Genomic DNA, 112,109 nt, shown 5'->3' on the forward strand with positions numbered 1-112,109 from the left:
CATGGCGGTCTTCGCCGGCGTGCTGATCGCGTACAAGATGCGCTGGATCCGCGTCACGCGCCGTTTCTACGGCTTCGTGATGGCGGCCGCGATGGGCTTCATGCTGCTGATGGCGGTCAACCTGCTGTTCGCCGTCTTCGGCGGCGGTGACGGCCTCGGCTTCCGCAGCGGTGGCCTCGGCATCCTGTTCGGTGTCATCGGCATCATCCTCGGTGCCTGCTTCCTCGCCCTGGACTTCAAGCAGGTCGAGGACGGCATCGCCTACGGCGCTCCGCGCGAGGAGTCCTGGCTGGCGGCCTTCGGCCTCACCATGACGCTGGTGTGGATCTACCTGGAGATGCTGCGTCTGCTGTCGATCCTGCAGGGCGACGACTGACGCCTCCACCGGTCGTGACCGACGACTGACGACTGACGACTGACGACGAAGGGCCCGTTCCGGCACTGCCGGGCGGGCCCTTCCCGTTGTCGGATGCACGTCCTGGACGTCCTAGAGCAGCTTTCGCGCCGCCCGCCTCAGGTCGTACTCATGGATGATCGCTTTCGCATGTCCGTACGCGAGGTTGTGTTCGCTCCGGAGCCAGCTGACCTTCTCCTCGAAGCGGAAGAGAGAGGGGCCTTCCTCTACGGTGCGCAGCCAGTCGGCCACTTCACGACCGGTGCAATGAGGGATGCGGGAGAGCAGATTGCGGTGGGTCTCTTCGGAGAAGACTTGGGACATCGGCGCCTCCGGACGCTTTGCGCGTGTGGTCCTTCACGTCACCGTGCCTGAGTGTTCGCGTATTGGCAACAGTCCCGCACCGGCGCGTAGGGTCGCGACGTGCTTGATACGACACCTCTGACCGCCGCGGTGGAGCGGATCGCCGACCGGCTGCGGGCTGCGCCGCAGAGCCGGCTGCAGCGTGGCGCGGCGGCCGAAGGGCTGGCGCTGGCCAGGGAGTTGGCGCTGCGGGCCCAGCGGATCGAGACCCCGGACGACGAGCCGTGGATCATGCCCGACGCGGGTATCTTCGCGGTCGCGGACCAACTGATCGTCGCGGGGACGGATTTGGCCGAGGCCTTGCGCATGGCGACGGCCTCGCCGGAGGAGCTGGGCGAGGCCGTGAGGTTCGTGGAGGAGGCGGGGCAGCGGCTGAGGGCGTCTCTGTAGCCGGTGCTGCAGCCCGACCAGCAGCCCGTCTCTGCAGTGCGGCTCGATACGCCTGGGGGCGCCTTGGAGCGTATTGGGGGCGCCTCCGGGGAGCGTCGCTGTGGCGACGCTCCGGCCCGGCAGCGAGGCCGGCGCGATGCGCCTGGAGCCGAGGTGCCTGGAACGAGGGCGCCTGGAGCGAGAGCGCCTAGAGCGAGGCGATGATGCGGTCCGCGAGGATGTAGACGTTCTCGTCGGAGCCGCACGAGAACGTCAGGGCGTACGCGCCCGACACACCCGAGCCGCCCAGCAGGACCGGCGCCTTGCCGGCCCGCAGCGCCTCGGCGAGCCGCTCGGCGGTCTCCCGGTGGCCCGGCGTCATACACAGCGTCGTGCCGTCGGCGAAGACGTACACATCAAGGGTGCCCAGCGGGCCGGGCCGTACATCGGTGAGGGCCGTGCCGGTCTCGGCGAGCTCCTCCAGCCGGGCCACGGTGCGCTCGTGATCGGTGACCACGGGTGTCTGGACGGGGACGAAGTCCGGGTGCGAGGGGTGCCGCCGGCGGGCGGCGGCGAGCTCGTTGGACTCGTCGGCGAACTCGGCGGGCGGTTCAGCGACCTCCGCGACCTCGGCGACCTCGGCCAGACCGGCCAGCCTGTCGAGCTCGTCGAGGGCCTCGACGGCCTCCAGGTCCATCGCCTCGAGCCCGGCGAAGTCGGCCTGGCGCGGTATGAACAGCGGAGGCAGGTCGTCACCGAAGCCGCCCGAGCCACCGAGCAGCGTCGGCGCGTCCGCGGCGTCGCGGGCCTCCTGCGCGGCCCAGAAGGCGCGCGCCTCGGCCAGCTCGCGCTCGCGCTCCTCGGCGAGGGCCTCGGCGACGGCGGTGCGTATCTCGTCGGCGGGGGCGGTGCGGGCATGAGGGACGGCTGCGGCGAAGGAGCCGGTACCGGCGCCGATGGCGGCGGCCAGCTCCGTACGCAGGGCCGTGACCTGCTTGCGCAGCCCGTGAGCGGCGTGCAGGGCAGCGGCGCCGACGGCCGTGGCAGCGGCCGTCGTCAGCAGCAGGGCGAGGGACATGGCGCTCACTGACGTACTCCCGGTTTCAATGGATTCCCCGACTTACTACATCAGCTTGTCGTGAGCCGATGCCAGGTGTCAGTGCATTACGTCACGAAAAGGACAGGACTTTGGGCTGGATGTTTAGCCCAAGATCTGGTCTGACCTGCGGGAATGCCTCTCCCCCAGGAGATAGGTCACATCCTGGGGGAGATTCGGTCACGGCTGGGACGCGAGGGGATTGAGAAAGCCCTTGCTGCGGGAGGGTGATCCGCCCGATCGGGCAGGTCAGCGGCCCCGACGCGGCCGGGGCCGTGCGTCGGGGCCGGTGACCGCGACGTCAGCTGAGGCGCTCGATCACCATGGCCATGCCCTGGCCACCGCCGACGCACATGGTCTCCAGACCGAACTGCTTGTCGTGGAACTGCAGGCCGTTGATCAGCGTGCCGGTGATGCGGGCGCCGGTCATGCCGAAGGGGTGGCCCACGGCGATCGCGCCGCCGTTGACGTTCAGCTTGTCCAGCGGGATGTCCAGGTCGCGGTAGGACGGGATGACCTGGGCCGCGAACGCCTCGTTGATCTCGACCAGGTCGATGTCGCCGATGGTCAGCCCGGCGCGCTTCAGCGCCTGCTTGCTCGCCTCGACCGGGCCGTATCCCATGATCTCGGGGGAGAGGCCGGAGACACCGGTGGAGACGATCCGGGCCAACGGGGTCAGGCCCAGCTCCCGCGCCTTGGTGTCGGACATGATCACGAGGGCGGCGGCGCCGTCGTTGAGCGGGCAGCAGTTGGCGGCGGTGACCAGGCCGTCGGGGCGGAAGACCGGCTTCAGGCCCTGGACGCCCTCCAGGGTGACGCCGGCCCGCGGGCCGTCGTCCTTGCTGACGACCGTGCCGTCCGGGAGGGTCACGGGGGTGATCTCGCGCTCCCAGAAGCCGTTCTTGATGGCCTCCTCGGCGAGGTTCTGGGACCGTACGCCGAACTCGTCCATGTCCTGGCGGGTGACGCCCTTGAGGCGGGCCAGGTTCTCGGCGGTCTGGCCCATCGCGATGTACGCGTCCGGGATCAGGCCGTCCTCACGCGGGTCGTGCCAGCTCGTGCCCTCGCTCGCGGCCACGGCGGCGGTACGCGTCTCGGCCTCGGCGAAGAGCGGGTTGTGGGTGTCGGGCAGGCCGTCGGAGGTGCCCTTCACGGAGCGGGACACCATCTCGACACCGGCCGAGATGAAGACGTCGCCCTCGCCGGCCTTGATGGCGTGCAGCGCCATGCGGGAGGTCTGGAGGGAGGAGGAGCAGTAGCGCGTGATCGTGCAGCCGGGGAGGTGGTCCATCCCCATCTGCACGGCGACGATGCGGCCCAGGTTGTGCCCCTGCTCGCCGCCGGGCAGGCCGCAGCCGAGCATCAGGTCGTCGATGTCCTTCGGGTCGAGCTCGGGGACCTTGGCGAGCGCGGCCTGGATGATGGTCGCGGTCAGGTCGTCCGGCCGCAGGTCCTTGAGCGAGCCCTTGAAGGCCCGGCCGATGGGGGAGCGGGCGGCAGAGACGATCACGGCTTCGGGCATCACGGCTCCAGAGGGGATGTGCGGCGGTCAGGGAGGACTGTCTGGAAGTTACCCCTACGTATCGCTCGGGTCACCGTACGGACCGTGTGATGCGGGCCTCTTTTCTAAGCGCTCGCTTACGGCCAGGCCTGCGGAGTCCGTCCTGCGCTCGGGGACGGACGCCCGGGGTCGCCGGACGGGGCCGGGTGCACCCGGCCCCGGGCCCGCCGGTGGGGACCGGGTGGCCCCCGCCCCCGGGACGGTCAGTCGGACCCGTGGATCTCGGCGCGCTGGGTCGCCGAGGGCGCGGGCTCCGGGGCCACCGGGGCCGGGAGGCGGCGGCGCCTGCGGTGCTTGAGGAGGGCCCAGGGCGCCCGGGCGCCCGTGACCTCGGTGCCCGCCTCCGCGGCCGCCTCCACCGCGGCCTTCGCCACCGGCAGCATGCCCTCGTCGCGGTCGGCGTCCAGCCGGTCCGTCTCCGGCCACAGGCCGAGCGCCGCGCACAACGTCGGCAGGACCGCCATCGCCGCCGTCGCATAGCCCTCCGCCGAGGGGTGGTAGTTGTCCACGCCGAACATCTCCCGCGGGTTCGCCGCGAACTCCGGGCCCAGCAGGTCGCCGAGCGAGACCGTACGGCCGCCCTGCTCCACCACCCCGATCGTCTGCGCCGCCGCGAGCTGCCGCGAGACCCGGCGGGCCAGCCAGCGCAGCGGCTGGTACACCGGCTCGATCGTGCCGAGATCAGGGCAGGTGCCCACCACCACCTCCGCGCCCACCGTGCGCAGCCTGCGCACCGCCGCGGACAGATAGCGCACCGACTGCGTCGGCGGCATCCGGTGCGTGACATCGTTCGCGCCGACCATGACCACGCAGACGTCCGGCACCCGCGCCGGATCCAGCAGCGCCAGGCCGACCTGCCGCTCCAGGTCGTCCGACCTGGCCCCGGGCTCCGCCACGATCCGCAGGTCCACCGGCTGCTCGGCCACCGCCGCAAGTCCCGACGCCAGCAGCGCACCCGGCGTCTGCCCGGCTCGCCGCACCCCCTGGCCGACCGCCGTCGAGTCCCCCAGGAGGACGAGCCGCAGCGGGTTCGACGGGCCGTACGACGCCGTCCCGTACAGCCCCTCAGGGGTGGGTGGGAGCGGGGCGGTGCCACCGCCGACCGACCTCTTCGCCAGCTGCACCTCGGCCAGCACCACACCCACGGCCGCCACTCCGAGCAGGCCGATTCCGCCGCCGCCGTATGCCGCACCTGCCGCGATGCGCCGCGCCACCCTCGCCCTCGACACAGTCCCAGCCACCTCCGCGTAGCCGTGCAGTCGTCCAAGAGCTAACTGCCCCGTAACGACCGTCGCCCAATCTCGCCCCGGTACGGCATACGCTGACGGAACCACTACGGAGATCCCGGAGACTTACGGTGCAATTCCACGACTCGATGATCAGTCTGGTTGGCAATACCCCGCTGGTGAAGCTCAACAGCGTGACCGCGGGCATTCAGGCGACGGTGCTCGCCAAGGTCGAGTACTTCAACCCCGGCGGTTCGGTGAAGGACCGCATCGCCCTGCGCATGATCGAGGCCGCCGAGCAGAGCGGCGAGCTCAAGCCGGGCGGCACGATCGTCGAGCCGACGAGCGGCAACACGGGCGTTGGCCTGGCCATCGTGGCCCAGCAGAAGGGCTACAAGTGCATCTTCGTCTGCCCTGACAAGGTGTCCACTGACAAGATCAATGTGCTGCGCGCCTACGGTGCCGAGGTCGTCGTCTGCCCGACGGCCGTCGACCCCGAGCACCCGGACTCGTACTACAACGTCTCCGACCGGCTCGTACGTGAGACGCCGGGCGCATGGAAGCCCGACCAGTACTCCAACCCCAACAACCCGCGGTCGCATTACGAGACAACCGGTCCCGAACTGTGGGAACAGACCGAGGGGAAAATCACCCATTTCGTCGCAGGCGTCGGCACCGGCGGCACCATCTCCGGCACCGGTCGCTATCTGAAGGAGGTCAGCGGCGGCAAGGTGCGCATCGTCGGCGCCGACCCCGAGGGGTCCGTGTATTCCGGCGGTTCCGGCCGGCCGTACCTCGTCGAGGGCGTCGGTGAGGACTTCTGGCCCACCGCCTACGACCCGACCGTCACCGACGAGATCGTCGCCGTGTCCGACAAGGACTCCTTCCAGATGACCCGCCGCCTCGCCAAGGAGGAGGGCCTGCTGGTCGGCGGCTCCTGCGGCATGGCGGTCGTCGCGGCGCTGCGCGTGGCCGAGGGGCTCGGCCCGGACGACGTCGTGGTCGTGCTGCTCCCGGACAGCGGTCGCGGCTATCTGTCGAAGATCTTCAACGACGAGTGGATGAACGACTACGGCTTCCTGGAGCAGGCCGGCGACGAGCCGCGGGTCGGCGAGGTGCTGCAGCACAAGGAGGGCGCGCTGCCGTCGCTGGTGCACATGCACCCCGAGGAGACGGTCGGCCAGGCCATCGACGTCCTGCGCGAGTACGGCGTCTCGCAGATGCCGATCGTCAAGCCGGGCGCCGGGCACCCGGACGTCATGGCCGCCGAGGTCATCGGCTCGGTCGTGGAGCGGGAGCTGCTGGACGCGCTGTTCACGCAGCGGGCGTCGCTGAACGACCCGCTGGAGAAGCACATGAGCCCGCCGCTGCCGCAGGTCGGCTCCGGTGAGCCGGTCGGCGACCTGATGTCGGTGCTCGGTCAGGCGGACGCGGCGATCGTGCTGGTCGAGGGCAAGCCCACGGGTGTCGTGAGCCGTCAGGACCTGCTGTCGTTCCTGGCCAGGACCGGGACCAAGTAACCGCGCCGCGGGAGATGTGGTGCGCGGGGACCGCCGCACCCCCGGGTGACCCGGGGGGCGGGACGACGGCGGTCCCCGCGAGGGACGCGGTCCGGGTCAGGGCCGACTCCGCGTCCGGGCGTCCATGGAGGTCCGGGAGCCGCTCCGGAGGTCCTTGACGCCGACACCCCTCAATGTGCCGGACGCGTGTTAAGCGTGTGCTGCGCCAACGTGTCGCGCTCGTACCACTTGTGCGAAGCTGCGGCCGAATCGAGCGCCCCCTCCCCCCGGACCCGGGCTCTCAGTCCTCCCAGTCCGATACGGGCTTCCCACGGCGGCCGAGCCGCATCCGGCCGCTGAACGCGTGCACCCCGACGATGCCGGCCCAGGTGACGAGCAGGCCGTCGATGCCGGCGTTGACCACGCCGATCGCCGAGAGCGGGACCGCGAGGACGGTCGAGAACATCGCGAAGCCGAACCGCTCGGCGAAGCTCCCGAAGCCGTCACCCGGCTGCCCTGGGCGCCCGCCCCTGGCGGCGGCCGTCTGCTGCTCGGCCAGATGGCGCCGCACACGGCGGTCCACGGTGGCGTCCATGCGCTGCTCGACCTTCTCCAGGAAGGACTCGATCAGCGCGGACTCGTACTCGGTGCCCAGTTCGCGCCGGGCGTGCAGGGTGGCGTCGAGCTCCTTCGTGAGCTCCTGGTCGCGGGCTTCCATGCGGTCCACGGTAGGGAGCGCGGGCGAGGGTGTCAGTGGGGCTGGCCCCCCTGTCGCCCGGACCCTCGGCAACGTCGGCCGTCCCTTGCCCGACGTGTATAAGGTCATGCAGAGTTCCAAGTGGCTGAATGAGGGGGATGACATGAGCGAGAACCACAACAGCCCTGCCGCACGACTGCAGCAGCTGTTCGAGGGGCACCGGCTCACCCCCACCCAGCGCCGAATCGCCCACTGCATGGTGCGCCGCGCCGGCGATGTGGCGTTCCTGTCCAGCGTCGAACTGGCCGAGCTCGCGGGGGTCAGCCAGCCCTCCGTCACCCGGTTCGCCGTCGCGCTCGGCTTCGACGGCTACCCGGCGCTGCGCCGCCATCTGCGCGAGGTAGCGCCCGTCGAACCGGCCGCGGACAAGGACACGTTCAACGAGTACCAGCAGGCCGTCCACGCAGAGATCGAGAACCTGCGGCACCTCGCCGAGATGCTCGCGGACCCGGCCCCCGTCGAACGGGCCGGCCGGGTCCTCGCCGCCTCCCGCCCCCTCCCGGTCCTCGGCCTGCGCGCCGCCTCGTCCCAGGCCCGCGGCTTCGCGTACTTCGCGGGCAAGGTCCACCCGGACGTACGCCTCCTCGACGAGGGCGGCACGATGCTCGCCGACCGCATCGACGCCGCCCGCCGCGCGGGCGCGAGCGCGCTGCTCTGCTTCGCCCTGCCGCGCCACCCGAAGGAGGTCGTGGAGGCGCTGGCGTACGCCCACGGGGCCGGGCTGACCGTCGTCACGGTCGCCGACTCGGCCTTCGCCCCGGTCGCCGCCCACAGCGACCTGCTGATCCCCGCAGCGGTCGGCACGGGCCTCGCCTTCGACACGGCCTGCGCGCCGATGCTGCTGGGGCGGGTGCTGCTGGAGGCGATGTGCGACGACCTGCCGGACGCGCAGTCTCGCCTGGAGGAGTTCGACGCACGGGCGGCGGAGCGCGGCCTCTTCGTGGACTAGCGGCCCCTAGGGACACCCCCCGTGCCGACCGGTCTTGCGTTTCTCAGCTGCTCCTCAGAATTGCCCACTACCCTCCGCGCCCGAAGGACCGTGGACGCGAAGGGAGTACGGACGTGGGGCGCGGAGGCCGGACACTGGCGCGGGTGGCGGTGATCGTACGGGCGGGGGCGGCCCCGATGGTGTGGCTCGGCATCATCGCGGTCGGCACCGGACTGGTGCCGGAAGGGCTGACGGGGCGTCGGATCGGGCTGTACGCGGGCGCCGCACTGTTCCTCGTCGCGGCCGCTTTCGTGGCGCTCACCAGGCAGGGCCGCCACCGGGCGCTGGAGGCGGCTGCCACCAGGGCCGCCAAGGGCGACTTCCTCCAGGACCGTGCCGTGACCCTGCGCAACTGGCGCCGCGCGTACCGCTGGTGGCTGCTGCTCGCCTTTGCCGGGGCCGTCGGGAGTTCGTTCGCCGTTCCGGCCGCGGGCGGCATGCTGCTGGCGGGCGCCGGGACCGGGCTGTGGCTGAAGGCGCGCCTCATCGGCGGGCGCGAGCGGACCGCGGACGTCCTGTACTGGGTGGTGACGGACCAGGTGCCGCAGGGAGGGCCCGCCCGCCCCCGCGTGGAGTCCTACCGCACGACCGGGCCCGCCGCCGGCGACGCCGCGCCTGGCGGTGCACGGCGCCGCTGAGCCCCTTCGCCCCGGCATCTGATCGCTGTACGTGACGGTACGGGCTCCGGAACCGCCTTGTGATGACTGAGCGTTGCCCGCATCATGAACGGGTGACAGGTGACGAGACGGGACCCCGTACGGTCCCGCCCCACGGAGGCGCGCACGTGGAGCTGCAGCTCGGTGCGTACGTGATGGGCGCGCTCGACCCTGCCGATGACGCACTGGTCTCCGCGCATCTCGGGCAGTGCGCCGAGTGCCGGGCGGCCTATCTCGACATCGCGGAGGTTCCCTCGATGCTGACGCTGTTCACCGAGGAAGATCTGCTGGACGAGCCGGGCCAGGGGCCCGCGTAACCCGTCATTCCGGTCGGCGCGGACCTCAGACCCCACACCACCGCTGCCTGGGTGTGCATGCGGCAGTGGGTCGGCAGTGCGCGGCCCGCAGTGGCAACGGCGAGTGTCCCTCCCCAACGTCCGTCCGCCCCCTGCGAGTCGAGCAGGCGGCCGATGAGCGGCAGCACTTCGTCCTCGGTCGCGGCCGGGTCCCGCAGCAGAGCGGCCAGCCGCATCCCGGCACCGGCGGGTGACGCCGCCGTCGGGACCGCGCCGCCCTGTCCACCGAGCCCCTGGTCCGGCAGACCGATGAGGGACGCTGCGGTGCCGGAGGCGTCCAGCGCCGCCAGCACCAGGGCAGTGGACCAGGGGTCCGTCGGCCCCCCGGCGTCCGCCGGCCAGCCGCCGTCCTCGCCCCGCCGCGCGCTCAGCCAGGCGAGCCCACGCGGCAGGGCCCCCGCATCGAACTCAGGCAGTCCCCGGAAGGCGAGCACCATGACCGCCGTGGCACGTACGTCGAGCGGTGACGGCGCCCAACTGCCGTCCTGCCGCTGGGTGCGCAGCAGACAGGCCCGGGCGCGCCGCCATGCGGGGCTTCCGGCCGCCGCGGCCTGGAGGGCGAGCAGGGCCAGGGCCGTGGTGAGCGGACTGCCGTTGACGGAACCGTCTTCGCGCTGCGCCGCGACGATCTGCCGCACCGCACGGCGCACGGTGGCATGGTCGCCGCCCGGCGCCTCGAACAGGGCGAGCGCGGCGTGGAACGCCGTGGCCGTGAACGGCTCGGCGTCACCGGCCGCACGGGCGAGGGCGGTTCGCAGCCCGGACAGCGGAAGGCCGCCCTCGACGGCACGGTCGGCGTGCACGGCGACCGTCTGCAGCAGCAGCGCGAGCGGACGATCGGGCCCGACCCGCACGGGCCGCCCGTCCCGCAGCGCCAGCGAACCCAACGCCGACTCGAAGTCCGTGACGGTGGCCGAGCCCGGCCGCGGTCCCCGCTCCCGCAGCCACTGCCGGGACCGGCGCGCGGCCTCCTGGGCGGCCGCATCCGGCACACCGCTCAGCGCGAGCGAGGCCAGAGCGGTCTCGGCCGTCCCCGCACACGGGGCCTCGGCCCAGGAGCCGTTGGGCAGCTGACCGGCGATCGCGTGACGGGTGGCCGCGGCGATGGCGGCGTCGATACGCGATCCCCAAGACCGCGCGGCGCTCGCAGCGGCACCTGTAGCGCTGCGCGCCGTGCGAGCCGTGCCCGGGGTGCCGGGTGCGCCGTCCGCGCCGTCCGTAGCGCTACGGGCCGGGGCCGTCGTGCCCGGGGTGCCGGGTGACCGCGTGGCCCACCCGTTTCCGGTCGACGGCGACTGCTCGGGGCGCGGACCCGTAGGTTCCGCTGTCGTCCTCGCCGAAGGGCTGCTGACGGTGCGCGCTGCGCCTGCCGTTCCCACTGTGCCGTCCACTGACATCGTCCTCCGGTGCGGGGATTCGCCCTGCGGTGCGGGCGAGGTCGGAAACCCGTACAGACCGGAAGCCTGTACGGAAAGGCACCACGCGTGCCGCCCTGACGGGGTTCAGGCCCCCACGCCCGACGGCGGCTGCCACGGACCGTTGAGCGCACCGGCTCCGGCGTCCGTGCCTCATGCGTACGCGCTGGGACGACCCCCGGCGCGGAGGCCCTGCGAAAGGGGCCCGACCGGAGGGATGGGACAGGGATGAGTGCGGTGGCAGAGCGCACGGCCGGACAGCGACGCGATCAAGCGGCGGACCTGCCCGTGCGGACACGAGGGCGGAGCAAGCCGCTGCTCGGCGTGGGGCTCGGACATCTGATCGCCTGGGAGGCGATCGCGGCACTGACGGCCGTCGCGGTACTGGGCCCGGTCGGGCTGAGGCCCGCGGTCCTCGCGCTCGCGGTGCCGCTGTTCGCCGCCACCGTGCTGCGCGTCCAGCAGCGCTGGCTGTACGACTGGGTGCTCACCCGGATGCGGTTCCGCTCCCGGCGCAAGGTGCGCGGCGGCGGCGAGACCTCACCGCTCGCACCGCTCAGGTCGGTGCTGCCCGAGCTCTCCGTGGCGCGGGCCGAAGGCCGCAGCCGTACCCCTCTCGGCATCGTGCACGACGGAGCCGCGTGGGTGGTGCTCGTCGCCGTCGAGCCGTCGGACCAGGACGCGGGGGCGGCCCTGCTGCCGGCCGCCTTCGGTTCCCTGCTCCGGGTCGACGACATCGCGTACGCCTCCGTGCAGATCGTCGTCCACAACGTCACCGCGCCGGCGGGCGACGAGGCCGCGTCGCCGCTCGCCGCGGCCGCTTACCAGGAGCTGAACAGGGACCTCACACCGCTGCGGCAGAACGTGTGGGTGGCGCTGCGCCTCGACGAGGCCGCCTGCCCCGAGGCCGTGGCCGCCCGGGGCGGCGGCGAGCCCGGCATCAGGCGCGCCCTGCGCCGGGGCGCCGTGCGGACCGTGGCGCTGCTGGACGACGCGGGACTGCGCGCCCGCGTCCTCGACGAGGAGGAGGCGGCCGAGGCACTGGCCGCGGCCGCCGGACTGCGGCACGCGGACGACACGGACGGCGGCAGTCCCGTCGCCGCGGAGACCTGGACGTCCTGGCACTCGCTCGGCACCGGGCACGTCACCTACTGGGTGAAGGACTTCAAGGCCGCCGCGAGCGGCCTCCCCGGGCTCCAGGACCTCCTGGCCTCCTTCCCGGCCCGCGCCACGAGCCTCTCGGTGACCCTCACGCCCGGCGGCGGCTGCACCGCACTCGTCCGCACGTCGGGAGCGGCACCCCAGGCCGAGAGCGCCCTGCCGCCGGCCGCCGCCCAGCAGGGGCTCCGGCTCGAACGTCTCGACGGCGACCAGGCGACCGGCCTGCTCGCCACGCTGCCGCTCGGCCGCTCCGTGGGCGGCCGCGTGCACGACGGCGCCTCGCCGGTTCCGGCGGAACTCGTCCTGCGCGGAGCCGGATTCGTCCTCGGCGCCTGGCAGGACGGTCGGCCGGCGACCGTTCCGCTGCTGCGGCGCGACCCCGTGCGTCTCGGTGTCTTCGTCCCCCGCGACCAGGCCGGACTCCTGGTCTTCCGGCTCCTTGCAGCCGGTGTCCTCGTGCATGTGCGCACCCCGCAGCCGCAGGCATGGGCAGCGCTGATGCGGGCCGCGGGCACCGATCCGCGCCACCTGGTCATCAATCTGCCGGGAGGCACGACACCGCCGCCCGGCAGCCCGATGCGACCGGTCGCGATCGTCGACGAGTTCACCGGCACCAGCGGCGCTCCACGCGCCGACCTCGGTGCCTGGCAGCTCGGCGTGAGCATCCACCCGAAGACGCCGAACGACCGCACGGAGATGCTGCGCCGGTACGACGCGCTGCTCGTGCCCCGGCTCACGCTGCCGCTGGCCCGGGAAGCATGCGCCGCGTACGAACTCCCACGCGCGGCCCTGCGGTTGCTCCCGATGCTGCCCAAGCGCACGACGGCGTTCGTCGTGCCGGGCAGTGCGAACGTCCTGAACCTCGCGCCGACGCCGGCCGAGGACGAGCTGCTCGCCGTACTCGGACACGGCCATGCGTAGGGCCGCGTCGCTCTTCGTGGGAACGTCCCTCGTGTACGCGGCCGTGCTGCCCGTCCCGTCGGCGGCCGCGGCCGAGTGTGCCCCCAGGGCGGTGCGGACCACGCCCGATCTGCCCTGGTCCCAGGCGAGGCTGGACTTCCAGAAGGTCTGGAACCTCACCTTGGGCGAAGGACAGACGGTGGCGGTCGTGGACTCCGGCGTGGACGGCAGCGTGCCGCAGCTGAAGGGTCAGGTGCTGCGCGGTCAGGACGTCGTCGGCACGAGCGGCCGCGGTGACACGGACTGCGTCGGCCACGGAACCTTCGTGGCCGGGATCATCGCCGCGAAGCCGGCCGGCGGCCTGAAGTTCGCGGGAGTGGCCCCTGGCGTCCGGATCCTGCCGGTGCGGCAGACCACGGACGGTGAGGACGGCACCGCCAACGGCATGGCGAAGGCGATCCGCGCGGCGGTCGATTCCGGTGCCTCGGTCGTGAACGTCTCCGTCAACTCGCCGGTGCGCAGCAAGGAACTGGACGCGGCCGTGCAGCACGCCGTCGCCGAGGACGTGCTGATCGTCACCTCCGCGGGCAACGAGGAGCAGCCGGGTCTGCGGACGGCGGGCGTCAGCTTCCCGGCCGCGTACCCGGGCGTGCTGGCCGTGGCCGCGGTCGGCCGTGACGACCAGCCGGCGGGCTTCTCCCGGAGCGGCGAGTTCGTGGACATCGCCGCGCCGGGCGAGGACATCCTCAGCCTCGGCACCGGTGGCCCGGGCTACAAGGTCGACCAGGGCACGAGCTTCGCGACGCCGTATGTCGCGGGCACCGCCGCGCTGGTGCGGGCACGCCACCCGCACCTGACGGTGGACCAGGTGATCAGGCGCATCGAGGCGACGGCGGACCGTCCGGCGAAGCGGCTGCCGGATCCGCAGGTGGGGTGGGGGGTGGTGAACCCGTATCTGGCGGTGACGGCGGTGCTGCCGGGGGAGGCGCGCGCGGCGTCCTCTCCGCGGCCGGTGTCCCAGCCGCCGTCAGCGGCCCCGCCTTCCGGGGCACGGCCCCAGGCGCCCGCGGCAGCCGCCGGGCCCGCCGGCCCCGCCCCCGGCTCCGGAGCGCTCTGGTTCCTCCTTGGCCTGGCGGGCCTGGTGGCGCTGGGAGCGACGGGAATCCTGGTGGCCCGGGTGGGGGCCCGCAGGCCCTGACCGGGCCTGCCCCTGTCTGTGCGGCCGTCCCGACGGGCGGCCGCACAGTCGTGTTTCTTCCCCCACCCCGCCCCTTCCCGCAGTGTCGATTTGCGGCTCCGCCGCGTGGGCGGCTCCGCCCCGGACCCCGGGTGGGGCTCCGCCCCAGCCCCCCGTTCTGCGGGGGGGGCTCCGCCCCCGGACCCGCGCGCCTCAATCCCCGGCGAGGCTGCATATCGGGGCTCCGCCCCGGTCCCTCTCCCCCTACGCCGTGGCCGCCACGGGGGCGTGGGGCGCCCTTCAAGCCCGTCCGGCGTTTGAGGACGGACACCCGGGTCCACGGGACCGTACCGCCCACACTCAGCCCGTCCGGCGTTCGAGCACGGGCACACCGACCCACCCGCCGGTCCCGAGCACCCCGCCGAGCCGTCCGCAGGACCCTGGGGAAGGGGCGGGGAGCGGAGTAGCGCCGCAGGCAGCCGCGCGCCACCCCGCACACGCAACGGCCCCCGCCCGGGAAGCACCTCCCGGGCGGGGGCCGCCGACGTGGCGTTGGGGTTCAGCCCTCCGGGCCGGCGTCGCCGACGCCGACGCCGACGCCCACCAGCGCCGTCTGCACCAGCAGCGGCGCGCCCCGGCGCGTCACGAGCTGGGCGCGCCCCACAGGGAGCTTCTTCGGCGACGCCCCCGCGAGGAACGTGCCCTCCTCACGGCCGCACGAGAACAGCAGCGACGGTGTGCCGACCTCGATCATCCTCCGCAGCGCCGGATCGCTCATGCCCCGCATCGCGTTGGACGAGCTGCGGGCGACCACGATGTGGAGGCCGATCTCCGCGCCGTACGGGATCAGGTCGACGAGCGAGGCCAGCGGCGAGCCGACCGAGCCCGTCGCCAGCAGGTCGTAGTCGTCGACGAGGACGTACAGCCTCGGGCCTTCCCACCAGTCCCGCTTCGGCAGCCGGTCCGGAGTGATGTCCGCACCCGGCACCCGCTTGCCGATCGAGACCGTCGCCTCCTTCAGCATGGCGCCGAGGGTCGCGCCCTGGACGTGGTAGCCGAGGCGGTACTCCTCGGGCACGGCGTCGTACAGATTGCGGCTGGTGTCCGCGACGATCACGCGCGCCTCGGCCGGCGTGTAGCGCTCGGCGACGGCCTTGCCGACCAGCTTGAGGACGTTGGTCTTGCCGGTCTGCTCCTCGCCGACGACGAACAGGTGCGGGGTCTGCTCGAAGTCGTGGAACTGCGGGCGCAGCCCGTTCTCCTCCACGCCGATCGCCGTCCGCAGGTCGCCGCCCACCGGCGGAAGTTCGGCGACGTGCAGCATCGAGGGCAGCAGTTTGATCTGCGGCGCGACCGGACCGTGCCAGGCCTTGGCGACCGCGTCGACCAGATCGCGGTGCGCCTCTGCGAGCCCTTCGGCGCTTTCCACGCCGTCGATGCGCGGCACACCGAACAGCGAGTGCAGCCGGTCCGGGGTCAGACCGCGCCCGGGCGCCTTCGGCACCAGGGCCTGCGCCTTGGAGCTGATGTCCGAGTCCATCGCCTCGCCGAGCTTCAGCTCGAACCGCGTCCCCATCACATCCCGCAGCCACGCCCGGAAGTCCATCCAGCGGCCGGACGCGATGATCAGGTGCACGCCGTAGCCGAGCCCGCGCTGCGCGATCTCCTGGATCTTCTCCTCCAGCTTGTCGAAGTCGGAGCGGAAGGTGACCCAGCCGTCGATGACGAGGAAGACATCGCCGTACGGGTCCTCCTCGCGGAAGCGCCCGGCGGCGCGCGCCTTGCGGTATTCGGCCATCGACTCCACGCCGTGCCGGCGGAACAGCTCCTCGCGGGTGTCGAGAAGTCCGCTGATCTCGTTGACGGTCCGGGTCACGCGGTCCACGTCGAGGCGGCCCGCGACCGAGCCGACGTGCGGCAGGCCGCGCAGCGAGGCGAGCGAGCCGCCGCCGAAGTCCAGGCAGTAGAACTGGGCTTCGCGCGGGGTGTGGGTGAGGGCGAGCGCCGTCACGAGCGTACGGACGGCCGTGGACTTGCCGCTCTGCGTGGCACCGACGATCGCGATGTTGCCGTCACCGCCGGACAGATCGGCGACCATGGGGTCGCGCAGCTGCTCCAGCGGCTTGTCGACCAGGCCGACGGGTACGAGGAGCTTGCCCCGCCGGTCCCAGCCCGCGGTGGTGAGACCCAGCTCGGTCTCGCCGAGCTCCGGCAGCAGTTGGTCGAGCGTGGGTGGCTCGTCGAGCGGCGGCAGCCACACCTTGTGCGCCGGCGGACCCTGGCCGACCAGCCGGCTCACGATGACGTCCATCATCGTCTCGGTGGTCTCCTCCGGCTCCTCCACGACCGGTGCCCCGGCCGGCTGCAGAATCCTCGGCTCGATGTACTGCGAGGTGAACGGCACCACCTGCTGTTCGATGACCGCCTGCCGGCGGGCGCCGCGTGTCGCGGTGGAGCGGTAGGCACCGGAGACGTACGCGGCACGGAAGCGGGTCAGCGTGTCCGTACCGGTCTTGATGAAGCCGTGGCCCGGGGCCGAGGGCAGGTTGTGCGCGTCGGGCACGCCGAGCACGGCACGGGACTCGCTCGCCGAGAAGGTGCGCAGACCGATGCGGTACGACAGATGCGACTGCAGGGCCTGGATCTTGCCCTCCTCCAGGCGCTGCGAGGCGAGCAGCAGATGCACCGCGAGCGAGCGGCCCAGACGTCCGATCATCGCGAAGGTGTCGATGAACTCCCGCTTCTGGGAGAGCAGTTCGCTGAACTCGTCGACGACGATGAAGAGCGAAGGCAGCGGATCGAGCGGCGCACCGGCAGCACGGGCCTTCTCGTAGTCGAAGACCGAGCTGTAGTTGCCCGCGGCGCGCAGCAGCTCCTGGCGGCGGTTCATCTCCGACTGCAGGGCCTCCTGCATACGGTCCACCAGCGGAAGCTCGTCCGACAGGTTGGTGATGACCGCCGAGGTGTGCGGCAGCTTGTCGAGACCGAGGAACGTCGCGCCGCCCTTGAAGTCGACGAGGACGAAGTTCAGGGCCTCGGAGGAGTGCGTCATCGCGAGACCGAGGACCAGGGTGCGCAGCAGCTCGGACTTTCCGGAGCCGGTGGCACCGATCAGGATGCCGTGCGGGCCCATGCCGTTCCGTGCCGACTCCTTGATGTCCAGCTCGACCGGCTCGCCGTGCTCGCTGATCCCGATCGGGATGCGCAACTGGTCCCAGATCGAGCGGGGCCGCCAGCTCACCGCCGGATCCAGCCGCTTGGCGTCGCCGACACCGAGCAGCGTCGGCAGCTCGAAGTCGGTGGCCGTCGGCTCGGAGGCGTCCCGGGCGCCACCGATGCGGTACGCGGAGATCAGCCGCGCCAGCTTGGCGCAGCGGCCCGGGGACAGCGAGTCCGGGCGGCAGATCTCGGTACGGACCTCGGCGCCCGCCTCGGTCCTGGTGATCCGCTCGACCTTCTCCTCGGACACCTGGAGCCGGAGGACATAGCGGTTGTCGCGCTTGGGCAGGGCGTCGGCGAGGTCGATGACGATGCCGTTGCGATATCCGCTGGAGACGGCCTGCACGCCGGCCGGCAGCTCGGCGCCGTCGACGACGATCACCAGGAAGGGCTCGTCGGCCGAGATCTCCGAATTCGGCTCGTACCCGGGCCGTTCGCGCAGCTCGTCACCGCCGAGCAGCTCCTCCAGCCTGCCGAAGTCGTCGGTGATCAGCCGCACCGGGCCCGCCGCGTCCGTCTGCCGCGCGTGCATGGTGTGCGGCAGCCACTTCGTCCACTCCCACTCCTCGGCCTCCCGGCCCTTGGTCAGAACGCCGATCCGCAGGTCCTCGGGCGAGTGGAAGGTGGCGAGTCCGGCGACCACGGCGCGTACGAGGGCACGGGCCGCGTCCTTGTCGCCCTCCAGGATCAGATGGGCGAAGCCGCGCAGATACACCGAGGCGGGCGTCTGAGGGACCTTGCCGTACGCCTCCACGAACCGGCGCAGCGCATGACTGCTCACCGGCTCCAGGTCCTCCACCGGCGCGGACTGCGGCGGGACCAGACGCAGCCCGAGGGCTTGCACGCCGGTCCCGATGCGGACCTCGCCGAAGTCGGGGTGGCTCGCCCTGCGCTCCCACAGCCGCTTGCTCATCGCGACGGACCACAGCCCGTCCGGCTCGGGGAACTGCCAGAACTGGTAGCGGCGCTGCTGGTCGGCGGCCTTGCGCACCTGCTTGCGGGTCTGTGCCAGGTAGCGCAGATAGCCGCGACGCTCACCGCGCAGCTTCCGCTTGCGCTCCAGTGGGCCCTTCATCAGATTCATGATGAGCATCAGCACACCGGAGATGCCCATGGCGGCGACCATGACGTAGCGGATGCCCGCGTTGATTCCGGGGATGACGAACATCATGCCCATCGAGCCGAAGCTCATGAGCATGGGCAGGAAGCCCATGACGGCTTGGAAGCCGCCGGGCTCCAGCTCGGGCAGTGTCGGCGGCGGCTGTATGGTCAGCTCGCCGCGCGGCAGCTGCGGAGCCGAGCGCCGCGGCGGGCGGCGAAAGAGCACGGTGGACACCCTGGCCTCCCATCGGTTTCTTGCACGTGTTGTGCAGAGATGAGGCACGGGGAAAGAACGCGGCCGGATCAATGCACCGGCCGGGAATCCTGAATTCCCGCTCGTTCCGGTTTCCCTTGGATCCGCTCTGAACCGGTTCCCGGGACGTGCCGTGACATCCGGCGTGACCACCAACGTGACCAACGATCTGTGCCGGTTGATGCTCGTGACGCCCGTGTCGTCACTCGAGGTCGCCGTACCGTCGGACGTCCCGCTGTACGACCTGCTTCCGACCCTGTTGACCTACGCAGGTCCGGATCTGGCGGACACCGGGGTGGACCACGACGGCTGGGTGCTCCAGCGCCTCGGCGAGCCCCCGCTCGACGAGGAGCGCACCCTGGCGACGCTCGCCATCCGCGACGGCGACACCCTGCATCTGCGGCCCCGCAGGGCCGAACTGCCCGTCATCGACTACGACGACATGATCACCGGCGTCGCCGACGGCGTACGCCGCCGCCCCGACCGGTGGCGCGACTCCATGACCCGGTGGCTCCTCCTCTCCCTGATGGCCTGCACCCTGGCCGTGGCGCTGGCCGTGCTCTGGCTCGACGGGCCGGCCGTCGCCCGGGCCGCCGCCTCCGGTGGCATCGCCTTCACCCTCCTTCTCGCGGGCGCGCTCGTGGCCAGGGTCGGCGACGACTCCGCACCGGCCGGACTGCTCGGCCTCGGCGCCGTGCTCTTCGCGGCACTCGCCGGACATCTGTCGGCGGAGGTGCCGGGCAGCGGTGTAGAGGCACCGCAGGTACTGGCCGCAGGCGCTGCGGCTCTCACCACGACGTTGCTGGGGATGGCAGCCGTCAGCCGCTGGCTGCCCGCGTACTCCGCCGCGCTCACCGTCTCCGCCGCGGGGACGCTCGGCGGACTGCTGTCGCTGGCGGGCGGGTTGAACCGCACCCGGTCGGCCGCCGTGGTCCTGGTCGTGGCGCTGGTCTTCAACGCCACCGTGCCGATGACCTCGTTCCGGCTCGCCGATCTGCGGCTGCCGCTCCTGCCCACCAACGCGGAGGAGCTGCAGGACCAGATCGAGCCGGTGCGCGCGCCGCGGTTGCTGCAACGCTCGGCCGTCGCCGACCAGTACATGACGGCCCTGTTCACCGCGGTCGGCCTGGTGGCGGGGGGCTCCCTCCTCGTCCTCGCGCCGGCCGGCGGCTGGGCGCCCGCGACCCTGTACGCCGCCTCGTGCGTCGCGCTGCTGCTGCGCAGCCGGGTGCTGATCGGGGCCGGGCAGCGCATCGCCCTGATGGTGCCCGCCGTACTCGGCCTCGCCGTATGGACCGTCGGCTTCGCCGCCTCGCTGCCGCCCCTCCTGCGGCTGGCCGGTCCGCTGCTCGCCCTCGTCGTCATGTCGGGACTGCTGCTCGCGGGCGCGAAGATCCTGCCGGGCCGGCGTCTGGTGCCCTACTGGGGCCGCGCGGCCGAGATCGGCGAGCTGCTGATCGGCCTGTCCATGCTGCCGGTGCTGCTCGCGGTGCTGGGCGGTTACGAGTGGGCCCACGGCCTCTTCGGCTGAGCCAGGGGGTGTAGGCCCCTTCCGGCCGGGCGCCGCGCCCCGACTGCGCCCCCCGTACTCCCCTACCCACGACCCGAGGTGGATCCAGATGCAGACGCGCCGGGATCAGGTCCAGGCCCATCTCTTCACACTCAGCAGGGTCCAGTCAGGACTCCTGCGCGGCGAACCGGACGCGCCCGAGACCCCGATGCGCCGGTTCAGCCTCGGCACCATGGCCGGCGCCATGATCGGCGTGGTCGTCATGGGCGGCTTCGCGGCCTTCGGGTTCATCTCGCCCGGCAGCAGCAAGGCGTTCCAGAAGGAAGGCACGCTCGTCGTCGTCAAGGACAAGGGCGCCCGGTACCTGTATCTGGGCGGCGCGCTGCATCCGGTGGCCAACTACTCCTCCGCACTGCTGATCACCGGACAGCGCACCCTCAAGCCGCAGAACGTCACCGCCAAGGCCATCAAGGAGATTCCCCGCGGCCCGGCCGTCGGCATCGTCGGCGCCCCCGAAGGACTGCCCGACGCCAAGAGCCTGGACCGCGGTCCCTGGGCCGTCTGCTCCACCTCGGTGGACGACGGAAACGGCGGTACGAAACCGGTGGTCACCGCGTACGTCGGCGGGCGTCCCGAAGGGCTGCGGGCGCTGCGCGTGAACGAGGCGATCGGCGTCGAAGGCTCCGACGGCAGGACGTACGTGGCCTGGACCGACCGGCGCTTCGAGGCCACCAGCCGCAATGCGCTCACGGCACTCGGCTTCGCCAACGTGACCTCGTTCCCGGTCGGCGACGCCTGGATCAACTCCCTTGCCGCGGGACCCGATCTGGAGCAGGACGACGTGCCAGACCGTGGCACCCCCGGCGTCACGGTGGGCGGCGTGGCGACCCGCATCGGCCAGGTGGTGCAGGACGACGCCAACGGCAACTTCTTCCTGGTCTGGAAGGCGGGCATCACACCGCTCACCAGGACGGAGGCCACGCTCGTGCTCGGGGACCCGCGCACGGCTGCCGCCTACCCTGACGGCAACCCCGTCGCCGTCAGGGTGAACTCCGCGGCCGTCGCCCAGACCGCGATCACCGACAGGAAGCTCAACGCCGGCGGACTGCCGCCCGTCCCGCCCAAGCCCGTCGGCGACCCCGGCACCGGCACCACCACCCCGTGCGTCGAGGTGACCCCGGGCAGGAACGCCGCCGCCCCCTCGACCGTGCGCGTCGCCGTACGGACGGGACGGCCGGAGGCGGCGGGCCCGGCCGGGGTCGCGCCGGCTGCCGCGCCCTCTGCGAACGGCACCACGCTCGCGGACCGGGTCGCCGTGCCCGCCGGGCGCGGTGTCCTCGCCCAGGAGCAGGGCACCGCCGGCGACCGGACGCCGACCTTCTACCTGATCACCGACTCGGGCGTGAAGTACCCCCTTGCCACGCCCCAAGTCGCCCAGACCCTCGGCTACGACACCGCCGCCGCGGTGCCCGTGCCGAGTCCGGTCCTCGCCCTGGTCCCCTCGGGGCCGGTCCTGGACCCCGAAGCGGCCAGACGGCCCGTCGTCGTCGACCCGGGCACTGCCGCGCAGGGCCCGGCGGCACCGACCGGAACCCCGGACACCCCCGCCACACCCGATCCTTCCGGCAGCCCCGCACGGGGCCGGGAGCAGACAGCAGGAGAGTGACATGTCCCAGAACTCGGCCGACTTCGCAGGGATGCAGCGAGGCCTCGAAGTGCTCACCGACGCCGGCAACGACCTGCGCAAGGAGCACCAGACCGTGCAGGGCGAGGTCGCGGCGCTCGCGGGCAGCTGGTCCTCGAAGTCCCGGCAGACCTTCGACCGGATCATGGACCGCTTCGACGAGGAGATGCAGACGATGCTGACCGCCCTCGAGAAGATCGAGACCCGGCTCGAAGAAGTCCTCGGCGTCCAGATCCGGACCGACCAGGACACGGACCTGGAGATGACCGACCTGCAGAAGATGCTCGAGTCCAGCTCGGGCGGATTCAAGATCTGATCCGGCCGCGACCTCCCTGACCGACCCCACCTCTCACCACCACTCAGGACATCGAAGGAGTTCGCACCATGGCCATCACTCCCACGGACATCAACGGAGACGGATACGTCTCGGACAACGAAGCCATGCTGGCCTGCGTCGAACGGCTCCTGCAGGTCAACACCCAGCTCAACAACCAGCTGACCACCCTCGACACGGAGATCCGCAAGACGCTCGACGGCTGGCAGAGCGAGGGCTCCGACGGCGAGAGCCCCAAGGAGATCTACAACGAGCAGCAGGCGATCTGGGACCAGTCCGCGCGTGAGCTGAACGACTTCCTGAACAGGACGGCGCAGTCGGTCGAGCGCGTGGTCGAGACCTACCGAGGCGGCGACAAGATGTCGGCCCGCGCGCTGCAGGGCTGACTGCGCCCACCCGGCGGCGTCGCCGGCGCCCCGCCCGTGGCGACCCCTTCATCGCCACGGGCGGGGGGTGCGTCCGGCCCGAGACAGGATCACGAAAGCAGGTGACACAGCATGGCCAAAGGCGTGGACATCGCCGTAGAACCCCAGGATCTCGCGGCGTTCGGCGGGTATCTGCGGGAACTGGCCGGAGGCGACGGACTGGGGGCGATCCGCAGCCGGGTCGAGTCCATCAACATCCCTGAGGTGGACGGGGGGACCTTTCCGGGCACCATGGAGCTCAAGGCCACCGTCGACTCCACCCGCAACAGCATCCTGGAGGAACTCGCCGCGCTGGCCGATTTCCTGAACCAGCTCGGCGACGACCTCGTCGAGGCGTCCCAGATCTACCGCGACAGTGAGCAGATGGCCCAGGCGACCGTCGACGAACTCGGCCGACTGCTCTCCGAGACCTCCGAGTTCATCGACCAGCGCGAGGCGAAGCTCGCCAAGGAACAGGAGCGGGAGACCGGCGAGACGTCCGACATCGCGGACGAGCGCTCCCGGCGGGACGACGCCGACAACCCCAACGTCGACGACGAGGGCAATGTCATCGACGAGGACGCCGACGGCGACAATAACGGCGTCAAGGACGGCGACCAGTACGTCGAGGACGACGCCGACCTCAACGACGACGGCGAGCTCGACGACTTCGAGCGCGAGTACGGCGACAGGGACGACGACGGCAAACTCGACAACAAGGACGACGCCGAGGGCAACGACCTGCCGGTCGACGAGGACCCGGGCGACGACCCGACGGACGGCGAGGACCGGGAGTACGAGCAGCGGTCCGTCGGCGTGGCCGAGGAGCGTGAGCCGGAGTCGCGTCAGGCGGAGGTGCGTGAGCGTGAGTACGAGCAGCGCCAAGCCGAGGTTCGGGAGCGTGAGCCGGAGTCGCGTCAGGCGGAGGTTCGGGAGCGTGAGCCCGAGCAGCGTCAGGCCGAGGTTCGGGAGCGTGAATACGAGCAGCGCCAAGCCGAGGTGCGTGAGCCGGAGTCGCGTCAGGCCGAGGTGATCGAGGAGTCGCGCCAGGCCGAGAACCTGCGGGACGTGCTCGTGTACGAGGGGGACGAGGACGACGCCCCCGAGCCGCACTACACCTACAGCGGCGACGACCGGTACTACCCGGACCCCGACGTCACGCGGACCTAGGAGAACGACATGATCCTGGACTTCTTTGCCGCCGGTGCCCTGGTCGCGGTCGCCGGAACGAGGGAAGCGATAGACAAGCTCAACACCAACCACCGCATCCGCCGCGGCTTCGTGGGCGGCGAAGGTGTGCCCACGTTCAAGGGCCGCAGCAGCGGTGGCGGTCCGCCCGTGGCGGGGCCGTCCGCGAGCGGCGCGGGCCTGGTGCGGCAGACCGCCGCCACCAGGCAGCAGACCGCCACCGCGGCGGGGGACCCGGCGCAGCGTCAGCTGAACCGCACACAGGCCCAGGCCGCCCAGCGCCAGACGGACACCGGCACCGCGGTACAGCGTGCCGGCGCACCGCTGCCCGGCGGTCTGCCGGGAGACGATGCGAAGACCTCGCTGAGCGCCGCCACCAAGGGCGCTCCCGCGCCCGGCAGCCTCTCGGCCGCGACGGAAGGCGCCGCGCTGACCGGTCCTGGTGGCAAGGCCGGAGCCGTCTCGCCGGATGCCGCGGGCCGGGTCAGTGCCCTCGCTGGCGACGGTGCGGCGCGTCTGCAGGCGGGGGGCGTCCCGCTCTCCGGCGCGATCGGCGCCCCTGGTGCCGTCGGCAGGTCGGGCGGCTCCTCGGCCAGGTCGGCCGCGGGGCGGACACCCGACTTCAGTGGCGCCGCGGGGCGTGTCAACTCCCTTGCTGCGGACGGCAAGAGTGGCCTGACCAGACCGACCGGTTCGCTGGGGATCGGTCGCGATGCCATCAAGGACGGCCTGCCCCGGATGCGGCTGTCCGACGAGGCCTTCAAGGACATCGGCAACCTCGCCGAGGACGGCAGGACCAGGCTCTCGGGTGCCGACCTCAGCAGGGCGGGCCTCGTTGGCGGGGGAGGCGGCGGAGGAGGAGGCGGTGGCGGTGCCGGTGCCGGCTCCCTGTCGATCCCCGGAGGGGGCGGCGGCTTCGGCAGCGGCGGAGGAGGCGGTGGAGGCGGCATCGGTGGCGGCGGCGGTCCGTCCGCCACGCCGGCGAACAGCGTCCTCTCCTCCGACCTCGGCACCGCCGGGGCACGCGCGGCAGGCGCCGCCGGCGCTCCCGGCGCCGGTGGTGCCGTCGCGGGTGCGACCGGTGCGCCCATGGGCGGGATGCCGATGGGCGGCGCCGCACCCGGAGGCGCCGCGCCGGGCCAGGGCCAGGAGAAGAAGGAGAGCAACACCTGGCTCACCGAGGACGAGGACGTCTGGGGGACCGACGACTGCAACCCGGGGCAACTCGGCCGTGACTGAGCGGCACACCACACCAGCGCAAGAGCGGAAGGAAGGAGCTGGGGGACGATGACCACACCCCTGCCGCCGTCACCCATCACCATGGCGTTCCTGGCCTCGGCGATCGACGAGATCATGAGCCTGGACCCCAACCCCTACTTCGAGGCGTCGCAGGTGCTGTACGAGGTACCCGCCGCGCTGCAGGACCTCGCCGAGGACATCATGCAGAAGGCCAAGCAGCTCACGTCCGAGCAGGGCGGGGCACAGGGCTGGACCGGGGAGGGCGCGGACGCCTTCATGAAGGTCGTCACGGAGCTCGTGGACTTCTTCGGGCTGCTCGCCGAGACGGTGAAGGGCAAGGCCGAGCCCACGAACGACGCGGGCGAGGACATCCTCGAGCTGCAGCGGACCTTCATGTCGATCCTGGAGGCCAACTCGGCCGGAGGCGCCGGAGGCGGTCCCACGGACCGTACGCCGGAGGCGTTTCCCTCGGGACCGCCTGCGCCGGAGGCATTCCCCTCCAAGCCGCCCGAGCCGGAGCCCGTGATGACCCCCGAGATGTACATCGCCTGAGCCCCGGCACAGCACCCCGGGGACCGGCTGAACCGGGACCGACCACGGCGCGTGCAGCCGCATGAACCGTGACTTCGGACCGTGGCCGGCCCCACCGGCGGCCGGTCCCGCAGCCACGACGGGACCGGCCGTTTCGCTTTGCGGAGGTTGACGATGAAGCCGTCGAACGAGGCACTTCTCCAGGAGATCATGGAGGACTTCCGGAAGACCCGGGACACGTTCCTGGAGGTCCAGCGGAACCTGACGTCGCTGCAGGCATCCGCGCAGTCCCCGGACCGTACGCTCACCGCCACCGTGGACGCGCACGGGCAGCTGGCGTCGATCGTCTTCCGGGGCACCGCCTACCGCGACATGCCGGGAGCCCGGCTCGCCGACCTGATCGTGTCGACCGTACGCCGCGCCCAGGCCGACCTGCAGCGCCAGGCGAACTCCACGGCATCGGCCCTGCTCTCCAACGGCTCCGCCACCTTCGACGGGGACTCCCTGTGGGACCTGCTGCCGGGCTCCGACGACCCGGCCAACCAGGACTTCTTCAAGAGGCTGCGCGGCGGGACGTTCGATGAGGATCCGGAGCCGTTCACCGCGGAACCGGAGTCCTTCGCCGGGGAGAAGCCGAAGCCGTCGCCGAAGCCGTCGGTGTCGCGCGAGCCCGAGCGGGCGGTGGCGAAGGCGCCGAAGAAGTCCGTGCTCGGCGAGTACGACGACTGACTCCCGATACCCGACAGAACCCGACGACAGGACGAGCAGGAGCAGAGGCCATGCCCGAGGAAGTCGTCTACGAGGAGCCCGGACTCCGCATGGAGGCGGAGCCGGGGCCTCGCGCGGAACTCCGCCTCGACCCGGCCACCGACACGGAGCGGCTCCTCGAAGGGGGCCTGCGTGCGGATCTCGGCGATCAGGCCCGGATCGCGCCCGAGATCCAATGGGAGCCGCAGACACGGCAGATGACGGCGCGCGAGGAGCCCCTGGTCACACGGGCCGAGGCGCTGGAGCCGCAGGTACGCCAGGTCGCCGCGGAGCCGCACGTACGCCAGGTTGCCGCGGAGCCGCAGGCCCGCCAGGTCGCCGCGGAGCCCATGACCCGCCGCTTGGAGGGCCGGGCCGAGCCTATGACCGAGCGGGCCGTGGCACAGGAACCGTCGAGCGGTTTCGTGTCCCGGACGGCGGAGGAGCCGCAGGTCAGGGCGCGTCGGGCGGAGGACGGTGAGACACGCCGCGCCACCAGGCTCGACGAGGACGACGACGAACGGCGGGAGCGCCGGCGGGCCGCGGGCGAACCTCAGCAGCGGTCGGTGGCGGCCGCCCAGCCGCGCAGACAGTCCCGGGGCCCCAACGGTGAAGTCACCCTCACCACCAAGGACGACGAGCTCATCGTCATCGTGCCCTCGCAGATGCGCCGCGCGGTCCCTCGTTTCGAGGAAGTGGCCCAGCGCATGGCACGCCTCGGAAGTGACGTCCAGTTCGTCACCGACGAGCCGATCGAGGGCGATCCGTCGAACGAGACGTACAAGGCGATCACGGAGGCGCTCAAGGACGCGCCCAAGGTCATCAAGGGCTTCGGCGACATCGCCGAAGGCATCGGCAACATCGGCCAGGCCGTCGAGGGAATGGCGTCCGTCGGCGAGAAGGCGGAGCAGCACGCCCAGGAGACCATGGACGACCTGGACAAGAGCCTGCCCACCTTCGGGGACGTCGGCCCGATCGGCAGCACCTCGGGCGGCCGCGGCAAGCGCTGACCTGCCCCACCACCCGCCCTACCGCACCGCGGCCGGTCCATGTCCCTGCGGCCGCGCCCCATCCACCGACTTCGCTCTTTTCCGCCCGATCGCACGGAGGCCCCGTCATGCAGGGTGACATCGACCCGCCCAAGGAACTCGCCGAGGTTCTGGCGTTCATCGCCGGCGAGGACTGGCCGTATGTGAGCGAGATGGACCTGCTGCGCCGGGGCCGGGCGATGGAAGAGGCGAAGAAGCAACTCGAGGCCATGGCCCCCGAGTTCATGGACCAGGTCAAGTACATCTGCGACATCACCAAGGGCGAGGGCGCCCGGGCCTTCGAGGAGATGACGCAGAAGTTCGCCGGCGGCGACGGTTCGGAGAAGAACCCCGGCGCCTTCCCCGGCATGATCCAGTCCTGTGACGTACTGGCCAAGAACCTGATCAACGCCTCGAACAACGTCGAGACGGCGAAGATCACCATCATCGGCATGGCCGCCCTCGTCCTTGCCGAACTCATCGCCGCGGCGATCTCCATGGTGATCACCTTCGGCGCCGCCACGGCGGCCGCGGCCCCGCTCATCAAGGGCACGATGATGGTGGTCAAGCAGCTCGTCATCCAGCTCATCAAGTCGATCCTGAGCGGTGCCCTGCTCATGGGCGGCATGAACTTCCTGGCCCAGGCCATCCAGGTCGCCCGCGGCCATCGCGACGGCTTCAACCTGGAGGAGATCGGAAAGACCGCCCTGATCGGCGCGGGCGCCGGGGCCATCGGCTTCGGTATCGGCAAGGGCCTGGGCAAGCTGTTCGGCCCGAAGTTCGGCGCCAGCTTCGCCGGCGGCGTGCTCACCAACACCCTCTCGGAGGGACTGACCGAGCACGCTCTCGCCAAGATCATGCCGTACTTCGACAAGGACGCGAAGGAGGACGACCCGGGCTGGAAGCCGTTCGCGGGCGGCCTTTCCGAGAGCCTCGCGGAAGGTCTGCACGGCAAGGCGAAGAACAGCACCCTCATCACCGGCAACAAGTTCAACGTCCCGCTGCCGGCGATGAACTTCGACGTTCCGAACTTCGACGCCAACTTCTATCTGGCCAAGGGCGACGGCATGGGCAACGCCGTCCCGAGCCCCGGCTTCAGCCTCAGCGGCAAGACCGGACTGATCGACCCCAACACCGGTACGTTCATCGAGCCGCCCGCCGAGGCGCCGTCCGGCATCCCGGACACAAAGGCGCCCACATCCACGCCCGACTCCTCGTCGACCGAGACCGCGCCGCCGCCGTACACGCCGTCGGCCGACGACTCCAACTCGGACGCCGCGCCGCCGCCCTCGTACGGCGAGGAAATCATGAACCCTCCGTCGTACGACTCCACGACCTCGGCCCCGCCGCGGAACGACGACTCGACGAACTCCGAGAACTCCTCCGAACCGCTCTCGTTCGATCCGACGAACTCCGGAAACGAGACGCCGGTCAACTCGAACGGGCCGAGCAATCTCGTCGTCGATTCCGCTCCGGACTCCACGCCCACGACCCCCACCCAGGAGTCGCGGCCCACCACCCTGCCGCCCACGGACACCAGACCGTTCAACGAGCAGGGCAGCTCCGGCACGCCGAACGTCGACATCAACGTGCCCGTCGACACGGGCGTACCGTCCCAGAGGCCGCAGAGCCCGAGCCTCGACAGCATTTTCAGCCCGGACACCACTCCCAACACGGTGACTGCTCCCCACGCGGAGACGGCACCGACGGTGGACACGGCGCCGGACGTGAAGACGACGCCGAGTGTCGAGACCATCCCGAACAGCGACACCTCGCTGATCACGGACACCAGCGCCGAGACCGGCATCAACACCGACGTCGACGCCAGTATCAACACCGACATCAACACAGGGACCGACACGGTCCCGAACCAGCCGCAGGGCGAGACCCGGAACCTGGTCCAGATCACCGTCCCGAACAGCGACGTCTCGATCGACCAGAGCACCCCGAGGGTCCCGGACACGACCACCACTCCGCCCACGACCAGCACCCCGGACAGCAACTCCCCGTCCGTGCCCAACGGCGGCTCGTCCCCCGACCTCTCGCCCAGCGGCCCGAGCCCCACCCCGTCCAACAGCGATACGTCCCTGCCCGGCGACAAGAGCAAGGAGAACCTGGGCTCCGGCAAAGAGGGGACCTCCCTTTCCAACGTCACGCCGCCGCAGAACCTCGACGCCGCAAGCGCGACGAACACCCCCGCCTCACCCGCGACGCCTCCCGGCCCGGCCCAGACGACCCCGCAGCCACAGGGCGGCGCCGTCCCCGTCGGAGGTGGTGTCCCGATGGGCGGCGCCGCACCGGCAGGCCCGGCATCCGGGATCTCCGGACCAGCCAACACGCCTGCCCCGCCGCGGCCCAGCGGCGTACCCGTCCCGCCGCCGCTGCCGCCGCAGAAGACGACCACGCCGCCGTTCAAGCAGGACCAGTCCGGTGGCGTGATCCCGGTCGCGGTGCCGGTCACAAGCACCCCCGCACCCAAGAGGCCCAAGAAGCAGACGGCGGCACCCGCCAAGCCGACCCCCAAAGCAGACCCCAAGGCCCAGCCCAAGGCTCAGCCCAAGACCCCGGTCATGGTCACCCCGTCGCCCGACGCCGTCAGCATCGACAAGATCAAGGCGCGCAAGGACGATGCCAAGCCGGCGAAGTTCAAGACCGAGCGCTTCGACCCGAAGGCGGACCCGTCGTCCAAGAAGGCGGGCTACCTCGACGGCTGGGCCACACGGATCCGGACGGACATCCGCCGCATCGAGGTGGAGCCGGGCGTCTGGGTGCGCCACCTCACGGTGAACCTGCCGGTCACGGCGGGCAACGGCTTCGACGCGAACAACGTGCCCGCCCTGCAGGAGCACATCCAGAACCTCTTCGACACCCACGTCAACACAGGCTTCAAGCTGCCCTCGTCGGGCGACCAGCTCCACGTCGACGTCAAGCTGACGCCTGCCGCCAAGAAGACCGGCGAGACGGTCACCGTCACCAACTCGCCCAAGCCCGGCCGGTCCAACCAGCTCAACTTCCACCTGCACGGCCCGGACGCCACACCCGCCCAGAAGATCCGTGACGACGCGACGCTCATCCACGAAGTGCTGCACTACACGGGCCTGAGCGACTATTACAAGGACCACGAATCGCTGTTCCGCAAGGACCCGGCCAAGACCTTCGACACGGGCGTGATGGCGAATGTGGATGTCCTGCCCGAGGGCACCATCCCGCTCGACTACCTGACGCAGATCGAGAACACCATCGACTCGGGCCCGGTCGTCTACGACCTCAAGTACGACACGTCCGCCCCCACCGCCCCCACGGCCCCCACGGCCCCCGGGCGGCGTGACAGCGACGTCGATCTGATCCCGGACAGCCCCTTCAGCGAGTCCTCGCAGAGCCCGGGCAGTCCACCCGCGCCGTCCTTCGACCCGGCCAGGTTCGAGACGGACAAGGCGGAGCTCCTGGACCGGGTGAACAAGATCGACTCGCTCAGGAACTCGCCCGAGTTCCAGCAGCACCTCAACGACTTCCTGACCAACCTCGCCGACAACGGCACGTCCCTCCAGGGAGGGACCAGGCCTGACGCAGACACCGGCCTCGACAAGGCGGCTCTCGACGGCATCATCAAGGAGCTGGTGAAGAACGACGGGCTGAAGGTCCCGTACAACTTCGTCACCGAGAACCAGGGCCGCCCGGACTTCGAGGCGCTCAAGAGCGACAAGGCCAAGCATGCGGTCGAGAACGGTCGACTCTGGTCCAAGCTGAACATCCGGCGCTCCCAGATCGCCACGCTCGACTCCGGCGGCGTGTTCCTGGAGTCCTCCGTCGGGGGCAAGATCTTCAACGGCCTCAACTTCGGGCTGCCGTGGGGCTCGTCCCCCGCCATCGATGCACTGTGGGGCGATCTCTCGGAGACGTACGTCGGCGGACTCACCGGCACGGTCCAGGCGGACGTCCTCGACGGCATGCACCCGGACAGCGTGCTCACGAAGATCGAGTGGGAGCGCCTGAAGGGCCTCATCTCGGACGGCCAGGTCAGCAACCTCGACATCAACGTCTTCAAGTTCGAGGACAACCGATTCACACCCGCCGGCACGTACGAGGTCTCCACCCAGGAGCAGTTCGAAGCGGTTCCGCAGGTGCCGAACGACCCGGCGTGGAAGGACAAGCAGTCCGCCATCAACCGCAATGAGGCGCTGCTCTACGAGCTCGAGGAGAAGTTCGGCAAGTACGCGGAGGAGGGAAAGATCGCGGTCAGCCTGACTCCGTCGCCGAACGCGACCGAGTCCTCTCCGTCCAACCCGTCTCCGTCCAACCTGTCTCCGTCCAAACCCTCGTCGTCCAAGGTCTCACCGTCCACGAACACGCCTGAGGACACGCAGACACCCCCGGCCGCCGCGACCAAGCGACCGGCGGACTTCGGCACCGAGCTCGCCGACAGGCTCGGCAACCTGCCCACCGGCGCGCCCTCGTCCTCCGGCACCCCGGACCAGAGCGGCAACCTCGACTCCCCGGGCAGCGACGACCGGCCGACGAAGAAGCAGAAGCTGGACGATGCTTCCACGTCGACCGAACCGGCGGCGGACGACGACGGCTCCCCCTTCGATGCGAGTAATGCCCCGGCAATGGATGCGGACGGCACCCCGCTGCTCGACCCCTCCGTTCAGGAGGCCCTCGACGCCCGTAACGTCTTCATGGACCCGGAGGCGGCCTTCGACCTGAGCACCGGCTTCATGCCGACGACCGGGAACCCGGCCGTCGGCCCGGCCCCCGCGTCGAACTCCGGCCTGGTCCCGGTGACCCCCGTGACGGGACCGCTGGTTGCCACGCCGAACGGCGGCCCGGTCGCGTTCCGTCAGGACACGGACATCCTCTTCCGCTGGGAGACGGACCGAGGCCCGTACTGGAGCTTCGACTCGCTGTGGACCGAGGGGCTGGTGCCCAAGGACCCGGGGCACCTCCCGAGCCTCCAGGAGTACAAGTTCGAGAACAATCCTTCCGCGTTCGTCTCCACCACCCGTGACCCCAACATGCAGTCGCCCGGCTGGGGCACGGACTACCGCATCCTGATCGACGCGCCCGGCGGTATCGACGTCTTTGCGACCGACCCCGACTCCCCGCTGGCCGAGACCGAGAAGGAAGTCGCCTTCCCCGGCGGCGTACGGCCGGAGTTCATCATCGGCGTCGAGTGGGTGAAGGGCGTCACGCTCAACCAGGAGACGGGGAAGTACGAGACGGAGGTCGAGTTCTTCCCGAACCCGAACTTCGCACCGAAGCACCGCCCGGACGTGATGTTCTCCGACGTCCTGCCCGACTCCCAGGTGGATCAGGCGCTCTCGGACCTCTACCAGCAGAACCCGAACGTCTACGCCCAGATCCAGAGCCGGTCGCAGGACATCGCGGAGCAGTTCCTCGGGCCCAACATGAGCGCCTCCGACCTGGACCGGGTCATGTTCGCCAATCTCGCGCACGGCCCCCAGGTGGGACCGCTGGTGGCGCAGGACGTTGCGGAGCGCCTCTCGCACCGGCCGGCCCCGTCGCCGGTGCAGCAGCCGATGAGTGAGCAGCCGCCCGGCACCGAAATCTCGCCGGACACCGACACCGAGAGTGACACCAGTGTCGACACAGACACCGTGAGAGAGGTGCAGGAGCAGTCGGACGCCGAGTCGGACGACGTGCCGCCCACGACGGGTGTCGACGTCCAGGGAATCACCCAGAACATGGGACGGTTCAATCTGGACTCCGACTCCGAGGCCGCGACCGATGCGGAAACGGACACGGACGACGAGGAGTCCCCCTTCGCGTCGAGCAACGCGCCTGCGGAGAAGGGAGGGTCGGACTCACAGGCCACTCCGACGCAGAACGTTCCCTCTCAGCAGACGAGCACTCCGTCCCGGAACAACCCCCCACAGGGCCAGGACAACTCCAACCTCAACCTGGACCCCACGCAGACGTCGAACACTCCGGCGGCGAATCCCGCCCTTCCGGTCCAGACCGTCACACCGCCCAGCCCGCCCACCGTCCCCGTCGGCAGCCCGACGAACACGAAGAAGAAGCAGAAGAAGCAGCCCCAGACGGAATCGCAGACGTCCAAGAACCCGAGCGACTCCTCGTCCACGAGCAGCCCAGGCAAGAGCAACACCCCGGAGGGGGGACCCCGGGTCTTCAGGACGAAGCAGGGCCAGTGGAAGCTCCTGAAGCCCAAGGACAGGACCGACGGTGCAGAGTCCTGGTCCACCTGGAAGGACCTCTCGCCCCAGGTTCGGGGCCAGAGGCCGGTGGTCGCCGTCGTGGACGAGCTGACCCAGACCGAGCTGCACCAGCTCGCTGACCATCTGGCCAACGCCAAGCAGAGCGACCTCGCCAGCATGCTCAAAGACCGCGCGAAAGAGCTGGACAAGCTGGCCCGCGACGAGCTCAACGCCGCTCAGGAAACCAAGGACACCAAGGACACCAAGGACGCGGCCACGAGCGACAGCGGGGTTCCGATTCCCTCCTCGTCGACGTCCGGCCACCAGCGCAAGCCGTCCGACCAGATCATCTGGAAGGGCCAGGACATCGCGAAGATGTCGAGCTCGCTCAAGAGCGACGTCGAGGACCTGGTGACCGAGCTGGAAAAGCCCGGCACCACCAAAACGGACCACGCACGGAAGCTGTCCGACAGGGTACGCCGCCGCTCCCAGGACCTGGGCGACGCCCTGAAGGGATACATCACCGACGCGAGCGAGCTCGGCGGCACCTACAACCTGCGCAACCAGAACATGCCGCTCGTCGGCGCGGCCAACAACCTGCTCGAGATGATGGACTGGGGCGGGGACAAGAAGTTCACTCCCGGCCACAAAAAGGCCGTGAGCTCGGACGACCTCAGCAGGCTGATCGAACCGGTCCGCGACTTCCGCACCCACACGGCGTACGCGCAGATCCCCACCGGCACCCAGTGGCTCAACGTCAACCCGGACCTGGAGTCGCTGACACCGGAGCAGAAGATCGACTTCGTCAAGGACCTGTCGGCCAAGAACCTGGACACTCTCCAGCAGGAGGTGGACGGGCTACTCCAGCAGGACAGCCTCGCCGACAAGACACAGGACTTCCTCGACCTCATCTCCAAGGTCGAGCAGCTGCCGTTCCGGCTCAAGCACGCCACGCCCGCGTTCCACGCCATCGCCAACAGCGGCGTCATGAGCTCACAGGGCGATCTGGCCCGCCGGGGCTCGAAGTTCCTGGCGTCCGGCAAAAGCAGCGACGCGAACACCACCAGCCTGGGCAACGACGACTTCGTCTTCTTCCGCGTCGAGGCCAACGACAACCCGATGCAGACGCGCTACGGGCCCACCACGCTCGTCTTCGACATGGAAGTCCTCAGCCGGATGGACGGCTGGGCGTCCCTGCACGACCAGCTGCACCCGCTCGACCGCCCGGCCATGCAGAACCTGAAGATGCCGGGCGTCACGGAGCCGGTGCGTACGTCGGCGTACCCGGAGAACACGAAGGGCGCGGGCACGCGCTTCAGCTGGACCAACTCCTACCCCGACGGCGCACAGCACACGATCACCTTCGACCAGGAGGTGTTCCACGGGACCGACGTACGCAAGGGAATCGCGCTGTCCGTGGCGCGTGAGGTGGCGCGCATCGGCGGGGACTTCCAGGAGTACGCGCTCGGCCTCAGCGAGCCACAGAAGCTGGCCGAGTTGGTGTCCAGCATGTACCGGCCGGAGGCCAAGTTCGGCTCGGGCCTGCCGATCGATCTGACCACCGGCGAGACACCGACCGGCTTCCCCAAGCCGATCGTCGTGCACAACCCGGACGGCGACGGCCGCTATCACTCCGACGGCACCCTCGACCCGACGGCTCTCTCCGCCGCCCACCAGGCGGACGACGCCGCGGACCGGCGCCGCCAGGCGGAGAACGCCCTGGCCGTCCGTGACAAGTTCCTCGCCGAGGCCGGCCAGGCGCTGAAGGACTTCCACGCGGGCAACCAGGCCGCGGGGGACAAGGCGGCCGAGTTCCAGTCCAAGGCGGCCGCGTCCGGCAAGAAGGCGGAGGGCTTCTTCAAGCAGGCGATCAAGGGGGCCGAGGGCGCGGTCAAGACGAGCGAACAGTTCGCCGAGAACGCCCTGGGGCCGCGCAAGGACCTGGCCGAGCGCCTGCTCAACGAGCGCAAGGCCGACCTCGACGCGATGAAGAAGCAGCTGGAGGCCTTGCAGAAGGGCCTCAAGGAGGCGAACACCGTACTGTCGCCCCAGCCCCAGCCCCAGCCCCAGCCCCAGCCCCAGCCCCAGCCCCAGCCCCAGCCCGGCACGGCCCCGTCGTCGTCCAAGAACGACACGGGCAAGGTCGAGAGCAAGCCAGCCGCCACGAGCCAGGAAACCGGCAAGGACAGCGGCAAGACCCCCGGCGCGGGTACGAAGGAATCCGGCCCGGCCAAGATCTTCGCCCCTCCGTCGATCCTCGGCGGACCCCTCACCGCGCCGCCCTCCGTCATCACCACAGCGGCGACGGGGAACGTCACCACGACCCCGCCGTCGGGCCGCACGGCCCGTGACTCGCTGTTCGCCAGCACGATCGGACCCAACCGCAGTCCCGCCGCACCGCCGTCGCTCTCCACCGATCCGGTGATCGTCCGGCCGACCGCCTCGGGCACCTCCGCGCGCGATTCGCTCAGCGTGGCGATGGGCAATCCGGCGCCGCAGTCACCGGCCGTCCAGACCGACCAGACCGACGCAACGGACAACCCCGAGAACGACGAGGATTCGCCCTTCGACACGAGCAACGCGCCCGCCCCGACGGAAGCAACGTCACCGGACACGACCGACGACATCGCACCGGCGCTGCCGCCGCGCCGCCCGCGCCCCGACCTCGCGCTCACGCCGGAGGACGTGGCGCTGGCGAAGGCACAGGCGTCCGTGCTCTTCGAAGGCACCGGCAGTTCCGTGTTCTCGGCGAAGGACGCGGTGACGCTGCACAACATCGCCGACCTGACCGACACCGGCACAGCCACCACCAAGTCCGTCAACGACCTGGTCAAGGAGGCCGGGGTCAAGAACCAGAAGGGGCTCGGCAAGTTCGCCCCCGTGGGCCCGAAGGACCGCCAGGCCCTGTTCGACACCGTGTCGCTGGCCCGTGACATCCACATCGACACCGCACAGGTGTCGATGAGCCAGGTGGTCGAGGTACGTCGCCTGGTCGACGCCCTGCGCGGCGACCCCTTCTTCAAGGACGCCCCGGTCTCCCAGGGCAAGGTGACGGTCGAGGACCTCAAGGCGAAGATCAGCGACCTGCGGGGTCCGACGGGCGCCGACAGACCCGTCACGCAGGACCATCTCAAGAATCTGGTCGACGTGGTGTCGCGGCTGAAGAAGCCCGGCAGCAGTGTGACCCCGGCCGACCTCGCCGCGAACTACTCGGAGGGAGGCCTGTCCGGCCAGGGCCCCCGTCCGTTGGGCGTCACCGGCCCGGACGGTACGAATCTGGACTTCGGCCGGCCGGACGCGCTGCGAGACCAGGTCAAGGACTGGACGCGCAACGGCCAGGACCTGCGTGTACGGATGCTCATCTCGCGCCTGAACTCGCGGGGGCACGCGTGGATGGCCGAGTGGCTGGGCCGGGTGCATGACGCGACCCTGACCGAGGTGAACGCCCACGGGGGCCCTGTCGGCGTGGTGGACGTACCGAAGGAGCTGAGCTTCTCCTGGTCGGGCAAGGAGCCCAAGGCGGACATCATTGACAACCTGCTGACCTGGGCGGATCAGGCGTCGCAGGGTGACTGGACGGTCAACCTGTACTCGGATGCGAACTATGCGACGTGGAGTGCGGAGACCCGCGCGAAACTGGAGACCGCGGGCGTCGTCGTCCACACCGACCCGCGCGAGCTCATCCGTGACGTGGCGGGTGAGCGGATGGCGCAGGTGTACGACATGGCGATGGAGGCGAAGGCGTTCAACATCGTCTCCGATCTGATCCGTTTCTCTGCCGTGGGCCGTCGCGGCGGTTTGTACGCGGATGTGGACATCGCCCCGGGCGGGGTGAACCTGAACGACCTGCCGCCGATGAAGATGCGTCCGGACGACGTGCCGCTGATGGCGCCCCGTATCCGGGATGCGAAGAGTGTCAACCGGGTGCTGGGGCGGCCCGAGGACACGCCCGCGTCGAAGGAGGACATCAGGCAGGCCGCCGAGGCCCGTTACGAGGCGGGTCTGCTGAACGGAAACTTCCTGGTGATGCCGCCCGGTTCGCATTTCGCGCAGCTGTTCAACGAGGTCGTGCCGGACAAGTTCTTCGGCTACAAGGACTACCTGGCCAAGCTGCGTCCCGGCTCGTCGCCGGAGGAGATCGACGCGGAGTTCAAGCAGTCGCTGAAGGTGAACGCGAACGACATCACGGGCCCCGGTGTGCTTCAGGACCGTCAGCTGCCGGTGGGCATGGAGTTCCCGATGCTGTCGAAGTTCGCGATGGACAACGCGGGGCTGCAGATGCCTTTCGGCCCGGACAACAAGATGGTGCCGAACCTGAAGCCCGAGGAGATCAAGGAACTGTTCTCGCCGCAGCTGCTGGAGACCTTCCTGCCGCTGGAGTGGGTCACCCCGGACAGCGGTGTCCACCTCACCGACACCGAGTCCAGCAACAACGGCGGCCCCAGTGACAAGGGTGACAGCGACAGCAGCCACAAGGACATCGACGCTGACGTCGACGACAACAGCCCCTTCGACGTCAGCAACGCTCCGGCGCAGCAGAACACCCAGGAGGAGAACAACGTCCCGACTCCCGCAGGCGAATCCCTCGAAGAGCTCGTCGCCCAGGCCGTCTACGCCCATGGCGCACTGACGGCCGAGCCCGGCCGCATCGGCAGCGGGCCGAACAGCGAAGCACCCAGCGGGCCGACGAGCGAGGCCGTCAGCGAGACCATGAGTCTGTCGTCCTCGGACGAGTCGTCCCAGAGCGACGCCTCCACCGGGCCCAACGCCTCCGACCTCAGCCTCGACTCGGTGCCGCCGCGCGCCAAGTGGCGCCGGCACACCAGTGCACTCGGCTTGCCGGAGATGGACACGGCAGGCCAGTTCGCCCCCGGTACGGCGGACTCCGCCCGTAGTGCCTTCACAGCGAGCAAGACGGTGACGCAGTACACGCTGACGAAGGACGAGGGGCCGGGAGCGATCCCGCCCTTCACCCGGCGTGACGGCACGATCCGCCCGAAGACGGGCGGCTCGTTCCTGGATCTGGGCCTGACCCGCAAGACCGTGCACGACAGCAAGCCGCCGCTGCGCGTCTCCGGCGACAACACGATCGCCTTCAACTCGCTGCCCGGCGAGAACAAGGAGATCTACACCAGCGCCAAGGTGGCCAAGCACGCGAACAACGTCCTCGAGCGGATGGGCAGCAATGTCCGCCTGAAGGAGGTGCCGGCGAACAGGGTGACCTTCCGGGGCAACGGCCGCGAGCGCGAACTCACCATGTACGTGCCCGAGTTCCTGAGCCCGCCGAGGACCGCCATCTGCCGCGACTTCGCGGACTTCGTGCTCGGCGGCGAGCCCTCCGACATGGTGTTCCGCAACGAGCTGGCCTTCTCGCTCGGCCTTCCGGCCCCCGATGAGGCGGTCACCGTCCCCGTCAACGCGTCCGGCGGTATGGAGGTCAGGGGTACGCACGAGCTGGCCACATTCCTCAGTGACGTGGCCGAGAACGCGGCCGCCCCGCTGAACGAGATCACCCCCGCACTCGCCGCCGAGAAGCTGCAGGAGCTGGGCCGGAAGAACGACTTCGGTGCCTCGGTAGGCGAGGGCAAGCGCTTCGGCCGTTCGCAGGGCGTCAGCGCCCCCGCCACCACCCCGCAGTTCCGGATGAACGAGGCGACGGCGCGGGTCGGCACCAACGAGTTCGCGCACCCGGATGTCGGCGAGGCCTATCTCATCCAGGCGATCGGCACCGGCGGCCACCACCAGGAGCGCGACTACGGGACGGACTACACCCGCTCCTTCGAGGGCTACACCGACGGCCGGCGCGGCGGCTATCACTTCGCCGCGGTCGTCGCGGCGAGCCGCGACGGACAGCACACCATCACCCTGGAGAACTTCCGCAGGGACGGTGCGGCCCGCGGGCAGACCTCCGCAGCCGTCGAGCAGATCTACGCCGAGTACAAGGACAGGACCGACGCGGCGCAGGCCGAACTCGACCGGGCCAAGGCGAACGGCCAGGACGTGGCGGGGCACCAGCTGGTCCTCGACAAGATCAAGCAGCTGAGCACCCTGGAGGCGGTCGACGCGTCCTTCTCGTCGAGTCCGCCCGGCCGGAACCCGGTGGACGACACCTTCCACAGGGAGGTGCGGGACCAGATCGGGAAGGTCAAGCAGGAACTGGGCAAGGCACTGACGGCCGTGTCCGGAAGTGACGTCAACCGCCCCCACGAGCTGTGGCACTTCAAGATGCAGGGCGTGGCCAAGGGGGAGAGCTTCCACGAGGTGCGCACCGGCGACAATCCCGAGCGCTCCATCCTGGCCAACCCGCTGACCACCGTGGTGGTCGGAGGCCGCGGCAACCGGATCCGGACGGTGGAGTTCCCGGAGAAGTCCAAGTCCGTCAACGACATCGGTCAGCGCGGCGACGTCCAGTTGCAGCGCTTCGCCGAGCAGGCTGTGCGCCAGATCCTGTGGGACCGCAGGCAGGCCCAGCCGTTGTCCGAGATCAAGATCACCACGTACGGCAACTCCCCGGTCGGCGCGAAGAAGACGAGCCAGGAGCGCGGTGACGCGATCAGCAGCGCGCTGAAGCACCGGATCGGTGAGCTCTTCAAGAAGGAGGCGGAGCTGACCGGACGCCCCGACCGGGTGCCGGGCGTCGACGAGATCAAGATCGTGGTGGATGCGGCCGGCCGCCACCCCGACCCGCCCACCCGGGGCGACACCCTGGAGGCACGTCGGCGCGTGGCCACCATGGAGCTCATGGGCTCGACCGACGTCAAGTCGCGCGATGAGCTGGACCGTGTCCTCGGGACGCTGCCCCAGAAGCAGTACGACGCCCTCCTCGCCGAGGCCCGGGCGCTCAGTGACCTCTACAACCCGTTCCCCGAGGCCACCACCGCCCCGCAGACCCCCCTGGAGGAGCAGGCCGGGATCCGGCACGAGGACGCCGTGCGCAGGGTGGCGTACGAACTGCAAGCGGCCCGGAACGCGGGCGCCACGGACGAGGCGGCACGCCTGGCCGCCGCGGAGCTGGCCTGGCGAATGGGGCGTGCGAGGGGCTCGGGCGGCCCGTTCGGCCGGCCGACACCGGCGGACCTCCCCGGCGGGGAGAGCCCGCAGGGGGCCACGGACGGGAAAGCCGAGGGGACGACGCTCGCAGACATCCTGGAGGCGACGACGAAGCCCGGCGCGGACGGGAGCTGAACCCCGCACGGATCGCCCCCGTGATGCTTGACGAAGGGATCAGAAGGGAGAAAACCGATGCATGCAGGCATGGAACAGACTGATGGTGCATTTCTTGTGCTGGCCAACGAGCAGGGCGACCACTCGCTCTGGCCCGCGGCCGCGCCGGTGCCCGAGGGCTGGTCCGTCTCACTCACCACCGTGGCCAGGCAGCGGTTCCTACGGGACCTCGGCAAGCAGTGGCCCGAACTGCGCGCGGTGACCTTCGCCAAGGCGGGCCAGTTCGCGGTGTGAGCGCACTCGCCGACGACGGGCGCCGGGAACTCCCCCTTTCCGGCGCCCGTCACGCCTTCCCGGGCCCTGTCACTGTCTGTGTGCGAATCATGAACTTTTGCCACAGGAGTGGCCTGACCGGAAAGTAACATCGACGATTCGGAGGAGTGTCCGCGGGACGGAACGGGGGGCGCCGACGTGCGGGTCGGTCGTGAGCAACACTTCGTTGTACTGCGGCAGTTGGTCCTGGACGTCTCGGCGGGACGGGGCGGCTGCGTAATCGTCGAGGGTGAGCCCGGCGTCGGCAAGTCCTTCATGGTCATGGACGCGGTGAAAGAAGGGGAAGGGCTCGGCTGCCGCGTACGGCACGGCGCCGCCGACGAGTTGTGGCAGCGCTTCCCGTTGCGCGCCGTCCTCGAATGCCTCTATCCCGACAGCACCCGCGCCGCAGCGGAGCGCTCGGCCGTCATCGAGCTGCTACGCGGTGCCGACGGCGAACCCGCCACCCATGAAGCGGATTTGATGGCCGCGATGGACCGGCTGCTCACCGCCGTCGAGCAGCTCTGTGCCGAATCACCGCTGGTTCTCGTCCTCGACGATCTGCAATGGGCCGACCAGGCCAGCCTGTTGCTGTGGCAGCGGCTCGCCAAGTCGTCCGCGCGGCTGCCGCTCCTGCTGGCCGCCACCCGGCGCCCGGTCCCCGGGCGCCGCGAACTCGACCGGCTGCGAGCCGGGTTGGTCGAGCTGGGTGCCCGGTGCCTGCGCCTGGACCCGCTCGGACCGGAGGAGGCCGCGCTCCTGCTCGAGCAGCTCGTCGGTGCCGTACCCGGACCGCGGTTGTGCGGCCGGACGGCGCTCGCCGGCGGCAATCCGCGGTACATCCGGGAGCTGGTCGAAGCCCTCCATGCCGAAGGTGCCATCGCCGTCGAGAACGGCCGGGCCGAGCTCGTCGCGGCCCGCCGGAAGGCCGAGTCACCGGGCTTCCTCGGGTCGCTGGCCGACCGCCTCGGCTTCCTGTCCCCGCAGGCGCACGAGGCCTTGCGCCACGCCTCGCTGCTCGGCGCCGAGTTCACCGTCACGGAACTCGCGCTCGTCCTGGGGCGGCCCGCCCGTGAACTGCTCGGCGCGCTGTCCGAACCGATCAGCGCAGGGCTGCTCAGCGACGAGGGCGACCGGCTCCGCTTCCGGCACGATGTGGTCCGCCAGGCGCTGTACGAGGCGATCCCCGGCGCGATCCGCTCGGCCCTGCACCTCGACACCGCACGCGCGCTCGCCGAGGCCGGAATGCCACCGGCCCGGGCCGGCGAGCAGCTGGCGGCGGCGACCGGCCCGCTCGACTCCTGGGCGCTGAGCTGGCTGGTCGAGTCCGCCGAGGCCCTCATCGCGGCCATACCGGGACCCGCCGCCGAGCTCATCGAGCGCGCCATCGAGCAGGGCCGCCCCGAGGAGCGGGACAGGAACATCCTGGAGGAGCGGCTCGCCGAGGCGGCGCTGCTGCTGCGCCGCCCCCAATCGGTCGGACTGCTCGCGAAGCTGCGCGACCGCGCCGAGGAACCGGACCACCGTGCCGCGCTGGCGTTCAAACTGATCTCGGCGCTGATGATCCAGGGCGACACCGGCGCCTGCCTGCGGGCGACCGAGCAGGCGCTGGCCGAGACGTTCCCGTCGCGCGGCTGGCGGGTCAGGCTGGAGGCGTGCCGGGTGCTGGCCCTCGCGGACCTGGACCGCCTCGACGAGGCTCTCGGGCATGCGCGGCCCGTGGTGACGCAGGCGGCGGGCCTCGGGGACCCGCTGGCCGCGTCGGAGGCGCACCACGCCATGGCCTACACGCTCTACCGCATGGGGCGTGCGCGGGAGTCGCTCGACCACATCGCGCAGGGCGTCGCCCACGCCCGGCAGACACCGGCGGCCACCGACATGTCGCTGCTTCTGCTCACCAACCAGGCGGAGAGCCTCGACCGGCTCGACGAGCCGGAGGCCGTCCTGCGGGCCCTGGAAGAGGCAAGGGACCTGGCCGTACGCAGCGGCTCGGCAGGCCGGCTCGTCGGTATCGAGACGCGCTCGGCCCAGTTCCACTACCGCGGCGGCCGCTGGGACACGGCGCTCGACGACCTGGAGCGGGCGGCGGGCCTGGAGGTCTCGGACTCCTGGCTGCCGGTGCTGGTGCACGGCATGCGGGCGCTGGTACTCGGCCACCGCGACCGGCGGACCGAGGCCACGGCCCACCTGGACGCCCTGCCGCCCGACGCCTTCGCGCAGGCCCCCGCACGGCGCTACGCCGTCCATGTGCTGCTCGCCCGCGCCCTGCTGGCCGAGCGTGACGGCCGGCTCCTGGACGCCCTGCACGCACTGCTGCCCGCACTGTCGGAGCCCTACGCGGTCGAGATGCTGCACGACAGGCACTGGCTGCTGCCCGATGTGGTCCGCCTCGCGCTCGAGGTCGGGGACACCGCCACGGCCGAGGCCGCGGTAGCGGCCTGCGGGGAGGAGACGGCGGCCTTGCCCGAGCACCCAGGACCCGCCAGAGCGGCCCTGCGGTGCCGCGGGCTGTTCGCCCAGGATCCGGCGGTGCTGGCCGATGCGGTCGCGCAGTACGAGGGCGGCTCGTGGCCGCTGCTGCTCGGGCAGACGCTGGAGGACCTCGCCGTGGCGCAGGCATGGCACGGCGAACTGTCCTCGGCACGGTCCGCGTTGGACCGTGCGGTGCGGACGTACGAGGAACTGGGCGCGCGGTGGGACATCGCGCGGGCCGACTCCCGGCTGCGTACGCTCGGCGTACGGAGAGGGAGCCGCACCGCCGGCCGTACGGCCCGCCGCGAGGCGGCCGGCGGCTGGGAGTCGCTCACCCCGACCGAGCTCAAGGTCGCGCTGCTGGTCACGCAGGGCCGCTCGAACCCCGAGATCGCCAGTGAGCTATTCCTCTCGCGCCGCACGGTGCAGACCCATGTGTCGCACATCCTGGGCAAGTTGCAGGTGCGGTCGCGCGCGGAGGTGGCGCGGGAGGCGGCGCTCCAGGGCGAGGAGGGCTAGGCCCTGTCCGGCCGATCTTGCCGGGCTCGCGTGCCCTGGTGCCGCACCTCGCTGCGTTGTCGTCGGTCACCGACGCTCCGCGTCGATTTCCTCCTCCGCCTTGCGATGTACAGCACCAGACCCCGCTCACTGATCCGGCCTGATCGACCGGACAGGACCTAGGGGGTGTCTTCCGGAACAGGCCTCGGGTGGCGTCATACCGGGAGGCCGGCGTAGCCGGGCAGCACCTTCTTCAGCGCGCGCAGGGCGTAGTACGTACGGGACTTGACGGTGCCCGCGGGGATGCCGAGCACTGCGGAGGCCTCCGCCACGGACCGGCCGCGGAAGTAGATCTGGACCAGTACCTCACGGTGCTCGATGCTCAGCGTTCTGAGGGCTTCGCGCACATCGAGGGCGGTGGCCGAGCGTTCGGTGTGGTCCTCGGTCGTCGGCGGCGCCTGCTCCACGCTCTCGGCGGCGATCTCCGCGGGGCGGGCGAGCCGGGCACGGCGCGCATCGATCGCGAGGCGCCGGCCGACCGTGAACAGCCACGGGCGCATCGACTCGTGATCGGTCTCCAGCGCCTCCGGGTGCTGCCAGGCCCGCACCAGCGTCTCCTGCACGAGGTCCTCGGCGCGCTGCCGGTCGCCGTAGGTGAGTCCGAGCAGGAAGCCGAAGAGCGCCCGTCCGTGCTCGCGCTGGAGTTGGGCGAGGGCCTGCTCGTCGGTGCGGGGTGCGGTCGTGGTGGCGTTGCTACCGGTCTGCTGCGCGAGCGTGCTGGTCACCATGGTCGCTCCTTCGGGAAGTGTGATGGGCCGCGCCGACGCTCCGAGAGTGGCCGAGTGCCGCGGCGGAGTTATCCGCCACCTGGCGTATACGTGCGGAATCGGCGTTCAGCGGCCGAACGGGGAGCACAGTGGTGCGTCGAGCGGTCGAGCGGCGCGACGAACGGCTGACAGGTTCCCCGACAAGCGGCTGAAAGGTCGCAGGACGTGCGGCAGGACGATCGGCACCAGCAGCCGGCGGACGGCACGGCGTTCGGCACAGGAACAGCCCGGCGTGGGAGGGGGCGGGTGCTGAACCCGTCCCGCACGGCCGCCGTGCGAAGGGCGGAAGGACGGACTGGACAAGGACGGTCACGAAGTGGACGCGCAGATGGCTCACCACCGCAGGCAGACCTCGATGAAGGCAAGGCCCGTGGCACGAGGGGCGGCGGCCGTACTCGCCGGCCTCGCCGTGGCCTCGGCAGGCACGCCGGGCGTCGCCGTCGCCGCCCCGGCGGTGCCGGCCACGAGCACCGCTCCGGCGGTGCCGACCGCGACCGCGGCCCCGACGGCGGCCGGGAAGATCGTGAAGTACTACATCGTCACCCAACAGCCCAACGGCGAACCCGAGTTCCTCTTCAGCATCGCCGAGAAGGTACTGGGCGACGGCAACCGCTTCCCCGAGATCTTCGAACTCAACAAGGGCCGCCGGCAGCCCGACGGGAGCGTGATGGACAAGCCGACGGTCATCGCGCCCGGCTGGATCCTTCAGCTGCCGGAGGACGCCAAGGGCGACGGTGTGCGCCTCGGCGCACTCCCCAAGGGCGTTGCCCAGACCCCCGCCGCGCAGCGGCCCGACACCCACTCCCTCCCGCAGGCCCAGGGACTGGTCCCGCCCACGGCCGAGCAGACCAGCTGGCTCGGTCCCGGCCTAGGGATCGCCGCCGGCGCGCTGGCGGTGGGTGCGCTCGCCTCGACTTTCGTCCTGCGCCGCCGGACGGCGACGGCGGCCGGTCCCGTCGAGGTGCCCGCGGCCTTCCTGAACCGCAGGAGCACGGGCGTGGCCACCGGCGCAGCGCACGGGGGCCCGGTCGCCGCCACCCGTACCGTCGCACCGGCGGCACCCGCGCCGCGGTCCGCGCAGCGCCCAGCACGCCCGGCGCCCGAACCGGAGGCCGCGCCGGCCGAACGCACCTCACCGGCGGTACGCACCGCGGTCCCCATCACGCCCCGCCGGCCCGCCGCCGACACCGCGTCCCGCGTGCGCCCCACGCCCGCCCGCCCTGCGCCGCGCAGCGAGTCCGGGCCCCCTGCTGCGCCCTCCCACCAGGTCTCCTACGGCGACGATCTCATCGACGTGCACATCGACACGGAGGCCGCGGCCGCCTGGCACCCGGTCCCGTACGAAACCCCCGACGGAGGTGCGGCCTTCCTGTGCATCGGCGTGTCCGAGGAGCACGGCTGTCTCTTCGTCGACTTCGCGCAGGCTTCCGGCGCCATCGCGGTCAAGGGCGACCCGGACGCCGGGCGGCGGCTCGTGGAGTCCCTGGTGCTGCAACTGGCCACGAGCCCGGTGCTCGACCAGGCCGGTGTCGTGGTCGTCGGCGGGCTCGCTGTGCTCGCCGATGGCACGGACGGCATCGATACGGTCGAATCGCTGGACGAGCTCGTCCGGCGACGCAGCGAAGAGACCGCTGATGCCGTCGAGTTCGTCTTCTGCGAGGCGGCGTCGGCCGATGACGTGGCGCAGATCTCCGGACTGCTCAGGGGCCCCGGCCGCGTCGTGCCCGTGGTGCTCGGCAGGGTCGGCGGCACCGCATGGCATTTCGAGGTGCGGGCCGGAGAACCCGAGGAGTGACATCGTCACGGGTCCCCCGGCCCACCCGCCTCAGACCTCCAGCTCCGCCTCGATCTTCTTCAGCTGGTGGCGGGCCATCGCCAGGTTCGCGCGCTTGGTGTCCAGGGCCAGGTACAGGAACAGCCCGTTGCCGCCGCGCGCCTTGAGCAGGCGGATCAGGTGGTACTGCGTGCCGAGCGTGATGAGGATGTCCTCGATATGGTCCTGGATGCCGAGCATCTCCATGGCGCGCAGCTTCGCCCGCACCACGTCGGTGTTGCCCGCGGCGGCCACGGTCAGGTCGAGTTGCTTGCCGCCGCCCAGCGTGCCGAGCGCCATGCCGCTCGTGTAGTCGACGAGTGCGACGCCGATGACGCCCTCGATCGAGGTCATCGCTTCCTTGAGAGCGGTTTCGGTGTTGGCCATGATGGTGCCTTTCCTTTCGGTGGAAACGGTTGAACCCGATGGGGATGTACGGGAGTTGCGCGGTGGCTTGGTCGCGGTCATGGGCGGTCCAATGCGTTGTCGACGAGTTCGCCTATGCGCGCACCGGCGCGTCGTGCTTCGAGATGCAGCCGGCCGACGTTGACGCGCGGCTCGGCCGTCACGGTGAGCACGGCTGCGGAACCCGCCGCGTACGTCGCCACGTATCCGCTCTCGCCGCGCACGAGCAGTTCCCGGAAGCCGCCCTGGCCGGTGGCCTCGGTGAGCCGCAGCGCCACCCCGAGTGCGGCCGCCGTGAGCGCGGCGATGCTCTCCGCCTCCGCGTCCGGGATGTCCCTGGCGAGGACGAGGCCGTCCACGCTGGCCGCGAGGGCGCCGGTGAGCTGCGGTAGCCGGGTCCTCAGCCGGTGCAGTTCGTCGAGGACTCCGGTACTCGCGGTCATCAGTTGTCTCCTCTCGGCGCGCTGTCTCATCGCGCGCATCACAGCGTTGCCTCCAGGGCGTCACGGAGCCGTCGGAGCAGGGCGACGTCCGGATCGGCGGACGTCTCCATGACCCGGGCGACGGCGGGGGGCGGTACCGGCACGGCGGCCGTGCGCGGGGTCTCGACGAGCCCGGCAGCGGCCAGCCGGCGTACGTCGACGAGGGTGTGGAAGGCGGGCCTGCCCAGGGTGCGGGCGATGTCGCCCGGGGTCCGCGTGCCGTCCGCCAGTTCGAGCACGGCGCGCTGGCGCGGGGTGGCCCGGACGCCGGTGTGCCGGGTGGTGGGGACGACGGGCGCGGTGTCGGTCTCCGGGTGCACCCAGAGCCGGTCGAGCAGTGCCCTGCGCCGCAGGGTCTCGCGCTGGACGGCCTCCGCCGGCACCGGCCGCACGGCCCCGATCCAGTGGGCGACCCCGTAACGGAACCTTGAGGGACCGCTGCTGGGCGCGAGCGCGAAGAACGCGGCGTCGAACAGCGCCCCGAGGTGGCAGATCTCCAGCTCACCGCCGGAGAGCCGGCCGCTGTCGACGAGATACCGGCCGACCCTGCCGTGCGCCCCTGCCTCGCGGAGCGCCCCCTGCCAGCTGTCGGTGCGCAGCCGGCCGCCCGCGGTCAGCAGGACGTCGATCCCCGGCGCGGCCGGGCTCTCGGCGTGCACGACCTGCCCGTCGACGAGATAGAGCGTTCCCCGGTCCCGTAACAGCGCTCCGGTGGCCCGCTCCGCGGCGAGCCGCAACAGCATCGGTGAGACGGTCGTCGGAGTCGTACGGGTCGTACGGGCCGTACGGGTCGGAAGCGGCGCACCGGTCGAACCGGCCGGACCGGACGAACCAGTTGAACCGGCCGGGACGGTCACTCCAGCACCAGCCGCTCGGTCAGGTCCCGCATCCGCAGCCGCGCGAGCGCGAGATTGCCTTCCGCGCGGTCGAGCCACAGATGCATCAGGACGCTGCTGTCGAAACTCGTCTCGACGTAACGCAGGACGTGGTAACAGGTACGGGTGGTGACGACGAGGTCCTCGACGGGAGGGCTCTTCGAGGCCCCGTCGGTGTCGTCCCCGCCCGGCGCCGGGGCGAAGGTGGGGTGCTCCGCCGCCATCCGCGCCAGCTCCGCGGTCTCGGCGGCGGCCGTCTCGTGGTCGTCGCCCGCCGCGTCGCCGACCGTGCCGAGAGCGAGTCCGCTGGTCCAGTCGACGAGGGCGGCGCCGCGTGCTCCGGGCAGCCGCATGGCGTGGAGCAGACACTCGTCGATTCCGGGCACGCGGAAATCCCCCTCCGGCACGTGTGCGAACGGCTCGGACATACGTCCGTAGCCGTGAGGTTACGCACCGGAGTGTTGGCAGGTGGAACTTCTGGCATTTTCCACCGGAACATGCATCCGGTCCCTTAGGATCCGCACCCGGCGACGCCCGAGGCGGGCGCTCGCGGTTCGCTCAGCTCCTGGCCGCCTCCTCCTCGTGGCGGAGCTTCATCCACACCTTGTTGACCGCCCACAGGACGATGCCGATCGCCACCAGCACCCCGGCCCGGATGTAGACGTCCGCCGCCCGGTCGGACAGCGGGCTGGCCAGGATGACCGACGCGATCGCCCCGAGCACCGGAAGCGCCGTCGGCGTGCGGAAGTGGGGGTGGTCGACGCGGTCCTTGCGCAGTACCAGCACCGCCACATTGACCACGGCGAAGACGCAGAGCAGCAGGAAGGCCGTGGTGTCGCCGAGCCCCTCGATCTCGCCCGTGGACACCAGACCGACGGCGATCACGGTGACGAAGATGATCCCGGTGATGGGTGTACGGCGGTGGCGCAGGACCCGGCCCATGCCGCGCGGCAGGACCTTCTCGTTGGCCAGGCCGTAGCAGAGCCGCGACGCCATCATGATGTTGATCAGCGCGGAGTTGGTGACCGCGAAGAGCGCGATGCCGGCGAACAGCTTCGGGGGGAAGGCGATCCCGCCCGCCTTGACGACCTCCAGCAGCGGGCCGCTCGACGTCTGCAGCACCCGGTAGTCGACGAGCAGCGAGGACACCAGCGCCACCAGCACGTAGATCGTGCCGGTGACGGCGACACCGGTGAAGATGGCGCGAGGGAAGGTGCGGGCCGGATCCTTGGTCTCCTCCGCCATGTTGACCGAGTCCTCGAAGCCCACGAAGGCGAAGAAGCCGAGCGCCGTGGCGCCCAGCACGCTCGTCAGCAGGGCGTATCCGGTGCCCTCCGCCTGGAACTCGCCCAGCCGGGACGGCTCTCCGCCACCGGTCAGCACGGCCCACGCCCCGATGCCGAGGACCACGAGCAGCCCCGACAGCTCGACGAGCGTCAGCACCATGTTGGTCTTCACGGACTCGGACACGCCCCGCAGGGCGATCGCGGCGAGGACGAGGATGAAGGCGATCGCGACGACGGTCGTCGGGATGGCGTCCGTGAACTCCTGGAAGTAGTCGCCGCCGAACGCGCGGGCCGCGGCGCTCGCGGACGACAGCCCGGAGCACATCACCATGAAGGCGATGATGAACGTCAGGAAGGGGACCTTGAACGCCTTCTGGGTGTAGAGCGCGGCGCCGGCCGCCTTCGGGTACTTGCCGACGAGCTCGACGTACGACGCGGCCGTCAGGAGCGCCACGGCGAAGCCGATCGCGAAGGGCAGCCACAGCGCGCCGCCCACCTTGCCCGCGACCTTGCCCGTCGTGGCGTAGATGCCGGTGCCGAGGATGTCGCCGATCACGAAGAGGATCATCAGCTTGGGGCCGATGGCCCGCTTGAGCGACGGCTGCTGGTCCGGTGGTTCCGTGGAAGTGGATGTGGTCGCCATGTGACACCTGTGCCCGGCCGTTGTGACGGGATGCGTACCGGCCGGCCGTGTTCAGCCGTACGAGGGCGTGCGGGCGCCTGCGCGTGCGAGCGAGCGTCAGCCGCCGCGGCTCTCCACCGCGCGGGCCACATCGGCGAGGTCGCGCTCGACCGCCTTGGCGACGGCCCGTGCGCCGAGGCCGCCGAGCACCTTGGCGAGCAGCCCCGCCACGCCTCCGGGCGGCACGGCCGAGAACGTCGTCCGGACCGTCGTCGTCTCGGGTCCGTCGGGCCTCAGCACGAACTCGGACACATAGTGGGTGCCCTGGCTGTCGGCCTCGACCACATAGCGCTCGGGCGGCTCGCTCGCCGTCACGTACAGCTCCTCGGTGGCGTCCTTGCCCAGCATCCGGCGGGTCTCGCGCCAGCGCGTGCCGACGTCGAAGCCCCCGTTCGTGAGGACCTCGATCCTCGTCACGCCGCTGAGCACGCGCTCCGCGCCCTGAAGGTCGGTCAGGGCCTCCCAGATGCGCCCCTGGGACGCGGCGATCCGGCGCTCGACGACGACATGTCTGCTGGCCATGCGTCCATGGAACCACCGGGGTCCGGCAACCGCCCGCTACAGCAGTGCCTCCGGGTGGGCACCGCCGGACTCCGCGACGATCTCGTCCAGGGTCTGTGCCTCCCGCACGGTGGTGAAGGCGACCCCCTCGGGACCGGTGCGGAAGCCGTGGACCGCGGGGCGGGCGAGGCTGTTGTACGCGTAGTGGTTGGTGAAGTAGTACGCGCCGGTGTCCAGCACCGCCACCACGTCGCCCTGCTCCAGGAGCGGGAGGCCCCGGGCCTCGGCGAGCAGATCGCCCGCGAAGCAGGCGGGTCCCGCGATGTCCTGGACGACGTCCTGCCCCGTCCTGGGGCGCCCCTTGGCGTCGTACGCGGCGATCCGGACGGGCCACGAGGCGGGGTCGTACACGGTACGGGTCGCCACCTGGGCGCCGGCGTGGGTGACCGCGATGGGCCGGGACCCCGCCGACTTGGTGTACTCGACGCGTGCGAGGAGCGTGCCGTGCCTGGCGAGCAGCGACCGCCCGAACTCGGTGACCAGGCCGTACCGTCCGTCGAACAGCCCGGGGACCTCGCGGTGCAGCAGCCGGGCGTAGTCGGCGAAGGTGGGGGTCTCCTCGTCGGACGCGAAGTTGACCGGCAGCCCGCCGCCGATGTCGAGCGTGTCGATCTGCTGCCGCCCGGCGGCCGTGTTGATCTCCTCGGCGAGCTCGTACGAGGCCCGTACGCCCTGGGCCAGCAGACCGAGCGGCAGCCCCTGCGAGCCGGAGTGGGTGTGCAGCCGGGTCAGCCAGGGCCGGTCGAGATACGCGCGTACGACCCGGTCGCGGGCGCCCTCGTCGCGCAGCGCGAACCCGAACTTCGACGTCGCGGTGGCGGTGGACAGGGCCCCGATGGCGCCGGCACCGATCTGTGCGTTCACGCGCAGACCGATGGGGGACCGGAGGGTCCCGGGCGGCACGGCCTGGACGAGGGCGTCGATCCGGGCGAGTTCCTGCGGGTTGTCGGCGTTGACGGCGATCCCGAGGGCGAGTGCCATGTGCAGCTCGGCGGGCGTCTTGGCGGGGGAGTCGAACACGGTCCGCTCGGGCGGTACGCCGGCGGCGCGGGCCAGCGCCAGCTCGCCGGGGCTCGCGACCTCCGTGCCGATGCCCTCCTCGTGGAGCAGCCTGAGGACGGGCACCAGCGGGGTGGCCTTCACGGCGAAGGCGTGCAGGACCGGGGCATCGGTGATCTCCTGGAAGGCGGCCTTGAGCGCGGCGGCGGAGGCGCGGATGCCGGCGATGTCCAGGAGGGCGGTGACGGGCTCGGTCTCGGTGAGCAGATCCTGTTCCACGGCCGCGCGCACGGCCTGATCGCGACGGTCTGAAGCCATGGGAACCAGCCAATCATCCGCGGCCCTCCGCCGCAGTGGTTGACTGAAATTATTCAGCACGCAAGGATGTGAATAGAAGAATCAACGTCGGAGGAGGCATCGGCATGTCTGGACCCCGCCCGGTACGGGCACCGCGTGGCACGAACCTGAACGCCCTCGGGTGGCAGCAGGAAGCCGCGCTGCGCATGCTCCAGAACAACCTCGACCCGGAGGTCGCCGAGCATCCCGACAAGCTCGTCGTCTACGGCGGCACGGGTAAGGCGGCCCGGGACTGGCGTTCCTTCGACGCGATGGTGCGCACGCTGAAGACGCTGAAGCAGGACGAGACGATGCTCGTCCAGTCCGGCCGCCCGGTCGGCGTGATGCAGACCCACGAGTGGGCGCCGCGCGTGCTCATCGCCAACTCCAACCTGGTCGGCGACTGGGCGAACTGGGAGGAGTTCCGGCGCCTCGAGGCCCTCGGGCTCACCATGTACGGCCAGATGACGGCCGGCTCGTGGATCTACATCGGCACGCAGGGCATCCTGCAGGGCACGTACGAGACCTTCGCGGCGGTCGCGGCCAAGAAGTTCAACGGCACGCTCGCCGGGACGATCACGCTGACCGCCGGCCTCGGCGGTATGGGCGGCGCCCAGCCGCTCGCCGTGACCATGAACGACGGCGTCGCGATCTGCATCGACGTCGACCCGCGCGCGATCGAGCGCCGGATCGAGCACCGCTACCTGGACGTGAAGGCCGACAACCTCGCCCACGCCCTCCAGCTCGCGGTGGAGGCCCGGGACGCCCGCCGCCCGCTCTCGATCGGTCTGCTCGGCAACGCGGCGGAGCTGCTGCCGCAGATGCTCGCCGAGGGCGCCCCGATCGACATCGTGACCGACCAGACGTCGGCCCACGACCCGCTGTCGTACCTGCCGGTGGGTGTCGACTTCGACGACATGGCGTCGTACGCGGCGAAGGACCCGGCGGGCTTCACCACCCGCGCCCGCGAGTCGATGGCCAAGCACGTCGAGGCCATGGTCGGCTTCATGGACGCGGGCGCCGAGGTCTTCGACTACGGAAACTCGATCCGTGGCGAGGCGCAGCTCGCCGGCTACGACCGGGCGTTCGCCTTCCCCGGCTTCGTGCCGGCGTACATCCGGCCGCTGTTCTGCGAGGGCAAGGGCCCCTTCCGCTGGGCGGCGCTGTCCGGCGACCCCGCCGACATCGCGAAGACCGACCGCGCGATCCTCGACCTCTTCCCGGAGAACGAGTCCCTGGCCCGCTGGATGAAGATGGCGGGCGAGCGCGTCCACTTCCAGGGCCTCCCGGCGCGCATCTGCTGGCTGGGCTACGGCGAGCGCGACCGCGCCGGCGAGCGCTTCAACGACATGGTGGCGAGCGGGGAGCTCGCGGCCCCGCTGGCGATCGGCCGCGACCACCTGGACTGCGGCTCCGTCGCGTCCCCGTACCGCGAGACCGAGGCGATGCTCGACGGCTCGGACGCGATCGCCGACTGGCCGCTCCTCAACGCCATGGTGAACGTCGCCTCCGGCGCGTCGTGGGTGTCGATCCACCACGGTGGCGGGGTGGGGATGGGCCGTTCGATCCACGCGGGCCAGGTGACGGTGGCTGACGGCACGAAGCTGGCGGGCGAGAAGATCCGGCGGGTGCTGACGAACGACCCGGGCATGGGTGTCATCCGGCACGTCGACGCGGGCTACGACATCGCGGAGTCGGTCTCCGAGGCCAAGGGTGTCCGCATCCCGATGCGGGAGGAACAGTGACCGCCTCCGGCGACCCCGGTTCCGACTCGGTTGTGGGCAGTCGTTCCGCCCCGGCGGAACAGTCGCCCACAACCGGGTCGTTCCACCAGATGTGGGCGGACCTCCGCCCCGTCGGGCGCAACCCGGACAGCGGCGGCTACCGCCGCTTCGCCTGGACCGGCGCCGACGCCGACTGCCGCACCTGGTTCCAGGAGCAGGCCGAGGCCCGCGGCCTCACGTACGAGACCGACCGCAACGGAAACCAGTGGGCGTGGCTCGGCGACCCCACCGCCGGGGACGCCGTCGTCACGGGCTCCCACCTCGACTCCGTCCCCGACGGCGGCGCCTTCGACGGCCCCCTCGGCGTCGTCTCGGCCTTCGCCGCGCTCGATGAACTCCGCCGCAGAGGAGCGGAGTTCACCAAGCCCGTCGCCATCACCAACTTCGGTGACGAGGAGGGCGCCCGCTTCGGCCTCGCCTGCGTCGGCTCCCGGCTCACCGCCGGGCAGCTGACCAAGGAGAAGGCGTACGAGCTCCGCGACGCCGACGGCATCTCGCTGCCCGAGGCCATGGAGGCGGCCGGCTACGACCCGGACGCCATCGGCCCTGACCCCGAGCGTCTGGCCCGTATCGGTGCGTTCGTCGAGCTGCACGTCGAGCAGGGCCGTGCCCTCGACCTGTCGGGGGACGCCGTCGGCCTCGCGAGCGCCATCTGGCCCCACGGCCGCTGGCGGTTCGACTTCCACGGTGAGGCCAACCACGCCGGAACCACCCGTCTCGTCGACCGCCGCGACCCGATGCTGACGTACGCGGAGACCGTCGTCGCCGCCCGCCGCGAGGCGGAACTCGCGGGTGCCGTCGCCACCTTCGGCAAGATCTCCGTCGAGCCGAACGGCGTCAACGCCATCCCGTCCCTCGTCCGCGGCTGGCTCGACTCGCGCGCCGCCGACCAGGCGACCCTCGACACGGTCGTCGCCGCGATCGAGCAGGCCGCGAAGGAGCACGCGCAGCGGGACGGCGTGGACCTCGCGGTCGTACGGGAGTCGTTCACCCCGGTCGTCGAGTTCGCCCACGCGCTGCGCGACGAGCTGAACCGGATCCTCGGCGGCCGGGTCCCCGTTCTCGGCACCGGAGCGGGACACGACGCGGGAATCCTGTCCGGCTCGATCCCGACCGCCATGCTGTTCGTACGGAACCCGACGGGTGTCTCGCACTCCCCGGCCGAGTACGCGGCCGAGGACGACTGCGTCGCCGGGGTCCTCGCACTCGCCGACGTACTGGAGGGTCTCGCGTGCAGGTGACCACGTACTGGCTGGAACACGCCTGGCTCGGCACGCACGTCGAGCCGGGCGTGGCCCTCGATGTGTCGGCGGGCCGGATCGCGGCGCTACGGACCGGGGTGGAGACCCCGGAGCCGGGAGCCGTGGTGCTGCGCGGCCTCACGCTCCCCGGTCTGGCGAACGCCCACTCGCACGCCTTCCACCGTGCGCTGCGCGGCCTCGTCCAGGTCGGGTCGGGGACCTTCTGGACCTGGCGCGAGCTCATGTACCAGGCCGCGTCGCAGCTGACGCCGGAGTCGTACCACGCGCTGGCGCGGGCCGTGTACGCGGAGATGGCGCTGGCCGGGGTCACGGCGGTCGGCGAGTTCCACTACGTGCACCACGCGCCGGGAGGCGCCCGCTACGCCGACCCCAACGCCATGGGCGAGGCGCTGATCGCGGCGGCGAAGGACGCGGGCATCCGGATCACGCTCCTCGACACCGCGTATCTGTCGTCAGGCTTCGGGGAGCCCCCGAACCACCACCAGCTCCGTTTCTCCGACGGCACTGCCGAGGCATGGGCCGAGCGGGTGTCGCTGCTCAAGGAGCGGGACGGGGTGCGCATCGGCGCGGCGATCCACTCCGTACGGGCGGTACCGGCCGCGCAGCTGTCGACGGTCGCCGCGTGGGCGTCCTCCCGGAACGCCCCTCTCCATGTCCATCTCTCCGAGCAGACGGCGGAGAACGACGCCTGCCTCGCCGCGCACGGCTGCACTCCGACGCGGCTGCTCGCCGACCACGGTGTTCTCGGCCCGCGGACGACCGGCGTCCACAACACCCATCTCACGGACGAGGACATCGCGCTGATCGGCGGCAGCGGGACCGGCACCTGCATGTGCCCGACGACCGAGCGGGACCTGGCCGACGGGATCGGCCCCGCGGTCGCCCTGCAGCGGGCGGGCTCACCGCTCTCGCTGGGCAGCGACAGTCACGCGGTGATCGACCTCCTGGAGGAGGCGCGGGCGATGGAGCTGAACGAGCGCCTGCGCTCGCGCACCCGCGGCCACTGGACGGCGGCGGCCCTGCTGCGCGCCGCGTCGGCGGACGGTCATGCGGCGCTGGGCTGGGACGAGGCGGGCCGCCTGGAGACGGGCGCCCTGGCCGACTTCACGACCGTCGCGCTGGACTCGGTGCGGACGGCGGGGCCGGTGCCGAGGCTGGGCGCGGAGGTGGCGGTGTTCGCGGCGACGTCCGCGGATGTGCGCCACACCGTCGTGGCGGGCCGCCACCTAGTCCGCGACGGCGTCCACGCCCTGGTCCCGGACGTGCCGTCCGCGATGTCCGACGCGATCGCGGCGCTGCGGGCATGACGGCAGGATGACATCGGCCGCATCATCGCCGATGCGGAGGCCGCTGCCGCGTGAGTGACTGGACCTGGGAGTACCTTCCCGACGCCGAGCGCGCTCACCATTTCAACGCCGACGTTCTCCCGGAGGACGAGTAACCCGGCAGGAACGGGTTGCGATGCCGCGGAAGACCACCACCGACAGGAACCCATGAGCACCACCACCCTCATTACCAACATCGGCACCCTCGTCACCAACGACCCCACCGCCAGCGCCGGTGACGGCAGCCCGCTCGGCCTGGTCCAGGACGCCGCCGTCGTCCTGGAGGCTGATCGCGTCGCCTGGGTCGGCCGCGCCGCCGACGCCCCGCCCGCCGACACGGTGCACGACGCCGTGGGCCGCGCCGCGATCCCGGGCTTCGTGGACTCCCACTCCCACCTCGTCTTCGCGGGCGACCGCACCCAGGAGTTCAACGCCCGTATGTCCGGGCGCGCCTACTCCGCCGGTGGCATCCGCACCACCGTCGCCGCGACCCGCGCCGCCACGGACGAGGAGCTGGAGGCGAACCTGGTCCGCTACCTCGACGAGGCCCTGCGGCAGGGCACGACGACGTTCGAGACCAAGTCGGGTTATGGGCTCACCACGCACGACGAGGCGCGCGCCCTGCGGATCGCCGCCCGGCACACCGACGAGGTGACGTACCTCGGCGCCCACGTCGTGTCCCCGGACTACGCCGACGACCCGGCGGCCTACGTCGCCCTCGTCACCGGCGAGATGCTCGACGCCTGCGCGCCCCACGCCCGCTGGGTCGACGTCTTCTGCGAGAAGGGCGCCTTCGACGGGGACCAGGCGCGCGCCGTACTCACCGCCGGCATGGCGAAGGGCCTCACCCCGCGCGTCCACGCCAACCAGCTGACCTACGGCCCGGGCGTGCAGCTCGCCGTCGAGCTGGACGCGGCCAGCGCCGACCACTGCACCCACCTCACCCAGCAGGACGTCGACGCCCTCGCGAGCGGCAACACCGTGGCCACCCTGCTTCCCGGCGCCGAGTTCTCCACCCGCGCCGAGTGGCCCGACGCCCGTCGCCTCCTCGACGCCGGCGTGACCGTCGCCCTCTCGACCGACTGCAACCCGGGCTCGTCGTTCACCTCGTCCGTGCCGTTCTGCATCGCGCTCGCGGTACGGGACATGGGCATGACCCCGGACGAGGCCCTCTGGTCCGCCACGGCCGGCGGCGCGGCCGCCCTCCGCCGCACCGACATCGGCCGCATCGCCCCCGGCACCCGCGCCGACCTCGCCCTCCTCGACGCCCCGTCGCACGTCCACCTCGCGTACCGCCCCGGCGTGCCCCTGGTCACGGAGGTGTGGCGCCGCGGCGTTCAGGTGGCCTGAGCAGCCCCGGTGCCGGTGCCGGTGCCGGTGGAGCCGTCCTCAACGACGCAGCGGGGGACGGCACGGTGAAGGACGGGATCCCGAGAGGTCGGATGCCAATCGGTTCAACATGCGTAATACGCGGGGTAGTTCGGCAATCCTGAAGGTATTCATCCGATGATGAGGGGCTCGGCTGCCGCGTGCCACAGTGGTGCCATGAAGACCATCGGACTGATCGGCGGCATGAGCTGGGAGTCCAGCGCCGAGTACTACCGCCTCCTCAACGAGCTCGTACGCGAGCAGGCGGGCGGGCTGCACTCCGCCCGCTGCATCCTGCACTCCGTCGACTTCGCCGACATCGAGCAGCTGCAGGTCGCGGGGGAGTGGGAGAAGGCCGGCGAGATCCTCGCCGACGCCGCCCGCGGGCTCGAAGCGGCGGGCGCGGAGCTGCTGCTCATCTGCACCAACACCATGCACAAGGTCGCCGGCCAGGTCGCGGACGCCGTGGACGTCCCGCTGCTGCACCTCGGTGACGCGACCGCCGAGGCGGTGAAGGGTGCGGGGATCGAGCGGGTGGGGCTGCTCGGGACGGCGTTCACCATGGAGCAGGACTTCTATCGGGACCGGCTGGCCGGGCACGGGCTCGACGTGCTCACCCCGGACGCGGCGGGGCGCGCCGAGGTGCATCGCGTCATCTACGAGGAGCTGTGCCTCGGAGTCGTACGGGAGGAGTCGCGGCGCGCGTACCAGCGGGTCATCGGCGAGCTGGTCGACCGCGGCGCCGAAGGGGTCATCCTGGGCTGTACGGAGATCGAGCTGCTGATCCGCCCCGAGGACAGCCCCGTTCCGGTCTTCGCGACGACCCGGCTGCATGCGGAGGCGGCCGTACGGGCGGCGCTGGGGGCGTGAGCCCCACCAGGGCGTGAGCTCCGCCCCTGCGCGCCTGTGCGCTCCGCCCCATTCGCCCCACCTTTCACAGGGCTTCACATCTCTTCACGGCTTGGTCACGGCTTGACCTTCTCTCCCTATCCCGGGGGGATTTCGGCCGGTACCGTCCTGTCCGGGGAAGCTCAAGGGGGAAGACCGGGGGCCGGGGGGTCGTGTTGAGCGGTGTGCACATTCGTGTCGTGAAGCCCGGGGAGCTGGACGAGGGGGAGACCGAGTCCTGGCGCGAACTGCGCGCCAAGTCCGGTTCCCCCGCCAATCCGTTCATGGAGCCGGAGTTCACCCTGGCCGTCGCGGGCGTACGGCCCGGCGCGCGGGTCGCGGTCATCTCGGACGACGGGGTTCCGGCCGGGTTCTTCCCGTACGAGAGAGGGCCGTTCGGGCACGGCCGGGCCATCGGGCTCGGCGTGTCCGACTGCCAGGGCGCGGTGCTCCGGCCCGGACTGCGGCTGGCCTCCCGCGACCTGCTCCGCGCGTGCTCGCTGTCCGCGTGGGAGTTCGACAACCTGGAGGCGGGGCAGACGCTCTTCGCGCCGGACAGTGTCGAGGAGTTCGCCTCTCCTGTGATCGACGTCGGCGAGGGGTACACGGCCTACGAGGAGCGGCTGCGCGACCGATCGCCCAAGTTCTACCGGACGACCACCGCCAAGGAGCGCAAGCTCGGGCGGCAGGCGGGGGAGACGCGGTTCGTCTTCGACGAGCGCGATCCGGCCGCGCTGCGGACCCTCATGGAGTGGAAGTCCGCGCAGTACCGCAGGACCGGCCGCCGCGACCGCTTCGCACAGGAGTGGATCAGCACACTGGTGCGGCGGCTCCACGAAACCCGGACGCCCGGCTGTTCCGGAGTCCTGTCCGTGCTGTACGCCGCGGACCGGCCCGTCGCCGCGCACTTCGGGCTGCGCTCGCGCACCGTGCTGTCCTGCTGGTTCCCGTCGTACGACACCGAGTTCGCCAAGTACTCGCCGGGGCTGGTCCTGCACCTGCGGATGGCCGAGGCCGCGGCGGCCGATGGCATCGGCATGCTCGACCTCGGCCGCGGCGCCGCCGAGTACAAGGACGCCCTCAAGACCGGCGAACTCCGCGTCCACGAGGGCTCGTCGACGCGCCTCGGGGCCAGGGCGGCGCTCTACTGGCTGAGCCGCGAGCCCGCCCGCCGCGCCCACAGCTACGTACGGAACCGGCCACGGCTCGCCGGATACGCGCAGAAGACGCTGAAGCAGGTCGGCCGCCTGCGGGGCCGCTGACCGGCGCCCAGCTCTCAGCATCTGTCACAGCATCGGGGGGACACACATGCCGCACAGCCCGCACCGACCGCACAGAATCCGCAGCATGCAGGTCGCCGAACTCGACCTCGACACACTCGACGCCACGACGGCCCACGAGCCTGGTGTCGCCGACGCGGTCGGCGAGCCCGGCGTCGCGGACACGGACGCAGACACGAACGCGGACGCAGACACGGGCGCGGCCCGCCGGCCCGACCACGGCGTGCTCGCGCTGCGCCCCGCGCCCGGTGGGCCGCCGCTCGGTGCCGGGGAGACGTTCGTTCTCGTGCGCCGTCGCGGCCGCCCCGTCGCCACCCTCACCGGCACCGTCCCCGAGGGCACCGACCCCGCCGAGGCGCTCGCCGCGCTCGCCCGGGAGCGGCTGGGCGGGACGCGGCCGCCCGAGCCCGAGCGGTACGGCGACCTCTGCCGCGCAAGCGTCGTCGTCGCCACGCGTGAGCGCGCGGGGCAGCTCGCCCGTGCCCTCGACTCCCTCCTCGCCCAGGACCACCCGGACTTCGAGATCGTCGTCGTCGACAACGCACCCGTCACCGACGCCACCCGGGACCTCGTCGAGCACAAGTACGTCGACCAGGTCCGCTACGTGCGCGAACCCGTGCCAGGACTGGCCGCCGCGCACAACCGGGGCATCGCCGCCGCCGGTGGCGCCGTGATCGCCTTCACCGACGACGACGTCATCGCCGATCCGCACTGGCTCACCGCGCTCTGCGCGCAGTTCGCCGAGGACCCGCGCATCGGCTGTGTCACCGGCCTGATCCTCCCGGCGCAGCTCACCACGCCCGCGCAGATCCTGCTGGAGAGCCACGGCGGCTTCGCCAAGGGCTTCGCGCCCCGCACCTACGATCCGGCGCGCCCGCCCGCCGACGAGCCGCTGTTCCCGTTCACCGCGGGCCGTTTCGGCTCCGGCGCCAACATGGCGTTCCGTACCGGCGCGCTCAAAGCCGTCGGCGGCTTCGACCCGGCCACCGGCACCGGCACGCCCGCCCGCGGCGGCGACGACCTGTACGCGTTCGTCCGGATCCTCGCCGCCGGGCACCGGCTCCGCTACACCCCGGACGCGCTCGTCTGGCACCACCACCGTGAGACCCCGCAGGACCTGCGGAACCAGGCGTACGGCTACGGCGCCGGGCTCACCGCGTACCTCACCGCGCTCCTCGCCCGGCGGCCCGCCCTGCTCCCGGCGCTCCTCGCCCGGGTCCCGCGCGGCCTCGCCCACGCCCGGACGATGACCGCCCACCGTGAAGCCGGCGACGGCGTGCCCGGCGAGCACGGCACCCACGGCTACCCATGGCCGCGCAGCCTCTCCCGCCTGGAGCGGAGGGGAATGCTGTACGGGCCGATCGGGTACGCGAAGGCCCGGCGCCGGGTACGCGGCACACCGCTTCCCTGGGAGGGCCGATGAGCACACCCCGGACCACACCCCGGACACCCACACCCCGGACACCGCGCATCCCCGTACTGCTCTACCACGCCGTGATGGACGACCCGCCCGACTGGATCGCCGAATTCACCGTCAGCCCAGAGGAGTTCGGCGTCCAGCTCGACGCGATCGTCGCGAGCGGCCGCACCCCGGTCCGGATCAGCGCGCTCTCCGACCATCTGGCCGGAAGAGGCGAACTGCCGCCCCGGCCCGTCGTGCTCACCTTCGACGACGGCTTCGCCGATCTCCCGGGACCCACAGCCGAGGCGCTCGCCTCCCGCGGGCTGCCCGCCACCGCGTATCTCACCACCGGCGCCATCACACCCGGCCTGTGCAGTCTGCTGCCGCCCGCGCCGATGATGACGCTCGCGCAGGCGCCGCTGCTGGAGCAGTACGGCATGGAGGTCGGCGGACACACGGTCACCCATCCGCAGCTGGACACGCTCGGCGCACGGCGGCTGCGCCATGAACTCCGCCACTCCAAGGCGGTCCTGGAGGACACCCTCGGCCACGAGGTGCGGCATCTGGCCTACCCGCACGGCTACAACAGCCGGGCCGTGCGCCGGGCCGCCCACGCCGCCGGCTACGAGTCCGCCGTCGCCGTACGGCACGCGCTCAGCTCGGAGACGGACGAGGCGTACCGCATCGCCCGGCTGATCCTGCGCCGCGGCCACACCGTCGCCGACATCGAGGCATGGATGGACGGCACGGGCGCGCGGGTCGCGCCGTATCGGGACTCGCTGCCGACGATGGGCTGGCGGATGTACCGGAGGGCGCGGGCGGTGGTGAAGGGCCCCGAATTCGCGGGGTGAGACGGGGGATGAGCCGGGTGATGAGCCGGGTCAAATCCGGTACAGGTTCCTATACTTCGCTGAAGGGGACAGCGGCGTGACGGCCGCGACCACATCCGTGGGGGGAGTCGCACAGTGCAGCAGCAACGCGTGCCCACACCGGTCACCGGGAGCAGCGTGCTGCCCCCCGCCGAACCGGACGACACCGCGACCGGGGCGACGCCCACGCCGCCCACACCGCCCGCCCGAAGACGGCTCCAGCTGTTCGGGCCGCAGACCCTGTTCAGCTGGCTGCCGCTGGTCGTGGCCGCGGGGCTGTGGTTCCACGCCCTGCCCCGCATCGGCTTCCGCGACATCGGTGACTACGGTCTGCTGGACCGGCTCCCGCTCACCTTCTACCTGGCGCTCGCCGTCCTCACCGCCGGCTTCTTCGTCGCCCTGCGGCGCGCCGGGACCGCACCCTGGTGGCCGGTCACGTACTGCGTCGCGATGCTCGTCGCGCTCAAGGCGCCGCCCGCGGTGCTGTACGACTCCGTGCGCTACGCCTGGGCGTCCAAGCACGACGAGGTGATCACCCGGCTGCTCGCCGAGGGCACCGTCCACCCGACCGCCGAGCTGTCCGGCGGCATGTCCGCGTACGACCAGTGGCCGGGCTTCTTCTCCCTCAACGCGGCCCTGGTGAAAGCCTTCGGGGTCGAGGGAGCCACCTCGTACGTCAACTGGGCGCCCGTCGCACTCGGCGTGCTCACCCTGCCGGTGCTCGTGCTGATCTACCGCACCTTCAGCGACGACTGGCGGCTCGTGTGGACGGCCGTCTGGATCTTCCAGCTCGCCAACTGGGTGGGCCAGGACTATCTCTCCCCGCAGGGCTTCTCGTACCTGCTCTATCTGACCGTGATCGCGGTCGTCGTACGGCACTTCGTCCGGCCCGGATCGGCGGGCCCGCTGCGGGACCGCAGCAGGCTCGACCCCGCCGCGGCCGCCGTGCCACCGCCGACCGGCACCCGGCAGCGGGCCGTCGCGGTCGTGATCATCGTCCCGCTGATCGGCGCGATCAACGCCTCGCACCAGCTCACACCGGTGATGCTGTGCGCGACGCTCTTCGCGCTCAGCCTCACGCGCCGCTACCGCAACTGGGGGCTGCTCGTCGTCGCCGGCCTGATCATGCTGATCTGGGACCTGACGATGGGCCGGGTGCTGTTCCTGGAGACGCTCGGCACCCTGCGCAACTCGGCGGGCGATCTGCTCTCCAACTCCCGTGCCGGATACGCGGGCGAACCGACGGGTCCTGGACCCGAGCTCGTCGGCACCGCCAACATCCTGATGGTGGTGGCGCTCGCCGTGCTCGCGGGCTCGGCCGTACTGCTGCGACGCCGGCTGACCCGCAGCGCGCTGCCGCTGCTCCTGGCCGCGGCCGCGCCCGTACCGATGTTCGCCGTCAACGACTACGGCGGCGAAATGCTCTTCCGCGTCTATCTGTTCGGGCTGCCGGGGACGGCGTTCTTCGCGGCGGCCGCGCTCGTCCCCGCGGTCGGCGGCGCGGGGCGGGGGCTCAAGGTCGCGCGCCGGGTCTCCGTCGTCGCCCTGCCCGTCGCCCTCACCGCCCTGCTGGCCGGCTTCCTGCCCTCGTACTACGGCAAGGAGGGCATGCACTACGCCCCGTCCGCGGAACTCGCGTTCACCCGGCGGGCGTACGACCGGGCCCCGGACGGGGCGCTGATCCTCGCGACGACGGGCTCGTTCCCGGGCGCGTACTACCGCTACGACCACTACGAGCGCTGGTTCTTCACCGAGCAGGACGTGCCCGAGAACCTGAGGATGCTCCAGGATCCGGCGGGCTATCTGGCACGCGGGATCCCCGAGGGCCGGATCGCGTACGTGATCCTGACCCCGACCCAGGAGAAGGCGGTGACCGGCGAGGGCTATCTGCCACCAGGCGGCTTCGCGAAGCTGAAGTCCGCCTTGAAGGCCTCGCCGCTCTTCCAGGTGGTGGAGGAAACCGAGCACGGCCTGGTCCTGCGGTACGTCGATGACTAGCGGTTGTGGGCATTCGTTCCGCAGGGCGGAACCGGCACAACCTACGGTGCGGGGCGCCGATGTGTTCGCGCCCGCCCCGGTCGGCCTGGGGCTGCTCGGTGGCGAGCCCCGTCCATCCCGGTGACGTGGAGGTCGCCATGCAACTGAACCCCGCACAGTCCAGAGCCGCGCGCGCCGCGCTCGCCGCCTCCGGCTGGATCGCGCTCGCCGCGACCGCGCTGCCCGGCGGATCGCCGCTGCGCTGGATCCCGGTGCTGGCGTTCGTCGCCCTCGGGCCCGGCCTCGCACTGCTGTACCCGCAGCCACGCGAGCTGCGCCCGGGCGCCCGGCTGGAGGCGCTGGCACTGGCCGCGCCCCTCAGCCTGGCGCTCGGGGCGCTCACCGCCACCTCGCTGTTCCTGGCGGACGCGTTCTCCGCGTCGGTCTTCCTGGTGTCGCTGGCCGCGTTCGCGACGGTGGCCGCCGCGCTGCCCGGCGTGCCGCTGCCCGCTGCCACCAGAGGCGCGGCCGAGCGTGCCAAACCCGGCCCCTGGAGGGGCCGATGACGAGGCGGCACGCCGCATTGTCCCGGGGGACGTACACGGCGCTCGTCCTCGCCGCCGTCGGGGCGTTACTCGCCGGGCTCGGCGTATGGATCGCCCGGACGGACGGGGGCGGAAAGGAGGACGATGCCGGGCCCCCGGGCGGCCATGGACTGCCCGGCAACGCGGCCTCGGGCGCGCTCCCGGAGGGGGACTGCGCCCCCACGGAGACGCTGGAGCCGCGCTGCGGGGCCTGGTGGGGCGCGTACGTCCCGCACGCACGAAACGGCTCCCTCACCGAAGCCGTCCACGTGTTCGAGAAGAAGATCGGCCGCAAGCTCGATCTCGTCTACAACTACCACGACATGTCGAACGGCCCGCTCGACGGCGAGCTCCTCACCGCCGACGAGCAGGAACTCGGCCGGGACCGGCTGCTGATGCTGGCCTGGGAGTCCACCGTGTGGACGGAGCCGCACCACGCCGACTGGACCGAGACCCAGCTCGGCTGGAAGAACATCGCGTCGGGGAAGTACGACCGCGACATCATCGATCCGCAGGCCCGCCGCCTCAAGGCGTACGGCAAGCGCATCTTCTTCTCCTTCGACCAGGAGACCGACTTCCGCATCAAGGAGGGAGCGGGCACTCCCGAGGAGTTCGTCGCCGCCTACCGCCACATCCACGACCGGTTCGAGGAACTGGGCGTCGACAACGTGGTGTGGGTGTGGACGGTCTCCGGCTATCTCGGCAACGCGGAGCTGATGAAGCAGCTCTACCCCGGGGACGAGTACGTCGACTGGATCGGCATGGACCAGTACAACTACTACCTCTGCCACAAGTCGCCGAACTGGCTCGACTTCGACCGCAGCCAGCGGCCCTCCTACGACTGGCTGCGCGCCAACATCTCGGACCGCAGGCCCATCATGCTCGCGGAGTTCGCCACCGCCCCCGACCCGACGCAGCCGCAGCGCCAGCGTGACTGGTACGCCGGTATCCCCGAGGTCGTCCCGACCCTGCCGCGGGTGCGGGCGCTGGTGCACTGGAACCGTCCGGTGCCGGGCGCGGGCTGCGATCTGACGGTCAACGGCGGCCCGGGCCTGGAGGGTTACCGCGAGGCCGGCCGGGACGACTACTTCAAGCAGCCGGTTCCGACCCGCTGAGGCGCCGGAAGCGCCGGTACGCCAGCGACGCGACGGCCGTCGCGAAAGAGCTGGTGAACACCGGCAGCGCGGCCGCCGCGACGGCGTCCTGCGCCGCCCAGCCCGCCACCGCCAGCACCCACACGGCGCCCGCCGTGAGCCGGGCCGGTGCGCCGACGGCGTGCATCGACACGGCGGCGAGCGCCAGGCAGAGGAGCTGGAGCACGGCCGGCAGAACGGCCAGGACGCCCCTCGGGCTGTCCAGCCCGGCCACGTCCGCGAGCAGGTCCGCGAGCGCCCCGAGCCAGGCCCCGCCGGCCGGCTCGGGCCGGATGCCGAGCAGCAGCGGCGCGGTGTGGAGCGCGGCGAAGGTGGCCAGCAGCCCGGCGGTGAGCAGCACGGGCCGCAGCCGCTGCAGCGACACGGCGGCGCAGTGGACGACGATCAGCAGGACGCCTGCGGTGACCGTGACCGGGGGCAGAGCGTCGAGCAGTTCGGTGCCGGACAGCCGCTCGACGGTGACGTCGTCGGCCCGGAACAGCGGGATCCAGAACAGCCCGGCGGCGAGCCCGAGAAGCAGCCACAGCCAGGTCGCGAGCCAGGACTCGTCGCCGCCCGACGCCTGCCCGGCGGCATCGCGGGCCTCCTCCGGTCCGTACACGGGGATTCCGAACGCCGGAGTCGCCGTCTCGTGGACGCCCCGCAGGTACACGGTCTCCCGCGTCCAGTCGGCGTCGTAGCCGCCGGTCTCCGCGGCGGAGGCCACGGCCGCCGTCGCGCGCCGCTCGGCGGCCTTGCGCGCCCAGGTCGTGCCGTATTCGGGAGCGGGGCGCCGCCGCGCGAACATCCTGCCCGACCGGGTCGGACCCGGCTCGCGCCCCGTCAGCGCCGCCCTGATCCCGGGCGCGCATACGACGGCCATCACTGTCATCGACAGCGCCATCGCGAGCCCCGCCCCGGAGATGCCGACGGGCCCGAGCAGCACCGCCGCGCTGCCCAGTACCAGCGTGCACATCGCGCCCTGGAGCACGGCGAGCACACCCGTACGCCCCTGGACGCGCAGCACCCCTATGTACAGCTCGACGACGACGCGGGGCAGCGCCGCGGCGGCCAGCAGCCGCAGGACGGTCGCGCCGTGGTCGGCGTAGTCCGGGCCGAACGGGGCGAGGATCTGCGGCGCGCACACGACGAGGACCAGGACGACGGGCACCAGCAGGATCACCATCCGCCGCAGCGCCCCGCGTACGCCGCCCGCGAGGGTCTCCGGGCTGTGCGAGGCGTGCGCTGTGAGCGAGGAGGCCATGTTGATGGCCATGAACTCCATGGTCCCGCCGACGGTGTACGCGATGTAGAAGAAGCCGTTGTGCGCGGCGTCGAAGCGGACGGCGACCATCACCGGCAGCAGATTGATCATCGCCAGCGAGAACAGCGCCCCGACCGAGTCCCCCGCCAGGAACCGCCCGATGTCCCGCATACGCGGCGGCTCGCGGTACCGGTCGGCGGCGGCCTGGCGGGGTATGAGCCGGCGGAAGACCAGCCAGCCGAGCGGGAGTACGGAGAGGGCGATGGCCGCGGCCCACGAGACGAAGACGCCCAGGACGGGCATGGCGGTGGCGAACGCGGCGAGCAGCAGCAGCTTGCCGATCGAGAACACGGCGTTGCCGACGGGCACCCAGACCGCCTTGCGCAGCCCGGTCAGCACCCCGTCCTGCAGGGTCAGCAGTGCCCAGGCCACACAGGCGGCGGTGAAGACGAGCCCGGCGGTGAGTCCGCGCAGCGGTGCGTACGACGGTCCCCAGAGGTCCAGCGTGACCAGGAAGACCGCGCAGGCCACGCACACGACGGCCGAACTGGCCGCGTACGCCCGCCACACCAGCGGCCCGGTCGCCCGCCCGGCGCGCGGCACGTACCGCACCACCGCGCCGATCATCGTCGTCGCCGTGATCGAGGCGAGCAGCCTCATCGCGGCGATCGCCGCCGACCCCTGCCCGACGGCCTCCTCGGTGTAGTAGCGCGCGGCCACCAGCCAGAACCCGAGCCCCAGCGCGGCCGACACCCCGGTCGACAGCATCAGCGCATAGGCGTTCCGGAACATCGAGTCCCCGCCGCCGCTGCCGCCGCTGCCCGCGCTGCTCGTCTCCGGTGCGGCCGGTGCCTCCCCGAGCTCCTCCGGACTGCGGAGCCGGGCCGTATCAGCCACCGGTCGGCCCAGCGGCGCCGAAGGCGGAGGGGAGCTCCGCCGGTCGCGCTCCCGACTCCCGCAGGACCGCGATGATCCGGTCCGCCTTGAGCGGGTCCGCGGGCAGGGCGTGGCGGGCGAACCAGCGGGCCGGTTCAGGGGACGGGGACAGGTCGGTGAAGAGCTCGGAGGCGTAGTCGTCGAGGGGCGGGTCGTACAGGTAGCCCGTGGTGATCCGGTGGCGGGCGAGCGCGGCGATCGCGGCGTCGCGGTTCTCGACGAGGAGGGGGACGCGGAACAGCGGCTGGACGGGGCCGGGTTCGCGCCCGCGTGCGCCCCACGGGCTCGTCAACAGCCGTTCCGTACCGGCGAGATGGGCGGCGAGACGGTCGTCCAGTCGGTCCAGCAGCCGGGCGGTGCGTCTGTGCCGGGCGGGCCCCGGCGCAATCCGGTAGTCGTGCATGTCGACCCGTACCCAGGAGTGGAACGGCCCGAGCGCGGGCGCCTCCGGCACCGCCTGCTTCAGCTCGCCCGCCCGCAGCGGCATGCGGATCTCCTCGCGCTCCTCCATCCCGAGCAGCCGCATCACCGCCCGCGCCGCCCGCACGAGCCGCAGCCCGCGAACACCGGCCTCCGCGTACGGCCGTAACGCATAGGCGAGTTCGGACGAAAGCCGCGACGGTACGAGGAGGTCGTCGCGCGCCTCCGCCAGCGCGCCCCGCAGCGCCGGGTCGGCGACCGCCAGAAAGCCCCCGGTCTTCGCCGCCGTGTGCTTGGAGAGACTGAAGACCGACGCGTCACCGTACGCACCGACCGGCCGCCCGCCCACCCGCGACCCGATCGCATGCGCCGCGTCCTCCAGCAGCGGGATGCCCAACGCGTCGCAGCGGGCGCGCAGTTCGGGCGCCGGATCGGGATTCCCGTACAGGTTCGTCGTGAGGACGGCGGACAGCCCGCGCCACACGGACTCGGGGACGGCCGCCACATCGAGGGACCCGTCCCGTGGATCGAGCGGTGCCTGGACGGGACGGAGCCCGGCGGCGAGCACCACGAAGAAGATGACGTCGTCGTTGACCGGTGACATCAGCACCCGCCCGCCCGGCCGGCACCACTGGCGCAGCGCCAGGTACAGCCCAAGACGGCACGACGGCACGTACAGACACTCTCTGCCGAGGCGCTCGCGCATCCGCGCTTCCAACGCACCCGGCGTCCCCGGCGTGACCGGACCCACCCCAAAAGCCATGTTGTCCCCCCAGAGCCCCGGGCTCAATGTGGCCCATACCGGACTGCACCGTCAATAAGGCGGAAGGGCCCATCCCTTGACGGAAGGGGCCCTTCGCACGGGGCGCACGGCGTGCACAACGCGCATGGGGCGCGCGGGGGAGATCGCGGGAGTCACTCCTCGACGGTGAGGCCTTTCCTCAGCCTCCTCAGCGTGCGCGACAGCAGCCGCGACACATGCATCTGCGAGATGCCGAGCTCGTCCCCGATCTCCGACTGGGTCATGCCGGCGACGAAGCGGAGGGACAGGATCGTGCGGTCGCGCGACGGCAGCGAGGCGATGAGCGGCTTGAGGGACTCGATGTACTCGATGCCTTCGAGGCCGTGGTCCTCGTACCCGATGCGGTCCGCGAGGGCGCCCTCGGTCTCGTCCTCCTCCGGCTGGGCGTCCAGCGAGCTCGCGGTGTACGCGTTGCTCGCCGCCATGCCCTCGACGACCTCGTCGTTGCTGATGCCGAGCCGGTCGGCGAGCTCCCCGACCGTGGGTGACCGGTCGAGCTGCTGGGCCAGTTCGTCACCGGCCTTGGCGAGATCGAGGCGGAGCTCCTGGAGCCGCCGGGGGACGCGCACGGACCACGAGGTGTCGCGGAAGAAGCGCTTGATCTCGCCGACGATGGTCGGCATCGCGAAGGTCGGGAACTCGACGCCCCGGCTGAGCTCGAAGCGGTCGATGGCCTTGATGAGGCCGATCGTGCCCACCTGGATGATGTCCTCCATCGGCTCGCTGCGGGAGCGGAACCGGGAGGCGGCGAACTTGACCAGGGCCAGGTTGAGTTCTACGAGGGTGTTGCGGACGTACGCGTACTCGTGGGTGCCTTCCTCGAGTACTTCGAGGCGGGCGAAGAGCGTCTTGGAGAGGGCCCGCGCGTCCACCGGTCCGACTTCGCCGAAGGGTGGGATCGCCGGGAGCTCGAGATCTTCGAGGTGTTCAGCGTGCAAGGTGTGCTCGCTGTGCTCGAGTTGCGTGGGTTCGTCGAGATGATGCTTCGGGCGTGTCGACGGCGCGTGGGGGGTACGCGTTTCGTCGAGCCGGGGTGACATGGTCTCCTCCATCGTTCTCGGCGTAAGGCTGCCGATGCCATACGTGTCGCTGCGGTGTGCGGCGCCTCCAAAGCCGGCCGTGTTGGTTGTGTCCCTACTAGCCCTACCCGCTCTTTGCCGAAGGTTGCAAGTGTCAAATGTCATATACGTCTGATTTGTGGGGAAGTTCGGCTACCGACGGGGCATAGCGAAGGCGTAATGTTTTCCGGACGTCAACGGCATCGGCGAAGAGGACGTTCATGGACCGCGGGACGGTCGGCAGCGCGAATCGGGGCCGGCTTCTGGTCGAAGTTCGCACCGAGGGTCGGAGTGAGGTCGTGACACCGGCAGGTGAGCTCGATCACCACACGGCCGATTTGTTGCGTGCGCCACTCGAGGAAGCGCTGGAGCAAGGTCGCACACGCCTGGTGGTGGACTGCTCACTCCTTGAATTCTGCGACTCCACCGGACTGAATGTGCTCCTCGGCGCCCGGCTCAAGGCCGAGGCGGCCGGAGGCGGCGTCCACCTCGCCGGGATGCTCCCCGTGGTGGCCAGGGTCTTCGAGATCACCGGTGCCGACGCGGTCTTCACCGTCCATGACTCGCTCGGAGCGGCACTGACCGACTGATCACCGCCGTGGGCCACGTGACGGGTGTTGTCGCGATACGGCCGGGCAGAAGACCCCCGCGGACTGTGCAGGTTCCTGCACTCTGTGTACTGAAACCATCGCGAACCGGTGAATCGGTGAGGTGAAGCGCTGATGAGCACGACCCGGCAGCATCCGCCGGGCGACCGCGGCCCCGAGTCGGACGGCGCGGGCCCGGAGCCGAGCGCCGTCGAGGCCCCGTCCCGCGGGCCCCACGGCCGGGTGCGCACCCTCTCCCTGGGCAGTGCCAGCGGCATCGTGCCGCTCGCGCGCGACTTCACCCGGCAGGCGCTGTACGACTGGGGCTGGCTGCCCGCCGCGTCCGCCGACCGCAGAGCCGCCGCCGAGGACGTCCTGCTCGTCGTGTCGGAACTGGTCACCAATGCCTGTCTGCATGCGGAGGGCCCCGAGGAGCTGAAAGTCTCCAGCGACACGAAGGTGCTGCGTCTGGAGGTGTCCGACCGCGGCACCGGCCAGCCGGCGCCGCGCACCCCGCACCGGGCGGGCCGGCCGGGCGGGCACGGGATGTTCATAGTGCAGCGGCTCTGCCTGGACTGGGGAGTGCTGCGCACCCCCGGGCTGCCCGGCAAGACGGTGTGGGCGGAGCTGGCGGCTCCCTCCTAGCGGCCGGAACGCCGTGTTTCGAACCGGTATTTGAAGCTGTTGTGGAGCACGGCGATCCGCCGTGCTCTTTGTCTTCCCTCCATCAGGGCCCAGGCGTACCTTGAGCGCCCGATCTGATGTGTCGTCAGTAACTTGGGCGACTTCCCGGCATGAGGGGAACTCGAGGTGTCGTACCAGAAGCGGACAGCTCTCACGCTGGCAGCGGCGGTGGCGGGCTCGGTGGTGCTGATGGCCGCCCCCGTCGCCCATGCCGATGTCGTTGACGTGGACTACCAGTGTCAGACGCCGATCGGACCGAAGGGTGCCGTGTCGCCGATCGACATCAAGGCCGTCAAGAGCGGTGGCGGCTATCAGCTCACGATGTCGTTCGAGAAGGGAGTCTCGTCCAGTCCGGTCGAGCTCGGCAAGGGCGCGATGAACCCGAGCGCGGTGATCAAGCTGGGTGGCGTGGACAGCGGGACGGTGAAGGTGTCCGGGCCCGCGAACCCCGCGGCGATCCCCGCCAACACCCCTATCAAGATCAGCGACCTGACGGGTACGTACACCCCGAGGAAGACGGGCAAGGTCACCTTCACCGCGGGGGTGCTGACCATCAAGGCGCTCGGTACGACCACCACGTGCACGCCCAAGAACAACCCGAAGCCGTCGCTCGAACTCGACGTCCAGGCCTCGGGCGGCGGGGGCGGTGCCCAGTCGGCATCGGGCTCGGGCGAGCTGCCCAGGACCGGCCCGCTCGACTCGGCGGTCGCGCTCGGCACGCTCGGTGGCACGGTGCTGCTCTCCGGGGTGGCGGGTGTGCTGTGGCTGACCCGTCGCGGCGCGCGGTCCGCGAGCTGACCGCGGGGGAGCCGTGATCACTGTTGCCGCCGCAGCTCTGCTGAGCGTGCTGTCCGCGACCGCGCCCGGCGCTGTGGTCGTGCCCGCGCCCGCGACCGCAGCGCCCGGCGCCGGGCCGGGCTGGACGGCGGAGCCCGCGGCGGGCGGCAGACCGTACGTCTATCTGGAGGGCTCGCCCGGCACGGTGATGGAGGACAGGCTGTCCGTGACGAATCGGGGCGCCGAGCCGCTGACCGTACGGCTGCGCGGCGCGGGCGCGGACAACGCGAAGAACGGTGAGTTCGCGGTACGCACCTCCCGCACGGGCACCGGCACGTGGATCGTCCTCGCCTCGCAGCAGGTGACCGTGCCGCCCCGCACCCGCGCCGATGTGCCCTTCGCCGTGACCGTCCCGGCGTCCGCGACACCAGGCGACCACCCCGCCGCGATCGTCGCGACGGCGGGCGGCCGCGAGGTGGGCGTGCGCGTCCATGTCCGGGTGGCCGGCCCGACGCTCGCCGCGCTCACCGTCGAGGACGTCCGGGTGGAGGGCAAGCGCATCCACTACGCCCTGGTCAACCGGGGCAACACGGTCCTCGCCCCACGCCTCGCACTCCGCGCCGACGGCCTCACCGGCGAACTGCTTGCGCGCCCCGCCCGCCCGCTGCCCCTCGAGCTCCTCCCCGGCCGGCGCGTCGAACTCACCGAACCCTGGCCCGATCCCCCCGCCCTCGACTCCGTCGACATCACCCTCCGGGTCACCGCATCGGGCGGCGCCCACGGCGAGGCGACGGCCTCCGCGGTGTACGTCCCCTGGGCCGCGGCGACGGGCACGGCGCTCGCTCTCGCCGCGGCGGCGGCCGGGGCGGCGGCTCTGCGACTGAAGCGCACCGAACGGCGACCGGCGAAGGTGAGAGCCCAACCGTGAACGGCGGCACACGCATGCGACCACCCACCAAGCCTGTCCGGCGCTTGAGGACGGACGTCCTCGCCCACCCGGCGGTACCGGCGCCCACCGAGCCTGTCTGGGGGTCCCCCCACGCCGCAGGGCGTAGGGGGAGTTCGAGGACGGACACGCGGGACGACCGGGCGGTACCGGGCAAGGCCCGGGGGTCCGGGGGCTTGCCCCCCACACGGCGGAGCCGCACATCGACACAGCGGGAAGGGGCGGGGCGGGGGGAGGCCCGCCGCAGGCGCCCCCGACCCGCGGCCCACGCAGCCCGCGCGTTCGCACTGCTGCTCAGCGCGCTCCTCACCATGGCCCTCGCCCTCACGGGCAGCCCCGCCGCGGCCGAGGGCAGGCCCGCCGTCACCCTCTCCGCCCAACAGGCCGGCAAGGGCGGCGACATCACCGTCCGCGGCACCGGCTGGCGCCCGGGCGCCCTGCTGATGATGCTGATCTGCGGCCAGTCCACGCCCGACAGAGGCGTGATCGGCGGCACCAACTCGTGCGCCAACGCCGACGGCCGTGCCGTCACCACCGACGCCAAGGGCACCTTCAGCAAGCAGATGCCGGTCGCAGAACCCCCCAAGCCCTGCCCCTGTGTGGTGCACGTGGCCACCGTCACCGGGGAACAGGCCACCGTGGACGCGCCGTTCACCGTCGCCGGCCACCCCACCGCCCCGCTCCCTCAGCCCACCGGCGGCGGAAAGCTCGCGGTGCTCGCGACCGTCGAGCTGCGCGGGTCGAGCGGGCTGCTCGTGTGGTTCGGCGCCCCGCCGAGCCGCGAGCTCGTCTTCACGGTCGGCAATCTGGGCTCGGCCCCGGTCGAGAACCCCGTCTTCCAGGTCGGCACCGCGCACGGCGTCTTCGCCCCGCAGTGGGAGGAGCGGCAGTGGCGCGGCACGATCGAGCCTGGGAAGAAGGCCCAGGTCAGGCTGCCCGTCCAGCTGTCGGCGGGCGCGCACGGCGATTACCAGGTCTCCGTGAAGTACGGCTCGAAGGTGCTCGCCGAACAGCCCTGGGGAGTGGGCCGGCCGTGGGGCGTGACGCTCTTCTGGCTGCTGCTGGCCGTCGTCGTACCGGCCGCGCTGTTCCGGATCGGGATGGCGGTCGTGGACCGCGTGCGGCCGCACCGCGGCGGTGGCCGTCACCGGAACGCACCGCCCGGCACCACCACTCCCACCCCCGCCCCGGCCCCGGCCGCGGGCCGGACCGTACCCACCACCACGGTGGCACTGCCGTGGTTCACCCCGGACTCCGCACCGTCAGAGAACCGACCCACGACGAAGGGACACACGTGAGCACGCAACGGAGGATGAGCGCGGCAGGGGTCGCGCTGATGCTCTGCGGCGCGGGGATCCTGCTGACCGCGGGACCGGCCCACGCCGCCGAGGTGTCGTACAAGACGGAGTGCATTCCCCCGGCGATCTCCGGCCTGCCGCCCGTTCAGGGCACCACCAAGGTCCAGATCACCGCGCCCGCGGAGGCGAAGGTCGGCGACGAGATCGAGGTGGTCTGGAAGACCGTCGAGGCCGCGTCCAAGAACCCCGACGTCCTCGACCTGGAGAAGGACACGGTCAAGCCGACCGGCACGATCAAGGTCGCCGGGGCGCAGACCGCAGACCTGGCGATGGACGGACCGCGGCAGAACCCGCCGATCCCGAAGAACAGCCCCATGGTGCTGCCCGACATGAAGGGCAAGCTGAAGCTGACCGCGCCGGGTGAGATCAAACTGACGCCGGACAAGTACAACATCAACGTCTCCAAGCCGATCTCGACGGACACGAAGTGCTCGCCGAAGGAGACCGTGCAGCCCGGTGCGACGATCAAGGTGACGGACGGCGGGGGCGGCACGACGGGCGGTCTGCCCACGACGGGCGGCACGACCGGTGGTCTGCCGACGACGGGCGGTACGACGGGCGGTCTGCCGACGACGGGCGGCCTGATCACCGGCGGCGGCGCCTCGGGCGGCAGCGACTCAGGGGGAACGACGGCGGGAGGCACGAGCAGCTCCGGCGGCAGCGACTCCGGCGGGACCACGTCGGGCGGCAGCACCACCGGCGGCGGCACGTCCGGGGGCAGCACCGGCGGCGGTGGCGGCCAGACCGACTTCGAGGGCAAGGAGGTCGAGGTCGCCTATTCCTGCAAGACCCCCATCGGCGACAAGAACGCCGTCTCCCCGGTCAGGATCAACGCCAAGAAGAACGGCGGCGACTTCGACCTCACCGTGAAGTTCTCCAAGTCCGTCATGGACAGCCCGGCCGACATCCCGGCCGACTCCGTCAAGCCCTCCATGGAGGTCAAGCTCGGCGGCGCGGACAAGGGCTTCGTCCATGTCGAGGGCCCCACGAACAAGGAGCCCATCAAGGCAGGCGACCCGATCGAGATCCCCGACCTGACGGGTACGTACAAGCCGGGCGCCGGCGGAAAGTCCACGCTCAGCCCGGGCGTCCTCACGGTCAAGGCCCTCGGTACGACGACGACCTGCACCCCACCGGCCAATGTCGAGGTCTCCCTCGAACTCGACACCTCCGAGCAGCCGGGCGGCGCATCGGGCGGCTCCGCCTCCGGCTCGGCAGGCGGCAGCGACGCCTCGGGCGGCGGCCTCGCCGAGACCGGAGCCGAGGACGGCGAGGCCCTCCACGCCCTCGCCCTCGCGGCGGGCACGGTGATCCTGCTGGGCGGCGCGGTCTTCACGTTCACGCCGTGGCGCAGGCTGCGGGGCACGACCCGCTGACATCGGTTTTGTGAACGGCGAAGGGCCGCCGCACCGATCCGGTGCGGCGGCCCTTCGTGCACAGAGCGCGGACGGACGACGTCAGTGGACGTTGCCCATGAGCTCCTGGACCTTCTTGCGGTACATCCAGATCGCCATACCCGCGACCGCGGCGAGCGCGGCCTGCAGGGCGATGATGCCCGTACCGTTCAGGTCGACGCCCGCGAGCGAGAGAAGACCCGTGGCGCAGTCGCCCGCGGTGACGGCGAGGAACCACACGCCCAGCATCTGGCTGGAGTACTTCTGCGGGGCCATCTTCGTGGTCACCGACAGACCCACCGGGGACAGGCACAGCTCGGCGATCGTCTGGATCATGTAGATCGAGACCAGCCACATCGGGCTGACCTTGGCGCCGTCGCCAGCCATGGCCATCGGCACGATGAAGACGAAGAACGAGGCGCCGACCAGGACCAGGGCCATCGCGAACTTCACGATGGTGTTCGGCTCCTTGTTGCGGCGCGCCAGCGCCAGCCACATCCAGGCGAAGACCGGGGCCAGCGCCATGATGAACAGCGGGTTCAGCGACTGGAACCAGGTGGCCGGGAAGCCCAGGCCGAACAGGGTGTCGGCGGTCTTGCTGTCGGCGAAGAGCGACAGGGTCGAACCACCCTGGTCGTAGATCATCCAGAAGACGGCCGCGGCGACGAAGAACCAGATGTAGCCGGAGACCTTGGACTGCTCGACCTTGTCCAGGTCCTTGTCGCGCTTGATGCGGACCAGCACGGCGACCGGGATGAGCAGACCGGCCAGGGTGATCGGGACCAGCGCCCAGTTCAGGGTGTACATGCCCAGGGCGACGACGATGCCGTAGAACGCGGCGATGAGCGCGGCGCCGACAGCGACCTTCGTGAGGACAGCCGTGCGCTCCTGCGGGGTCAGCGGGTTCGGGACGACGCTGCTCTTCGGGCTCAGGTTGCGGGTGCCGACCAGGAACTGGATCAGACCCAGCGCCATGCCGACCGCGGCGAGCAGGAAGCCGAAGTGCCAGCTGTGCTTCTCACCGACGGTGCCGATGACCAGCGGCGCGGCGAAGGCACCGAGGTTGATGCCGATGTAGAAGATCGTGAAGCCGCCGTCACGGCGCGGGTCGTCCGGACCGTCGTAGAGGTGGCCCACCATCGTGGAGATGTTGGCCTTGAGCAGACCGGAGCCGACCGCGACGAGCACGAGACCGACGAAGAACATCGCCTGACCGGGCAGGGCGAGCGAGACATGGCCCGCCATGATGACGAAGCCCGCGATGGTGACGGTCTTGCGGGCGCCCCAGACGCGGTCGCCGAACCAGCCGCCCGGCATGGCCATGAGGTAGACCATCGAGACGTAGACGGAGTAGATGGCCGTGGCCGTGACCGCGGTCATCGCCAGGCCGCCGCCCTGGCTGCCGGTCGCGGCGTCGGCGCCGCCGGAGACCAGGTACAGAACGAGAAGGGCCCGCATGCCGTAGTAGGAGAAGCGCTCCCACATCTCGGTCATGAAGAGAGTGGCCAGGCCGCGGGGGTGGCCGAAGAAGGTCTTCTCGCCGGAGGGGGCCCCGGCGGTGTCCTTCGTCAGGCTGGACGCCATGGTCGATCCTTGCTGCTCGGGACGCGTCGCTTCGTGAGCGGGTTTCGCGCCCGGTGGGGGGCGGCCGGCACCGGCAGGGAGCGGTCCCGCCCCACGCCCGAGGGGCCCGTCATTCGTTGCGTACGAAGACGAGGGACACGTCCGCACCGGGATCCACGCCCCGCGCGCGGCGTCGCGCGTGAGGCCCGGCCCACAGGTCATTCACTGTCTCGGGACCGGTGATGACCGGACCCGCGCAGAAAAGAGACCCTTGGCGCTAAGCAGCCAAAGGTCCCCGAGTAGTGCTAAAGGCGTCTCGCCACCATACGACACGACAGTGGGGGATATGGAAGGACTTGAGACATGGATCACAGGCATTCCCGGAACCGTCTGCCCCGAATCGAAGGTCACTAACAGGATCTCATCCCACACCCGCAGGTCTGGTGGATCACCCTCCGACGTGTCCCTCTCGCGGACTACCATCAGCCCATGACCCGTGTACTGCTCGCCGAGGACGACGCATCCATCTCCGAGCCACTGGCCCGTGCGCTGCGCCGGGAGGGTTACGAGGTCGAGGTCCGCGAGGACGGTCCGACCGCCCTCGATGCGGGACTCAAGGGCGGGGTCGATCTGGTCGTGCTGGACCTCGGGCTGCCCGGTATGGACGGCCTCGAAGTGGCCCGCCGCCTTCGTGCCGACGGGCACACCGTGCCGATCCTGGTGCTGACCGCCCGCGCCGACGAGGTGGACACGGTGGTCGGCCTGGACGCCGGCGCCGACGACTACGTCACCAAGCCGTTCCGCCTCGCCGAGCTGCTCGCCCGGGTCCGCGCCCTGCTCCGCCGCGGCGCCACGGAGCCGGCTGCCGCGCCCGCGACGCACGGCGTGCGGATCGACGTCGAGTCGCACCGCGCCTGGATGGGCGATGAGGAGCTCCAGCTCACGGCCAAGGAGTTCGACCTGCTCCGGGTCCTGGTGCGGGACGCGGGCCGGGTCGTCACGCGCGACCAGCTGATGCGCGAGGTCTGGGACACCACGTGGTGGTCCTCCACCAAGACCCTCGACATGCACATCTCCTGGCTCCGCAAGAAGCTCGGCGACGACGCGGCGAATCCCCGCTACATCGCGACGGTGCGCGGCGTCGGCTTCCGCTTCGAGAAGAGCTGACCCGGGTCGGCACGTCCGGCGTCCGACGACGGATACGCGGGCCGCCGCGACGGTACCGGGCACCCTCACAGCCCGTCTGGGGGTCCCCCCACGCCGCAGGGCGTAGGGGGAGTCCGAGGACGGACACCCGGGGCCGCCCCGACGGCCCCGTACGCTCGAAGTCGCACTCGTCATTGCGTCATCGCGTCACCCGCCCGGAGGGCAGCACCGTGCGCCGCCGTCTCATCAGTTCCACGCTCGCCGTGGTGCTCGTCGTCATCGCCGTCTTCGGGGTCTCCCTCGTCATCGTCGAGACGCGCACCATCAGCAACAGCGCCCAGGAGAGCGTGGACTCCGAGGCGCTGCGCCTGGTCAGCGTCGTCGAGTCGCGGGTCCTGGAGCGGGCGCCGGTCGACGCCGACGCGCTCGCCGAGCAGATCGGGCCCGAGCGGTACGCCCTGATCCGCGTCCCCGGGAGCGCCCCGATCGAGATCGGCGAGCAGCCGTCGGGCGGTGTGATCCGCTCCACCGTCACCGGGGAGCAGGGCGAGAGCGTCACCGTCGAGGAGTCCCGCTCCACCGTCACCCGCGAGGTCGGCCGCACGCTGCTGATCATCGGCGCGGTGGCGCTGCTCGCCGTCGTCGCCGCGGTCCTTCTCGCCCTGCGACAGGCGAACAAACTCGCCTCACCGCTCACCGACCTCGCGGAGACCGCCGAGCGCCTCGGATCGGGGGACCCCCGCCCGCGCCACCGGCGCTACGGCGTCCCGGAGCTCGACCGGGTCGCGGACGTCCTGGACTCCAGCGCGGAGCGGATCGCCCGGATGCTCACCGCCGAGCGCCGGCTCGCCGCGGACGCCTCGCATCAGCTCCGTACGCCCCTGACCGCGCTCTCCATGCGGCTGGAGGAGATCTCCGCCACCGACGACCCGGAGACGGTGAAGGAGGAGGCGAGTGTCGCGCTCGCCCAGGTGGAGCGGCTCACGGACGTCGTCGAGCGGCTGCTGACCAATTCGCGCGACCCCCGCACCGGCTCCGCCGTCGCCTTCGACCTCGACGAGGTGGTCAAGCAGCAGATCGAGGAGTGGCGCCCCGCCTACCGCAGCGCGGGCCGCGCGATCGTCTGCTCCGGCAAGCAGGGCATGCGGGCCGTGGGGACGCCGGGCGCCGTGGCCCAGGTGCTGGCCGCGCTGATCGAGAACTCTCTGATGCACGGCGGCGGCACGGTCGCCCTGCGCACCCGCGTCACCGGAAATCAGGCGGTCATCGAAGTGACCGACGAGGGTCCTGGCGTACCGGCCGATCTCGGTGCGCGGATCTTCGAGCGGACGATCAGCGGCCGGAACTCGACGGGCATCGGGCTGGCCGTGGCCCGTGATCTGGCGGAGGCCGACGGCGGCCGGCTGGAGCTGCTCCAGCAGCAGCCGCCCGTCTTCGCGCTGTTCCTGAGCCGGGAGGCACGCCGTCTCAAGGAACGCCCCGGTGAGCACGAGCGCCCGGTCCGTTGAGGGGACCGGGGGACCGCCCGATCCGTTGAGGGGACCGGGGGACCGGGGACCAGGCCCCGCCCCGTCGTCCAGTGGCCGGGCTCAGCTGCCGACGCGGTCGGGCTGCTCCGCCCGCCGCTGCTCCAGGAACGATTCCGCCCTCTGCACGGCCTCGCGCGCGGGCAGCGCCCGGAACACCCAGGTGCGGTACGACCAGAAGCGGAACAGCGTCGCGACGCCGATCCCGAAGAACTTGAAGAAGTTGCTCTGGAGCGGGCTGTCCCAGTCGAAGCCGTACGTCGCCGTGTACAGCACACCGTTCTCGATGACCGCTCCGGCCGCGCTGAACAGCAGGAACAGCGTCAGCTCCTTCGTACGGCCGCTCTTGTCGCGGTCCCGGTACGTGAAGTAGCGGAAGCCCACATAGTTGAACAGGATCGCGATGAAGGTCGCCAGGAGACTCGCACGCACCACCGGGATCTCGGTGGTGTGCCGCAGCAGGTTGAACACCGCCATATTGACGAGCAGGCCAAGCGCGCCGACAGCGCCGAACTTGGCGACCTCGCGCGCGAGCCGGTCCAGTCGCACACGCAGTGCGCGCCGTTCGCTCATGGTGATCGCTGGCCCCGTCCGTTCGGCGTCGTTCGGCATCTTCGAAACGTCAACCCCATCACTCTAACCAGCACCCTCGTGTGTTGCCTGTGGACAATCGCAAAGGTGTCGCCGGGCTGTGGCATCGCCCAGTTGCCGGAGCGGTCCGGCTTGGCGGATACCCTGAGAGAGTGACGTTCCCGGTAGTCGGCATGGTCGGCGGCGGTCAGCTCGCCCGCATGACCCACGAGGCGGGCATCCCCCTCGGCATCAGATTCAAGCTCCTCAGTGACACCCCCCAGGACTCGGCGGCCCAGGTGGTCAGCGAGGTCGTCATCGGCGACTATCGCGACCTGGACACGCTGCGTGACTTCGCGCGCGGCTGCGATGTGATCACTTTCGATCACGAGCATGTGCCGAGCGAGCACCTGCGGACCCTGGAGGCGGACGGCGTCGTCGTGCGCCCGGGGCTCGACGCCCTGGTGCACGCCCAGGACAAGGGGGTGATGCGCGCCCGGCTCGACGAGATCGGCGCGCCCTGCCCCCGTCACCGCATCGTCGCCGACCCGGCGGACGCGGCGGCCTTCGCGGCGGAGGTCGGCGGCTTCCCCGTCATCCTCAAGACCGTGCGCGGCGGCTACGACGGCAAGGGTGTCTGGTTCGTACGGAGCGAGGAGGACGCCGCCGACCCGTTCCGCGCGGGCGTCCCGGTCCTGGCCGAGGAGAAGGTCGACTTCCGCCGCGAGCTGGCGGCGAACATCGTCCGCTCCCCGCACGGCCAGGCCGTCGCGTATCCCGTCGTGGAGTCGCGGCAGGTCGACGGGGTCTGCGACACCGTGATCGCGCCCGCCCCTGACCTCGACCCCGAGCTGGCCGGCCAGGCACAGGAGCTGGCGCTGCGGATAGCGAAGGAGCTCGGTGTCGTCGGACACCTCGCGGTCGAGCTGTTCGAGACGACCGACGGGCGCATCCTCGTCAACGAGCTGGCCATGCGGCCCCACAACTCCGGCCACTGGACCCAGGACGGCGCGATCACGTCCCAGTTCGCCAATCACGTACGGGCCGTGCTGGACCTGCCCCTCGGCGACCCGCGGCCCCGGGCGAAGTGGACGGTCATGTGCAACGTGCTGGGCGGCGACTACCCCGACATGTATGCGGCATATATGCACTGCATGGCACGGGATCCGCAGCTCAAGATCCATATGTATGGCAAGGACGTGAAGCCCGGCCGCAAGGTGGGGCACGTCAACACCTACGGCGACGATCTCGACGACGTGCTGGAGCGCGCCCGTCACGCAGCCGACTACCTCAGAGGAACGATCACCGAATGACCTCCCCTCTCGATTCGGCCCCTCTCGTCGGCATCGTCATGGGCTCCGACTCCGACTGGCCCGTCATGGAAGCCGCGGCCCAGGCCCTCGACGAGTTCGAGATCCCGTACGAGGTCGACGTCGTCTCCGCCCACCGCATGCCGCGCGAGATGATCGCGTACGGCGAGGAGGCCGACGGCCGCGGCCTGAAGGCGATCATCGCGGGCGCGGGCGGCGCGGCCCACCTCCCGGGGATGCTCGCCTCGGTCACCCCGCTGCCGGTCATCGGCGTGCCGGTCCCGCTGAAGTACCTCGACGGCATGGACTCGCTGCTGTCCATCGTCCAGATGCCCGCGGGCGTGCCCGTGGCGACGGTCTCGGTCGGCGGCGCGCGCAACGCGGGCCTGCTCGCGGCGCGCATCCTCGCGACACAGGACCCCGACCTGATGAGCCGGATGCGGGAGTTCCAGCAGGAGCTGAACGACCAGGCGACGGAGAAGGGCAAGCGGCTGCGTACGAAGGTCGAGGGCGCGGCGGCCTTCGGCTTCGGGAAGTAGGGCGGCGACCCGGTGGACTTCCTCGCAGAGGCCCGATCCCTGCTCGCCTCCCACCCTGTCGTCGACGGCCACAACGATCTGCCGTGGGCGCTGCGCGAGCAGGTGCGCTACGACCTGGACCGGCTCGACGTCGCGGCCGACCAGACAGGCCGCCTGCACACCGACATCCCGCGGCTGCGGGCGGGCGGCGTCGGCGCGCAGTTCTGGTCCGTGTACGTACGCAGCGACATGGTCGGCGACGAGGCGGTCAGCGCCACGCTGGAGCAGATCGACGTGGTGGGCCGGCTCCTCACCCGCTACCCGGCGGACCTGGCGCGTGCCCTGACCGCGGACGACATGGAGGCGGCGCGCAAGGACGGCCGTATCGCCTCGCTCATGGGCGCGGAGGGCGGCCACTCCATCAACAACTCGCTCGCCACACTGCGGGCGCTGTACGCGCTTGGCGTCCGCTACATGACGCTCACGCACAACGACAACAACGACTGGGCCGACTCGGCGACCGACGAGCCCGGCGTCGGCGGTCTCTCCGCGTTCGGCCGCGAGGTCGTGCGCGAGATGAACCGCACCGGCATGCTCGTCGACCTCTCGCACGTCGCCGCGACGACGATGCGGGACGCGCTGGACACGTCCGCGGCGCCGGTGATCTTCTCCCACTCGTCGGCGCGGGCGATCTGCGACCATCCGCGGAACGTCCCGGACGCAGTGCTGGAGCGGCTGCCGGCGAACGGGGGCCTGGCGATGGCCACGTTCGTGCCGAAGTTCATCCTGCCCGAGGCGGTGGCCTGGACCCTCGCGGCGGACGAGAACATGCGCGCCCACGGCCTGCACCCCCTCGACACGACCGAGGCCGGCATGAAGGTCCAGCGGGCCTTCGAGGCGGCGAATCCGCGCCCGATGGCCACGGCCTCGACGGTTGCGGACCACCTCGACCACATGCGCGAGGCCGCGGGCATCGACCACATCGGCATCGGGGGCGACTTCGACGGCACGGCGTTCACCCCGGCGGGCCTGGAGGACGTCGCGGGCTACCCGAACCTGATCGCGGAGCTGCTGCGGCGCGGCTGGTCGACGGCCGACCTGGCAAAGCTGACCTGGCAGAACGCGGTCCGGGTGCTCCGGGACGCGGAAGCGGTCGCGAAGGACCTCCAGAAGACCCGAGCCCCCTCGAACGCGACGCTGGAGTCCCTCGCCTGAGTCCTCTCAGCCCGTCCGGCTCCTGAGGCGGGCCCGCACCTTGCAGCCGGTCCGGTTCCTGAGGCGGGCCCGCACCTTGCAGCCGGTCCGGCGTTTGAGGACGGACACACCGGGTGCCGCCGCGGTACCGGACCCCGCCCCGCGCCAGCGGCTTCCCGCTATCCGGCCCTTCGGGCCCGGTACGCCCGCATCTTCGCGCGGGCGCCGCACACCGCCATCGAGCACCACCGGCTCCGACCGGCCGGACTCCGGTCGTAGTACGCCCACCGACAGTCCTCGGCCTCACACGCCTTCAGGCGCTGCCATGTCCCCTCGGCCGCCGCGGTGGCAATCGCCGCGGCGACGCGCGACACGAGCGAGGCCGGGTCCGCGGGCCGGAGCGCCGCCGCGCCCGCCCCGTCCACGCCCACCAGCAGCGGCGCGTCCGACAGCAGCCGGTCCAGCGCGGCCACGTCTCCGGGCGCGCGGTGCCCGGCGTGTGCCAGGCAGGCGGCGCGCAGCGCCTCGCGGAGCTCCCGGGCGTCCGGTACCTGGTCCTCCGAGAGACCGAACGCGGCCCGGCCGTCCGCCGTGTCCAGGGCGTCGGCGCCGGTCTCGACGTTCAGCGTGTTGACCAGGGACTCGACCAGCGCGAGACCTCCTGGTGCGGGCGCCCTGTCATTCATGGTTGCGACGTTACCTCCGAGCCGCCACTATGGGGTAACTCGTTACCGGTACTCAGCAGCAACCGGTAACGCCGCAGCCGTACGAAAGGAAGCACCATGGCCATCGCCACCGTGGGAACCGTCGTCCTGGACTGCCCCGACCCGCGCGCACTCGCCGCCTTCTACGCCGAGATCCTCGGCGGCCGGCCGGAGGCCGACGGCGACGACTGGGTCGTTCTCAAGGGGTACGAGGGCACGCTCCTGGCCTTCCAGGCCGCCCCCGGCCACGTACCGCCGCAGTGGCCCGCCCCCGACGCCTCGCAGCAGTTCCACCTCGACCTCACCGTCGAGGACCTGGACACGGCGGAGGCCCGGGTGCTGGCGCTCGGCGCCAAGCCGCTCGACACGGACGACCGCTCACGCAGCTGGCGGGTCTACGCTGACCCGGCCGGCCACCCCTTCTGTCTCTGCGCCTGCTGAAACCCGCGAGCAGGCGCAAGCAAGCTCAGGCGCAAGCAGGCTCAGGCGCAAGCAGGCTCAGGCGCAAGCAGGCGCAAGCAGGCGCAAGCAAGCTCAGGCGCGAGGCCGGCCCATCGCCCGGTACGTCCACCCGGCCTCGCGCCACAACGCCGCGTCCAGGGCGTTCCGCCCGTCCAGCAGTATGCGGCGGGACGCCACCTCGCCCAGCTCCGCCGGGTCCAGCTCACGGAACTCGCGCCACTCGGTCAGATGCAGCACCACGTCCGCGCCCCGCACCGCGTCCAGCGCACTGTCCGCGTAACCGAGTGTCGGGAAGACCTGGCGGGCGTTGTCCATGCCCTTCGGGTCGTACACCGTCACCTGGCCGCCCTGGAGGTGGATCTGCCCGGCGACGTTCAGCGCGGGCGAGTCCCGTACGTCGTCCGAGTCCGGCTTGAAGGTCGCGCCGAGCACCGCGACCCGCTTCCCGAGGAAGGAGTCACCGCCCACGGCCTCCCGCGCCAGCTCCACCATGTGCCCGCGGCGCCGCATGTTGATCGAGTCGACCTCGCGCAGGAACGTCAGCGCCTGGTCCGCGCCCAGCTCGCCGGCCCGTGCCATGAACGCCCGGATGTCCTTCGGCAGACAGCCGCCGCCGAAGCCGATCCCGGCCCGCAGGAACTTCGCGCCGATCCGCTCGTCGTAGCCGATCGCCTCCGCGAGCTTCGCCACATCGCCGCCCGCGGCCTCGCAGACCTCGGCCATCGCGTTGATGAACGAGATCTTCGTCGCCAGGAAGGAGTTCGCGGAGGTCTTCACCAGCTCCGCCGTCGGGAAGTCCGTCACCACGAACGGCGACCCCTCCGAGACCGGCGTCGCGTACACGTCGCGCAGCACCTTCTCCGCGCGCTCGCTCGCCACACCGACCACGATCCGGTCCGGGTGCAGCGTGTCCTGGACGGCGAAGCCCTCGCGCAGGAACTCCGGGTTCCACGCCAGCTCCACGCCCTCCGGCGACCGCTCGGCGAGCACCTTGGCGAGCCGGTCCGCCGACCCGACCGGCACGGTCGACTTGCCGACGACCAGCGCGCCGCTCTTGACACGCGGCGCGAGCGAGTCGAAGGCGGCGTCGACGTACGACATGTCGCACGCGTACTCGCCGTGCTTCTGCGGGGTGTTCACGCACACGAAGTGCACATCGCCGCCGAACTCCTCGAGCTCGTCCCACGAGGTCGTGAAGCGCAGCCGTCCGCTCGCGCCGGGGATCCCCGCGACGTGCTTCTCCAGCAGCTCCTCGAGCCCCGGCTCGTACATCGGCACCCGGCCGGCCGCCAGCATCTCGATCTTCGCGGGTACGACATCGAGGCCGAGAACCTCGAAGCCCAGCTCCGCCATGGCCGCTGCGTGTGTGGCGCCGAGGTATCCGGTGCCGATCACGGTGATCTTGAGGGCCATGCGGTGCTCCTGAAGGGGGACGAGGGGAGTGCCGGGCCGAGCATAGTCGGGTGGGGCCAGGGGCATTTTTCCGCTGTCGGCAAGCTCACGTATGCCGGCCCGGGACAGACCACTAAAATTTGTATTACTTAACGGTAGTTAGCGGCCGCTCAGGGGAGCCAGAGACCTTGGCGCCAAAGGGAGATTTGCACAGTGCCTGACTTCGACCTGTACCGCCCGTCCGAAGAGCACGACATGCTCCGCGAGACGGTCCGCTCGCTCGCCGAGGCGAAGATCGCGCCGTTCGCGGCCGCGGTCGACGAGGAGGCCCGCTTCCCGCAGGAGGCCCTCGACGCGCTGGTCGCCTCCGACCTGCACGCCGTGCACGTCCCGGAGGAGTACGGCGGCGCGGGCGCCGACGCTCTCGCGACCGTCATCGTCATCGAGGAGGTCGCCCGCGTCTGCGCCTCGTCCTCGCTGATCCCCGCCGTGAACAAGCTGGGCTCGCTCCCGGTGATCCTCTCCGGCTCCGAGGATCTGAAGAAGAAGTACCTGGGCCCGCTCGCCAAGGGCGACGCGATGTTCTCGTACTGCCTCTCCGAGCCGGACGCCGGCTCCGACGCCGCGGGCATGAAGACCAAGGCGGTCCGCGATGGCGACCACTACATACTCAACGGTGTGAAGCGCTGGATCACCAACGCCGGCGTCTCCGAGTACTACACGGTGATGGCCGTCACCGACCCCGAGAAGCGCTCCAAGGGCATCAGCGCCTTCGTCGTCGAGAAGGGCGACGAGGGTGTCTCCTTCGGCGCTCCGGAGAAGAAGCTCGGCATCAAGGGCTCCCCGACCCGCGAGGTCTACCTCGACAACGTCCGCATCCCCGCCGACCGCATGATCGGCGCGGAGGGCACCGGCTTCGCCACCGCGATGAAGACCCTGGACCACACCCGCGTCACCATCGCGGCCCAGGCCCTCGGCATCGCCCAGGGCGCCCTCGACTACGCCAAGGGCTACGTCCAGGAGCGCAAGCAGTTCGGCAAGGCCATCGCCGACTTCCAGGGCATCCAGTTCATGCTCGCCGACATGGCCATGAAGCTCGAGGCCGCCCGCCAGCTCACCTACTCGGCGGCCGCCAAGTCCGAGCGCGTCGACGGCGACCTCACCTTCTTCGGCGCCGCCGCCAAGTGCTTCGCCTCCGACGTCGCCATGGAGATCACCACGGACGCGGTCCAGCTGCTCGGCGGCTACGGGTACACCCGCGACTACCCGGTCGAGCGCATGATGCGCGACGCCAAGATCACGCAGATCTACGAGGGCACCAACCAGGTCCAGCGGATCGTCATGGCCCGCAACCTGCCGTAAGGCCTGCCCGCACCGGCACGAGGCACCCCGTCCAGCGGGGTGCCTCGTGGTGTTGCTGGGGTGCTCGCGCGCCGCACGTACGTGCGTTCAGCCGTACGGATGAACGTCGACGGCCCCGCCGACCGCAGGCAGGATCGGCGGGGCCGTCGCGTCGGCGTCAGCGCGTCAGCGGTTGGACGTGACCGTGATCGGGTCGTCGTTCTTGATCTCCTGCACGAGCTGCTTGACCTTGGCCTTGTCCCAGACGAGGTTGCCGCCGCGGCTGCCCGAGATCGGGATGTTCATGGACTTGCCGTTGCCACTGTTGATGCCCTTCATCGCGAAGAACATCTGACCCAGGTCGAACAGGGACATGTCCTTGTCGACGACGAGGGTGTCCAGGCCCGCGCCCAGCGTCGGGTAGAGCTTGAACGGGTTGAGGATCGTGCCCGGGGTGGCCGCCTGGTTGGCGAGGGCCGCGAGGAACTTCTGCTGGTTCTTCGTGCGGTCCAGGTCGCTGCCCGCGAAGGCGTAGCGGGTGCGGACGAAGGCGAGGGCCTGCTCGCCGTCCAGGGTCTGCTTGCCGGCCTGGAAGTCGGCGCCGGAGTTCTTGTCCTTGAAGGCCTTCGGGATGTCCATCTCGACACCGCCGAGGGCGTCCACGATGTTCGCGAAGCCGGCGAAGCCGATCTCGGCGTAGTGGTCGATGCGCAGGCCGGTGTTGTACTCGACGGTGCGGACGAGCAGCTCGGGGCCGTCCTCCGCGTATGCCGCGTTGAGCTTGACCCGGCGGCCCGTGCCCTTGAACGTCTTGCCGGACTCGGAGCCGACGAAGGTGGGTATCTCCACGTCCGAGTCGCGGGGGAGCGAGATCATCGTGTTCCCGTTGCCGCAGGCCGCGAGGATCATCATCGAGTCCGTGCGCTTGCCCTCGGCGGAGCCGGTGTGGAGCTTCTTCTTCTCCTCGGCGCTCATGCCCTCGCGGCTGTCGGAGCCGACGATCAGATACGTCGTGCAGTCGCCCTCCTCGGGCCGGTCTATGACCTTGGAGAGGTCGACCTCGCGGCGCATCTTGGAGTCGGCCCAGAAGTACGTGCCTATGGAGACGCCGAGCACGGTGACGAGGACGACGACCGTCCCGACCTTGAAGCGGCGGCCCCAGCGGGGTGCGGGGCGGCCGTACGCGGGCGGGTCGTCGTCGTATCCGTCGTAACCGCCGCCGTGACCGCCACCACCGGACGGGCTGCCGTAGACCTGGCCCGTGTTGTAGCCGCTGTCGTACGGGGCGTCGTAGTCGTCGTACCCATGCGACTGCTGCTGCGGGACCGGCCGGCGCTGCACATGGCGCATGGCGCGAGCGCCCTCGGGCTCGCCCTGACTGCCGCGTCCGTATCCATCGGGCCACTCATTCATGCGGAACAGTGTGCAGGCCGGGGTCCGGGCACTGACAGGGCGGGTGGTGAATCGGGTCTGGGCTGTTGCCAAGCTGATGCAAATGCACCGGTCCGCAGGTCGCCGCATAGGGTGGACGGCATGACAGATCAGGCCCAGCACCCGGAGGGCGACATTCCGGGTAAGCCCACCGCGGCGTCGCGCACCACCCTCAGCCACATCATGACCGGCTCGGACACCAACCTTCTCGGCACGGTGCACGGTGGCGTGATCATGAAGCTGGTGGACGACGCGGCGGGCGCGGTCGCGGGCCGCCACTCGGGCGGGCCGGCCGTCACCGCGTCCATGGACGAGATGGTCTTCCTGGAGCCGGTCAGGGTCGGGGACCTGGTCCATGTGAAGGCTCAGGTCAACTGGACCGGGCGGTCCTCGATGGAGGTCGGCGTACGGGTCCTGGCCGAGCGCTGGAACGAGTCGACGCCCGCGACGCAGGTCGGCTCCGCGTATCTGGTCTTCGCGGCGGTCGACGCGGACGGCAAGCCCCGTCAGGTGCCGCCCGTGATCCCGGAGACGGAACGCGACAAGCGCCGCTACCAGGAGGCCCAGATCCGCCGCACCCACCGGCTGGCCCGGCGCCGCGCGATCAAGGAGCTCCGCGAGAAGCGCGCGGCGGAGGGGTACGAGGACTGACGCCCTCGCGCGCCCCCTCCCGCCCGGCGGCCGGTGTGTCCGTCCTCGAACGCCGTGCGGGCCGGATGCGCGGGCCGGTCCCGCACCCTCAGGGGCAGACCACCTCGTCCCCCGTGAGCGTCTCGAACCTGCCCTTGCCCTTGGGCGGGGTCTCCGCGCGGACCGGGGTCACCTTGGTGAAGTCCGTGCCCGCCGTGACATGCAGGGTCGGGCCCAGGCCCTTGACCGGGCGGAGCTCGACGCCGGGGAGCGCGGCCGCGAGGGACTTCGCCGAGCGGTCCCAGCGGGGGTCGTACGAGACGACCGTGCGGCGCAGATCACGGCGGTCGCTGTTCAGCGGCCTCCGGGTCGTCGCGAAACCGGTCGCGCCGAGCTCGGCGTCCACGCGCGCCCCGAGACCGCCGATGCGGGTGCCGTTGTAGACCTGGACCCGGATCTGCCTCGGCGGGACGTCGACGACGACCTTCGCCGCTGCCGTCCCGCGGTGCGCAGTCTTCTTCGTCCGCTTCGGCGACAGCGGCCGGTCCTCGCGCAGGGCCCGGAAGAGCTGCTGAGACTTCACGGGGTCCCACTTCACCGTGGAGCCGATGCCCCTGACCGGATGGCTGACGTCCCTCACCGGCACGGACGTGAACTCCGACGACGCCAGTGTGATGCCCCGCATCGCCTTCGCGAGCGTCAGCATCTGATCGGCCCCGAACCCCTTGTCGGCCCGCACCGAATTCAGCACCGTATTGCTGACCTGGCGGAACTTCACCGGGTTCAGCAGCACCCCGCTGCCCGTCGCCTGCTGGATGAGCGCCGCCATGAACCGCTGCTGGCGCTGCATCCGGCCCAGGTCCGCCGCCGCGTCGATGTGCCGGGACCGTACGTACTGCAGCGCCTTCCCGCCGTCCAGCTCGTGCGTGCCCGCCGGCAGATCCAGACCGGTGTACGAGTCCTTCATCGGCCGGGCCGTGCAGATCCGCACCCCGCCGACCGCGTCCACCGTCTTCATGAAACTCGTGAAGTCGATCTCCACATAGTGGTCGACCTTCACCTTCGTCATCTTCTCGACGGTCCGCACCGTCAGCGCGGGCCCGCCCTCCGAGTACGCCGCGTTCAGCTTCACCGGGTGGGGCATGTGACGCTTCCCGCTCACCGCGTCCGTGTGCGCGGGGATCTCCGCGTACGAGTCGCGCGGCAGGCTCACGACGCTCGCCCGCTGCCGGTCCGCCGAGATGTGCACCAGCATGATCGTGTCGGTGCAGCGGCAGGGCGCGCCTCCGAGCCGGTACTTGCGGCGCTCGTCCCGCGTGATCCGGTCCCGGCCGTCGGTGCCGACGAGCAGGATGTTCGTTCCGTGCCCGGACTCCGGCCGGTTCTTCATGTCCTTGAACGGGTCGACCCGGCCGATCCCGGTGCCGAGCCCCGTCACCAGCGCATGCCCGATCCCGCCCACGCCCAGCACGAGCATCGACAGCGCCGTCGCCACCCGGAGCCCCAAGCGCGGCCGCCGCCGGACCGCGGCCCGGGGCTGAGGTCTGCGGTGCGGCGGCTGCACGCGGGCCGCGGACCTCGGACGGGGCGAGCGGGGCGGTGTGGGCACGAGGGCACCTCCGCGGGTGGTGTGGCAGGCGGCCGGTGGCATTCGGGGCGGGATCCCGGGAACTGTAGGCCGATACGACCGGGGCCCCCGGGCGGCGCGCACCGGTGTCCCCCGTTCGCGGTAACGTGGCGGGCGATACTGCTGTCTCCCGGGACGACCCCCGGACCCCCGAGGAAGCCATGCCCGCCCCCACCCCAGCCGTCTCCGTGATCATGCCGGTCCTCAATGAGGAGCGGCATCTGCGCGACTCGGTCCGTCACATCCTGGAGCAGGAGTACGACGGTGAGATGGAGGTGGTCATCGCGCTCGGCCCGTCCACGGACCGTACCGACGAGATCGCTGCCGAGCTCGTACGCGAAGACTCCCGCGTCCACACCGTGCCCAACCCCACGGGGCGTACGCCCGCGGCGCTCAACGCCGCCATCAAGGCCTCCCGTCATCCGATCGTGGTACGGGTCGACGGCCACGGCATGCTGTCGCCCAACTACATCGCCACCGCCGTCCGCCTCCTCGAGGAGACCGGCGCGCAGAACGTCGGCGGCATCATGCACGCCGAGGGCGAGAACGACTGGGAGCACGCCGTCGCCGCCGCGATGACCTCGAAGATCGGGGTGGGCAACGCCGCCTTCCACACCGGCGGGCAGGCGGCTCCCGCGGAGACCGTGTACCTGGGTGTCTTCCGCCGTGAGGCGCTGGAGCAGCAGGGCGGCTACAACGAGGAGTTCATCCGCGCCCAGGACTGGGAGCTGAACTTCCGGATCCGCGAGGCGGGCGGGCTGATCTGGTTCTCGCCCGAGCTCAAGGTCCAGTACCGGCCGCGGCCCTCCGTGAAGGCGCTCGCCAAGCAGTACAAGGACTACGGCCGCTGGCGCCATGTCGTCGCCCGCTACCACCAGGGCTCGATCAATCTGCGCTATCTCGCCCCGCCGGCCGCGGTGTGCGCGATCGCCGCAGGCATCGTCGTGGGCGCCGCGGTCACCCCCCTGGGCTTCGTCGTCCCGGCCGGCTATCTCGCGGCGATCACCGCCGGCTCGGTCCCGGCGGGCAAGGGCCTGCCGCTGAAGGCCAGGCTGCAGATCCCGGTGGCGCTGGCCACGATGCACATGTCATGGGGCTTCGGCTTCCTGACCAGCCCGCGCTCGCTCGCGAAGAAGGTCATCGCGAGCCGCCGGCCGGCGGTACGGACCGCCTGAGCACAGGTACCACGAACCGAGAGGGCCCCGGGTGCGCGCACCCGGGGCCCTCTCGTATGCCGCTTCACCTCACCAGGTGAAGCCGTCCTGCACGTCCATACAGGCCTCGGTGTCACCGCCGTTGAGCGGTCGCGCCGACTTCGGCGCCTTGCCGTCGTCCTGCACCGCGGTCTTCGGATACGTGGTGCCCTCGCGCCAGTCGGCACCGACCACCAGCGTGACGCCCGACACCTCGGTGGACTTCTTCACCGAGGAGACCGGAATCCCGAGCGCCTTCGCGACCGCCTGGGCGTCGCCCTCCAGGTCGACGCTCGGGAAGTACACGACGGTCCGGTCCTGCGGATCGCTCTGCGTCTCCGCCTTCGCCTCGGTGAAGCCCTTGCCGTCGAGTACGCCGGCGATCTCCGCCGCCCGGCCCCTCGCCGCCCCCAACTCGGGTGTGTACGTGCCGTTCCGCACCATCACACCGATCTCACCCACGGGAGCGGCCGGGTCCTTCGTGGCCTCCGGCGCCTTGCGCTTGGACGCCTTGCCGTCCAGCGGGATGTCCTCGCGGACCATCCGGAACAGCTGCTCGGCGTCCGGCTGCTTGGGCTCGACCCTGCCCTGGAAACGGGGCTTCTGCGAGTAGAAGTTCGGCATGGTCGTCATGGTGATGCGCTCGGTGGGCACCCGCTTGAGCTCTTCGGCCAGGTCGTACAGCTTGGTCACCGTGTTCAGGCCCGTGTCCACGGTGAGCGCCGACGTGGCGGCCCCGGCCAGCTTGCGCAGCTTGTTCGGGTCGGTGAGCTTGGTGTTCTTCCGAAGCTCCCGGACCATCGAGTTCATGTACATGTGCTGCGCATGGGTACGGGCCAGGTCGGTGCCGTCCTCGAATCCGTACCGCGTACGCAGCCACTGCAGCGCCTGCTCGCCCTTCACGGGGTGCGTGCCCTCCGGCAGTTTCAGGCCGGAGCCCTTGCCGTCGCGGCTGCGCGAGTGGATGTTCTTCTTGACGCAGACCGGCACGCCGCCGATCGCGTCGGCCATGGAGACGACGCCGGCGAAGTCGACCATCATGAAGTGGTCGATGGTGATGCCGGTGAGCTGGTACCAGGTGGCCACCGTGCAGCCGGGGCCGCCGCGGTTGAGGGACTCGTTGGTGAGGATCCAGCCGGTCGCCTCGAAGGTCTTGTCGTTCTCCCGGTCCTTGCACTCAGGGATCTTCAGCACGGTGTCCCGCGGCATGCTGATCACGGACATGTTGCTGCGGTCCGCGGAGAGGTGGACGAGCATCTGCACGTCCGCGAGCGGTGGCCCGTCGAAGGTCTCCTTGGCCCCGCCGAGCTCCTGGTTCTCCTTGGAGTTCCGGGCGTCGGAGCCGATCAGCAGGATGTTGAGCGGCGTCTGTCCCGCGGCGTTGACCTGGTGCTGGCGCATCTCGCCGCCGAGATTCAGGTCCTCTTTCTTGATGCTGCTGTTGAGATGGCGGATGTAGAGGTAACCGGCACCCGCCGTGCCGAGTATCAGCAGCGACAGCACGGACGCGACCCAGCGGAACACCCGCCGCTTGCCGCGTTTCCCGCGCCGGGGCGGGTTGCCGTGCCGGCCCGCGCCCTCGGGGCGGGCCGGATGCGTACCGTCCGCATCGCCGCGGCCGGCGTCGCCGGCTGCCGCCCGGCCGCCGCCCGCCGGGGCGTCGTCCTCGTACAGGCTGTCGTCCCAGCCCCGTTCACCGGCGTGCCGGACGCGCTCACGCGTCCCCTCCCCACGCACGCTGCTCTGTCCCACCCCTGGACCCCCTGTTGTCTTTTCAGGCACGCCGTATGACCCGGACGTCCGGGGTCACTTGGCGCACACCTGTTTGTCTGCTTCGACCTGATCGACGTCCAGCTTTGCCGGACCGGTGAGGGGCACCCCCGCGCCCCTGAAGTCGGCGCCGAGGGTCAGGGTCATGGCCTGCAGCCCCTCGGCGTTCTCGGTGCCAGGCTTGAGTGCCGTGGCGGGCAGGCCCATCAGGTCCGCGAGCTTGCGGGCCTGGTCGGCCTGGTTGGGCGCGTACTCCAGCTGCGTCGTGGCGACGTCGGCCGGGGCGTTGCCCTTGTTGGTGGACTTGAGCACTCCCTCGCTGTTCTGCAGCCAGTCGAGGGTCTTCTGCGCGGAGCCCTGCGGGCCGCCGCCGTTGAAGACGTCGACGCGTACGTCCGACGCATCGGCCCTCGTGCCCTTGAGGAGCGCATCCTGCTTGCTCTTGGCGGCCTGCTGGGCGTCCTTCTTCTTCTGCTCGACCTCGGTGAGCGAGATGTCGTTCTTGACCATGGAGAACAGCGCGTCCGCCTTGTCCGTGTTGAGGACGACCGTGGCCTTGACCTTCTCGGCCGGGTTGTCCAGGACGGGCACGGTGGCGAACGTCAGGTTCTTCATCTCGAACTTGCCCAGCTCCAGACCGAGATCGCGGAGCTTGCTGATGTCACTGATCTTGGAGTCGACGGTCAGCGCCTTGGTGCCGGCCTCCGCCAGCTTGAACAGCTTGGTGGGGCTGGTGAGCGTGTCGTTCGACTTCAGCTTGCGCATGAGGGCGCTGAGGAACTGCTGCTGGATCTTGATCCGGTCCAGATCGCCGCCGAAGCCCACGGCATGCCGGGTACGCACGAACGCCAGCGCCTGCTCACCCTCGATCACGTGCTCGCCTTCCGGCAGATCGAGCTTGGAGTCCGGGTCCTTTATGTTCTTCGCCAGGCAGATGGGCACACCGCCGACGGCCGACGTCAGCGTCTTGACGGCGTTGAAGTCGGCCACCATGAAGTGGTCCACGGTGATGCCGGTGATCTCCTTGACCGTGCGCATGGTGCAGCTCGGCGTGCGGCCCGACTGACCGAGGCTGGTGTTGAACCGGACACCCTCCGACCCGGGGATGACCTTGGTGGAGCCGTCCTCCTGCGTGGTCGGACAGTCGGGAATGTCCGTTATGAGGTCGCGGGGGATGCTCAACGCGGTCGCGTTCGTACGGTCCTTGGACACATGCAGCAGCACCGTGGTGTCCGCGTGGCCCGGGCTGTTCTTGTCGCCGTAGCTCTCGTTGCCCTTGCCGGTGCGCTTGTCCGTGCCGATCAGGAGGATGTTGATCGCCCGGTCCGTGCTGAAGCCGCCGGTGCCGGCGCCGTCGTCGGAGTAGGACTTGATGTTCGAGTTCAGGTGCTCGTAGTAGAGGTATCCGGCAGTCGCCGTGCCGGCCATCAGCAGCGCGAGCGTGCCGCCGATCCACAGCAGCGCCTTCTTCTTGCGGGACTTCCGCTGCTTGCGCTTACGACGGCCCGGACCGCTGGGGGGTGTGAGATCGTCGTGTGCGCCCCCTGCCGCGCCCGCGCCACGGTTCGAGCGGCGCGTGCGCTGCCCGGGGACCTCCGTCCTCGGGGGCGCGGTCCGGGTGGCACTGCGGCGACCGGCCGTTCTCGAGGGGGAGACGCCGGCGGAGCGGGATGCGGCCGACTGCCCAGCGGAGCGGTCCAGTCGCAGTTCGTAGTTGCCGGTCTGCGGATTGAGTACCCACTGGTCGGCGGGGTCGATGTCCTCCGCCCGTCCACGGCTGTGCGCGTCCACGGTTGCTTGAGTCCTCCGTCGGTGCCACGCGAGGCGTCTCTCCCCCCCAGGAGACGCTCGGTTCGTCGATCCGGTTGTGCGCGACCTCGCGGCCGGATGTACCGGATCGCGTCACACTATCCGCCCAGCTCAGCGGCGAGCGACGTCCGTGACAAATTCCACGTGACTTACAACTGGGCATTCCGTACAAACTTCATGGACTGCCGACCGCGCTTTGGTGAGCGCTTTACTTGCACATGCCGGAAGCCGCGTTCGTGCCGGAGAAAGTCGGGGTCGGGCGCGGGTTCGAGGAGCCCGCATTCTCCTCACTCTCCGTCGTGGTCCCGGTGCTGGGCGTCGCGCCCGGTTCGACGACGATCACGGGCGCGTCCCTGCGTAGTCGCCTGAAGAGTTCGCTCGCCGCCGGCTCGAGGAGTGCGTCCCGGTTCGGGTCCGCCGTGTACGGCTGCCGGGGCACGGTGAGGAACTGCACGCGCTCCGGGGGTACGCCCCGCATCGAGCGGGTCAGGTCGTAGAGGTCCTTCAGGGAGTCCAGGCCGGGGTCGGTGGTGATCGATCTGGTCGCCGCGTCGAGGACGGGGTAGAGCTTGGTCGGATTGAGCAGGACGCCGTTGCTCTGCACCTTCTTGAAGAGCGCGCCGAGGAACTGCTGCTGCCGGTCCATACGTTCGGTGTCGCTGCCGTTGCCCAGCGACTTGCGGGCGCGCACGAAGCCGAGGGCCTGCTCGCCGTTGAGGGTCTGTTTGCCCGCCTTTAGCGTGAGATGTGCGTCTCTGTCGTTGATGGGCTTCTTCAGGCAGACCTGGACCCCGTCCACGGCGTCGACCATGCCCTTGAAGCCATGGAAGTCGATCACCATGTGGTGGTTGATCCGGACGCCGGTGAGCCGCTCGACGGTCCGGATCGTGCAGGCCGCGCCACCGTACGAGTAGGCGTAGTTGAACTGGGCGATCTGGGCGGGCGTGCGCATCCCCTTGGCCGCACGGCAGCTGGGGACGTCCACCATCAGGTCACGTGGCACGGACACAGCGGTCGCGCTGCGCCGGTTGCCGGCGATGTGCAGCAGGATCGTGGTGTCGGAGCGCTGTCCCTTGGCCCGGCCGTATTTGCGGTTGGCGGATCCGGCGCGGGTGTCGGAGCCGATGAGGAGGATGTTCCGCGCGCCGTGGGCGGCGGGCAGCGGGCGCTCCCTGTCGTACCGCTCCAGCTCCTCGGCGGTGGTGATGTCCGTGGTGATGTTGCTGTCGAGCTTCCGGTAGAGCCACCAGCTGACCCCGGCGACGGCGAGGAGGAGCAGTGACAGCCCGAACGCGGCCCAACGCAGCCAGCGGCGCCTGCGCTTGACGGTACCGCCGCCGTGCCCGGCCGTCCCACCGCCGCCGGTCGTCCCATCGTGCCCGGCCGTCCCACCGCCGCCGATCGTCCCATCGTGCCTGATCGTCCCGCCGTGCCCGGTCGTCCCATCGTCCCTGGCCGTCCCGCCGCCCGCCTTGTCGCCCGCGTACCCGGCCGGATCCGCGGCCGGGTCCATGGCCGGTTCGTCCGGTTCGGCGGGCGTGCCAGCGCTGTCGGTCACTTCTGGGTCCATCCTCGGGGTGGTTTGTGTACGTATGTACCGCCGATGATGTCCCGGAGCCGACCCTCAGGCCCGAGGGCTCGGCCCGCGGTGAGCCGTATGAGTGGACTTCAGAGCGCCTGTCGTACCGAGGTGTTGGTCATACCGCGGTATCGGTCACCCGCTCGCTCTCGACGCGCTTCTCCAGTTCCTCCGCGGACAGTTGGTCCAGGTTGCGGCAGAGAACCACCGAGCCACCGGAGGCGAGCGGCGCGTACAGCCCGGCGGACAGTCCGTCCCAGGCGTCGTACGGACGCCCCGACAGCAGCCGCGACCCGGCGCCCAGGCCCAGCTCGGCGGCGTCCGCACGGGCGCGCTCCACGAGCTGGGCGCCCGTCAGTTCCGTACCGGCGACGCGCAGCGCCGGGGAGTGCGGATCGACCGGTCCATAAGGGATGAAGCGGTCACCCTGGCTCGGGACCTCCACGGCGTAGTCGGCAAAGCCCTCGGGCGCCTGCGGGAACCGCCCGCCGAGGGGGCGCAGCGCGAGCGCGATCCGCTCCCCGGAGCAGGCGCGGGCCGCATCGAGGGTGTCCGGGCCGCTCACCACCAGGTCCGCGGCCGCCGGGTCACCGCCGACGTCCGCCACGACCCCGGCCGACGAACAGGCGAGCAGCCACACCGCGGTCTGCCAGTGCGCGGGCAGCAGCAGTGCCAGCCGGTCGCCCGGCTCGACGGACAGCCCGTCCTGGAGGAGGTTCGCCGTCTTGGCCACCCAATTGGCGAGGGTCGCGACGGACAATTCGACTCGCTCGCCGGTGGCGTCGTCGTAGAAAGTGACCAAGGGGCGGGCCGGGTCCGCGGCGAGCGCGGATCGCAGCAGGTCGGCGGGGGTGTGGTCGCTGGCGTTCACCTGCGCAAGGGTACGCCGCGGGCGCCGCGCCGGCGCGGCCGTACCGGTGACGGCGTCCCCCGGTCGGACCGACGGGCCGTCACTGTTCCGAGGGGCGTCCGCCGCCCGCGCTCCCCAGGATCGTTCACATGCGTGCCTTGCTTGCATCCTCGATCGGCGCCGCGTGCACCGCAGCGCTCGTCCTCCCCGTGCTCGCGCTGCCGGCCGGTGCGACGGCGCCGGTCGGTGCGGCGCCGGCCGGGCCGGATGTGCCGGGATCCACGCAGTCCCTGCTGCTGGAACCGCTCCCGGGGCTGCCGCGAGCGGGCGGTGAGGCGGCCGCGCAAGGGCTCGAGCGGCGCGATGTCCGCCCGTTCTCGCTCCTCGGGGTCGTCTGGGACGACGTGGACGCCGAACTGCACGGAACGGTCCAGGTCCGTACGCGCGCCACCGGCTCCGGTGACTGGTCCGAGTGGCAGGACGTGGAGACCCACAACCACGAGCACGGCGCCGACCCCGACTCGACCGAACGCACCGAGGGCGGCGCGGTGCGCGGCTCGACCGCGCCGCTGTGGGTCGGCGACTCGGACGGCGTGGAGGTGCGCGTACGGCCGGAACCGGCCGGGACAGGGGTGTTGCGTGGACTGACCCCGCCGCTGCCGCACGGGCTGCGGCTGGAGCTCGTCGACCCGGGCCGGGTCACGGAGGAGGAGGTCCCGGTGTCGGACGAGGCACCGGAAGGCGAGTCCGTACCGGAGGCCGGGCCGGAAGAGACGTCGGGGGAGTCCGCGGGCGAACCGGCGGGCGAGCCGTCGGGCGAGGAGGAACTCCCGGCCTCCGGCGCCCAGTCCGGCACCGAGAACGCCGAGGTCGCGGCCCTGTCGCCGGAGGCCGCCGCCGCCTCCGCCGTGAACGCCGAGCTCGCGCCGCTCGGTGCCGGGGTCATCCCCGCCCTGACCAAGGCCGAGACGGAGGCGGAAGCGGCTCTCTACGGCGTCGCCAAGCCGTACATCGGCCCCCGGCCACCGATCATCACGCGCAAGGGCTGGGGCGCGGACGAGAAGCTGCGCGAGAGGCAGTTCGTCTATACAAACGGGGTCAAAGCGGCCTTCGTCCATCACACTGCGACGGGTAACCGGTACACCTGCCGACAGGCTCCCTCCGTCCTCCGCAGTATCTACCGCTACCACGTACTGAGCAGCGGCTGGCGCGACTTCGGCTACAACTTCGCGGTCGACAAGTGCGGAAACATCTACGAAGGGCGCGCGGGAGGCGTGGCCAAGGCGGTCCTGGGTGCCCACACACGCGGGTTCAACAGCAACAGCATGGGCATCGCGGTCATCGGAACGTACAGTGCGACCACCCCGCCGGAGGCCGCAGTGACCGCGGTGGCCAGGCTCACCGCCTGGAAGCTGGGTCTGTACGGGGTGAATCCGAACACGACGACCTATCTGACATCCGCCGGCGGCAACAAGTTCAAGAAGGGCACGAAGGCCAGACTCAACGTCATCTCCGGGCACCGCGACGGATTCGAGACGGACTGCCCCGGCGGCCGCCTCTACAGCAAACTCGGCCTGGCGCGCAGCGCTTCGGCGAAGTATCAAGGGCGTTGAAAAGTCGCACCAAGGTGCCGCATACGTACGTACGAACAGGCTGCATACACTGGCCGGTCATACGCACGAATCGCCCGGCCCCAGCAGGAAGCAGAGATGGCATTGACTCAGGCCCAAGAAGCGATCCTCCTGGTCGGCGGCAAGGGCACGCGGCTGCGGCCGCTCACCGTGAACACGCCCAAGCCGATGGTCCCCGCGGCGGGCGTGCCGTTCCTCACCCACCAGCTGGCACGCGCCCGCGCGGCGGGCGTCGAGCACATCGTGCTCGCGACCTCGTACCTCGCGGAGGTCTTCGAGCCGTACTTCGGCGACGGTTCCTCGCTGGGACTGCACCTGGAGTACGTGACCGAGGAGGAGCCGCTCGGCACCGGCGGGGCGATCCGGAACGTGGCGTCGCGGCTCCGCTCGGGGCCCGACGATCCGGTGCTCATCTTCAACGGCGACATCCTGACGGGCCTGGACATCGGCGACCTGGTCACGACGCACGAGCGGTCCGGGGCGGACGTGTCGCTGCATCTGACCCGGGTGGAGGACCCGCGGGCCTTCGGCCTCGTCCCGACGGACGAGCGCGGGCGGGTGACGGCGTTCCTGGAGAAGCCCCAGACCCCGGAGGAGATCGTCACCGACCAGATCAACGCGGGGGCGTACGTCTTCCGCCGGTCGGTGATCGACAGCATCCCCGCGGGCCGTCCGGTCTCGGTCGAACGGGAGACCTTCCCGGACCTGCTCTCGGCCGGGGCACATCTGCAGGGCCTGGTCGACTCCACCTACTGGCTCGACCTCGGCACCCCCCAGGCCTTCGTCCGGGGCTCCGCCGACCTCGTCCTGGGCCGTGCGCCGTCCCCGGCGGTGCCGGGCCGCTGCGGCGACCGGCTCGTCCTGCCCACCGCCACGGTCGCCCCCGACGCCAAGCTGACGGAGGGCACGGTCATCGGCGACGGCGCGGTGATCGGTGAGGGCGCCCGCGTGGCGGGCAGCACGGTCCTGGACGGCGCGGTCGTCGAACCCGGCGCGGTCATCACCGACTCCCTCATCGGCGCCGGTGCCCGCATCGGCGCCCGAACGGTCCTCTCCGGCGCGGTCATCGGCGACGGCGCGACGATCGGCCCCGACAACGAGCTGCGGGACGGCGTCAGGGTCTGGTGCGACGCCACGCTGCCCGCGGGCGCGATCCGCTTCTCGTCGGACCAGTAGCCACGGGCGCGGCCGGGTTCGCTGCACGGGCGGGCGGCGCGGGCCCTACTCTCGAAGGGACCCCGAACCCCCGAGGACCCCACCTGTGGCCGGACGCTTCGAACCCCGCCCCGCCGTCACCCGCACCACCACACGCGGTGGCGAGGTGGCCGTACCCGCGCCCAGGGCGGCGGCCGCGCGTACGCACGGGGGCCGGGAGCGGCGGTACGTGCCGCCGGGGCCGCTCGACCTCGGGCTGGTCCTTGGGCCGCTGCGGCGCGGGCCCGCGGACCCCACGTTCCGTACGGCACCGGACGGCTCGGTGTGGCGGGCGACCCGCACCCCCGCGGGCCCTGGCACCCTCCGTGTTGCCGCACGTGACGGCGCCGTGCACGCCGAAGCCTGGGGCCCGGGCGCCGAGTGGCTGCTGGAGCAGCTTCCCGCGCTGCTCGGCGAGGCCGACGACCCGGACGCCTTCGAGCCCCGCCACCGTCTCGTCGCGGACACCCACCGCCGCCGCCCCGGCCTCCGGCTGACCCGCACGGGACTGGTCATGGAGTCCCTGATCCCGTCGATCCTGGAGCAGAAGGTCACCACGGACGAGGCCTATCGCGCCTGGCGGCTGCTCGTACGCAAGTACGGAGAACCCGCCCCGGGACCTGCGCCGGAGCGGATGTACGTCATGCCCGAGCCCCGGACCTGGGCCCTCGTCCCCTCCTGGGAGTGGCACCGCGCCGGCGTCGACAACAAGCGCGCCTCCACGATCCTCCGTGCCGTCCGCGTCGCCCGCCGCATGGAGGAGGCCGCCGCGATGGACCCCGAGGCGGCGCTGGCGCGCCTGGAGCTGATCCCCGGCATCGGCCCGTGGACCTCCGCCGAGACGGTCCAGCGCAGCAACGGCGCGCCCGACGCCGTGACGGTCGGCGACCTCCATCTCCCCGGCATCGTCGGCTACGCCCTCGCCGGCGACCGCGATGCCGACGACGCCGCGATGCTCGAACTCCTGGAGCCCTACGCGGGCCAGCGCCACCGCGCCGCCCGCCTGATCCTCCTCAGCGGCCGCACCCCGGCGCGCCGCAAGCCCAAGATGCCGCGGCACGACATCGCCGCGCTCTGAGCGCTCAGAGCGAGTGCTCAGCGCGAGTGCTCAGCGCTCATCCCGATCGCTCAGCGCACCTCGATGAACGCCGACGCGTCACGCGCCGGCCGGTCCTTCGGAGCAGCCGCGGGCCGTCCCACGGCCACCGCCCCCATCGGGTCCCAGGACTCCGGCAGCCCGAGGACCTCGCGCACGACCTCGCGGCAGAACATCGTCGAGGACACCCACGCCGACCCGAGCCGCTCACCCGCCAGCGCCACCAGGAAGTTCTGTACGCCCGCGCCCGCCGCGACCACGAACATCTCGCGTTCCGCCGCGTCCCGCCGGGCGTCCCCGTAGGTGTGCGAGCCGTCCATCACCAGACACGGCACCACCAGGTAGGGCGCGTTGCGCAGGACGTCGCCGCGCCTGATCCGCTTGGCGATCGACTCCTCCGACCTGCCGTCGCGCCGGAGATCCGCGATCCAGGCCTCCCGCATCGCGTCCAGCAGCCGCCCCCGCGACTCCGATGACTCCAGCAGCACGAAGCGCCACGGCGTCGTGTGGTGCGGCGCGGGTGCCGTCACGGCCGCGGCGACCGCGCGCCGCACCGCGCCCGGGTCCACCGGATCGTCCGTGAACTCCCGCACCGTGCGCCGCAGCGTCACCGCTTCCCGTACGGCCTCCGAGGTGCCCAGCCGGAACATGTCGTCCGCGGCCACCCGCACCAGGGCCCGCGCCCCCTCGGCCTCCGCGGAGACCACATGGCCGAGCCCGCGCACCACCGCGACCGGCAGCCCGGCCGCCTTGCCCTTGACCAGGTCGCCGGCCGCGGCCAGCTCGTCCGCCGTGGCGACCACGGTCGCGCTCAGCGGATTCCCGTACGCGTCCTCGCCGCCGCGGAGATCGTCCAGGACCCGTACGCCCGCCGCCCCGATCGCGACATCGGTGAGCCCGGTGCGCCAGGGCCGCCCGAAGGTGTCCGTGACGATCACCCCGACCTCGACGCCGAGCGTGTCCCGCAGCCCTTCGCGGATGCGGGCGGCCGACGCGTCCGGGTCCTCGGGCAGCAACAGCACAGTCCCGGCAGGGGTGTTGGAGGCGTCGACCCCGGCCGCGGCCATGACCAGGCCCTGCCGGTTCTCGACGATGCGGAGGGTGCCGCGCCGCGCCACGACCCGTACGGTCTCGGCGTCGATGGCCCCTTCGCGGTCGTCGGCCGCGACGATCCGCCCCTCCGCCTTGCTCACGATCTTCGACGTGACGAGCAGGACGTCGCCGTCCACCAGCCCCGGCTCGGTGGCCGCGATCAGCTTGGCGATGTCGTCGCCCGGCCGCACCTCGGGCAGCCCGGGCAGCGCCAGGACCCGGTACGACGGCGAGGCCTCCGCCCCGGTCATGCCCGTACCTCTTCCGCGAGCGTCAGCGCCTCACGCGCCATCGCCGCGGCGGCCTCGACGTCCGTCATCATCAGCGGCACCGCCTTGCACCGGATTCCCGCCTCCTCGACCTCGGCCACCGCACCCGCGTCCACGGTGTCCACGAGCCAGCCGTCCAGCAGACCCGAGCCGTAGTGCTTCGCCACGGCCGACGCCGTCGACTCGACACCGACCGCCGCCAGCACCTTGTCGGCCATGCCCCGCACCGGCGCGTCGCCGACGATGGGGGAGAGGCCGACGACGGGGACGCCCGCCTCCGCGATCGCCTCCCGGATGCCGGGCACCGCGAGGATCGTCCCCACGCTCACCACGGGGTTGGACGGTGGGAAGAGGATGACGTCGGCGGTGGAGATCGCCTCCAGCACACCCGGCGCGGGCTTCGCCTGTTCGGCCCCGACGGGCACGACGGCGTGGGCGTCGACGGAGGCGCGCAGCTTCACCCAGTACTCCTGGAAGTGGATCGCCTTGCGCTCGCCGTCCACGGTGACGGCGACATGGGTCTCGACGCGGTCGTCGGTCATGGGGATGAGCCGCACGCCGGGCTGCCAGCGGTCGCACAGCGCCTCGGTGACGGCGCTCAGCGGATAGCCCGCGCCCAGCATCTGCGTACGGACGATGTGGGTGGCGAAGTCACGGTCGCCGAGCCCGAACCAGTCCGGCCCCACGCCGTACGCCGCGAGCTCGCTCTTGACCTGGAAGGTCTCGTCCTTGCGTCCCCAGCCCTGCTCCTCGTTGATGCCGCCGCCGAGCGTGTACATCACCGTGTCGAGGTCCGGGCAGACCTTCAGCCCGAACAGATGGATGTCGTCACCGGTGTTGCCGATGACCGTGATGTCGGCTTCGGGGGCGGCCGTCTTGAGGCCACGCAGAAAACGAGCACCGCCGATGCCGCCGGCCAGAACCACAATGCGCATGCACAGCAGTTTGTCAGGCGGTGACGACATCCTCGCGGGCCGGGGAGCAGTGCGAGGCGTGCATCGGCATCTCGGTCAGGCCCGGGAAGTAGATGTGCAGGCTCACGGCCGGTTCGAGCGAGTCATTGACCACCTCGTGCACATATCCGGATGCGAAGACGCGCTGGGCGCCGGCGGCCAGGGACCGGGCGGCAGTGGCCGTCCGCTCCGTCAACTCGCCGTCGAGAACGGTGAGTACGCCGGACGACGGGCCGTGGTCGTGGAGCCCGCTGCCCTGGCCGGGGACCCAGGAGAGCAGCCAGACCTCGTACCCGGGGCCGGTGCGCAGCCGGTGGTACCAGCGGGAGGTGGCGTCGTACCGGACGAGGTGCGCCCACTGGGCGCGGTCGTCGGCGATGGAGCGGGCGAGGCCGGCGAACTCGGCCACGGTCGCGGGGTGCTCCCGGGCGGGCTGGAGGAGGTGCTGGACCTCGAGGATGTCGCCGGCGATCTGGAGGTCGCTGTCGCTGTTCATGGGTGCGGTGGTTCCTCGGCAGAAACAGAAAGGTCAGTGCTGGGGTGTCGCGAGTCCTCGCCCTGGGGGCGGAGGGGGGAAGAGCTGGAGCGCTACGGCATCAACAGCTGGAACAGCAACAGCAACAGCGACCCTGGACAGCACTGCGGAACCCACGGAGGGGGGTCGCGGAAGGCGCTGTGGTCGCTGGCATGCCTTCCAAGGTGGCCAACGCGATCCCGAATGTCAACTCGATGCCCGGTTTGGCGGCAATGTTTCACCTCATCCGGTTACTCCGGTCGGAGAAAGGTTTGTGCAGCCGCTCGGCCGGAGACATCGCGCAGCAACCGCGCTCTCAAACGCCGTTGTGCTCTCGTGATCAGACTGTGATCCGGATCGCTTGTGCTGTCGGATCGCAACAAGATCGAACCGTGCGGCGTCCTTCCCTCGTGGGGACCGGTGAACGCCGGTCCCCACGAGGAAGAGGGGGGAGGGTGCGGGGTGCGTGGACAGGCCAGTGGCATGTGTCGCGTTTTTGGTGATTTGAACACTTTCCGCATAGCCTTGGTTCCGCAGAGTGAATACCGGGCCCAATAGCAGATCTCGGCTTGACTGGCCCGGATCCACACACTTGTAATTTCACTCGTGTCGTTCGGCCGAAATCGGTAACGGCTACATCACGGGGACGCAAAGACAGACGAGGGGCGCACATGACCGAGCTGTTCCAGCAACTGCTGGTCGAGGACGCGGAAGAGGAACTCGGCTGGCAGGAGCGCGCGTTGTGCGCCCAGACCGACCCCGAGTCCTTCTTTCCGGAGAAGGGCGGTTCCACTCGCGAAGCCAAGAAGGTCTGCCTCGCCTGCGAAGTCCGCTCCGAGTGCCTCGAGTACGCCCTTGCCAACGACGAGCGATTCGGTATCTGGGGCGGCCTGTCCGAGCGTGAGCGCCGCCGCCTCAAGAAGGCCGCCGTCTGACCGAGCTGCCGACGCAGCTGTCCGGTCGGCCTTCCCTGCGACCGGCCGAGCTTCCCGGCGACCGGGCGCGACCTTGCCGGCGACCGGCCGAGCTTCCCGGCGACGGGCCGCGACCTTCCCGGCGACCGGCCGAGCTTCCCGGCCGGGCTTCCGGCCGGACGACCCGAGCTGTCCGACCAAACAGCACACACCCGACGTAAGAACGGTCCGTTGCCTGTGGCTCTGTCCACAGGCGGCGGACCGTCCTGTTGTCAGCCGTTAGTGTGGGGCCCCGTCCCAGAACGCTCCAGCGCCCCCTCGCGGGGGTGACCCCGGCCGGAGGGCCCGTACCTCAATGTCCGCCACCACTGCCGTGTTTGTTCCCGCAACGCCGCCCGAGTGCCCGCGGCACGTCGTCACCGCCGTCCTCGTCTCGCACGACGGTGCCCGCTGGCTGCCGGACGCGCTCGCCGGGCTGCTCGGCCAGGAGCGCCCCGTGCAGAACGTCGTCGCGGCCGACACCGGCAGCGCCGACGACTCCGCGCAGCTGATCACCGAGGCGCTCGGCGCCGACCGGGTTCTGCATCTCGCGCGCCGCACCGGATTCGGTGCCGCCGTCGACGAGGCCGCCCGCACCGCGCCCGTCCTCACCCCCGACGATCTGCCTTATCTGAAGCGGCCCAGCGGCTGGGACCCGGTGACCAGGACCTGGCGCGACGAGGCCTACGAGATGCCGGAACTGCCCTACGGCGAACCGGTCCAGTGGCTCTGGCTGCTCCACGACGACTGCGCCCCCGCCCCCGGCGCACTGGCCGAGCTGCTGCGCGTCGCCGACTCCGACGAACACGCGGCGATCATCGGCCCCAAGCTGCGCGGCTGGTACGACCGCAAGCAACTCCTCGAGGCCGGCGTCTCCATCGCCAACAGCGGCCGCCGCTGGACCGGGCTCGACCGCCGCGAGCAGGACCAGGGCCAGCACGACCAGGTCCGTTCCGTCCTGTCCGTCTCCTCCGCCGGCATGCTCATCCGCCGCGACGTGTGGGAGGAGCTCGGCGGCTTCGACCGCCGGCTGCCCCTCATGCGCGACGACGTCGACCTGTGCTGGCGCGCCCACGCCGCCGGACACCGCGTCCTCGTCGCCCCCGGCGCGGTCCTCCGCCACGCCGAGGCCGCGGCCCGAGAGCGCCGCACCGTCGACTGCGCGGGCCGCTCCGTCTCCAGCCCGCACCGCGTCGACAAAGCGGGCGCCGTCTACACCCTGCTGGCCAACGCACGCGGCCGCGCCCTTCCCTACGTACTGCTCCGGCTCGTCCTCGGCACCCTGCTGCGCACCCTCGCCTATCTCGTCGGCAAGGCGCCCGGCCAGGCCGTCGACGAGGTCATGGGCCTCTTCGGCACCCTCCTGCGCCCCGAGAGGATCCTCGCCGCCCGCCGCAGGCGCAGAAAGCCTCTGGTCGACGCGAGCGAACTGCGACCGCTGTTCCCGCCGCCCGGCGCCACCGTCCGGGCCACGGTCGAGCAGGTCGCGAGCAGCCTCGGCGCCGGCAGGGACTCCGACTCCGGAGGCTCGCGCCACGGCGTCGTCGAATCGGGCCCGGGCGGCGACGACGCGGACTATCTGGAGATCGAGCAGTTCGCCCGGCTGAAGCGGATCGCCCGCAAGCCGGGCCCCCTCCTCTTCGCGATCCTGCTCCTCGTCTCGGTCGTCGCCTGCCGCGGACTCCTCACCGGCGGCGCACTCGCCGGCGGCGCGCTGCTGCCCGCGCCCGACGAGGTGTCAGGTCTCTGGGGGCGGTACGCCGACGCGTGGCATCCCCTCGGCACCGGCGGCACGCAGACGGCGCCGCCCTATCTCGCGGTCCTCGCCGTCCTGTCCGGGCTCTTCCTCGGCTCCACCGGCTCCGCGCTCACCCTGCTCCTCGTCTGCTCCGTGCCACTCGCCGGCGTCACGGCGTACTTCGCCTCCCGGCCGCTCGTCGAATCCCGGCTGCTGCGCGCCTGGGCGAGCATCGCGTACGCCTTCCTGCCCGCCGCGACCGGCGCCCTCGCCACCGGCCGGCTCGGCACGGCCGTCCTCGCGATCGTGCTGCCGCTGATCGCACGCGCCGCGACGGCGGCATACGGAATCGGCCGCGAGGACGGTGCACGCGGCAGCTGGCGGGCCACCTGGGCGTACGCCCTGCTCCTGACCTTCACGATGGCCTTCACGCCGATCGTGTGGCCCCTCGCGGTCGTCCTCGGGATCGCCGCCCTGGTGCTGCGGCGCGACGACCTCACCGCGTACGGGCTGCGTTTCGTCGCCGTCGTCGGGACCCCGCTGCTGGTCCTCGCCCCCTGGTCGCTGTCCCTGCTGACCGGCCCGTCCGGCTTCTTCCACGAGGCGGGCCTGGACTTCGGCGCGGGCTCGGCCTCCGCGCTCGATCTGCTCGGCATCAGCCCCGGCGGCCCGAAGGCCCTCGGCGGACTGGTGCTCATCGGTGTCGTCCTCGCGGCGCTGGCGGCCCTGCTGCGCGGCGAGCGGCAGTTCGCGATCCGTACCGCCTGGGCCGTCGCGCTCGTCGCGCTCGTCTTCGCGGCCGTCGCCAACGGTTCGGGCTGGGCCGGACCCGCCACCCTCCTCTACGGCATCGCGCTGCTCGCCGCCGCCGTGCTCGGCGCGGAAGGCGCCCGCGAGCGCGTCGCCGCACAGTCCTTCGGTTGGCGTCAGCCCGTCGCCGCGCTCATCGCCCTGGCGGCCGGCGCGGCACCGCTGCTCGCCGCGGTCAACTGGATGATCAGCGGGGCCACGGGACCGCTGGAGCGCCGCGACCCGGTGCAGGTCCCGGCGTTCGTCGCCGAGGAGAGCGGCACCCGCGACCAGCCGCGCACCCTCGTCCTCGGCGGCACCTCCGCCGCCGAGGTGTCGTACAGCCTGGTCCGCGGCTCCGGCGCCCGCCTCGGCGACGCCGAACTGACCGAGACCGGTGGCAGCGACGCCCGCCTCGACAAGGTCGTCGCCAATCTGGTCGCGGGCTCCGGCGCCGACCAGACCAGCCAGCTCAGCGGCTTCGCGATCCGGTACGTGCTCGTGCGGGACGGGGCGCCGCGCCAGATGAGCCGCGTCCTCGACGCCACGCCGGGACTGTCCAGGCTCAGCCAGCTCGACGGCAGCGCGCTGTGGCGCGTCGACCGCCAGGTCGCCCGCGCGGTCATCGTGAACGGCAAGGAGGACCCGCTGCCCGTGGCCTCCGGACCCGTCGAGGCCCACACCGGGATCCCGGCCGGCCCGTCCGGCCGTGTGCTGCGTATCGCCGACCACGCGGACGACGGCTGGCAGGCCACGCTCGACGGCCGCGCGCTCTCGAAGACGACGGTCGACGGCTGGGCGCAGGGCTTCGAACTCCCCACGGAGGGCGGCAAGCTCGACCTCACGTACGAGGAGCCCGTCACCCACACCGCCTGGATCTGGACACAGGGCGCACTCGCGCTCGTCCTGCTGGTCCTCGCACTGCCCGGCCGGCGCCGTGAGATCGACGACGATCTGCCGGACGAGGAGGCCGCGATCCCGGCCCAGCCCGTGGAGGGCGAGGGGCGCAGGGCCCGCAGGTTGCGGGCGGCGGCCCAGGCGGAGGCGGAAGCGGAGGGCCTGGCGGCTCCCGAGTACGAGTCCGAGTACGAGTCAGAGCCGCAGCCGCATGCCGAGCAGGAGCCCGAGCCCGAGTCGTATGCGGCGGTGCCGCAGCAACAGCAGTACGGCGAATGGGACGGCGACCGGACGTACGCGGATGCGGACTACGCGACGTACGGCGAGCAGCAGCAGTACCAGCAGCAGTACGGGTACGACGATCAGCAGCCCTACGCCGAGCCGTCGCAGCAGTACGGGCAGGACCAGTACGCGCAGGAGCAGTACGGGCAGGGCCAGTACGGGCAGCAGCAGTACGCGCAGGACCAGTACGGGCAGCAGCAGTACGACCCGTACGGCACGGGCCAGTACGACCCCTACGGCTACGAGACCGAGCAGCGTCCCGACGGGAGCAGCAACCAGTGAACCGCACGACCCTCTCCCTCCTCGCGGCCGCCACCGCCCTCGCCGCCGTGACCGGGCTCGCCGCGCTCACCGCGCCCGACGGCGGGGACGCCGCGGCCGGGGCCAAGGCCCCCGCCCGGCTGCCGGTCGAACGCTCCAGCCTGCTGTGCCCGGCGCCCACCACGTCCGACATCGGGGAGACGGCGTACACGTCGTTCACCCCGGCGGGCAGCGAGGCCGACGCGGACGCGGAGTCGGCGGCCGAACTGAAGCCGTCCGTGACGACACTGGCGGACCCCGACAAGGGAGCCGCGGACAAGGACGCTGACAAGGACAAGGACAAGGACGCGGACAAGGCGGAGAAGACCGGCACGGCGAAGAAGCCCGCGCCCGACAAGCCCTTCCTCACCCTCAAGGCGCCCGGCACGCCCGTCGCCGGCGAGGAGTCCGGCAGCGACGCCCCCGCGCTCGTCGGCACCGCCACCGGCAAGCTCGCCCCCGGCTGGACGACGCAGCAGACCACCACGGTCCCCGCCGGCAGTGGCCGCGGCGTGCTCGGCGTCAGCTGCACCGCGCCGGACACCGACTTCTGGTTCCCGGGCGCGAGCCTCGCGAAGGACCGGCAGGACTATGTCCACCTCACCAACCCCGACGACACGGCCGCGGTCGCCGACATCCAGCTCTACGGCAAGGACGGCGCCCTCAAGTCCCAGCTGACCGAGGGCATCCCGGTGCCGGCCGGGGCGAGCGTGCCCGTGCTGCTGCCGACCCTGACGACCGACAAGGCCGAGGACGTGACGGTCCACGTCACCACCCGTACCGGCCGGGTGGGCGCCGTGGTGCGGGGCGCGGGCGACGACACCGGCAGCGACTGGCTGCCCGCGTCCACGGACCCGGCCGGCACGCTCGTACTGCCGGGCATTCCGGCCGATGCGACGTCCGTGCGGCTCGTGGCGTTCGCGCCCGGCGACGACGACGCCGACCTGAAGCTGCGGCTGGCGACCGCGTCCGGCACGATCACCCCTGCGGGCGCGGAGAACCTGCGGGTGAAGTCGGGCATGACCGCGACCGTCGACCTGAAGGACGTCACCAAGGGCGAGGCCGGCTCACTGCTGCTCAGCCCGTCGGAGAGCGGCAAGGCGACCCCCGTGGTCGCCGCGCTCCAGGTCACGCGCGGCACCGGCGCCAAACAGGAACTCGCCTTCATCCCCGCGACCGCGCCCGTGACGGAGCGGGCCACGGCCGCCGACAACCGTGCCAAGGGCTCGGTGCTCTCCCTGACCGCGCCCGGCGCCACCGCCGAGGTGAAGGTCACGGCCTCGGCCGGCACCGGAGGGGGCGAGCCGGTCGTCAAGAAGTACACGGTGAAGGGCGGTACGACGCTCGCGATCACCACCCCGCCCGTCCCGGCCGGTCTCAAGGGCTCCTACGCGCTGACGATCGAGCCCGAGTCCGGTGGCCCGGTCCACGCGGCGCGCACGCTGCTGCTGCCGCAGGACGGGATCCAGATGTTCACGGTCCAGACGCTCCCGGACGACCGCGGCACGGTCGAGGTCCCGCAGGCGGAGCAGGACCTCTCGGTGCTGGACGACTAGGCCCTGTCCGGCCGATCTTGCCGGGCTCGCGTGCCCTGGCACCGCACCTCGCTGCGTTGTCGTCGGTCACCGACGCTCCGCGTCGATTTCC

Annotated in this window: 84 protein-coding genes (1 of these 84 only partly in view); 53 read left to right on the plus strand and 31 right to left on the minus strand. The window is 71.3% G+C overall.

The annotated features are described in order from the left end of the window. Window positions 1-376 carry the end of a Bax inhibitor-1/YccA family protein gene (locus ACWCXB_RS19470; protein WP_450724421.1) on the plus strand. 512 nt of this gene lie to the left of the window's left edge, so the window shows 376 of its 888 coding nt (coding positions 513-888); its start codon lies beyond the left edge, outside the window; it ends in the stop codon at window positions 374-376. A gap of 111 nt (window positions 377-487) precedes the next feature. Here the strand turns inward: ACWCXB_RS19470 and ACWCXB_RS19475 are convergent, their stop codons facing one another. Then, entirely contained in the window at window positions 488-718 is a 231-nt protein-coding gene (locus tag ACWCXB_RS19475) for a DUF4287 domain-containing protein (RefSeq protein WP_093656142.1), read from the minus strand. Window positions 719-817: 99 nt separating this feature from the next. Between ACWCXB_RS19475 and ACWCXB_RS19480 the strand changes: the two genes are divergently transcribed. After that, complete coding sequence (locus ACWCXB_RS19480; RefSeq protein WP_450724423.1) at window positions 818-1,147, plus strand: hypothetical protein; 330 nt, start codon at window positions 818-820, stop codon at window positions 1,145-1,147. Between the two features lie 187 nt (window positions 1,148-1,334). Here the strand turns inward: ACWCXB_RS19480 and ACWCXB_RS19485 are convergent, their stop codons facing one another. The 3 genes from ACWCXB_RS19485 to ACWCXB_RS19495 all read right to left on the minus strand — a co-directional run bounded on the left by ACWCXB_RS19485 (window position 1,335) and on the right by ACWCXB_RS19495 (window position 4,997). Then, window positions 1,335-2,204, minus strand: a complete 870-nt coding sequence (locus tag ACWCXB_RS19485) for a hypothetical protein (protein ID WP_450724582.1) — start codon at window positions 2,202-2,204, stop codon at window positions 1,335-1,337. Between the two features lie 319 nt (window positions 2,205-2,523). Further along, on the minus strand, window positions 2,524-3,744 hold the full coding sequence (locus ACWCXB_RS19490; protein WP_450724425.1) for an acetyl-CoA C-acetyltransferase: 1,221 nt from the start codon (window positions 3,742-3,744) through the stop codon (window positions 2,524-2,526). 242 nt (window positions 3,745-3,986) lie between these two features. Next, on the minus strand, window positions 3,987-4,997 hold the full coding sequence (locus ACWCXB_RS19495) for an SGNH/GDSL hydrolase family protein (protein WP_450724584.1): 1,011 nt from the start codon (window positions 4,995-4,997) through the stop codon (window positions 3,987-3,989). Window positions 4,998-5,140: 143 nt separating this feature from the next. On the opposite strand from ACWCXB_RS19495, the gene ACWCXB_RS19500 reads away from it, so the two are divergent. Further along, window positions 5,141-6,529, plus strand: a complete 1,389-nt coding sequence (locus tag ACWCXB_RS19500) for a cystathionine beta-synthase (RefSeq protein ID WP_450724427.1) — start codon at window positions 5,141-5,143, stop codon at window positions 6,527-6,529. 280 nt (window positions 6,530-6,809) lie between these two features. Here the strand turns inward: ACWCXB_RS19500 and ACWCXB_RS19505 are convergent, their stop codons facing one another. Next, complete coding sequence (locus ACWCXB_RS19505) at window positions 6,810-7,226, minus strand: hypothetical protein (RefSeq protein WP_450724429.1); 417 nt, start codon at window positions 7,224-7,226, stop codon at window positions 6,810-6,812. A gap of 142 nt (window positions 7,227-7,368) precedes the next feature. On the opposite strand from ACWCXB_RS19505, the gene ACWCXB_RS19510 reads away from it, so the two are divergent. The 3 genes from ACWCXB_RS19510 to ACWCXB_RS19520 all read left to right on the plus strand — a co-directional run bounded on the left by ACWCXB_RS19510 (window position 7,369) and on the right by ACWCXB_RS19520 (window position 9,226). Continuing rightward, window positions 7,369-8,214, plus strand: a complete 846-nt coding sequence (locus ACWCXB_RS19510; protein ID WP_450724431.1) for a MurR/RpiR family transcriptional regulator — start codon at window positions 7,369-7,371, stop codon at window positions 8,212-8,214. A gap of 143 nt (window positions 8,215-8,357) precedes the next feature. Then, complete coding sequence (locus ACWCXB_RS19515; protein WP_450724433.1) at window positions 8,358-8,891, plus strand: hypothetical protein; 534 nt, start codon at window positions 8,358-8,360, stop codon at window positions 8,889-8,891. Between the two features lie 146 nt (window positions 8,892-9,037). After that, the gene (locus ACWCXB_RS19520; protein WP_450724435.1) at window positions 9,038-9,226 is read left to right on the plus strand and encodes a zf-HC2 domain-containing protein; all 189 of its coding nucleotides are present in this window, start codon (window positions 9,038-9,040) and stop codon (window positions 9,224-9,226) included. On the opposite strand, the gene ACWCXB_RS19525 is transcribed toward ACWCXB_RS19520, so the two are convergent. Further along, the gene (locus ACWCXB_RS19525) at window positions 9,139-10,257 is read right to left on the minus strand and encodes a hypothetical protein (RefSeq protein WP_450724437.1); all 1,119 of its coding nucleotides are present in this window, start codon (window positions 10,255-10,257) and stop codon (window positions 9,139-9,141) included. The genes ACWCXB_RS19520 and ACWCXB_RS19525 overlap by 88 nt on opposite strands. Before the next feature lie 651 nt (window positions 10,258-10,908). On the opposite strand from ACWCXB_RS19525, the gene eccE reads away from it, so the two are divergent. Both eccE and mycP read left to right on the plus strand, forming a co-directional pair. Continuing rightward, window positions 10,909-12,762 (plus strand): type VII secretion protein EccE, encoded by a 1,854-nt coding sequence (gene eccE / locus ACWCXB_RS19530; protein WP_450724439.1) that lies wholly within the window; start codon window positions 10,909-10,911, stop codon window positions 12,760-12,762. Beyond that, window positions 12,755-13,939 (plus strand): type VII secretion-associated serine protease mycosin, encoded by a 1,185-nt coding sequence (mycP, locus tag ACWCXB_RS19535; protein ID WP_450724441.1) that lies wholly within the window; start codon window positions 12,755-12,757, stop codon window positions 13,937-13,939. Before eccE ends, mycP begins: the two co-directional genes overlap by 8 nt. Before the next feature lie 538 nt (window positions 13,940-14,477). On the opposite strand, the gene eccCa is transcribed toward mycP, so the two are convergent. Beyond that, on the minus strand, window positions 14,478-18,464 hold the full coding sequence (eccCa, locus tag ACWCXB_RS19540) for a type VII secretion protein EccCa (protein ID WP_450724443.1): 3,987 nt from the start codon (window positions 18,462-18,464) through the stop codon (window positions 14,478-14,480). 172 nt (window positions 18,465-18,636) lie between these two features. Here eccCa and eccD point away from each other — a divergent pair, with 172 nt between their 5' ends. The 12 genes from eccD to ACWCXB_RS19600 all read left to right on the plus strand — a co-directional run bounded on the left by eccD (window position 18,637) and on the right by ACWCXB_RS19600 (window position 43,796). Further along, window positions 18,637-20,022, plus strand: a complete 1,386-nt coding sequence (gene eccD / locus ACWCXB_RS19545) for a type VII secretion integral membrane protein EccD (protein WP_450724445.1) — start codon at window positions 18,637-18,639, stop codon at window positions 20,020-20,022. Window positions 20,023-20,110: 88 nt separating this feature from the next. After that, window positions 20,111-21,667, plus strand: a complete 1,557-nt coding sequence (gene eccB, locus ACWCXB_RS19550) for a type VII secretion protein EccB (protein ID WP_450724447.1) — start codon at window positions 20,111-20,113, stop codon at window positions 21,665-21,667. Window position 21,668: 1 nt separating this feature from the next. Further along, window positions 21,669-22,001, plus strand: a complete 333-nt coding sequence (locus ACWCXB_RS19555; RefSeq protein WP_450724449.1) for a WXG100 family type VII secretion target — start codon at window positions 21,669-21,671, stop codon at window positions 21,999-22,001. Window positions 22,002-22,069: 68 nt separating this feature from the next. Next, a complete protein-coding gene (locus tag ACWCXB_RS19560) occupies window positions 22,070-22,405 on the plus strand; it encodes a WXG100 family type VII secretion target (protein WP_450724451.1) in 336 nt (111 codons plus the stop codon). Window positions 22,406-22,516: 111 nt separating this feature from the next. Continuing rightward, on the plus strand, window positions 22,517-23,593 hold the full coding sequence (locus ACWCXB_RS19565; protein ID WP_450724453.1) for a hypothetical protein: 1,077 nt from the start codon (window positions 22,517-22,519) through the stop codon (window positions 23,591-23,593). 9 nt (window positions 23,594-23,602) lie between these two features. Further along, complete coding sequence (locus tag ACWCXB_RS19570; protein ID WP_450724455.1) at window positions 23,603-24,850, plus strand: hypothetical protein; 1,248 nt, start codon at window positions 23,603-23,605, stop codon at window positions 24,848-24,850. Window positions 24,851-24,898: 48 nt separating this feature from the next. Continuing rightward, window positions 24,899-25,402, plus strand: a complete 504-nt coding sequence (locus ACWCXB_RS19575; RefSeq protein WP_450724457.1) for a WXG100 family type VII secretion target — start codon at window positions 24,899-24,901, stop codon at window positions 25,400-25,402. 153 nt (window positions 25,403-25,555) lie between these two features. After that, window positions 25,556-26,110, plus strand: coding sequence for a YbaB/EbfC family nucleoid-associated protein (locus tag ACWCXB_RS19580; RefSeq protein ID WP_450724459.1), 555 nt, complete (start codon window positions 25,556-25,558; stop codon window positions 26,108-26,110). 50 nt (window positions 26,111-26,160) lie between these two features. Further along, on the plus strand, window positions 26,161-27,138 hold the full coding sequence (locus ACWCXB_RS19585; RefSeq protein ID WP_450724461.1) for a hypothetical protein: 978 nt from the start codon (window positions 26,161-26,163) through the stop codon (window positions 27,136-27,138). 107 nt (window positions 27,139-27,245) lie between these two features. Further along, entirely contained in the window at window positions 27,246-40,514 is a 13,269-nt protein-coding gene (locus ACWCXB_RS19590) for a scabin-related ADP-ribosyltransferase (RefSeq protein WP_450724463.1), read from the plus strand. Window positions 40,515-40,583: 69 nt separating this feature from the next. Then, entirely contained in the window at window positions 40,584-40,787 is a 204-nt protein-coding gene (locus ACWCXB_RS19595) for an MbtH family NRPS accessory protein (protein ID WP_450724465.1), read from the plus strand. 177 nt (window positions 40,788-40,964) lie between these two features. Beyond that, window positions 40,965-43,796 (plus strand): AAA family ATPase, encoded by a 2,832-nt coding sequence (locus ACWCXB_RS19600; protein ID WP_450724467.1) that lies wholly within the window; start codon window positions 40,965-40,967, stop codon window positions 43,794-43,796. A 194-nt stretch (window positions 43,797-43,990) separates the two neighbouring features. Here the strand turns inward: ACWCXB_RS19600 and ACWCXB_RS19605 are convergent, their stop codons facing one another. Beyond that, window positions 43,991-44,563 carry a sigma-70 family RNA polymerase sigma factor gene (locus ACWCXB_RS19605; RefSeq protein ID WP_450724469.1) on the minus strand — a complete coding sequence of 191 codons (573 nt, stop codon included), beginning with the start codon at window positions 44,561-44,563 and terminating at the stop codon, window positions 43,991-43,993. 355 nt (window positions 44,564-44,918) lie between these two features. On the opposite strand from ACWCXB_RS19605, the gene ACWCXB_RS19610 reads away from it, so the two are divergent. Beyond that, entirely contained in the window at window positions 44,919-46,397 is a 1,479-nt protein-coding gene (locus ACWCXB_RS19610; protein WP_450724471.1) for a LysM peptidoglycan-binding domain-containing protein, read from the plus strand. 30 nt (window positions 46,398-46,427) lie between these two features. Here ACWCXB_RS19610 and ACWCXB_RS19615 read toward each other — a convergent pair whose 3' ends face one another. The 7 genes from ACWCXB_RS19615 to ACWCXB_RS19645 all read right to left on the minus strand — a co-directional run bounded on the left by ACWCXB_RS19615 (window position 46,428) and on the right by ACWCXB_RS19645 (window position 52,023). Further along, on the minus strand, window positions 46,428-46,802 hold the full coding sequence (locus ACWCXB_RS19615; RefSeq protein WP_450724473.1) for a hypothetical protein: 375 nt from the start codon (window positions 46,800-46,802) through the stop codon (window positions 46,428-46,430). Between the two features lie 77 nt (window positions 46,803-46,879). Continuing rightward, window positions 46,880-47,263, minus strand: a complete 384-nt coding sequence (locus ACWCXB_RS19620; RefSeq protein WP_450724475.1) for a roadblock/LC7 domain-containing protein — start codon at window positions 47,261-47,263, stop codon at window positions 46,880-46,882. A 38-nt stretch (window positions 47,264-47,301) separates the two neighbouring features. Continuing rightward, window positions 47,302-48,045: a transcriptional regulator gene (locus ACWCXB_RS19625; protein ID WP_450724477.1), complete on the minus strand. Its 744-nt coding sequence runs from the start codon at window positions 48,043-48,045 to the stop codon at window positions 47,302-47,304. 110 nt (window positions 48,046-48,155) lie between these two features. Then, window positions 48,156-48,563, minus strand: a complete 408-nt coding sequence (locus ACWCXB_RS19630) for a hypothetical protein (RefSeq protein WP_450724479.1) — start codon at window positions 48,561-48,563, stop codon at window positions 48,156-48,158. Window positions 48,564-48,735: 172 nt separating this feature from the next. After that, window positions 48,736-50,106: an APC family permease gene (locus tag ACWCXB_RS19635; RefSeq protein ID WP_450724481.1), complete on the minus strand. Its 1,371-nt coding sequence runs from the start codon at window positions 50,104-50,106 to the stop codon at window positions 48,736-48,738. Window positions 50,107-50,202: 96 nt separating this feature from the next. Beyond that, window positions 50,203-50,667, minus strand: coding sequence for an SRPBCC family protein (locus tag ACWCXB_RS19640; protein WP_450724483.1), 465 nt, complete (start codon window positions 50,665-50,667; stop codon window positions 50,203-50,205). A gap of 36 nt (window positions 50,668-50,703) precedes the next feature. After that, window positions 50,704-52,023 (minus strand): diaminopimelate decarboxylase, encoded by a 1,320-nt coding sequence (locus ACWCXB_RS19645; protein WP_450724485.1) that lies wholly within the window; start codon window positions 52,021-52,023, stop codon window positions 50,704-50,706. Window positions 52,024-52,127: 104 nt separating this feature from the next. Between ACWCXB_RS19645 and hutU the strand changes: the two genes are divergently transcribed. From hutU to ACWCXB_RS19700, 11 genes are all read left to right on the plus strand, one after another. Beyond that, a complete protein-coding gene (gene hutU, locus ACWCXB_RS19650) occupies window positions 52,128-53,786 on the plus strand; it encodes a urocanate hydratase (protein WP_450724487.1) in 1,659 nt (552 codons plus the stop codon). Window positions 53,787-53,875: 89 nt separating this feature from the next. Then, the gene (locus tag ACWCXB_RS19655; protein WP_450724489.1) at window positions 53,876-55,066 is read left to right on the plus strand and encodes an allantoate amidohydrolase; all 1,191 of its coding nucleotides are present in this window, start codon (window positions 53,876-53,878) and stop codon (window positions 55,064-55,066) included. After that, complete coding sequence (locus ACWCXB_RS19660) at window positions 55,057-56,394, plus strand: formimidoylglutamate deiminase (protein WP_450724491.1); 1,338 nt, start codon at window positions 55,057-55,059, stop codon at window positions 56,392-56,394. The genes ACWCXB_RS19655 and ACWCXB_RS19660 overlap by 10 nt, the downstream gene beginning before the upstream one ends. A 186-nt stretch (window positions 56,395-56,580) precedes the next feature. Then, the gene (gene hutI, locus ACWCXB_RS19665) at window positions 56,581-57,762 is read left to right on the plus strand and encodes an imidazolonepropionase (protein ID WP_450724493.1); all 1,182 of its coding nucleotides are present in this window, start codon (window positions 56,581-56,583) and stop codon (window positions 57,760-57,762) included. Between the two features lie 195 nt (window positions 57,763-57,957). Next, window positions 57,958-58,650: an aspartate/glutamate racemase family protein gene (locus tag ACWCXB_RS19670; RefSeq protein WP_450724495.1), complete on the plus strand. Its 693-nt coding sequence runs from the start codon at window positions 57,958-57,960 to the stop codon at window positions 58,648-58,650. 203 nt (window positions 58,651-58,853) lie between these two features. Then, window positions 58,854-59,930: a GNAT family N-acetyltransferase gene (locus ACWCXB_RS19675; RefSeq protein ID WP_450724497.1), complete on the plus strand. Its 1,077-nt coding sequence runs from the start codon at window positions 58,854-58,856 to the stop codon at window positions 59,928-59,930. Between the two features lie 85 nt (window positions 59,931-60,015). Then, the gene (locus tag ACWCXB_RS19680) at window positions 60,016-61,371 is read left to right on the plus strand and encodes a glycosyltransferase family 2 protein (RefSeq protein WP_450724499.1); all 1,356 of its coding nucleotides are present in this window, start codon (window positions 60,016-60,018) and stop codon (window positions 61,369-61,371) included. Continuing rightward, on the plus strand, window positions 61,368-62,201 hold the full coding sequence (locus ACWCXB_RS19685; RefSeq protein WP_450724501.1) for a polysaccharide deacetylase family protein: 834 nt from the start codon (window positions 61,368-61,370) through the stop codon (window positions 62,199-62,201). Before ACWCXB_RS19680 ends, ACWCXB_RS19685 begins: the two co-directional genes overlap by 4 nt. 114 nt (window positions 62,202-62,315) lie before the next feature. Next, window positions 62,316-64,217, plus strand: coding sequence for a hypothetical protein (locus ACWCXB_RS19690; protein WP_450724503.1), 1,902 nt, complete (start codon window positions 62,316-62,318; stop codon window positions 64,215-64,217). Window positions 64,218-64,354: 137 nt separating this feature from the next. Continuing rightward, window positions 64,355-64,762 (plus strand): hypothetical protein, encoded by a 408-nt coding sequence (locus tag ACWCXB_RS19695; RefSeq protein WP_450724505.1) that lies wholly within the window; start codon window positions 64,355-64,357, stop codon window positions 64,760-64,762. Continuing rightward, window positions 64,759-65,895: a glycoside hydrolase family 26 protein gene (locus ACWCXB_RS19700; RefSeq protein WP_450724507.1), complete on the plus strand. Its 1,137-nt coding sequence runs from the start codon at window positions 64,759-64,761 to the stop codon at window positions 65,893-65,895. The genes ACWCXB_RS19695 and ACWCXB_RS19700 overlap by 4 nt, the downstream gene beginning before the upstream one ends. On the opposite strand, the gene ACWCXB_RS19705 is transcribed toward ACWCXB_RS19700, so the two are convergent. The 3 genes from ACWCXB_RS19705 to ACWCXB_RS19715 form a co-directional block, all read right to left on the minus strand. Next, a complete protein-coding gene (locus ACWCXB_RS19705; protein WP_450724509.1) occupies window positions 65,870-68,074 on the minus strand; it encodes a lipopolysaccharide biosynthesis protein in 2,205 nt (734 codons plus the stop codon). The two genes, ACWCXB_RS19700 and ACWCXB_RS19705, sit on opposite strands and share 26 nt — an antisense overlap. Beyond that, on the minus strand, window positions 68,067-69,239 hold the full coding sequence (locus ACWCXB_RS19710) for a DegT/DnrJ/EryC1/StrS family aminotransferase (protein WP_450724511.1): 1,173 nt from the start codon (window positions 69,237-69,239) through the stop codon (window positions 68,067-68,069). Before ACWCXB_RS19710 ends, ACWCXB_RS19705 begins: the two co-directional genes overlap by 8 nt. 209 nt (window positions 69,240-69,448) lie before the next feature. Continuing rightward, the gene (locus ACWCXB_RS19715) at window positions 69,449-70,387 is read right to left on the minus strand and encodes an RNA polymerase sigma factor SigF (RefSeq protein WP_450724513.1); all 939 of its coding nucleotides are present in this window, start codon (window positions 70,385-70,387) and stop codon (window positions 69,449-69,451) included. A gap of 227 nt (window positions 70,388-70,614) precedes the next feature. On the opposite strand from ACWCXB_RS19715, the gene ACWCXB_RS19720 reads away from it, so the two are divergent. From ACWCXB_RS19720 to ACWCXB_RS19745, 6 genes are all read left to right on the plus strand, one after another. Then, complete coding sequence (locus tag ACWCXB_RS19720; protein WP_450724515.1) at window positions 70,615-70,983, plus strand: STAS domain-containing protein; 369 nt, start codon at window positions 70,615-70,617, stop codon at window positions 70,981-70,983. Between the two features lie 132 nt (window positions 70,984-71,115). After that, window positions 71,116-71,625, plus strand: a complete 510-nt coding sequence (locus tag ACWCXB_RS19725; RefSeq protein ID WP_450724517.1) for an ATP-binding protein — start codon at window positions 71,116-71,118, stop codon at window positions 71,623-71,625. A 165-nt stretch (window positions 71,626-71,790) separates the two neighbouring features. Further along, entirely contained in the window at window positions 71,791-72,462 is a 672-nt protein-coding gene (locus tag ACWCXB_RS19730) for a peptidase (protein WP_450724519.1), read from the plus strand. Window positions 72,463-72,475: 13 nt separating this feature from the next. Continuing rightward, window positions 72,476-73,369: a COG1470 family protein gene (locus ACWCXB_RS19735; RefSeq protein WP_450724521.1), complete on the plus strand. Its 894-nt coding sequence runs from the start codon at window positions 72,476-72,478 to the stop codon at window positions 73,367-73,369. Window positions 73,370-73,698: 329 nt separating this feature from the next. Continuing rightward, window positions 73,699-74,685: a hypothetical protein gene (locus ACWCXB_RS19740; RefSeq protein WP_450724523.1), complete on the plus strand. Its 987-nt coding sequence runs from the start codon at window positions 73,699-73,701 to the stop codon at window positions 74,683-74,685. A 14-nt stretch (window positions 74,686-74,699) separates the two neighbouring features. Continuing rightward, complete coding sequence (locus tag ACWCXB_RS19745) at window positions 74,700-76,121, plus strand: hypothetical protein (RefSeq protein ID WP_450724525.1); 1,422 nt, start codon at window positions 74,700-74,702, stop codon at window positions 76,119-76,121. Window positions 76,122-76,202: 81 nt separating this feature from the next. Here ACWCXB_RS19745 and ACWCXB_RS19750 read toward each other — a convergent pair whose 3' ends face one another. Further along, window positions 76,203-77,723: a peptide MFS transporter gene (locus tag ACWCXB_RS19750; protein WP_450724527.1), complete on the minus strand. Its 1,521-nt coding sequence runs from the start codon at window positions 77,721-77,723 to the stop codon at window positions 76,203-76,205. A gap of 468 nt (window positions 77,724-78,191) precedes the next feature. Between ACWCXB_RS19750 and ACWCXB_RS19755 the strand changes: the two genes are divergently transcribed. Then, window positions 78,192-78,869, plus strand: coding sequence for a response regulator transcription factor (locus tag ACWCXB_RS19755; RefSeq protein WP_385416791.1), 678 nt, complete (start codon window positions 78,192-78,194; stop codon window positions 78,867-78,869). Between the two features lie 209 nt (window positions 78,870-79,078). Further along, complete coding sequence (locus tag ACWCXB_RS19760) at window positions 79,079-80,356, plus strand: ATP-binding protein (RefSeq protein ID WP_450724529.1); 1,278 nt, start codon at window positions 79,079-79,081, stop codon at window positions 80,354-80,356. A gap of 81 nt (window positions 80,357-80,437) precedes the next feature. On the opposite strand, the gene ACWCXB_RS19765 is transcribed toward ACWCXB_RS19760, so the two are convergent. Continuing rightward, window positions 80,438-80,947 (minus strand): GtrA family protein, encoded by a 510-nt coding sequence (locus ACWCXB_RS19765; RefSeq protein ID WP_450724586.1) that lies wholly within the window; start codon window positions 80,945-80,947, stop codon window positions 80,438-80,440. A gap of 170 nt (window positions 80,948-81,117) precedes the next feature. On the opposite strand from ACWCXB_RS19765, the gene ACWCXB_RS19770 reads away from it, so the two are divergent. The 3 genes from ACWCXB_RS19770 to ACWCXB_RS19780 are packed head-to-tail and all read left to right on the plus strand — an operon-like array spanning window position 81,118 to window position 83,987. Next, a complete protein-coding gene (locus tag ACWCXB_RS19770; RefSeq protein ID WP_450724531.1) occupies window positions 81,118-82,257 on the plus strand; it encodes a 5-(carboxyamino)imidazole ribonucleotide synthase in 1,140 nt (379 codons plus the stop codon). Next, complete coding sequence (gene purE, locus ACWCXB_RS19775) at window positions 82,254-82,793, plus strand: 5-(carboxyamino)imidazole ribonucleotide mutase (protein ID WP_450724533.1); 540 nt, start codon at window positions 82,254-82,256, stop codon at window positions 82,791-82,793. The genes ACWCXB_RS19770 and purE overlap by 4 nt, the downstream gene beginning before the upstream one ends. 12 nt (window positions 82,794-82,805) lie before the next feature. After that, a complete protein-coding gene (locus tag ACWCXB_RS19780; RefSeq protein WP_450724535.1) occupies window positions 82,806-83,987 on the plus strand; it encodes a dipeptidase in 1,182 nt (393 codons plus the stop codon). A gap of 158 nt (window positions 83,988-84,145) precedes the next feature. On the opposite strand, the gene ACWCXB_RS19785 is transcribed toward ACWCXB_RS19780, so the two are convergent. After that, window positions 84,146-84,652, minus strand: coding sequence for a CGNR zinc finger domain-containing protein (locus tag ACWCXB_RS19785; protein ID WP_450724537.1), 507 nt, complete (start codon window positions 84,650-84,652; stop codon window positions 84,146-84,148). 96 nt (window positions 84,653-84,748) lie between these two features. On the opposite strand from ACWCXB_RS19785, the gene ACWCXB_RS19790 reads away from it, so the two are divergent. Then, on the plus strand, window positions 84,749-85,111 hold the full coding sequence (locus tag ACWCXB_RS19790) for a VOC family protein (protein ID WP_450724539.1): 363 nt from the start codon (window positions 84,749-84,751) through the stop codon (window positions 85,109-85,111). A gap of 93 nt (window positions 85,112-85,204) precedes the next feature. Here the strand turns inward: ACWCXB_RS19790 and ACWCXB_RS19795 are convergent, their stop codons facing one another. Further along, entirely contained in the window at window positions 85,205-86,545 is a 1,341-nt protein-coding gene (locus ACWCXB_RS19795) for a UDP-glucose dehydrogenase family protein (RefSeq protein ID WP_450724541.1), read from the minus strand. A 183-nt stretch (window positions 86,546-86,728) separates the two neighbouring features. Here ACWCXB_RS19795 and ACWCXB_RS19800 point away from each other — a divergent pair, with 183 nt between their 5' ends. Then, window positions 86,729-87,886: an acyl-CoA dehydrogenase gene (locus ACWCXB_RS19800; protein WP_450724588.1), complete on the plus strand. Its 1,158-nt coding sequence runs from the start codon at window positions 86,729-86,731 to the stop codon at window positions 87,884-87,886. Window positions 87,887-88,051: 165 nt separating this feature from the next. On the opposite strand, the gene ACWCXB_RS19805 is transcribed toward ACWCXB_RS19800, so the two are convergent. Continuing rightward, window positions 88,052-89,278: an LCP family protein gene (locus tag ACWCXB_RS19805; protein WP_450724543.1), complete on the minus strand. Its 1,227-nt coding sequence runs from the start codon at window positions 89,276-89,278 to the stop codon at window positions 88,052-88,054. A gap of 120 nt (window positions 89,279-89,398) precedes the next feature. Between ACWCXB_RS19805 and ACWCXB_RS19810 the strand changes: the two genes are divergently transcribed. After that, on the plus strand, window positions 89,399-89,947 hold the full coding sequence (locus tag ACWCXB_RS19810) for an acyl-CoA thioesterase (protein ID WP_450724545.1): 549 nt from the start codon (window positions 89,399-89,401) through the stop codon (window positions 89,945-89,947). An 88-nt stretch (window positions 89,948-90,035) separates the two neighbouring features. On the opposite strand, the gene ACWCXB_RS19815 is transcribed toward ACWCXB_RS19810, so the two are convergent. Then, window positions 90,036-91,535 (minus strand): LCP family protein, encoded by a 1,500-nt coding sequence (locus ACWCXB_RS19815; protein WP_450724547.1) that lies wholly within the window; start codon window positions 91,533-91,535, stop codon window positions 90,036-90,038. Between the two features lie 179 nt (window positions 91,536-91,714). Here ACWCXB_RS19815 and ACWCXB_RS19820 point away from each other — a divergent pair, with 179 nt between their 5' ends. Next, on the plus strand, window positions 91,715-92,728 hold the full coding sequence (locus ACWCXB_RS19820; RefSeq protein ID WP_450724549.1) for a glycosyltransferase family 2 protein: 1,014 nt from the start codon (window positions 91,715-91,717) through the stop codon (window positions 92,726-92,728). Window positions 92,729-92,797: 69 nt separating this feature from the next. Here the strand turns inward: ACWCXB_RS19820 and ACWCXB_RS19825 are convergent, their stop codons facing one another. The 4 genes from ACWCXB_RS19825 to ACWCXB_RS19840 all read right to left on the minus strand — a co-directional run bounded on the left by ACWCXB_RS19825 (window position 92,798) and on the right by ACWCXB_RS19840 (window position 98,775). Beyond that, the gene (locus ACWCXB_RS19825) at window positions 92,798-94,498 is read right to left on the minus strand and encodes an LCP family protein (protein ID WP_450724551.1); all 1,701 of its coding nucleotides are present in this window, start codon (window positions 94,496-94,498) and stop codon (window positions 92,798-92,800) included. Window positions 94,499-94,552: 54 nt separating this feature from the next. Further along, complete coding sequence (locus ACWCXB_RS19830; RefSeq protein ID WP_450724553.1) at window positions 94,553-96,307, minus strand: LCP family protein; 1,755 nt, start codon at window positions 96,305-96,307, stop codon at window positions 94,553-94,555. 226 nt (window positions 96,308-96,533) lie between these two features. Continuing rightward, entirely contained in the window at window positions 96,534-97,883 is a 1,350-nt protein-coding gene (locus ACWCXB_RS19835; RefSeq protein ID WP_450724555.1) for an LCP family protein, read from the minus strand. 139 nt (window positions 97,884-98,022) lie between these two features. After that, a complete protein-coding gene (locus ACWCXB_RS19840; protein ID WP_450724557.1) occupies window positions 98,023-98,775 on the minus strand; it encodes a TIGR03089 family protein in 753 nt (250 codons plus the stop codon). A gap of 128 nt (window positions 98,776-98,903) precedes the next feature. Between ACWCXB_RS19840 and ACWCXB_RS19845 the strand changes: the two genes are divergently transcribed. From ACWCXB_RS19845 to ACWCXB_RS19855, 3 genes are all read left to right on the plus strand, one after another. Further along, entirely contained in the window at window positions 98,904-100,367 is a 1,464-nt protein-coding gene (locus tag ACWCXB_RS19845; RefSeq protein WP_450724559.1) for a peptidoglycan recognition protein family protein, read from the plus strand. 96 nt (window positions 100,368-100,463) lie between these two features. After that, window positions 100,464-101,561: a sugar phosphate nucleotidyltransferase gene (locus tag ACWCXB_RS19850; RefSeq protein WP_450724560.1), complete on the plus strand. Its 1,098-nt coding sequence runs from the start codon at window positions 100,464-100,466 to the stop codon at window positions 101,559-101,561. An 85-nt stretch (window positions 101,562-101,646) separates the two neighbouring features. Then, complete coding sequence (locus tag ACWCXB_RS19855) at window positions 101,647-102,657, plus strand: DNA-3-methyladenine glycosylase family protein (RefSeq protein WP_450724562.1); 1,011 nt, start codon at window positions 101,647-101,649, stop codon at window positions 102,655-102,657. Window positions 102,658-102,707: 50 nt separating this feature from the next. Here ACWCXB_RS19855 and ACWCXB_RS19860 read toward each other — a convergent pair whose 3' ends face one another. Genes ACWCXB_RS19860 through ACWCXB_RS19870 form a run of 3 tightly spaced genes read right to left on the minus strand, consistent with a single transcriptional unit; the run spans window position 102,708 to window position 105,485 of the window. Further along, a complete protein-coding gene (locus tag ACWCXB_RS19860; protein ID WP_450724564.1) occupies window positions 102,708-104,018 on the minus strand; it encodes a coenzyme F420-0:L-glutamate ligase in 1,311 nt (436 codons plus the stop codon). Beyond that, window positions 104,015-104,971 carry a 2-phospho-L-lactate transferase gene (cofD, locus tag ACWCXB_RS19865; protein WP_450724566.1) on the minus strand — a complete coding sequence of 319 codons (957 nt, stop codon included), beginning with the start codon at window positions 104,969-104,971 and terminating at the stop codon, window positions 104,015-104,017. Before cofD ends, ACWCXB_RS19860 begins: the two co-directional genes overlap by 4 nt. A gap of 13 nt (window positions 104,972-104,984) precedes the next feature. Then, the gene (locus tag ACWCXB_RS19870) at window positions 104,985-105,485 is read right to left on the minus strand and encodes a cysteine dioxygenase (protein ID WP_450724568.1); all 501 of its coding nucleotides are present in this window, start codon (window positions 105,483-105,485) and stop codon (window positions 104,985-104,987) included. Between the two features lie 689 nt (window positions 105,486-106,174). Between ACWCXB_RS19870 and ACWCXB_RS19875 the strand changes: the two genes are divergently transcribed. The 3 genes from ACWCXB_RS19875 (at window position 106,175) to ACWCXB_RS19885 (ending at window position 112,018) form a co-directional block, all read left to right on the plus strand. After that, window positions 106,175-106,438, plus strand: a complete 264-nt coding sequence (locus ACWCXB_RS19875) for a WhiB family transcriptional regulator (RefSeq protein ID WP_077974550.1) — start codon at window positions 106,175-106,177, stop codon at window positions 106,436-106,438. A 334-nt stretch (window positions 106,439-106,772) separates the two neighbouring features. Then, window positions 106,773-110,444: a glycosyltransferase gene (locus tag ACWCXB_RS19880; RefSeq protein ID WP_450724570.1), complete on the plus strand. Its 3,672-nt coding sequence runs from the start codon at window positions 106,773-106,775 to the stop codon at window positions 110,442-110,444. Then, window positions 110,441-112,018 carry a DUF5719 family protein gene (locus ACWCXB_RS19885; RefSeq protein WP_450724572.1) on the plus strand — a complete coding sequence of 526 codons (1,578 nt, stop codon included), beginning with the start codon at window positions 110,441-110,443 and terminating at the stop codon, window positions 112,016-112,018. The genes ACWCXB_RS19880 and ACWCXB_RS19885 overlap by 4 nt, the downstream gene beginning before the upstream one ends. Window positions 112,019-112,109: the final 91 nt, after the last annotated feature.

The sequence above is a fragment of the Streptomyces sp. NPDC001514 genome, from assembly GCF_053597075.1.

Bases quoted from the DNA above. Each gene is read 5' to 3' on its own strand.
- ACWCXB_RS19475 (WP_093656142.1), bottom strand. From the start codon at position 718: ATGTCCCAAGTCTTCTCCGAAGAGACCCACCGCAATCTGCTCTCCCGC.
- ACWCXB_RS19485 (WP_450724582.1), bottom strand. From the start codon at position 2,204: ATGTCCCTCGCCCTGCTGCTGACGACGGCCGCTGCCACGGCCGTCGGC.
- ACWCXB_RS19490 (WP_450724425.1), bottom strand. From the start codon at position 3,744: ATGCCCGAAGCCGTGATCGTCTCTGCCGCCCGCTCCCCCATCGGCCGG.
- ACWCXB_RS19505 (WP_450724429.1), bottom strand. From the start codon at position 7,226: ATGGAAGCCCGCGACCAGGAGCTCACGAAGGAGCTCGACGCCACCCTG.
- ACWCXB_RS19510 (WP_450724431.1), top strand. From the start codon at position 7,369: ATGAGCGAGAACCACAACAGCCCTGCCGCACGACTGCAGCAGCTGTTC.
- eccE (WP_450724439.1), top strand. From the start codon at position 10,909: ATGAGTGCGGTGGCAGAGCGCACGGCCGGACAGCGACGCGATCAAGCG.
- mycP (WP_450724441.1), top strand. From the start codon at position 12,755: ATGCGTAGGGCCGCGTCGCTCTTCGTGGGAACGTCCCTCGTGTACGCG.
- eccB (WP_450724447.1), top strand. From the start codon at position 20,111: ATGCAGACGCGCCGGGATCAGGTCCAGGCCCATCTCTTCACACTCAGC.
- ACWCXB_RS19555 (WP_450724449.1), top strand. From the start codon at position 21,669: ATGTCCCAGAACTCGGCCGACTTCGCAGGGATGCAGCGAGGCCTCGAA.
- ACWCXB_RS19560 (WP_450724451.1), top strand. From the start codon at position 22,070: ATGGCCATCACTCCCACGGACATCAACGGAGACGGATACGTCTCGGAC.
- ACWCXB_RS19565 (WP_450724453.1), top strand. From the start codon at position 22,517: ATGGCCAAAGGCGTGGACATCGCCGTAGAACCCCAGGATCTCGCGGCG.
- ACWCXB_RS19570 (WP_450724455.1), top strand. From the start codon at position 23,603: ATGATCCTGGACTTCTTTGCCGCCGGTGCCCTGGTCGCGGTCGCCGGA.
- ACWCXB_RS19575 (WP_450724457.1), top strand. From the start codon at position 24,899: ATGACCACACCCCTGCCGCCGTCACCCATCACCATGGCGTTCCTGGCC.
- ACWCXB_RS19580 (WP_450724459.1), top strand. From the start codon at position 25,556: ATGAAGCCGTCGAACGAGGCACTTCTCCAGGAGATCATGGAGGACTTC.
- ACWCXB_RS19585 (WP_450724461.1), top strand. From the start codon at position 26,161: ATGCCCGAGGAAGTCGTCTACGAGGAGCCCGGACTCCGCATGGAGGCG.
- ACWCXB_RS19590 (WP_450724463.1), top strand. From the start codon at position 27,246: ATGCAGGGTGACATCGACCCGCCCAAGGAACTCGCCGAGGTTCTGGCG.
- ACWCXB_RS19595 (WP_450724465.1), top strand. From the start codon at position 40,584: ATGGAACAGACTGATGGTGCATTTCTTGTGCTGGCCAACGAGCAGGGC.
- ACWCXB_RS19605 (WP_450724469.1), bottom strand. From the start codon at position 44,563: ATGGTGACCAGCACGCTCGCGCAGCAGACCGGTAGCAACGCCACCACG.
- ACWCXB_RS19615 (WP_450724473.1), bottom strand. From the start codon at position 46,802: ATGGCCAACACCGAAACCGCTCTCAAGGAAGCGATGACCTCGATCGAG.
- ACWCXB_RS19620 (WP_450724475.1), bottom strand. From the start codon at position 47,263: ATGACCGCGAGTACCGGAGTCCTCGACGAACTGCACCGGCTGAGGACC.
- ACWCXB_RS19625 (WP_450724477.1), bottom strand. From the start codon at position 48,045: ATGCTGTTGCGGCTCGCCGCGGAGCGGGCCACCGGAGCGCTGTTACGG.
- ACWCXB_RS19635 (WP_450724481.1), bottom strand. From the start codon at position 50,106: ATGGCGACCACATCCACTTCCACGGAACCACCGGACCAGCAGCCGTCG.
- ACWCXB_RS19640 (WP_450724483.1), bottom strand. From the start codon at position 50,667: ATGGCCAGCAGACATGTCGTCGTCGAGCGCCGGATCGCCGCGTCCCAG.
- ACWCXB_RS19645 (WP_450724485.1), bottom strand. From the start codon at position 52,023: ATGGCTTCAGACCGTCGCGATCAGGCCGTGCGCGCGGCCGTGGAACAG.
- hutU (WP_450724487.1), top strand. From the start codon at position 52,128: ATGTCTGGACCCCGCCCGGTACGGGCACCGCGTGGCACGAACCTGAAC.
- ACWCXB_RS19655 (WP_450724489.1), top strand. From the start codon at position 53,876: ATGTGGGCGGACCTCCGCCCCGTCGGGCGCAACCCGGACAGCGGCGGC.
- hutI (WP_450724493.1), top strand. From the start codon at position 56,581: ATGAGCACCACCACCCTCATTACCAACATCGGCACCCTCGTCACCAAC.
- ACWCXB_RS19670 (WP_450724495.1), top strand. From the start codon at position 57,958: ATGAAGACCATCGGACTGATCGGCGGCATGAGCTGGGAGTCCAGCGCC.
- ACWCXB_RS19680 (WP_450724499.1), top strand. From the start codon at position 60,016: ATGCAGGTCGCCGAACTCGACCTCGACACACTCGACGCCACGACGGCC.
- ACWCXB_RS19685 (WP_450724501.1), top strand. From the start codon at position 61,368: ATGAGCACACCCCGGACCACACCCCGGACACCCACACCCCGGACACCG.
- ACWCXB_RS19695 (WP_450724505.1), top strand. From the start codon at position 64,355: ATGCAACTGAACCCCGCACAGTCCAGAGCCGCGCGCGCCGCGCTCGCC.
- ACWCXB_RS19700 (WP_450724507.1), top strand. From the start codon at position 64,759: ATGACGAGGCGGCACGCCGCATTGTCCCGGGGGACGTACACGGCGCTC.
- ACWCXB_RS19710 (WP_450724511.1), bottom strand. From the start codon at position 69,239: ATGCGCGAGCGCCTCGGCAGAGAGTGTCTGTACGTGCCGTCGTGCCGT.
- ACWCXB_RS19715 (WP_450724513.1), bottom strand. From the start codon at position 70,387: ATGGAGGAGACCATGTCACCCCGGCTCGACGAAACGCGTACCCCCCAC.
- ACWCXB_RS19720 (WP_450724515.1), top strand. From the start codon at position 70,615: ATGGACCGCGGGACGGTCGGCAGCGCGAATCGGGGCCGGCTTCTGGTC.
- ACWCXB_RS19725 (WP_450724517.1), top strand. From the start codon at position 71,116: ATGAGCACGACCCGGCAGCATCCGCCGGGCGACCGCGGCCCCGAGTCG.
- ACWCXB_RS19740 (WP_450724523.1), top strand. From the start codon at position 73,699: ATGGCCCTCGCCCTCACGGGCAGCCCCGCCGCGGCCGAGGGCAGGCCC.
- ACWCXB_RS19745 (WP_450724525.1), top strand. From the start codon at position 74,700: ATGAGCGCGGCAGGGGTCGCGCTGATGCTCTGCGGCGCGGGGATCCTG.
- ACWCXB_RS19750 (WP_450724527.1), bottom strand. From the start codon at position 77,723: ATGGCGTCCAGCCTGACGAAGGACACCGCCGGGGCCCCCTCCGGCGAG.
- ACWCXB_RS19755 (WP_385416791.1), top strand. From the start codon at position 78,192: ATGACCCGTGTACTGCTCGCCGAGGACGACGCATCCATCTCCGAGCCA.
- ACWCXB_RS19765 (WP_450724586.1), bottom strand. From the start codon at position 80,947: ATGAGCGAACGGCGCGCACTGCGTGTGCGACTGGACCGGCTCGCGCGC.
- purE (WP_450724533.1), top strand. From the start codon at position 82,254: ATGACCTCCCCTCTCGATTCGGCCCCTCTCGTCGGCATCGTCATGGGC.
- ACWCXB_RS19785 (WP_450724537.1), bottom strand. From the start codon at position 84,652: ATGAATGACAGGGCGCCCGCACCAGGAGGTCTCGCGCTGGTCGAGTCC.
- ACWCXB_RS19790 (WP_450724539.1), top strand. From the start codon at position 84,749: ATGGCCATCGCCACCGTGGGAACCGTCGTCCTGGACTGCCCCGACCCG.
- ACWCXB_RS19795 (WP_450724541.1), bottom strand. From the start codon at position 86,545: ATGGCCCTCAAGATCACCGTGATCGGCACCGGATACCTCGGCGCCACA.
- ACWCXB_RS19805 (WP_450724543.1), bottom strand. From the start codon at position 89,278: ATGAATGAGTGGCCCGATGGATACGGACGCGGCAGTCAGGGCGAGCCC.
- ACWCXB_RS19810 (WP_450724545.1), top strand. From the start codon at position 89,399: ATGACAGATCAGGCCCAGCACCCGGAGGGCGACATTCCGGGTAAGCCC.
- ACWCXB_RS19820 (WP_450724549.1), top strand. From the start codon at position 91,715: ATGCCCGCCCCCACCCCAGCCGTCTCCGTGATCATGCCGGTCCTCAAT.
- ACWCXB_RS19845 (WP_450724559.1), top strand. From the start codon at position 98,904: ATGCGTGCCTTGCTTGCATCCTCGATCGGCGCCGCGTGCACCGCAGCG.
- ACWCXB_RS19850 (WP_450724560.1), top strand. From the start codon at position 100,464: ATGGCATTGACTCAGGCCCAAGAAGCGATCCTCCTGGTCGGCGGCAAG.
- ACWCXB_RS19860 (WP_450724564.1), bottom strand. From the start codon at position 104,018: ATGACCGGGGCGGAGGCCTCGCCGTCGTACCGGGTCCTGGCGCTGCCC.
- cofD (WP_450724566.1), bottom strand. From the start codon at position 104,971: ATGCGCATTGTGGTTCTGGCCGGCGGCATCGGCGGTGCTCGTTTTCTG.
- ACWCXB_RS19870 (WP_450724568.1), bottom strand. From the start codon at position 105,485: ATGAACAGCGACAGCGACCTCCAGATCGCCGGCGACATCCTCGAGGTC.
- ACWCXB_RS19875 (WP_077974550.1), top strand. From the start codon at position 106,175: ATGACCGAGCTGTTCCAGCAACTGCTGGTCGAGGACGCGGAAGAGGAA.
- ACWCXB_RS19880 (WP_450724570.1), top strand. From the start codon at position 106,773: ATGTCCGCCACCACTGCCGTGTTTGTTCCCGCAACGCCGCCCGAGTGC.